The sequence below is a fragment of the Halonotius roseus genome, assembly GCF_006861655.1.
Taxonomy (GTDB): Archaea; Halobacteriota; Halobacteria; order Halobacteriales; family Haloferacaceae; genus Halonotius; species Halonotius roseus.
The window spans coordinates 55,248-165,042 of the sequence record NZ_SESI01000001.1; the positions used below are offsets into that span (position 1 = coordinate 55,248).

114 protein-coding genes, 3 tRNA genes and 3 pseudogenes (2 of these 120 only partly in view) are annotated in these 109,795 nt (G+C 63.5%); 47 read left to right on the plus strand and 73 right to left on the minus strand.

From position 1 onward, the window contains the following. Both EWF95_RS00295 and EWF95_RS00300 read left to right on the plus strand, forming a co-directional pair. Nucleotides 1-299 carry the 3' portion of a helix-turn-helix transcriptional regulator gene (locus EWF95_RS00295; protein ID WP_142441996.1) on the plus strand. Its footprint begins 481 nt before the window's first position, so the window shows 299 of its 780 coding nt (coding positions 482-780); its start codon lies beyond the left edge, outside the window; its stop codon occupies nt 297-299. A 189-nt stretch (nt 300-488) separates the two neighbouring features. Next, nucleotides 489-896, plus strand: a complete 408-nt coding sequence (locus EWF95_RS00300; RefSeq protein ID WP_142441997.1) for a DUF7475 family protein — start codon at nt 489-491, stop codon at nt 894-896. Nucleotides 897-997: 101 nt separating this feature from the next. On the opposite strand, the gene EWF95_RS00305 is transcribed toward EWF95_RS00300, so the two are convergent. The 4 genes from EWF95_RS00305 to EWF95_RS00320 form a co-directional block, all read right to left on the minus strand. Then, nucleotides 998-3,964 (minus strand): DEAD/DEAH box helicase, encoded by a 2,967-nt coding sequence (locus EWF95_RS00305; protein WP_142441998.1) that lies wholly within the window; start codon nt 3,962-3,964, stop codon nt 998-1,000. Nucleotides 3,965-4,030: 66 nt separating this feature from the next. Further along, a complete protein-coding gene (locus EWF95_RS00310; RefSeq protein WP_142441999.1) occupies nt 4,031-4,819 on the minus strand; it encodes a metallophosphoesterase in 789 nt (262 codons plus the stop codon). Beyond that, a complete protein-coding gene (locus tag EWF95_RS00315; protein ID WP_142442000.1) occupies nt 4,819-6,690 on the minus strand; it encodes a hypothetical protein in 1,872 nt (623 codons plus the stop codon). Before EWF95_RS00315 ends, EWF95_RS00310 begins: the two co-directional genes overlap by 1 nt. Beyond that, nucleotides 6,687-7,961, minus strand: coding sequence for a Single-stranded DNA binding protein (locus EWF95_RS00320; protein ID WP_142442001.1), 1,275 nt, complete (start codon nt 7,959-7,961; stop codon nt 6,687-6,689). The genes EWF95_RS00315 and EWF95_RS00320 overlap by 4 nt, the downstream gene beginning before the upstream one ends. A 99-nt stretch (nt 7,962-8,060) precedes the next feature. On the opposite strand from EWF95_RS00320, the gene EWF95_RS00325 reads away from it, so the two are divergent. Together EWF95_RS00325 and EWF95_RS00330 are read left to right on the plus strand one after the other, a co-directional pair. Beyond that, a complete protein-coding gene (locus tag EWF95_RS00325) occupies nt 8,061-8,444 on the plus strand; it encodes a DUF7510 family protein (protein ID WP_142442002.1) in 384 nt (127 codons plus the stop codon). Nucleotides 8,445-8,560: 116 nt separating this feature from the next. Continuing rightward, nucleotides 8,561-8,929, plus strand: coding sequence for a UPF0175 family protein (locus tag EWF95_RS00330; RefSeq protein WP_142442003.1), 369 nt, complete (start codon nt 8,561-8,563; stop codon nt 8,927-8,929). Between the two features lie 26 nt (nt 8,930-8,955). Here EWF95_RS00330 and EWF95_RS00335 read toward each other — a convergent pair whose 3' ends face one another. After that, complete coding sequence (locus tag EWF95_RS00335) at nt 8,956-10,002, minus strand: glycosyltransferase family 4 protein (RefSeq protein ID WP_142442004.1); 1,047 nt, start codon at nt 10,000-10,002, stop codon at nt 8,956-8,958. 155 nt (nt 10,003-10,157) lie between these two features. Here EWF95_RS00335 and EWF95_RS13365 point away from each other — a divergent pair, with 155 nt between their 5' ends. From EWF95_RS13365 to EWF95_RS00355, 5 genes are all read left to right on the plus strand, one after another. Then, the gene (locus tag EWF95_RS13365; protein WP_185911650.1) at nt 10,158-10,322 is read left to right on the plus strand and encodes a DUF7838 family putative zinc beta-ribbon protein; all 165 of its coding nucleotides are present in this window, start codon (nt 10,158-10,160) and stop codon (nt 10,320-10,322) included. A gap of 152 nt (nt 10,323-10,474) precedes the next feature. Beyond that, nucleotides 10,475-11,338, plus strand: coding sequence for a CheF family chemotaxis protein (locus EWF95_RS00340; protein WP_142442005.1), 864 nt, complete (start codon nt 10,475-10,477; stop codon nt 11,336-11,338). Between the two features lie 40 nt (nt 11,339-11,378). Then, complete coding sequence (locus EWF95_RS00345) at nt 11,379-11,666, plus strand: amphi-Trp domain-containing protein (RefSeq protein ID WP_142442006.1); 288 nt, start codon at nt 11,379-11,381, stop codon at nt 11,664-11,666. 73 nt (nt 11,667-11,739) lie between these two features. After that, complete coding sequence (locus EWF95_RS00350; protein WP_142442007.1) at nt 11,740-12,372, plus strand: ArsR/SmtB family transcription factor; 633 nt, start codon at nt 11,740-11,742, stop codon at nt 12,370-12,372. A gap of 266 nt (nt 12,373-12,638) precedes the next feature. Continuing rightward, nucleotides 12,639-13,703 carry a DUF7544 domain-containing protein gene (locus EWF95_RS00355; protein WP_142442008.1) on the plus strand — a complete coding sequence of 355 codons (1,065 nt, stop codon included), beginning with the start codon at nt 12,639-12,641 and terminating at the stop codon, nt 13,701-13,703. A 42-nt stretch (nt 13,704-13,745) separates the two neighbouring features. On the opposite strand, the gene EWF95_RS00360 is transcribed toward EWF95_RS00355, so the two are convergent. Further along, entirely contained in the window at nt 13,746-14,729 is a 984-nt protein-coding gene (locus EWF95_RS00360; protein WP_142442009.1) for a hypothetical protein, read from the minus strand. A gap of 72 nt (nt 14,730-14,801) precedes the next feature. Beyond that, nucleotides 14,802-15,212, minus strand: a complete 411-nt coding sequence (locus EWF95_RS00365) for a hypothetical protein (protein ID WP_142442010.1) — start codon at nt 15,210-15,212, stop codon at nt 14,802-14,804. Nucleotides 15,213-15,418: 206 nt separating this feature from the next. On the opposite strand from EWF95_RS00365, the gene EWF95_RS00370 reads away from it, so the two are divergent. Then, entirely contained in the window at nt 15,419-15,826 is a 408-nt protein-coding gene (locus tag EWF95_RS00370) for a hypothetical protein (RefSeq protein WP_142442011.1), read from the plus strand. Between the two features lie 87 nt (nt 15,827-15,913). On the opposite strand, the gene EWF95_RS00375 is transcribed toward EWF95_RS00370, so the two are convergent. From EWF95_RS00375 to EWF95_RS00390, 4 genes are all read right to left on the minus strand, one after another. Continuing rightward, a tRNA-Thr gene (locus EWF95_RS00375) sits at nt 15,914-15,987 on the minus strand. Nucleotides 15,988-15,998: 11 nt separating this feature from the next. Beyond that, nucleotides 15,999-16,496 (minus strand): GNAT family N-acetyltransferase, encoded by a 498-nt coding sequence (locus tag EWF95_RS00380; RefSeq protein WP_142442012.1) that lies wholly within the window; start codon nt 16,494-16,496, stop codon nt 15,999-16,001. Between the two features lie 148 nt (nt 16,497-16,644). Then, complete coding sequence (locus tag EWF95_RS00385; RefSeq protein ID WP_142442013.1) at nt 16,645-16,959, minus strand: DUF5785 family protein; 315 nt, start codon at nt 16,957-16,959, stop codon at nt 16,645-16,647. A gap of 49 nt (nt 16,960-17,008) precedes the next feature. After that, on the minus strand, nt 17,009-19,513 hold the full coding sequence (locus EWF95_RS00390) for an efflux RND transporter permease subunit (protein ID WP_142442014.1): 2,505 nt from the start codon (nt 19,511-19,513) through the stop codon (nt 17,009-17,011). 162 nt (nt 19,514-19,675) lie between these two features. On the opposite strand from EWF95_RS00390, the gene priS reads away from it, so the two are divergent. Next, nucleotides 19,676-20,836: a DNA primase small subunit PriS gene (gene priS, locus EWF95_RS00395; RefSeq protein WP_142442015.1), complete on the plus strand. Its 1,161-nt coding sequence runs from the start codon at nt 19,676-19,678 to the stop codon at nt 20,834-20,836. Further along, nucleotides 20,833-22,197 (plus strand): hypothetical protein, encoded by a 1,365-nt coding sequence (locus tag EWF95_RS00400; RefSeq protein WP_142442016.1) that lies wholly within the window; start codon nt 20,833-20,835, stop codon nt 22,195-22,197. Before priS ends, EWF95_RS00400 begins: the two co-directional genes overlap by 4 nt. 139 nt (nt 22,198-22,336) lie before the next feature. On the opposite strand, the gene idsA3 is transcribed toward EWF95_RS00400, so the two are convergent. The 3 genes from idsA3 to EWF95_RS00415 form a co-directional block, all read right to left on the minus strand. Then, nucleotides 22,337-23,383 carry a geranylfarnesyl diphosphate synthase gene (gene idsA3 / locus EWF95_RS00405; protein ID WP_142442017.1) on the minus strand — a complete coding sequence of 349 codons (1,047 nt, stop codon included), beginning with the start codon at nt 23,381-23,383 and terminating at the stop codon, nt 22,337-22,339. 245 nt (nt 23,384-23,628) lie between these two features. Then, nucleotides 23,629-23,814, minus strand: coding sequence for a DUF1918 domain-containing protein (locus EWF95_RS00410; protein WP_142442018.1), 186 nt, complete (start codon nt 23,812-23,814; stop codon nt 23,629-23,631). A gap of 48 nt (nt 23,815-23,862) precedes the next feature. Further along, the gene (locus tag EWF95_RS00415) at nt 23,863-24,942 is read right to left on the minus strand and encodes a phytoene/squalene synthase family protein (protein WP_142442019.1); all 1,080 of its coding nucleotides are present in this window, start codon (nt 24,940-24,942) and stop codon (nt 23,863-23,865) included. A gap of 266 nt (nt 24,943-25,208) precedes the next feature. Here EWF95_RS00415 and EWF95_RS00420 point away from each other — a divergent pair, with 266 nt between their 5' ends. The 4 genes from EWF95_RS00420 to EWF95_RS00435 are packed head-to-tail and all read left to right on the plus strand — an operon-like array spanning nt 25,209 to nt 29,284. Then, on the plus strand, nt 25,209-26,309 hold the full coding sequence (locus EWF95_RS00420; RefSeq protein WP_142442020.1) for a branched-chain amino acid ABC transporter permease: 1,101 nt from the start codon (nt 25,209-25,211) through the stop codon (nt 26,307-26,309). Next, entirely contained in the window at nt 26,306-27,706 is a 1,401-nt protein-coding gene (locus tag EWF95_RS00425) for a branched-chain amino acid ABC transporter permease (RefSeq protein WP_142442021.1), read from the plus strand. Before EWF95_RS00420 ends, EWF95_RS00425 begins: the two co-directional genes overlap by 4 nt. Next, nucleotides 27,696-28,541, plus strand: coding sequence for an ABC transporter ATP-binding protein (locus EWF95_RS00430; RefSeq protein ID WP_142442022.1), 846 nt, complete (start codon nt 27,696-27,698; stop codon nt 28,539-28,541). Before EWF95_RS00425 ends, EWF95_RS00430 begins: the two co-directional genes overlap by 11 nt. Then, nucleotides 28,538-29,284: an ABC transporter ATP-binding protein gene (locus EWF95_RS00435; RefSeq protein WP_142442023.1), complete on the plus strand. Its 747-nt coding sequence runs from the start codon at nt 28,538-28,540 to the stop codon at nt 29,282-29,284. Before EWF95_RS00430 ends, EWF95_RS00435 begins: the two co-directional genes overlap by 4 nt. 26 nt (nt 29,285-29,310) lie before the next feature. Here the strand turns inward: EWF95_RS00435 and EWF95_RS00440 are convergent, their stop codons facing one another. From EWF95_RS00440 to EWF95_RS13745, 3 genes are all read right to left on the minus strand, one after another. Beyond that, complete coding sequence (locus EWF95_RS00440; protein ID WP_142442024.1) at nt 29,311-30,531, minus strand: ABC transporter substrate-binding protein; 1,221 nt, start codon at nt 30,529-30,531, stop codon at nt 29,311-29,313. A 336-nt stretch (nt 30,532-30,867) separates the two neighbouring features. Continuing rightward, complete coding sequence (locus EWF95_RS00445) at nt 30,868-32,979, minus strand: thioredoxin domain-containing protein (RefSeq protein ID WP_142442025.1); 2,112 nt, start codon at nt 32,977-32,979, stop codon at nt 30,868-30,870. 69 nt (nt 32,980-33,048) lie between these two features. Beyond that, entirely contained in the window at nt 33,049-33,531 is a 483-nt protein-coding gene (locus EWF95_RS13745) for a hypothetical protein (protein ID WP_246055603.1), read from the minus strand. Between the two features lie 134 nt (nt 33,532-33,665). Here EWF95_RS13745 and EWF95_RS00455 point away from each other — a divergent pair, with 134 nt between their 5' ends. After that, nucleotides 33,666-33,959 (plus strand): hypothetical protein, encoded by a 294-nt coding sequence (locus tag EWF95_RS00455; protein ID WP_142442026.1) that lies wholly within the window; start codon nt 33,666-33,668, stop codon nt 33,957-33,959. A gap of 9 nt (nt 33,960-33,968) precedes the next feature. Here EWF95_RS00455 and EWF95_RS00460 read toward each other — a convergent pair whose 3' ends face one another. The 3 genes from EWF95_RS00460 to EWF95_RS00470 form a co-directional block, all read right to left on the minus strand. Further along, nucleotides 33,969-34,730: a hypothetical protein gene (locus EWF95_RS00460; protein WP_142442027.1), complete on the minus strand. Its 762-nt coding sequence runs from the start codon at nt 34,728-34,730 to the stop codon at nt 33,969-33,971. Beyond that, the gene (locus tag EWF95_RS00465) at nt 34,731-35,051 is read right to left on the minus strand and encodes a transcription factor S (RefSeq protein WP_142442028.1); all 321 of its coding nucleotides are present in this window, start codon (nt 35,049-35,051) and stop codon (nt 34,731-34,733) included. Between the two features lie 62 nt (nt 35,052-35,113). Continuing rightward, complete coding sequence (locus tag EWF95_RS00470; RefSeq protein ID WP_142442029.1) at nt 35,114-35,371, minus strand: DUF5789 family protein; 258 nt, start codon at nt 35,369-35,371, stop codon at nt 35,114-35,116. A 108-nt stretch (nt 35,372-35,479) separates the two neighbouring features. Here EWF95_RS00470 and EWF95_RS00475 point away from each other — a divergent pair, with 108 nt between their 5' ends. Next, the gene (locus tag EWF95_RS00475) at nt 35,480-35,995 is read left to right on the plus strand and encodes a DUF5797 family protein (protein WP_142442030.1); all 516 of its coding nucleotides are present in this window, start codon (nt 35,480-35,482) and stop codon (nt 35,993-35,995) included. A gap of 1 nt (nt 35,996) precedes the next feature. Here EWF95_RS00475 and EWF95_RS00480 read toward each other — a convergent pair whose 3' ends face one another. Next, the gene (locus EWF95_RS00480; protein ID WP_142442031.1) at nt 35,997-36,995 is read right to left on the minus strand and encodes a DUF5787 family protein; all 999 of its coding nucleotides are present in this window, start codon (nt 36,993-36,995) and stop codon (nt 35,997-35,999) included. Between the two features lie 8 nt (nt 36,996-37,003). Beyond that, nucleotides 37,004-37,447 carry an NUDIX domain-containing protein gene (locus tag EWF95_RS00485; protein ID WP_142442032.1) on the minus strand — a complete coding sequence of 148 codons (444 nt, stop codon included), beginning with the start codon at nt 37,445-37,447 and terminating at the stop codon, nt 37,004-37,006. 184 nt (nt 37,448-37,631) lie between these two features. On the opposite strand from EWF95_RS00485, the gene EWF95_RS00490 reads away from it, so the two are divergent. From EWF95_RS00490 to EWF95_RS00500, 3 genes are all read left to right on the plus strand, one after another. Then, nucleotides 37,632-37,958, plus strand: coding sequence for an uS10/mL48 family ribosomal protein (locus EWF95_RS00490; protein ID WP_142442033.1), 327 nt, complete (start codon nt 37,632-37,634; stop codon nt 37,956-37,958). Between the two features lie 76 nt (nt 37,959-38,034). Continuing rightward, nucleotides 38,035-38,331, plus strand: coding sequence for a hypothetical protein (locus tag EWF95_RS00495; RefSeq protein WP_142442034.1), 297 nt, complete (start codon nt 38,035-38,037; stop codon nt 38,329-38,331). 63 nt (nt 38,332-38,394) lie between these two features. Then, complete coding sequence (locus tag EWF95_RS00500; RefSeq protein ID WP_142442035.1) at nt 38,395-39,678, plus strand: amidohydrolase; 1,284 nt, start codon at nt 38,395-38,397, stop codon at nt 39,676-39,678. A gap of 10 nt (nt 39,679-39,688) precedes the next feature. On the opposite strand, the gene EWF95_RS00505 is transcribed toward EWF95_RS00500, so the two are convergent. The 12 genes from EWF95_RS00505 to EWF95_RS00560 all read right to left on the minus strand — a co-directional run bounded on the left by EWF95_RS00505 (nt 39,689) and on the right by EWF95_RS00560 (nt 49,487). Continuing rightward, entirely contained in the window at nt 39,689-40,915 is a 1,227-nt protein-coding gene (locus tag EWF95_RS00505) for a putative manganese transporter (protein WP_142443115.1), read from the minus strand. A gap of 216 nt (nt 40,916-41,131) precedes the next feature. Then, nucleotides 41,132-42,016 (minus strand): hypothetical protein, encoded by an 885-nt coding sequence (locus tag EWF95_RS00510; RefSeq protein ID WP_142442036.1) that lies wholly within the window; start codon nt 42,014-42,016, stop codon nt 41,132-41,134. Between the two features lie 3 nt (nt 42,017-42,019). After that, complete coding sequence (locus EWF95_RS00515) at nt 42,020-42,421, minus strand: DUF7522 family protein (RefSeq protein ID WP_394348573.1); 402 nt, start codon at nt 42,419-42,421, stop codon at nt 42,020-42,022. A 95-nt stretch (nt 42,422-42,516) separates the two neighbouring features. Beyond that, on the minus strand, nt 42,517-44,712 hold the full coding sequence (locus EWF95_RS00520; RefSeq protein WP_142442038.1) for an AAA family ATPase: 2,196 nt from the start codon (nt 44,710-44,712) through the stop codon (nt 42,517-42,519). Nucleotides 44,713-44,773: 61 nt separating this feature from the next. Then, complete coding sequence (locus tag EWF95_RS00525) at nt 44,774-45,514, minus strand: NAD(P)H-hydrate epimerase (protein WP_221886601.1); 741 nt, start codon at nt 45,512-45,514, stop codon at nt 44,774-44,776. Nucleotides 45,515-45,577: 63 nt separating this feature from the next. Beyond that, a complete protein-coding gene (locus EWF95_RS00530; protein WP_142442039.1) occupies nt 45,578-45,991 on the minus strand; it encodes a Zn-ribbon domain-containing OB-fold protein in 414 nt (137 codons plus the stop codon). Further along, nucleotides 45,988-47,154 carry a thiolase domain-containing protein gene (locus EWF95_RS00535; protein WP_142442040.1) on the minus strand — a complete coding sequence of 389 codons (1,167 nt, stop codon included), beginning with the start codon at nt 47,152-47,154 and terminating at the stop codon, nt 45,988-45,990. The genes EWF95_RS00530 and EWF95_RS00535 overlap by 4 nt, the downstream gene beginning before the upstream one ends. Nucleotides 47,155-47,243: 89 nt before the next feature. Next, a complete protein-coding gene (locus EWF95_RS00540) occupies nt 47,244-48,005 on the minus strand; it encodes a proteasome assembly chaperone family protein (protein ID WP_142442041.1) in 762 nt (253 codons plus the stop codon). Between the two features lie 4 nt (nt 48,006-48,009). Then, nucleotides 48,010-48,192, minus strand: coding sequence for an RNA-protein complex protein Nop10 (locus EWF95_RS00545; RefSeq protein WP_142442042.1), 183 nt, complete (start codon nt 48,190-48,192; stop codon nt 48,010-48,012). Between the two features lie 21 nt (nt 48,193-48,213). Beyond that, complete coding sequence (locus EWF95_RS00550) at nt 48,214-49,014, minus strand: translation initiation factor IF-2 subunit alpha (protein WP_142442043.1); 801 nt, start codon at nt 49,012-49,014, stop codon at nt 48,214-48,216. Nucleotides 49,015-49,026: 12 nt separating this feature from the next. Continuing rightward, nucleotides 49,027-49,200: a 30S ribosomal protein S27e gene (locus EWF95_RS00555; protein WP_142442044.1), complete on the minus strand. Its 174-nt coding sequence runs from the start codon at nt 49,198-49,200 to the stop codon at nt 49,027-49,029. A 2-nt stretch (nt 49,201-49,202) separates the two neighbouring features. Next, entirely contained in the window at nt 49,203-49,487 is a 285-nt protein-coding gene (locus EWF95_RS00560) for a 50S ribosomal protein L44e (RefSeq protein ID WP_120082597.1), read from the minus strand. Nucleotides 49,488-49,777: 290 nt separating this feature from the next. Here EWF95_RS00560 and EWF95_RS00565 point away from each other — a divergent pair, with 290 nt between their 5' ends. Continuing rightward, complete coding sequence (locus EWF95_RS00565) at nt 49,778-50,023, plus strand: glutaredoxin family protein (RefSeq protein WP_142442045.1); 246 nt, start codon at nt 49,778-49,780, stop codon at nt 50,021-50,023. A gap of 1,346 nt (nt 50,024-51,369) precedes the next feature. Here EWF95_RS00565 and EWF95_RS00570 read toward each other — a convergent pair. The 6 genes from EWF95_RS00570 to EWF95_RS00595 all read right to left on the minus strand — a co-directional run bounded on the left by EWF95_RS00570 (nt 51,370) and on the right by EWF95_RS00595 (nt 55,802). Continuing rightward, nucleotides 51,370-51,440: transfer RNA gene (locus EWF95_RS00570), tRNA-Gly, on the minus strand. 50 nt (nt 51,441-51,490) lie between these two features. Then, nucleotides 51,491-52,525, minus strand: a complete 1,035-nt coding sequence (locus EWF95_RS00575) for an NAD(P)/FAD-dependent oxidoreductase (RefSeq protein ID WP_142442046.1) — start codon at nt 52,523-52,525, stop codon at nt 51,491-51,493. Between the two features lie 55 nt (nt 52,526-52,580). Next, nucleotides 52,581-53,318 (minus strand): class I SAM-dependent methyltransferase, encoded by a 738-nt coding sequence (locus EWF95_RS00580; RefSeq protein WP_142442047.1) that lies wholly within the window; start codon nt 53,316-53,318, stop codon nt 52,581-52,583. A gap of 71 nt (nt 53,319-53,389) precedes the next feature. Then, nucleotides 53,390-54,796, minus strand: a complete 1,407-nt coding sequence (locus EWF95_RS00585; RefSeq protein ID WP_142442048.1) for a carotenoid oxygenase family protein — start codon at nt 54,794-54,796, stop codon at nt 53,390-53,392. A gap of 154 nt (nt 54,797-54,950) precedes the next feature. Further along, complete coding sequence (locus EWF95_RS00590; RefSeq protein WP_142442049.1) at nt 54,951-55,538, minus strand: thermonuclease family protein; 588 nt, start codon at nt 55,536-55,538, stop codon at nt 54,951-54,953. Nucleotides 55,539-55,577: 39 nt separating this feature from the next. Continuing rightward, nucleotides 55,578-55,802 carry a PLDc N-terminal domain-containing protein gene (locus tag EWF95_RS00595; protein ID WP_142442050.1) on the minus strand — a complete coding sequence of 75 codons (225 nt, stop codon included), beginning with the start codon at nt 55,800-55,802 and terminating at the stop codon, nt 55,578-55,580. A 142-nt stretch (nt 55,803-55,944) separates the two neighbouring features. On the opposite strand from EWF95_RS00595, the gene EWF95_RS00600 reads away from it, so the two are divergent. Genes EWF95_RS00600 through EWF95_RS00610 form a run of 3 tightly spaced genes read left to right on the plus strand, consistent with a single transcriptional unit; the run spans nt 55,945 to nt 58,265 of the window. Further along, nucleotides 55,945-57,012, plus strand: a complete 1,068-nt coding sequence (locus EWF95_RS00600; RefSeq protein WP_142442051.1) for a DUF3179 domain-containing protein — start codon at nt 55,945-55,947, stop codon at nt 57,010-57,012. After that, nucleotides 57,005-57,616: a hypothetical protein gene (locus EWF95_RS00605; protein WP_185911651.1), complete on the plus strand. Its 612-nt coding sequence runs from the start codon at nt 57,005-57,007 to the stop codon at nt 57,614-57,616. Before EWF95_RS00600 ends, EWF95_RS00605 begins: the two co-directional genes overlap by 8 nt. Before the next feature lie 22 nt (nt 57,617-57,638). Then, on the plus strand, nt 57,639-58,265 hold the full coding sequence (locus tag EWF95_RS00610) for an RNA 2'-phosphotransferase (protein WP_142442052.1): 627 nt from the start codon (nt 57,639-57,641) through the stop codon (nt 58,263-58,265). Between the two features lie 10 nt (nt 58,266-58,275). Here EWF95_RS00610 and EWF95_RS00615 read toward each other — a convergent pair whose 3' ends face one another. The 3 genes from EWF95_RS00615 to purH form a co-directional block, all read right to left on the minus strand. Further along, complete coding sequence (locus EWF95_RS00615; RefSeq protein WP_142442053.1) at nt 58,276-59,679, minus strand: hemolysin family protein; 1,404 nt, start codon at nt 59,677-59,679, stop codon at nt 58,276-58,278. Between the two features lie 197 nt (nt 59,680-59,876). After that, nucleotides 59,877-61,049, minus strand: coding sequence for a tubulin/FtsZ family protein (locus EWF95_RS00620; protein ID WP_142442054.1), 1,173 nt, complete (start codon nt 61,047-61,049; stop codon nt 59,877-59,879). A gap of 349 nt (nt 61,050-61,398) precedes the next feature. After that, a complete protein-coding gene (gene purH / locus EWF95_RS00625) occupies nt 61,399-62,982 on the minus strand; it encodes a bifunctional phosphoribosylaminoimidazolecarboxamide formyltransferase/IMP cyclohydrolase (protein WP_142442055.1) in 1,584 nt (527 codons plus the stop codon). A 360-nt stretch (nt 62,983-63,342) separates the two neighbouring features. Here purH and purB point away from each other — a divergent pair, with 360 nt between their 5' ends. Next, nucleotides 63,343-64,755 carry an adenylosuccinate lyase gene (gene purB, locus EWF95_RS00630; RefSeq protein ID WP_142442056.1) on the plus strand — a complete coding sequence of 471 codons (1,413 nt, stop codon included), beginning with the start codon at nt 63,343-63,345 and terminating at the stop codon, nt 64,753-64,755. 20 nt (nt 64,756-64,775) lie between these two features. Here purB and EWF95_RS00635 read toward each other — a convergent pair whose 3' ends face one another. From EWF95_RS00635 to fba, 4 genes are all read right to left on the minus strand, one after another. Then, nucleotides 64,776-65,570, minus strand: coding sequence for a universal stress protein (locus tag EWF95_RS00635; RefSeq protein ID WP_142442057.1), 795 nt, complete (start codon nt 65,568-65,570; stop codon nt 64,776-64,778). 157 nt (nt 65,571-65,727) lie between these two features. Continuing rightward, entirely contained in the window at nt 65,728-67,404 is a 1,677-nt protein-coding gene (locus tag EWF95_RS00640) for a tRNA uridine(34) 5-carboxymethylaminomethyl modification radical SAM/GNAT enzyme Elp3 (protein ID WP_142442058.1), read from the minus strand. 104 nt (nt 67,405-67,508) lie between these two features. Continuing rightward, complete coding sequence (locus EWF95_RS00645; protein WP_142442059.1) at nt 67,509-67,958, minus strand: universal stress protein; 450 nt, start codon at nt 67,956-67,958, stop codon at nt 67,509-67,511. A 94-nt stretch (nt 67,959-68,052) separates the two neighbouring features. Further along, nucleotides 68,053-69,045, minus strand: coding sequence for a class II fructose-bisphosphate aldolase (gene fba, locus EWF95_RS00650; RefSeq protein WP_142442060.1), 993 nt, complete (start codon nt 69,043-69,045; stop codon nt 68,053-68,055). A 153-nt stretch (nt 69,046-69,198) separates the two neighbouring features. Between fba and EWF95_RS00655 the strand changes: the two genes are divergently transcribed. The 4 genes from EWF95_RS00655 (at nt 69,199) to asd (ending at nt 72,427) form a co-directional block, all read left to right on the plus strand. Further along, nucleotides 69,199-69,474 (plus strand): hypothetical protein, encoded by a 276-nt coding sequence (locus EWF95_RS00655; RefSeq protein ID WP_185911652.1) that lies wholly within the window; start codon nt 69,199-69,201, stop codon nt 69,472-69,474. Continuing rightward, entirely contained in the window at nt 69,471-69,899 is a 429-nt protein-coding gene (locus EWF95_RS00660; RefSeq protein ID WP_142442061.1) for a type II toxin-antitoxin system VapC family toxin, read from the plus strand. Before EWF95_RS00655 ends, EWF95_RS00660 begins: the two co-directional genes overlap by 4 nt. A gap of 681 nt (nt 69,900-70,580) precedes the next feature. Further along, on the plus strand, nt 70,581-71,252 hold the full coding sequence (locus EWF95_RS00665; protein WP_142442062.1) for an AIM24 family protein: 672 nt from the start codon (nt 70,581-70,583) through the stop codon (nt 71,250-71,252). Nucleotides 71,253-71,383: 131 nt separating this feature from the next. Beyond that, complete coding sequence (gene asd, locus EWF95_RS00670; protein ID WP_142442063.1) at nt 71,384-72,427, plus strand: aspartate-semialdehyde dehydrogenase; 1,044 nt, start codon at nt 71,384-71,386, stop codon at nt 72,425-72,427. A gap of 36 nt (nt 72,428-72,463) precedes the next feature. On the opposite strand, the gene EWF95_RS00675 is transcribed toward asd, so the two are convergent. Further along, a complete protein-coding gene (locus tag EWF95_RS00675) occupies nt 72,464-73,393 on the minus strand; it encodes a hypothetical protein (protein WP_142442064.1) in 930 nt (309 codons plus the stop codon). Between the two features lie 115 nt (nt 73,394-73,508). On the opposite strand from EWF95_RS00675, the gene EWF95_RS00680 reads away from it, so the two are divergent. After that, nucleotides 73,509-74,081, plus strand: a complete 573-nt coding sequence (locus EWF95_RS00680; RefSeq protein WP_142442065.1) for a GNAT family N-acetyltransferase — start codon at nt 73,509-73,511, stop codon at nt 74,079-74,081. Nucleotides 74,082-74,092: 11 nt separating this feature from the next. Here the strand turns inward: EWF95_RS00680 and EWF95_RS00685 are convergent, their stop codons facing one another. The 3 genes from EWF95_RS00685 to EWF95_RS00695 are packed head-to-tail and all read right to left on the minus strand — an operon-like array spanning nt 74,093 to nt 74,919. Next, entirely contained in the window at nt 74,093-74,389 is a 297-nt protein-coding gene (locus EWF95_RS00685) for a hypothetical protein (protein WP_142442066.1), read from the minus strand. Nucleotides 74,390-74,429: 40 nt separating this feature from the next. Next, nucleotides 74,430-74,699, minus strand: a complete 270-nt coding sequence (locus EWF95_RS00690) for a DUF7520 family protein (protein WP_142442067.1) — start codon at nt 74,697-74,699, stop codon at nt 74,430-74,432. Nucleotides 74,700-74,706: 7 nt separating this feature from the next. Beyond that, nucleotides 74,707-74,919 carry a hypothetical protein gene (locus tag EWF95_RS00695; protein WP_142442068.1) on the minus strand — a complete coding sequence of 71 codons (213 nt, stop codon included), beginning with the start codon at nt 74,917-74,919 and terminating at the stop codon, nt 74,707-74,709. Between the two features lie 88 nt (nt 74,920-75,007). Between EWF95_RS00695 and cdd the strand changes: the two genes are divergently transcribed. The 3 genes from cdd (at nt 75,008) to EWF95_RS00710 (ending at nt 77,527) form a co-directional block, all read left to right on the plus strand. Continuing rightward, entirely contained in the window at nt 75,008-75,454 is a 447-nt protein-coding gene (gene cdd, locus EWF95_RS00700) for a cytidine deaminase (protein ID WP_142442069.1), read from the plus strand. Further along, a complete protein-coding gene (locus EWF95_RS00705) occupies nt 75,451-76,296 on the plus strand; it encodes a nucleoside phosphorylase (protein WP_142442070.1) in 846 nt (281 codons plus the stop codon). The genes cdd and EWF95_RS00705 overlap by 4 nt, the downstream gene beginning before the upstream one ends. A 67-nt stretch (nt 76,297-76,363) precedes the next feature. After that, the gene (locus EWF95_RS00710; protein WP_142442071.1) at nt 76,364-77,527 is read left to right on the plus strand and encodes an NAD(P)/FAD-dependent oxidoreductase; all 1,164 of its coding nucleotides are present in this window, start codon (nt 76,364-76,366) and stop codon (nt 77,525-77,527) included. 67 nt (nt 77,528-77,594) lie between these two features. Here the strand turns inward: EWF95_RS00710 and EWF95_RS00715 are convergent, their stop codons facing one another. The 6 genes and pseudogenes from EWF95_RS00715 to EWF95_RS13870 all read right to left on the minus strand — a co-directional run. Then, complete coding sequence (locus tag EWF95_RS00715) at nt 77,595-78,119, minus strand: Rrf2 family transcriptional regulator (protein WP_142442072.1); 525 nt, start codon at nt 78,117-78,119, stop codon at nt 77,595-77,597. Nucleotides 78,120-78,270: 151 nt separating this feature from the next. Continuing rightward, nucleotides 78,271-79,116, minus strand: a complete 846-nt coding sequence (locus tag EWF95_RS00720) for a hypothetical protein (protein ID WP_142442073.1) — start codon at nt 79,114-79,116, stop codon at nt 78,271-78,273. Between the two features lie 3 nt (nt 79,117-79,119). Continuing rightward, entirely contained in the window at nt 79,120-81,648 is a 2,529-nt protein-coding gene (gene gyrA, locus EWF95_RS00725) for a DNA gyrase subunit A (RefSeq protein WP_142442074.1), read from the minus strand. Next, nucleotides 81,648-82,067 (minus strand): annotated as a pseudogene (locus EWF95_RS13860) (DNA topoisomerase IV subunit B); the annotation flags it as partial. The pseudogene EWF95_RS13860 and the gene gyrA, both read right to left, overlap by 1 nt. Before the next feature lie 6 nt (nt 82,068-82,073). Then, nucleotides 82,074-83,762, minus strand: a pseudogene (locus EWF95_RS13865) (LAGLIDADG family homing endonuclease); the annotation flags it as partial. Next, nucleotides 83,748-85,256, minus strand: a pseudogene (locus EWF95_RS13870) (DNA gyrase subunit B); the annotation flags it as partial. The pseudogenes EWF95_RS13865 and EWF95_RS13870, both read right to left, overlap by 15 nt. Before the next feature lie 114 nt (nt 85,257-85,370). On the opposite strand from EWF95_RS13870, the gene EWF95_RS00735 reads away from it, so the two are divergent. From EWF95_RS00735 to EWF95_RS00745, 3 genes are all read left to right on the plus strand, one after another. Then, nucleotides 85,371-87,818 carry a DNA topoisomerase VI subunit B gene (locus EWF95_RS00735; protein WP_142442076.1) on the plus strand — a complete coding sequence of 816 codons (2,448 nt, stop codon included), beginning with the start codon at nt 85,371-85,373 and terminating at the stop codon, nt 87,816-87,818. 15 nt (nt 87,819-87,833) lie between these two features. Further along, on the plus strand, nt 87,834-88,928 hold the full coding sequence (locus EWF95_RS00740) for a DNA topoisomerase IV subunit A (protein WP_142442077.1): 1,095 nt from the start codon (nt 87,834-87,836) through the stop codon (nt 88,926-88,928). Between the two features lie 96 nt (nt 88,929-89,024). Continuing rightward, nucleotides 89,025-90,524 carry a receiver/sensor box histidine kinase gene (locus tag EWF95_RS00745; protein WP_142442078.1) on the plus strand — a complete coding sequence of 500 codons (1,500 nt, stop codon included), beginning with the start codon at nt 89,025-89,027 and terminating at the stop codon, nt 90,522-90,524. A gap of 9 nt (nt 90,525-90,533) precedes the next feature. Here the strand turns inward: EWF95_RS00745 and ndk are convergent, their stop codons facing one another. The 9 genes from ndk to EWF95_RS00790 form a co-directional block, all read right to left on the minus strand. Next, entirely contained in the window at nt 90,534-90,998 is a 465-nt protein-coding gene (gene ndk, locus EWF95_RS00750; protein ID WP_142442079.1) for a nucleoside-diphosphate kinase, read from the minus strand. A gap of 24 nt (nt 90,999-91,022) precedes the next feature. Beyond that, nucleotides 91,023-91,217 (minus strand): 50S ribosomal protein L24e, encoded by a 195-nt coding sequence (locus EWF95_RS00755; RefSeq protein WP_142442080.1) that lies wholly within the window; start codon nt 91,215-91,217, stop codon nt 91,023-91,025. A gap of 2 nt (nt 91,218-91,219) precedes the next feature. Continuing rightward, the gene (locus EWF95_RS00760) at nt 91,220-91,447 is read right to left on the minus strand and encodes a 30S ribosomal protein S28e (RefSeq protein ID WP_021061981.1); all 228 of its coding nucleotides are present in this window, start codon (nt 91,445-91,447) and stop codon (nt 91,220-91,222) included. Between the two features lie 6 nt (nt 91,448-91,453). Continuing rightward, nucleotides 91,454-91,816 (minus strand): 50S ribosomal protein L7Ae, encoded by a 363-nt coding sequence (gene rpl7ae, locus EWF95_RS00765; RefSeq protein WP_142442081.1) that lies wholly within the window; start codon nt 91,814-91,816, stop codon nt 91,454-91,456. Between the two features lie 192 nt (nt 91,817-92,008). Continuing rightward, a complete protein-coding gene (locus EWF95_RS00770; RefSeq protein ID WP_142442082.1) occupies nt 92,009-92,974 on the minus strand; it encodes a DNA cytosine methyltransferase in 966 nt (321 codons plus the stop codon). Between the two features lie 48 nt (nt 92,975-93,022). Further along, nucleotides 93,023-94,102 carry a HaeII family restriction endonuclease gene (locus EWF95_RS00775; RefSeq protein WP_142442083.1) on the minus strand — a complete coding sequence of 360 codons (1,080 nt, stop codon included), beginning with the start codon at nt 94,100-94,102 and terminating at the stop codon, nt 93,023-93,025. Between the two features lie 39 nt (nt 94,103-94,141). Next, nucleotides 94,142-94,582, minus strand: a complete 441-nt coding sequence (locus EWF95_RS00780) for a MaoC family dehydratase (RefSeq protein ID WP_142443119.1) — start codon at nt 94,580-94,582, stop codon at nt 94,142-94,144. A 31-nt stretch (nt 94,583-94,613) separates the two neighbouring features. Then, nucleotides 94,614-96,488, minus strand: a complete 1,875-nt coding sequence (gene gatE, locus EWF95_RS00785) for a Glu-tRNA(Gln) amidotransferase subunit GatE (protein WP_142442084.1) — start codon at nt 96,486-96,488, stop codon at nt 94,614-94,616. A gap of 85 nt (nt 96,489-96,573) precedes the next feature. Next, nucleotides 96,574-97,008 carry a DUF5788 family protein gene (locus tag EWF95_RS00790; protein ID WP_246055605.1) on the minus strand — a complete coding sequence of 145 codons (435 nt, stop codon included), beginning with the start codon at nt 97,006-97,008 and terminating at the stop codon, nt 96,574-96,576. A gap of 186 nt (nt 97,009-97,194) precedes the next feature. Between EWF95_RS00790 and EWF95_RS00795 the strand changes: the two genes are divergently transcribed. Then, nucleotides 97,195-97,689: a 50S ribosomal protein L11 gene (locus EWF95_RS00795; RefSeq protein WP_142442085.1), complete on the plus strand. Its 495-nt coding sequence runs from the start codon at nt 97,195-97,197 to the stop codon at nt 97,687-97,689. 68 nt (nt 97,690-97,757) lie between these two features. Here EWF95_RS00795 and EWF95_RS00800 read toward each other — a convergent pair whose 3' ends face one another. From EWF95_RS00800 to EWF95_RS00810, 3 genes are read right to left on the minus strand one after another with little or no spacing between them, the layout of a single operon-like run. Beyond that, entirely contained in the window at nt 97,758-99,548 is a 1,791-nt protein-coding gene (locus tag EWF95_RS00800) for a YndJ family protein (RefSeq protein WP_142442086.1), read from the minus strand. A gap of 1 nt (nt 99,549) precedes the next feature. Beyond that, a complete protein-coding gene (locus tag EWF95_RS00805) occupies nt 99,550-100,209 on the minus strand; it encodes a DUF4166 domain-containing protein (RefSeq protein ID WP_142442087.1) in 660 nt (219 codons plus the stop codon). Then, entirely contained in the window at nt 100,206-101,105 is a 900-nt protein-coding gene (locus EWF95_RS00810) for a DoxX-like family protein (RefSeq protein WP_142442088.1), read from the minus strand. The genes EWF95_RS00805 and EWF95_RS00810 overlap by 4 nt, the downstream gene beginning before the upstream one ends. A gap of 271 nt (nt 101,106-101,376) precedes the next feature. Between EWF95_RS00810 and EWF95_RS00815 the strand changes: the two genes are divergently transcribed. The 7 genes from EWF95_RS00815 (at nt 101,377) to EWF95_RS00845 (ending at nt 105,967) form a co-directional block, all read left to right on the plus strand. Next, nucleotides 101,377-102,018 (plus strand): 50S ribosomal protein L1, encoded by a 642-nt coding sequence (locus EWF95_RS00815; RefSeq protein WP_142442089.1) that lies wholly within the window; start codon nt 101,377-101,379, stop codon nt 102,016-102,018. Continuing rightward, nucleotides 102,015-103,070, plus strand: a complete 1,056-nt coding sequence (locus EWF95_RS00820) for a 50S ribosomal protein L10 (RefSeq protein WP_142442090.1) — start codon at nt 102,015-102,017, stop codon at nt 103,068-103,070. Before EWF95_RS00815 ends, EWF95_RS00820 begins: the two co-directional genes overlap by 4 nt. An 18-nt stretch (nt 103,071-103,088) precedes the next feature. Continuing rightward, on the plus strand, nt 103,089-103,454 hold the full coding sequence (gene rpl12p, locus EWF95_RS00825) for a 50S ribosomal protein P1 (protein ID WP_142442091.1): 366 nt from the start codon (nt 103,089-103,091) through the stop codon (nt 103,452-103,454). A 117-nt stretch (nt 103,455-103,571) separates the two neighbouring features. Further along, a complete protein-coding gene (locus tag EWF95_RS00830; protein WP_142442092.1) occupies nt 103,572-104,798 on the plus strand; it encodes a tripartite tricarboxylate transporter permease in 1,227 nt (408 codons plus the stop codon). Between the two features lie 183 nt (nt 104,799-104,981). Further along, on the plus strand, nt 104,982-105,161 hold the full coding sequence (locus EWF95_RS00835; RefSeq protein WP_142442093.1) for an HVO_2753 family zinc finger protein: 180 nt from the start codon (nt 104,982-104,984) through the stop codon (nt 105,159-105,161). Between the two features lie 2 nt (nt 105,162-105,163). Then, on the plus strand, nt 105,164-105,430 hold the full coding sequence (locus EWF95_RS00840) for an elongation factor 1-beta (protein WP_142442094.1): 267 nt from the start codon (nt 105,164-105,166) through the stop codon (nt 105,428-105,430). 132 nt (nt 105,431-105,562) lie between these two features. Beyond that, on the plus strand, nt 105,563-105,967 hold the full coding sequence (locus EWF95_RS00845; RefSeq protein WP_142442095.1) for a helix-turn-helix domain-containing protein: 405 nt from the start codon (nt 105,563-105,565) through the stop codon (nt 105,965-105,967). Nucleotides 105,968-105,978: 11 nt separating this feature from the next. Here the strand turns inward: EWF95_RS00845 and EWF95_RS00850 are convergent, their stop codons facing one another. From EWF95_RS00850 to EWF95_RS00860, 3 genes are read right to left on the minus strand one after another with little or no spacing between them, the layout of a single operon-like run. Beyond that, nucleotides 105,979-106,452 carry an FKBP-type peptidyl-prolyl cis-trans isomerase gene (locus tag EWF95_RS00850; protein WP_142442096.1) on the minus strand — a complete coding sequence of 158 codons (474 nt, stop codon included), beginning with the start codon at nt 106,450-106,452 and terminating at the stop codon, nt 105,979-105,981. A 34-nt stretch (nt 106,453-106,486) separates the two neighbouring features. After that, entirely contained in the window at nt 106,487-107,392 is a 906-nt protein-coding gene (locus tag EWF95_RS00855; protein WP_142442097.1) for an SDR family NAD(P)-dependent oxidoreductase, read from the minus strand. Beyond that, nucleotides 107,389-108,024 carry a DsbA family oxidoreductase gene (locus EWF95_RS00860; RefSeq protein WP_142442098.1) on the minus strand — a complete coding sequence of 212 codons (636 nt, stop codon included), beginning with the start codon at nt 108,022-108,024 and terminating at the stop codon, nt 107,389-107,391. Before EWF95_RS00860 ends, EWF95_RS00855 begins: the two co-directional genes overlap by 4 nt. Before the next feature lie 90 nt (nt 108,025-108,114). Between EWF95_RS00860 and EWF95_RS00865 the strand changes: the two genes are divergently transcribed. Next, on the plus strand, nt 108,115-108,624 hold the full coding sequence (locus EWF95_RS00865; protein ID WP_142442099.1) for a hypothetical protein: 510 nt from the start codon (nt 108,115-108,117) through the stop codon (nt 108,622-108,624). A gap of 57 nt (nt 108,625-108,681) precedes the next feature. Here EWF95_RS00865 and EWF95_RS00870 read toward each other — a convergent pair. Further along, nucleotides 108,682-108,764, minus strand: a tRNA-Ser gene (locus tag EWF95_RS00870). A 395-nt stretch (nt 108,765-109,159) separates the two neighbouring features. Here EWF95_RS00870 and EWF95_RS00875 point away from each other — a divergent pair. Then, nucleotides 109,160-109,795, plus strand: partial view of a tRNA (N(6)-L-threonylcarbamoyladenosine(37)-C(2))-methylthiotransferase gene (locus EWF95_RS00875; protein WP_142442100.1) — the 5' portion only. The gene runs 618 nt beyond the window's last position; only the first 636 of its 1,254 coding nucleotides appear in the window; the start codon lies at nt 109,160-109,162; its stop codon lies beyond the right edge, outside the window.

Genomic DNA, 109,795 nt, shown 5'->3' on the forward strand with positions numbered 1-109,795 from the left:
ATCCCGACTCTCGGCTGCTGTTCTCGCCGAGTGTTATCGACACAGTACGGGCGGACTCCGGGACGGGAACCCGCGATGGAGTTCGGCAGATCGATGCAGCCGAGTGCAGAGTGAGGGAGATGCAGTTCGGATTCACCGTTAGTGATTCGTATCTGATGCTGGCACTCCGACCGATGAGCCAGTCGCCGGTTGCGTCGATGCTCCTCTCTGAGGCTGACTCCGCGATCCGCTGGGCCTCGGAACTCTACGAATCGTTCTGGCAGGAGGCGGAACCCGTGGAGTCGTATCTGAATCGGTGACCCGTTGTTGGCATGCTCCCACCTGCGAAGGTGTGTCGTCGACAACGGCACCGGATTCAAACACAAATAAAACCTCAAATTCCATATGTATAGAAATATTTTTCGTCCAATATAGAAGTTATCCGGGTCAGAAAATTTTTTCTCCAAAATTCTACGGGTTTTATTATATTAAATCTAAATTTCTGAGCTATGGCTGAAACAACCACAGCCACAGGCGCACAGACAATCAGTAAGCCGGAGGATTCCGTTGGATACCTTGCCGTCCTGGCTGGACTCACGACCGGTATCCTGCATCTGTACCTCATTCCGGGGGCATTGGCAACTGCAGGAACTACCGGGGGAGTGTTGTTTGCACTCAATGGGGTCGGATTCGTTGGCGGAACGGTGCTGTATCTCTCGAAATACTGGCGGAAGGAACTGTTTCTCGTGGCCGCACTCTATGCGTTAGCCTCGATTCTGGCAATGTTCATGGTACACGGGTGGACGATAGACTCGCTACTCTACAGAAACGGCTCCATCGCTCAGTGGGCAATAACCTCAAAATCCGCGGAGGCGATCCTCATCGGCTGTTCGCTCTACCTCTACTCGAATAGCTAGTCCCATCAGCCACACCGCTGAGCAATGGTTCTCCACACTACTTTTGCGCCAACGAAGCTGTGACAGCCATCGCTGAATCCCTGCATACGTCCCCCGCGGAGTCAGTCCCAAAACGACTGCGTGCGAGCGTACTGCCGCTCCTCGGCCAGAATATCCCGATAAAAGTCCGCCTCATCCTCGCGGAAGTTATTGATAATTCGGGCCGCCGTATCCGGGCCGACACCGCGGGCGGCCAGGGCGATGACGGCCTGTTTGCCGTGGCTCTGGACGAGGTTGGCCGCCCGATAGGCGCGCTTCGTCTGTCGCTCCTGTTCGTCGTCCTTCTCCTCTGCCCGCACCGCGGTTACGACCTCCTCGGCCCAGGGATTTAGCGCGGCGATCCGCGTGGAGCCACAGTCCGGACACTCGAGCTGTTCGCGGACGCGCCGCACCTTGGTGGTGTGATCCCAGTCCTTACAGTGACAGCAACATAGCAGGATCCGATCGTTCCGCAGCCGCTTTTTTAGCGTCTCGATCACGCTGGCGTCGGCGTTTTCCGGCACCAATAGCTCTTGACCGTGGGTCGTGCCCGCGCTCCCGAGCGGCGTCGCCTCGCCGACGAGTTCGAGATCGATCTCGCCGGCCTGCAACGAATCGAGTACGTCGCTCGCGGCGTCGACCGCGAGATCACGATGAAAGACCTCCCGCAGGGCTTCCTCGTAGACTGGCGTGTCTTCGAGGGCGTCCAGCAAGCGATCACCGCCGAAGCGACTTCGCCCCTGATACCGCTTGAGCGCGCCGAACTTCGCGGCGACCTGCGCAAGCGTGAATTTGAGGGTTTCCGATCCCTTCAACGCGAGTTCGAGATAGCTCTCCAAATGAGTGGGATCGGTCGATAGCAACACATCTTGGAACGCCGCAAGGCCGACGCCCGATGGAACTTCGAACTCAACCCGGTAGGGGTCGACGCTCATGCCGACCGAGGAGCCGGTGCGCTGGCCGACCAACGCCGCGAGCAACCGCCCCAGCGTCTCGTTGATCTCGTGGCCGAAGGTGCTGTTGAGCCGCACCGTATTGGCCTGTTGTTCGAGCACAAGGCGGTCGGCCGTCGGCAGCGGGTGGCCGCTATCGACGTGTTGCTCGATCGGGTTAAGCGCGGGTTCGATGGTCGCGCTCTCGGCGGGATACCGCGCGGCCAGATCGCGGGCGACGCCGGCCGCGTCGGCTCCGCGAGCGAACTGCTCGCCGGCAACGCCACGTATCTCGCCGGCCTCGGCGGCGACCGCCCGCGGCACCGGGATCTCGTTGCCGACCCAGGAGGGTACCTCGCCGCCCGGATCGGCGATCGGCGAGACGTTGACGCGGGTTTCCTCCTCGTCGATATCGTTGATCCGCCACATCTCGCCGCGCTGGATGAACGTCTCGCCGGGCGCGGCAAAGTTGACGACGAACCGCTCGTCGAGCGTCCCGATCTGGGTCCGGGAGGACATATCGTGAACCTCGTAATGCTCCTCGTCGGGGATCATCGAGAGGTTCTGGTAGAAATACTGCCACGTCCCGCCGGCGGTGTCGATGGTGTCGCATTCCTCATCGAGCCAGCAGAGCCGGGTGGTATCCAGTTCGCGGACAACGGCGCGGAACCGCGACTCCGAAAGGTCGTGAAACGGCGCGGCGCGACGACACACCTCGTAGGCCTCGCGCGCGCTCACCTCGCCAACATCCATCAACAACCCGACGAGTTGGTTGGCGAGTACGTCGAGACTGCCGTCGTGGATGTCTGTCGCCTCGACCAACCCCTCGCTTGCGCGGCGGGCGATGGCGAGCGATTCGACCGTGTCGTCGGCGTCGGTGGCGATGATCGTCCCCCGCGAGACCTGGTCATGACGGTGGCCGGCGCGGCCGACCCGCTGGAGCAGCCGGGCGACCTCCCGTGGGCTGCCGTACTGGACGACGTGATCGACCCGGCCAACGTCGATGCCGAGTTCCATCGACGACGTACAGACGAGCCCCGAGAGATCGCCACTTTTGAACCGATTTTCGACATCGATCCGTACGTCACGGGCCAGCGAGCCGTGATGGACTTCGAGCGACACGTCCAGCTTCTTGAGCCGCGAGCCGAGGGCTTCGGCGGTCTGGCGTGTGTTGACAAAGACGAGGGTTGACTCGTTGACGGCGACGGCATCGCGGATCACCCGGACGTGACTCGCCATCTCCTCAGTTGTCGCCAACTCACCGGCCAGTTGCTCGTCTTCCGGCGTGATCTCGGGGCGCGCCACGGTGAACGCGACGCGACTACCGACATCGACCGAGACGATCTCAAAATCGCGGTCGACGCTGGCTGGCGACTGGCTGTCGAGACTCGTTTTGACGGCCGGCTGCGCGTCGATGGCGTCGGTGTCGCCGTTGCCGTTGCCGTTGCTGTCGTCGCCATCGCTCTCGTCGCGCTTGCCGGTCAGAAACCGTCCGACTGCCTCGGGATCGCCGACGGTCGCCGAAAGCCCGATCCGCTGGAACTCCCCTGAGAGCAACTGCAGGCGTTCGAGGCCGACGGTTAGCTGTGCGCCGCGTTTCGACGCAGCGAGTTCGTGCACCTCGTCGATGATGACGTGCCGCACGTCGGTCAGTGCATCCCGAAGTTTCGAGCCGGTGAGCATCGCCTGCAAGGTCTCGGGGGTCGTCACCAACACGTCCGGCGGGTCGTCGGCCTGCTGCTGTCGCTGGTAGTCGGTTGTATCGCCGTGCCGCACGTCGATCTCCAGATCGAGGGTCTCGCCCCACCAGTCGAGTCGCTCCCGCATATCCCGGTTGAGCGCGCGCAGCGGCGTGATATAGAGCGTTGCAAACCCCGCGGTCGGCCCGTGTTGCTCGCGGTGGGCGACGAGCGAGTCGAAGACCGGGAGCATTGCAGTCTCGGTTTTTCCGGTACCGGTCGGCGCGAGAACGAGGGCGTTGTCACCGGCCGCAAGCGGCGGGATCGCCCGTCGCTGTGGCTCGGTGGGCGTCGAAAAACCGCGCTCGGAGAGAGCTGCCCGAACGTCCTCGCCGAGGTGGGTGAAGGCATCGGCACCTGCCTGCGACCCGGAACTCATTGACGGGTACAGTGCCGCGACGTGATTAAGCCCACTGCTTGTGGCTGTGGCCGCGCTGGCAGCGATTCAGACTCCCCGATAAGGGCCCAGTCGCGTCCCATCAAGCAGGTAGCAGTCGGCGTCGACAAACGCGTCGGGCAAAAACGGCGCGAGGAACTCCTGGCCCTCAACGTTGACCCACGTCCCGCCCGAGCGATCGTTGAACGCCGGGAACACGACCAGCTCAGGCGCGTCGATGGCTGTTGGTGGGTCGTCGTCGACGAGCGTTGCTGGATCGACACGGCCCCGCACCCACGCCTGTTCGACGCGATAGCCACCGACGCTGTCTTCGAGTTTGACCTGCGGGTGTTCGTGGCCCATGCAGATCGTCGACGCCGACAGCAGTTCCGGATCGGGCCACGTGTGGCCGTGAACAACGCCAACGGAACCTGACTCGCCGCCGATCAGCCCGCCCGACGCCGGCAGGATCGTCACGCCCTCGCGGTCGCCGAACAGCGCGTCAAGGTCGCCGTCGTGGTTGCCCGGTGCGACCGTGATCTCGATCCCGCGGTCGTCGACGACGGCCTCGGCTAACGCGTCAAGTTCCTCGCGTTCGACGCCCTCGGGTTCGCCGAGCTTGTGGCCGAGATCGCCGAGAACGACCAGTCGGTCAACCCCCGTCGAATCGAGCAAGGAGAGCAGTCGTCGTCGACGCTCGGCGGCATTGTTCGGCAATTCCACACCGCGCTCGTAGCGAAGCCTTGCCTCGATGCCGGCGTGGTAGTCGGCGACGAGGAGGGCGCGTTCGGTACCGAGATCGACCGTCGCTGCGGGGTCGCCGGGAACCGGTTCGATGGTCGGCGCGGGCCGCGCCATCAGATCGGTTTGAGCGTGCCGTCGTCGGGTTCGTAACACCGACCACCCATCAGCGCGTCGTCGATGGCGTCCTCGACGGCCGCGCGCTCGGCTCCGTGCGCGTCGACCACGGCGTCAACGACCGCCTCGCGGTCGGCTCCGTCGCCGTCGTCGAGATCGGCCATCAACTCGACGGCCGTGTCTTCAAGATCGACAGCGTCGGCGTCGCCGTCGCCGCTTGCGGCGGCGTCGTCACTCGCGGCGTCGGTGCTCGCTGTCGACTCGCTTGTCGTCTCGGCTGGCTCAGCGTCGGTTTCGGCCGACGACTCGTCGGTGTCGTCGATGGTGTCCTCGAAGGAGCCGAGCGATTCGGTGCTGTCGTCCGATTCGGTTGTCTCGGTCGGTTCGCTCGTTGCCGGTTCGGCTGCGTCGTTCGTCGATTCGACGCCGCCGTCGCTCGGCTCGCTGTCGTCTTCGACTTCGGCGGCGAGTTCGTCGGCGTCGGGGACATCGATGTCGGCCTCGCCGGCCGGATCGACCTCGTTGCCGCTCGAAAAGTCCGCGCCGAACTCGGATTCCAGCTCCTCGCGTTCCTCGTCGTCGAGCTGGTACATCTCCGCGTCGTCGGCCGACTCATCGACATCGTCAGTCGCGGCTGGCTCGCTGCTTTCGGACGTCGCCGTGTCGGTGTCCGCGGCTGACGATGAGGTGGTGTCAGGCTCCGTCGATGATTCCGTCTCCGCGGTCGTCGACGGCTCAGCTGTCGTCGACTCGGTCGCTGTGTCGGTTGTCGACGAGTCATCGCTTTCGGCTGTCGTTGTCGACTCAGCAGCAGTCTCGGTCGCTGTCGATGTTGTCGGCTCGGTAGTCGGCTCATTCGACTCAGTTGCCGACACCGTCGACTCAGGGGCGTCCGCTTCTGCCGTGTCGGTTTCGGCATCTGTGGTCGCCGTTGGGTCGGGTGATTCGGTCGGCTGGGTCGCCGTTGGGTCGGACGGTTCAGCCGACTCGCTCGCCGAATCGGCAGCCGGTGTCGACGCCTCGGCGGTCGCCGTCTCCGGCTCCGGCTCTTCGGATGTCGGTGCTGCCTCGATAGCCGTACCAGAGAGGTCGATACCGACCTCCGGCAGCGGGCCAAGCGTCGCTGTGCCACCCTCGTCGGGGGCGACATCGACCGGCCGGACCTCCTCGCGCTCGCCGGCAACGACTTCGAGGGCGTCGACCGCGCACTGTCGGATCGCTTCGAGGTAGGCCGTCGTCGTCCCGTAGTAGTCGAGCGCGCGCGGGATTCCGGCCGCCAGCGGCGTGTCGACACCGGCCGTTTCGAGAGCAACGCGGAGTTCCTCACCCCGCAGGTCGGAGTCAAGGGCCGCACCGACGACGGCAACCCGCTCCAGAGTCGCTTCAGCCGCCGAAACCGTCCAGCGATCCCGGGTGTCGGCGTCGACTTCGCTCAGGCTCTCCGGGCGCACCGACGTGAAGATCCGGTCGGAGTCCTCCGGCTCGAAGGTTCGCGCTTTGCCCGTGATGGCGACGAACGATGGTGAGTCCGCGCCGTCGAGGAACGCCTGGGCTTCGGGTTGGTACTGGCCGGCGTAGGTGACAAACGCGCCCGTCGGGTCAACGATCCGGCCGCGCAAGGTGTCGGTGTTGATCCGTTCGACCTCGGTGAGCACGCCGACCGCAAACAGGCGATTGAGCCGCAGGCCGGTCGGCGTGACGACGTAGTTCGGCGCGCGCTCCTCGTCGCTCTCGGAGTAGGAGAGCTCGCTGTCCTCGAACTCGGTCGCAAACAGCCGGTAGGCGACCTCTCGCGTCCCGGGCCCCGCGTCGGCGGTGGCGTCGTTCGTGGAGTCGGTCGTCTCGCTGTCGGCCTCCTCGTTGGTGCTCATCCGCGCACCTCCCGGAGCACGGCCGCCGCACGCTCGGCGGGCTCGTCGTCGGCCGGCTCGAAGGCCTCGACAGTGAGGTTCGCGCCGTACTCGTCGATCGAGAGGCTCCCCCGAACGCGGTAGCTGCCGCCGACGAGCTCGTCGCGGATCGTGTCGGCGACGACCTCCTTGTCCATCGCGTCGCGGGCAGCCTCCTTGGCGTCGGCCACATCGCCGCCGTAGATCGATTCTGTCAGCTCCGCGCCGATAATCGCCGTGACGGTTGCGGTGCCATCGTCGAGGATCGCCTTGATCCGCAGGTCGTCCTCGCCGTCGACCGCGCCGTGAACGCGGCACTGGTCGTTTTGGATCGCGCGACCACACTCCGGACAGCGTTCGATCAGCCCGGAGCCATCCCGGACTTCGAGTACGTTGCCGACGACCTCGACATCGAACAGCCCGCCGCTGTCGACGGCCTCGCCAAGCGTGAGCCGCGGCGCGCTATCGGCGACGGCGACCGGCTCCGACAGCGTTGTGACAGACGAAAACTCCGAGAGGTTGATCGACGGCGAGCCTCGGTACTCTCGGACGTACACGTCTTCGATCCGGCAGCTCGCGCCAACGTCGACCTCGGGATGGGGGTTCCAGTCGGTGAACGGCAGCCGTGCTGTCTCGTCGGCGACGACGCCCGAGAGGATCTCGGTTTCGCCGTTGCGGCCGTCGATAGTTCGGCTGTCGACTTCTTGGATCTGTACCTCGATATTCCGGCCGCGGTCGCCCGGCGAGAGATCGATCAGGTCGCTGTCGCCGCCGATCTGGGCGGCCGTCTCAACGGGCTCCTCGGCCATCGCCACCGACGTTGAGGAGCCGAGATTGAGCTCGGGGTTGCCTTCCCACTCTCGGACACCGGCGTTACCGACGACCAGTGAGTCGCCGGCCTCAAAGCCGAAGTCTTGCCACGCGGTGTAGGAGATGGTGCCAGTTTCGTCACCGAAGCGGCCCTCTCGGATCGTTTGTTCCTCGCCCTGGTACTGGATCGTCCGGGTGCCGACGGTCAGCACGCGGACGGTGACAGTGACGTTGTTCAGGCCGGTTGTGATCTCCGAGAGCGCGACCGACTCCGGCTGGGCGGCATCACCACCATCGCCGTCGCCGTGTTTCCGGCGGATGCTCTGTTTGGCCTCATCCAGTGGGACGCTGTACTGCAGCAGCGATTCCAGATCCTCTTTGACCTCCTGTTTGTCAACGCCGAGAGCGGAGGCGAGCTCCTCGGCATGGTTGTCTACGTCCATCACACGGAGCTTCGACGGCCCGGAATAAAAACTATTGGCGCGGAGACTCGTTGTGGATCGCGGGGAACTGCTAAGTGGCTGCCCCAACCACTGGCGGGTATGAGTGAAGCCGCAGCCGAGCTGCCGACCGTCGAGTATGAGACCCGCATCGAGGACGGCCAGACGATCATCGACGTGACCGGGGAGAGCGAGGTCGCGTTCATCGTCCAGTCCGCAGGCGGCGAGCGGATCTACTTCCCACCGGAGGACATGGACGACAAACCGGCCGGCGACCCCGACAGCCCCTACCAGCCCAGCGACAGCCCCTATGAAGCCGACAGCCCCTACCAGCCGGCCGACGCCGACAGCCCGTATCAGCCGAGCGAAGACGACGACGGGACAAGCACGCGCGGCGTGACTGAAACCCGAACCGGGTTCAAGATAACCCATCCCGAGCCGGCGACCGAGATCACCGTCGTCCGTCGGGCTGAAGCCGAGGCCTAGCGACTCACGGGCGTTTCAGCAGCGAACACAGGGAGAGTTGAGACCGGTCTTCGCAATGCAGATAGATACTCGACATAGTTCATAAATAGTATGAAGACGTAGTCAGGGATAGCACAATGGCACGAATCACCGGCTCCTATCCGGACGATCTTGACCTGCTGATCGAAGGTGCTGTTGAGGCAGGGGTGTTTGGTGGCAAGAGCGATGCATTACGCGAGTTCGTCCGGAAGTACTTTGAGGACAACGAAAACGAGCGTATCGCAGCTGCAGTCGCCCTCTACAAACGCGAGCAGATCACGCTCGGTGATGCAGCAAGACTCGCTGCTGTCGACCGCTGGACGATGCGTGATATCCTCCGTGAGCACGGCGTTGAACTCCGTCTCGGACTCGTTGATGAAGACGACGCAGCGTACGAGGGGGAAGCGGCGAGTGAGCTCGAATTCAGTGATGAGGACTCGGCCGACGAGGAATCACCTACGAAATGACGGCTACGCTAGGGCATCGGTGTAGACTACGCTAGGCCGTCGTTGTAGACCGCAAGCAGATCGTCGGCGACCTCATCCCACGTTCGGGGCTCATACTCCGGTGGCCCCTCGCGTGCCAGTGCTTCCTTGATCCCTTCGGCGATCGAATCCGAGTGGGTCGTCACCTCGATCAGACAGCCATCCGGTAGCGTCTCCCGGACACCGCTGGGCGTAGCGACGACCTGACAGCCGGCGGCCAGTGCCTCGGTGATCGTCAGCCCGAATGGCTCGGCCCGCGAGGGAGAAATGAACACGTCGGCAGCCTCGTAGTAGTCGCCGAGCTCCTCCTCGGGGATGTAACCCGCAAACTGCACGCGGTCGTCGATGCCGAGCAGCTCGGTGAACATCTTGAGGTGTTCGGTCTGGTGGCCCGACCCGCCAAGCACGAGCGTTGCATCGGTCTCGCCGAGCTTTCGCATCGCGTACAGCAGGTGGGTGATCCCCTTCTGGTCGGTGTGGCGGCCGACGAAGAATAGCATCGGGCCGTCGATCCCAAGGTCGGCTTTGATGTCGACGCCGCTGGCCTCGACGGAGGTAAACCCGTTGTGGACGACATGGGAGTCCGCGCCGTAGAGCTCAAGCACGTCCTGGCGGACGATATCGCTGACCGAGATCAACACGTCGGATTGGTCGGCGACGCGCTGTTCGGTTTCGACCTCCCGCTCCGGCGGATTGATGTTGCGATCCGTCGACAGCGAGTGAAACGACGACACCCATGTGGCGTCGGTTTCGCGTTTCGCCCGCAGCCCCGGCCCGTAGCCGAACCAGTCGTTTGTGTGGGCGATGTCGACCGTCTCGGCGAGTTCGACGAACTTGTCGCCCATCCGGCCGACCCGGGAGATGATGTCGCCATCGCCGGTGTCGACGCTGTGGATGTTGTCGTAGTCGTCGGGGGCGTACTCCGCGGGGAGTAGCAGTTGCTGCTCAATGTCCTTTCGCTCGAAGGCACGGAACACTTCAGCGACATAGGTGTCGAGCCCGCCGGTCACGTTCGGTGGGAACCCCCACCCTAAGGTAAGTACGCTCGGAGCCATATCAGTGCAGTCCACCCACCACCACTTAGGGGTTGGCCCTCCGACGATCTGTGCCGAATCAGCGGGATCGCCGACCCGTTCCGAGACAGCGACCACCGAACGGCAGACGCTCTCGGAAGCGATATCTTAACGGAGACACGCACAAACACGGACATATGAGCCTCGAAGCCACATATCAGTGTCCGCACTGTGGAACCGAACAGACGTTTTACCGCACGGCAAGCACCACCTTGCATCTCGGCGAGAAGACAAAATGGGCGTGTGGTGAGTGTGATTATGCGTTCGCCAAGATCGGAGATATCACGACGCTGCCGGCCTGAACCTTCGATCAGCTCGTGTCACGGGCCGCGCGGTGGGGACTCACAGCCTGCGGTAGGATTGACAGCTTGGGAGGGCGATACGGCTAAGATGCTTCCGTCCATACAAACCGACATGGGCAGGGCGTCACGCATACCGGGAGTGAGCGCGGGCCATGGCTGACGGCGAGTATCAGATAGCCGATACAACAGGCCGGTTTACGATCGCCGTTAAGGACGGCCGCAAGCTCAACGACATCTCCTGGGAGTCGGGACGCCTCCTGCTGTCGAACAAACGGCTCATCCTTGTCGGCAACGACGGGAAGCGAACGATCCGGCTGTCAGAGATCACGGGACTATCTGGGCGGGATGACGCCGCCCAGTCGATGGCCGCGCTGTCGAACTATCTGAGCGTCAAGGTCGGTGACGACGTGATCGTTGTCGCACCCAACGACCACGAGGCGTTCAAGACCGACTTTTTTGAGGCGATGCTCGGCGAGACGGTGGTGAAGGCCAAACATCCGGCTGTCGAAGGCGGGGTGGTACAGGACAGCAGCTGGGACACGGCCAGACTGTCCGTCGAGCCCGAGTCGTTGGTGGTGACGCTGAAAGGCGGGGGGCTCGTCGAGTTGGAGCTCGATGAGATCAGCGGGATCGACACCGAAGAACGAACCGTCAACGACGACAAGCGAACCGTCATCGAGGTCTCCCACGCCGAGGGCGAGACAAACGTCGAGACCCATCTTACGGGTGCCTCCCAAACCTGCATCTTCATCCAGGCGTTCCTCAGAGAGGGTGAGCGACGCAGTGAAACGAACGTCGATCTCGATTCCTCAGAAGAAGAGGTGTTGATGGCGCTCTACTCGGGGGTCTCGCCGTTCAGCATCCCTGAGTTCATCGACCACGAGGTCGAGACCGTTGAGGAAACCTTCGAGAAGTTCATCGAGCTGGATATCGTCGATGAGGTGCGGCAGCGACGGGAGGTCACCCTCAACTCCCGTGGCCGGGCGATCGCCAGCGACGCGATCGACGACCAGTAACGGCGGTGTGTTTATGCGGACAGCCAGCAAACAGTTAGCTATGCCAGAAGACGTGTTATTCAGTTCCGAGCAGCGACACACCCGTGCGGAGATCGCCACATACCTGCGCAACGTCGCCGACAAACTCGACGCCGGCGAGGCGGTCACGCTTCGTTCCGGCGCGGAAACGGTGACGATGGAGCCACCGGCGCGACCAACGTTTGAGGTCAAAGCCGAGCGGGAGGGGCCGACCGGTGGCAAAAAAGAGTTGAGCATCGAGTTTGAGCTCGAATGGGATGAAAACGACAGCGGCAGTGAGGACGGCAACGGCGAGTTGATGATCGAATAACCCCAGACAGTCACTAAAATCCCCATTTGAGCCTGGAACGCACGCAAATAGTTCCACCCCAAACGACGAGAGGATGGCGGATCTCATCGAGCGACTCCAACAGCGATCGGGTGAGGCGACCCCACAGCCGCGGATCATGGGGATGGACGATGACGCTGCCGAGGAGACGCTGTCAGCGTTGTCGCCGGCCACACGCCGACAGGTCTACCGCGCGCTGTTCGTGGAGGCGCAAACAACCTCCGAACTCGCCGAGACGGTCGATAGCTCGATCCAAAACGTCCAATACCATCTCGAAACGCTCGAAGACGCCGGCCTCGTCGAGCCGATCGACACAGTGTACTCCGGGAAGGGCAACGAGATGACCGTGTTCGCGCCCGCCAGCGACCCGCTGGTCTTCGTCGGCGACGACGATCGGCTGCCGGCGATCAGAGAGTCGCTGCACAATGTTGTCGGCGGGCTGGCGATACTGGGTGTGGTGAGCCTCGTCGTGCAGTGGCTCGTCGCCCGCGAGTTCGCTGTCCGCCCCCAAGCCCGCGATGCCACGACGATGACGGCAACCGAGGATGCTGCGATGGAGGCAGCCGGCGAGGCGGCCGCCGATCCGAGCCTCGCGTGGCTTGTCATCGAGGTGCTTGAGCCCGGGCTGGTGTTTTTTGTTGGAGCCCTTGTCGTCGCCGCGCTCGTCGTGTGGCTGCGTCGCCCGTGAGCGACACGTCGATTAAGACGGCTTCGCGCTGTGATATACAGGCGACTTCGCGCTGTGAAATCCTCCACTGCGGTTTATCGGGGTTGTGAGCACAGGTGCATCTGTGCAACGACGCCCTCCACGATACGTCGGGTGCGACACGCGAGTCGCCACCAGCAGCGACGACACGAAAGCAGATCGACTGACAGCAGAGCGACTGACCGCGATCAGCCGACGGAGACGACGGTCGGCGACCGACCACAGCAGCGGATGGCTGGGGGCCAGCGATGGCGACGACTGAGCGACTGCGGGCGGCCGGGGGTACCACAAAGCGGTATCTCGCCGCCCTCGGCGTTGGCGGCTGGCTGAAGCTCGGTGCCGTCGTCCTCCTGTTTTCGATCGGTGCCAGCAGCGGGATGAACATCCTCGGTGTGCTCAGCCCCGACCCGTCGGCCGGGGCGATCGACTGGCAGGGGCTCACCGGGCCGGCAGCAATCGCGCTCGCGGTCGTCGGCGTCCTCAGCTATATCGCCGCCGTCGCCGATTTTGTCTTTGTCGCCTCGCTGCGCTCCGGGCGGCTGCCGGTGCGATCGTACGTCAAAGCGAACCTTCGGCGCGCCGGATGGCTGCTGGCGTTCCGGGCGGCCATCGCCCTCGGTGCGATAGCGATCGTCGCCGGGGTGGTCGCCGCAACGGTTGGGCTCCCACCGTCGCCGACGATGGAGCCGAGCCATGTTGAGAGCCTCCTCATCGGGCTGGCCGCGGTCGTCGCGGCCATCGGCTGGCTCACTGTTGGGACGCTGACCAACGCCTTTGTGGTGCCGATCATGCAGTACGAGCATCGCGGCCCGCTGTCGTCCTGGCGGCGGTTCGGCCGTGCGATCGCCGGTCGGTGGGCCGCCGTCGCCGTCTTCCTGCTTGTCGCCGTCGTGATCAGCACGGTGGTTGGGATCGGGCTGTTCATCCTCAGCTTCGTTATCTGGTTTGTCGGCGGCTTGCTGTTGGTTGGCGGTGGCGTCTTGGTCGTCGAAAACGCCCCCGCGCTCGAACCGCTCGTGGCGGTGGTACTCGTCGCAACCTATCTTGGCTACCGGTATGCCGTTGCTGTGCTCCGAGCCCCCGTCCGAAGCTATCTGCGATACTACGCGCTGTTGCTGCTTGGCGACGCCGAGCCCGCGTTGGCGATGATCAACGACGAGCTTACCGGCGGGAGCGATGCGGCCGACGAGACTGCCCCCGACACACCCGCTGGAACCGACAGCGAGGATACCGATACAAACGACACTACTGAGAACTCCGAACACGATGACAATACCGACACCGATGAGGATGACACACCCAGCAACCAGTAGCTCTGCGGAGCGGAGATCGACGCATCGATAGATCGCCTCGGCCTACAGCTCTTCGACGGAACGAAGCTGATCGGCGTACTCGGACATCCGAACGAAGTCGATCCGCACCCAGTAGTCGGTGCCATTGTAGCGGGTGAGCCACTCGCCTTCCGACTCATACGGCATGAACAACGCCGGCTGGCTGACAAACCGGTCGGCGACACCCTCGAAGATCCCCTCGTCAACGTCGTCGAAGCTACCCTTATAGAAGGAGCCGTCATCGATCACCATCTCGAAAAAGTCGCGTTCGGCGTCGCTGAGCCCGGTCAGTTCGAACCGATGGTTTGTGCGGATATCTCGCCCGAACGCCTCCAGGGAAGCCGCACGCTCGGTCGCCGTATAGGCAAACACGTCGAGCGAGACGGTCGTCGGTTCGACCGCCACCGTCACCGGATGGCCGTCGACACCGATCGTCTCGTAGTCGGGCTCAGGGACGAGCACCGACGCCTCGCGGTCGGCCGGCGGATACCACGCCTGTCGCTCGGACGATTCCGGAAACGATGCGTCGACGCCCTCGGACTCGTTTGCCTCCTGAATATGGCTGATCAGCCGCGGAAGAAAGTGGAGCATCTCCTGATCGATAGCAGGGAGGTCTTCGAAAGCGATCTCGGGCTCGCGGTCGGCGTCGGCTCCGTAGATCGTCACCGAGATAAGATACTCGGTGCGATCGCGCTGCTGGTCGGTTTCCTGCCACTCGATATTGTAGACCGAGCTGTTGTACCGAACGGGCCGATCGGGCTGATACGGCGGGTTCCCGCGGCCGTTCGGGCTGGTGCGGTTCGTGCCACCGGAAACGGTCTCGGCGACCAGTTCGGTCGTCTCGGTATCGCGGCTGTCCGGTGCGGTTGTTGCCTTGGTTGCGATATCGGTCGCGGAGGGTACCGGCTCGACGAACATCGCGGCGTCGGGATCGACACAGCCGGCCAGTCCGGCGGTCAGTCCGGCCGCACAGCCGGCCAGTAGCTTGCGTCTGGAGAGCGAGGGCATAAGCGGGTGAGGCGTCGCCGTCGGTATAGGTCTACGGCCGTGTTTCTCCCCGTGAAACACGGTGTCTGTCACTCACTCATCGTCGGCGTCGACACCGAACGTCGAAAGAGATGCCTGATCCGGGTTGTCGGTGGGTTCAGCTCCGGGATCGGATGTCGACGCCTCGGCCGGCTCCGGCTGGTTGCTGTGCCGAACCGGCGATGGGGTGTCGCCGCGTGTGATCGTTTCCATCACCATCTCGGCGGTGGTGATCGCCTCCGCGCGGGTGACCTCCTCGGCGAAGATCGGATACGCCGGGCCGTAGCCGGCAAGCCCCTTGACTGTCCAGGTGTCGACAGCACCGGGGTCGACAGACATCGTTGCTGGCTCGGTCGACCGCACGAGAAGTGACCGACCATCATCGCGGTACCAGAGGCTGATGTGTGTCGAGAGCGCGGTGCTGACGCTCCAGCCCGCCGGACAGGTTGGCGTTGTGTCGACCATCACCGTGATTGATGCTAGTGGACGACGGGCTCAAACATATCGGTTTCCTGTCGTCGAACGTACCTCGGTGTCAGCCGACAGACCAGTTCGAGAGACAGAGACGCCGACGAGAACGGTGGCCACTGTACAACGAGGGGCGGCGCAGGCTCCATGATTATGGAGGAATGCAAACAGGTTATATATCAGTAGTTTTGTTATGACTATGTATGCCAACGAAGCAGACACGACGGCGTGTGCTGAAAGCGGCAGGAATCACAAGCGTTGCTGCCTTAGCTGGCTGTACAGGAACCGAAGACAGCGGTGAGGATGAGTCGACCGACGAGGAGTCGAGCGACGATGGAGCAGCCGAAAACGAGTCGAGTATGGACGACTCGATGACCAACGAGTCGGCTGATCAGAGCATGTCGGAAAACGAGACGAGTATGAACGAGTCGAGTGGGGATGAGACGATGACCAACGAGTCAAGCGGGAACGAGACGATGACCAACGAGTCAAGCGGGAACGAGACGATGACCAACGAGTCAAGCGGGAACGAGACGATGACCAACGAGTCGAGTGGGGATGAGACGATGACCAACGAGTCAAGCGGAAACGAAACAGCAGACGGTAGCTAAGCCGACCGATCGACGAGATCCGTAAACTACCGACTTTTTCGTTGAACACGAACGCTCCAGCTTGCGGCTCAAAACCGATCAGAACAGAGCTAGGACAGGGATTTGAACCCCGGAAGTCTCGATTACAAGTCGAGTGCATGAACCGCCCATGCTCTCCTAGCGCAGGTGATTGTTAGCCGTCATCCTTTGAGTGTCTATCGTTTTCGAGTCGTTTGCGGAGCTCGATCCGATGGGGGTCGTAGCCGCGGCGATCGTACAACCGCTTGGCAGCCGCGTTGTCGGCCAACACCTCGATTGCGACCGTCGAAACGCCTGCTGCCGCCAGTTCGGACTCAGCCGCTGCCAGCAGGCGGCTGCCGATCCCCTCGTCTCTGGCTGCCGGTCGCACGTAGAGATGGGTGATCGTTCCCGTCGACTCTGTTTGGGTGTAGGCCCCGTCATCGGGGTGGAACATCACAAACCCCTGGATCGCCTCATCCCGTGCCACGAGAAGACCGTCGGTAACCACATGGTGAGCGATCGTTTCGGTTGCCACAGTGCGGTTGGCGTCGGCCGCCAACCGCGAGCCATGCTGGCGTTGCTCGGCCGCCAAGGCAACCCAACAGTCGGCGACAGCCTCCACGTCATCGATCGTCGCCGGCTCGATGACGATCCGCTCGTCGGTGCTCATGGTTCGTTCCCCCTGAGTCGGCTGACCAACAGCAAGCGTGTTGACCACGGCGGTTGGGTGGGAGGGACTGCCAACAGCGCGCCGATCAGGATGTTATCGTTCATGTAAGCACAATTCGCGGCCGGCGGCGTAGCGGGAACCCAGTGGTCTACCGCGTCCGGGTGAACTGGTCGGCCCCTTCGTAAAACCAGAGGTCGTTGTCGCGCATCGCCCGGCCGACGCCCTGGTGCATCGAGACGATATCCTCGAACTCGCTTGCCTCGACGTGTTCGAAGATCTCCCGCAACGGGACGACCGTCTCGTGGTCGATCCGGATCGGGTCGTCGCCGTACTCCTCAATGAACGCCGACACATCCAGCGGGAAATCCTCCTCTTCGTCGACCTTCTTGGCGATAACCGCGTGTCCGTACTGGCGGCGGCCCTCGCTGCCCTGCTCGCCGTCGGGATCATGTGGCCAGTCCATATTCGGAGATGGCAAGCAGGGGAGGTTAGTCTTACGCTCGCCGGTCGGATTACTCGGTCGACGGCGGCGTTCGACCGCTCCCGACGAGCGCGCTGATCGCGTCGATGACCGGCAGGGTCGCGCTCTCATCGCCGGTGAGCCGCGCCCAGACAACGATCGTCGACGGCAACACGAGAATCGACGCCAAGAACGCGTACAGCACGCTCAACGACATCAGAACCCCGAACGCGCCCAGTGCGGGGTTGAGCGCGAGCACCAACACGCCGATCCCGAAGACGGTTGTCAGCATGCTGCCGGTCAGCGCGCCGCCGGTGCCGACGACGGTGCGCTGGAGTGCCGGGAACAGCTCGCGGTCGTGGTACTCGTCGGCGAAGCGGTGGACGACGTGTACCGCGTAGTCGATGCCGATACCGACGGCGATCGCCAGGATCGTCCCGTTGATCGCGTTGAACGCTAGCCCGACCGCCCGCATCGACGCGACCAGCGCGACGACGGTGACAACGATGGGGATGATATTCACTAGCCCCAGGGAGGGTCGACCCTCGATCAGCCAGTAGGCAAACAGGAGGAACGCCGAGGCACCGAGCAGCGTGAGGATCAGGCTCTGGATCACCGATTCAAGCACCAAGGAGAGTGCCTCATCAAAGATGACGACACTACCGGTCGGCTGAGCACTAAATCGGAAGTCGCCGGCAACGTCGTAGGCGTCGGCGGTCACAACGTCGTCTTCGGCGTCGCCGTCGACGGTGAAGATCACCTGCGCGCTCCGACGATCCTCGCCGAGGAAGCCGCTGAGATCGCTATCGGCGGGCTCTTCGAGTGCCTCGTAGATCTGCGGGAGGTTGTCGTCGGGGATCCCGTTGTCGTTGCGGTCGTTGCGGTTGACGAGTTCGCGGAACTCGGGGTCGCGCTCGGCGCGGGACTCGATCAGCGTGACGATGCTCTGGGTTTCGGCTTGGCGGCGGTCACTGCGGAACGTCTCGGGTGGCGACCGACCCGCGCGATGCAACTGTTCGAGCGCGGAATCCTGCGTCATCGACCCTTCGACGTACATCAACACCTGGGCGTCCTGCTGGTAGTTTCGGTCGAGATAGTTGTTGATGCGGACGAACTCGAAGGATTCGGGCGGCCGGATCGATTCGGGGAGATACTGGAGATACTCCGGCGTCTCCTCGGCGGGCTGGAAGTCCTCGGGGCTAAAGCCGGTGTCGACGCCGGTTGCATACACGCCGCCGCCGGCGGTGGCGACGAGAATCAACAGCAGGAAGACGAGCGGGGCGCGTTTCGAGACGGTGACGCCGACAGACAGCAGCCGGCCCAGCAGCGACCGCTCGGAGCCAAGCGGCGTGTCGGCAAAGGTTGGGATCGGATAGTTCTCGCGGGCGCGGTCGACGGTTACCTTCAGCGCGGGGACGAAGACGCCGAAGATCAGAAAGGTGAAGATGATGCCGACGGCGGCGACGAGGCCGAAATCACGCGTCGGCGGGAACGCGCTGACGACGTTTGAGAGAAAGCCGATCGCGGAGGTGCCGACGACAATGGCAAAGGCGACAGACATCTGGTCGGTTGTCCGCATCATCGATTCGGAGATGCCGAGGCCCGTCACCCGTTCCTCACGATACCGATTGATCGAGTGAATCCCGAAGTCGATCCCGATAGCGATGAGGATCGGCGGCACCGCGATCAACAGGACGGCGAAGGGGATGCCGGCATAGCCGATAAAGCCGAACGTCCACAACAGGGTCATAATGATCGCCAACAACCCGATCCCGATGTCGACGGGATCACGGTAGGCGACCGCGAGGAAGACGATGATAAGCAGCAGCGCGGCCGGCAGCACGACGCTGGTGGTCGTCCCGGTCGTGTTCGGTGCCGTTCCCTGCACCCAGATGTTGGAGGCGTCGTCGGTGACAACACGCTCCGTGCGGTCGACGCGGTTCGACGGGAACTCCGAGCCGCCAGCGGCACCGCCACCGCCGCCGCCACCGGCCCCCGGCCCCGCGATGTGTGAGACGCTGCCGCGGCTTGAGGTGGCCGACGCCGACCCGCGGTTGAAGTCGTCGCTCAAGCTGGAGGTAAAGCCGGTGTTGTCGGCCGCAGCCTCCCGAACCGCCGCGTCGATCTGGGTGGGTGAGGCGCGTTCGACCGCCCGCAGGTGAGCCTCGGGTGTCGTCGCATTCGGGTTCAGCGTCGTGGCGACCGTGACCGCCGGCGTCGAGACCGACTCGGCGCGCAACTCGTTCGTGTCGAGTATCCGCTCGCGTGTCTCCAGCATGTCGGTCAACGCACCCTTCGAGAGAACGTTGCCCGATTCCTGGACAAGCGTCGTACTCGTTGTTACGTCGCTAAAGGTTGGACTGAAGTCCTCGCCGATATCCTCAACGGCCTGAAAGGAGGGCAGATCCTCGATGAACTGCTCTTGGCCGCTCTCGGTTGTGATCGAGCCGAGACCACCCATCATCAACACCGTCACCAGCAGGAAGGCGAGGATAACGGTCTTTGATCGGTTGACGATGATCGAATCAACCCGATCGATCAGCCACTGGTACTCCATCTAAATCTGTTTACTGTTCATTCCGGCGGCACCCGGATAAGCATGTCTTCTTGCACCCTCCTACCCTTAGACGACACATAACTGCTCGGCCCTGTTTCCGCCCGTGAAACAGCCCGGAAACGACAACGTCTATGGGGCGGCCCCAACTACCGGCGAGCAGCGATGGATGAACGCACACGGGAGTATCTCCGCGGCCGGTTTGCCGACTACTACCGGGCGGCGGAGATCCCGCTGCCGCCGGCGGCCAACGAACGCGAGTGGGGGCATATCCCGTGGACACCGGGGTCGGGAACGACGATGGTTCGCCACCAATCACAGCTTGATCTTGGTGATATCGACGGGTTTCTCACCCGCACCGCGCCGCGACACGTCTACTTTTCGGCGGCCCGCTACGACGATCCGGGTGCGAGCACGATGGGCGCAAAAGGGTGGCGCGGGGCGGATCTCATCTTCGATCTCGACGCCGACCACCTGCCCGGCGTTGATCCGGCCGAAACAAGCTACAAGGCGATGCTTGCGGCCTGCAAGGACGCTCTTCGTCGGCTGCTCTCCTTTCTCGAAGCCGATTTCGGGTTCACCGACCTGAAAATCATTTTCTCGGGTGGCCGTGGCTACCACGTCCACGTCCGTACCGACTCGATCCAGTCGCTGGACAGCGACGCCCGCGGCGAGATCGTCGACTACGTTCGCGGCCGCGGGCTCGACACCGACGGCCTCATCCGAGTCGCCTCGGCGGGGGGCGCGACACAGCGGTTGCTCCGAACCGAGGGCGGCTGGGGGCGGCGCGTCCACGACGCGCTGCGGACGATGACCGCGGAGCTGCGGGAGCTCCCGGAGGCCGACGCGCTCGACCGGCTCACCGTCTTCGAAGGGATCGGCGAGGGTCGGGCGGAAACGATCCTCGGCGCGCTGGAAGCCAACCCGGAGGCGATCGAACGCGGCAACATGGAGGCCGGCGGGCCGGGAATTCGGCTGTTGGCCGATGCCCTGGCCGACCGCGTCGTCGAGGAGCACGCCGCGCCGATCGACGAGCCGGTGACGACCGACACCCATCGGTTGATCCGGCTGCCGGGATCGCTGCACGGCGGCAGCGGGCTGGTCGTTACACCGCTCGACCGTGAGGGGCTCGACGATTTCGAGCCGCTGGTCGATGCGGTACCCGAGCGGTTCACCAGCCAACAGATTTCCATCGAGGTCGAGACTGCCCAAGAGATCGATCTCGGCGGCGACACGATTAAGTTAGATGCCGGTGTGCATTCGGTACCGGAACACGTCGGCGTCTTCCTGATGACGCGCGGCGACGCAGCCAAAGCCCCAGCATGAATCTCGACGAGCTCCGCTCCGTACAGTCCAAAGAACGCCAGAAAGACAGCCTCCAGCAGCTGCGCGAATCATTTTATCAGGATGTTGCGAGCTACATCACGGATCTGCGCGCCGAGCGCGACCGTCGGGCCGAACGGGTCGACAACCCATTCAGCGACGACGAGGTGCGGCGGCTCTCGGATGAACTGGACACCGCCGAGGAGGTCGCCGAAGCCCTCTATGAGCGACGCGTCGGCAAGGTCGTCAAGCTCGCTTCCTTCGCTGCCGCGGATATGTCCGCCAGCGAGGAGGGGATGACGATCGAGGAACAGGAGCTGTTCGATGATCTCGTCGCCCGAATCAAACAGAACAAGGCCTCTGTTCTCGATGTGCTGGCCGGCGAGGGCGACGCCACAAGTGGAACATCGTCGTCGACCGCAACCGACACGAATGCGTCGTCGCCAGCGACAGCCGCCCCCGAGCAGACAGCCGACGACGAGCCGACCACCATCGGCGGCGCGAACGCCCACGACGCGGGATCGCCAACGCCACCGGAGGCGACCGCCGAAACCGAGGCCGACGATGTGTTGGCTAATGCGATGGGAGCAACAAGCCCCACCGAGTCACCGTCGACCGACCAGCCGTCGGCTGAACGGGCCGCCGGTGAAACCGATCCCGCCGACGGAACCAACGCGGGACTCGACGGAACAGATGCGGCGTTCGACGGCACCGACACTGACGGCGACGACGGCGTCCCAACGCCCGACGGCGGGAGCACGGTACGGTCATCAGAACCGAGCGAGACGCCGGAGCCCAATCAATCTCCGGCGTCGCCAACCGGGCCTGAATCGGGAACGTCGCACTCGGAGCCACCGCAAGCGGGGTCGACAACCGAGTCGACGACACCGGCCGGATCGGAGATGACGACCGACACAGCGGCGACGACGCCGGACACCGAGTCGTCTGCGACCGACCCGGGTGTAACCGAATCACCGACGACAGAATCACCGGCGACCGAGGCAGCTCCGACAGAATCGGCATCGACTCAGTCGACTCCGAGCAACTCACCGACGACGGAAACGGCGACCACAGCCGCGACCGCCGATCCGGAGCCGGCCGCCGGATCGACGGCTAACGAACCGCCGACCGAGCAGGTGGCCGAATCGAAGGGTCGCTCCACCGCCGAGACCGACTCCACCGCCGACCCCGCCGCTTCCCCCGATTCAACGCCGCGGACGATGGTTCGGATCACGGACGATGTCGGGACGATCTTCGCGGTCGATGAACGCGAGTACACGCTTCAGCCGGAGGATATCGTGACGCTGCCGACCACCAACGCCGAGGTGCTTCTCCAGCAGGACGCCGCGACAAAGATCGAGTAACGGCTCACGGGGTCTACGATCACGCCGATCGACAGGAGAGTGACTACTTGCTGCCGACGACGATCTATCGGTAGATTTGGGCGTTGCTTCGATCGCTGGCGGCGTCACCGATCCTAACGGTCGGGTAACAACAAAAAACTCAGTAGCCGCGGTCGATCAGGTAGTCGGCGATATCTTCCAGCAGCCCGCGGGCCTCGTTATCGGGCAACACCGACAGGCGATCCTTCCCCCGTTCGGTCAGCTGCTCGGCCGTCTCGCGGGCGTGTTCGATGCTCCCGACGGCTTCGAGCTTGGCGACAGCGTCGTCGATCTCAGCTTCCGTGACCGCCTCGACACTGTCGGTGTCGAGCAGCCCGTCGACATCGACACCCTGCTGGCGGGCATGAAGCGTGATCAGCGTCTCCTTGTTCTCGACGAGATCGGAGCCACGCTGTTTGCCGAGCTCCTCGCTCGGGACAGTGAGATCCAACACGTCGTCTTGGATCTGGAAAGCCTGGCCCGTTTCGATGCCGTACTGATACATCGCCTCGACGACCTCCTCGTCGGCCCCGAGGAGTTCGGCGGGGATGGCCGCCGACGCGCCGTAGAGGACGGCCGTTTTGAGCTCAACCATCTCCAGATATTCGTCGGGCAGCAGGTCATCCCGGCTTTCGAAGGCGATATCGAGCGCCTGGCCCTCACAGATCTTGGTACACGTCGAGGAGAGCCGCCGCATCGCCGCCAGCGCGTTGGCCGGCTCGCCGCCTGTCTCGGCCATGATCTCAAAGGCCGACGAATAGAGCGTGTCGCCGGCGAGGATCGCCGTCGAGGTGTCGTACTCGTTGTGAACCGCGGGGACACCCCGCCGGAGGTCATCGTCGTCCATGATATCGTCGTGAATGAGGGTAAACGACTGGATGACCTCCAGGGAGACTGCCGCCCGCAGCAGGTCGATCTCAGCACCAGAGAGCGTCGGGAACGCTCGGTAGTCCCGGCTTGCGGGTTCAACGTCAGCCAATGCCTCGCCGACCAGCAGCGTCACCGTCGGCCGGAGCCGCTTGCCGCCGGCCTTCAGGAGGTATCGGGAGGCCTCATACAGGCGTTCGGGCTTTTTCAGCGGGAGTTCCTCGTCGATGGCGTCGTTGATCCGGCTGCGACGCTGGTCGATGGCCGCCAACACCCGTGATTCGGTCGTATCGGCCGTCATATACTCATCACTCCGAGCCAACGGCTCATCCGTCAACCCCCACATATCCGCCGATGGGTACGATAGCACGTTCCATAGGTAGCAACCTTCGTTGTCGACCCCGCGGCCGCCGATATCGTTGCCGCCGATATCGTCGTCGCCGACCGGCCACAGCGGCCGCGGGTCGTTGGTAGCCGAGCGTTACACGTGTGGTGATAAAAACCACATGGGTTGGGCGGGTTCAGCGCGACGCCATCGAGTTCCGACTACGCCTCGTCGACAGCTTCGAGGTCGTCCTCGGGAACGCCCGTCTCCTGGCCGTCCTCGAAGCTGATCGTGTAGGTTGCGTCGCCAAACATGTTGTCGACGACTTGGGTGATCGTCCCTGTCTCGCCGTCGTAGTCGCTGTGTTTGTCGTGTAGTACCACGGTGTCGTCTTTCTCGAAGCTCATGCCTGGCGGTTCCGCGAGCACCAACAAAAGCGCGTGGATTCGTGTCTGTCAGTCGGCGTCAGCAGTCGCGCGGTGGTAGGGTTGGGCGGCGATCAGCTCGCGGAGCTCGCGCAGGGAGTCCCCGCCTTCCCCGTGCATCGCGGACATCACCGCGCCGACCTCCTGGCGGGAGATCTTGACGCCGCGGTCGGTGAGCGCGTCCTCCGGGCGGTTCCGAAGCTCACGCAGGGTGCCGACCGCAAGCAGGAACGGCACACCCCACGCCGCCATCGTGTTGCCGTGTCGCAGCGGCATCGCCTGAAGATAGCGTTCGGCGTCATCAAGGAACGACCGAGCGTGACCCACTGTCCGGCTGACGACCGAGGCCGCCGCCGCCCGGTTGTCGGGGTCGACGACATCGTCCTGTGTGACACCCTCCTCGGCGAGCCACTCCGCGGGGAGGTAGACGTTGTTCTCCTCGGTGTAATCGTCATAGACATCCTTCGAGATGTTGACCAACTGCAGCAGGAGGCCAAACTCGACGGCCGTATCGTAGAGCCGTTGGCGGCGATCAGCGGCGATATCGCCGCGGGTCAGCAGGTTCGTAATGAGCGTCCCGACGGTGCCGGCGGCGTAGTAGCAGTACTCCTCTAGCTCCTCGGCGTCGTCGATACGGAGCCCACCGCTGTCGGCGTGTCGCTCGACGAACATCGCCATCCCGTCGATCAGCTCCCGAACCGGCGGGACGATCGCATCCTGGACATCATCGGGAAGTTCGTCGAAGGCTGCGGCGATACGGGGTGCTTCGTCGACGACGACCCAGTCATCCGACTGCTCCTCGCGGGGCGGTAGCCGCTCCTCGACAGCCGCACGGAATTCCTCGATGTCGGTGTCGGCGTCGGGATCGATCGCCGCATCGTAGGTGCGAAGTAGCTCGGCCTGGGGGTCAGGCGGGATGTGGTTGGCATCCTCGATCGTATCGGCGACCCGACAGAGGAGGTAGCCCAGGCAGATATGCGTCGACATGGGCTCGTCGAGCGCGTCGATCGTCAGCGCGAACGTCCGGGAGACACCCTGTACCGCATCGTGACACCACGCGAGGTCGGCTTCGGGATCGACGCCGGGGGGACGGGATTCGTGATCCGTCATTCAAGTATTCATCTGTACGGTACGGGGCATAAAAAGTCTCTTGGGGTTGGCCTCGCGCGAACTAGCTACTGAACTGAACGAACACGGACACGAACGCCTGTGGGACGCTTCCGATCTACCAGAGATTGGTTCCTCGATCTATCAGGGGTTGGTTCTCCGATCTATCAGAGGTCGTTTGAGTACCTATCTATCATTTCTCACAGCTGACACGGCTCAACAACGGTGGGAAGATTCATTTATGAGCGACTACGTTCTCCCCACGATAGATGGAGCCATACGCACGCGGCCGACGATTGGTACGCGATCAACCCGGGCTCGTCGTCGTCGCGGTCGCCGCCCTGCTGTTGGTCGGTGATCTCATCGGGAAACTCACGGGCGGCGGGCTGACACCGGCGCGATTCGGGGGGTTCGTCTGGGACGGACTGGTCATCGGCCTGCTGATCGGGCTGGCCGGGATCGGCCTCTCGCTGACATACAGCATCCTCGGCTTCGCCAACTTCGCCCACGGCGATTACATCTCCTGGGGCGCGTTCTCCGGCTGGGCGGTTGCCTATCTCCTCGCTGGCATCGACCGCTATGCGGCCGGCGGCCTGCTACTCATCGGAGCCGGCGACGGCCCCGCACCCGGCGATGTCGGCGTCAGCATCACCAACACCCCGCTCAGCATCGTCGCCGGCCTCGTCGTCGCCGTGGCCTTTACCGTCGGTGTCTCGCTGCTCGTTGATCGGGTGGTCTACCGACCGATCCGCGAGGCCGACGGAATTACACTTCTTATTGCGAGTATCGGCGTCGCCTTCGCACTCCGGTATCTCATCGTCTTCTTCTTCTACAGCGGCCGACAAGGCGTCACTGACATTAGCCGGGTGCCATCCTACGACATCGGCGGCGTCGTCATCAACGCCCACGAACTCACCATCGTCGTCGTCGGCCTCGCGCTGATGGTCGGCGTCCACCTCCTGTTGCAACGAACCAAACTCGGCAAGGCGATGCGGGCGATGGCCGACAACCGCGACCTCGCACAGGTCACGGGGATTCCGGTCGAGGGCGTCATCCGAACGACGTGGATTCTCGGCGGCGGGCTGGCCGGCGCGGCCGGCTACCTCGTCGTCCTCACACAGGGTACCATCGCTTACGACCTCGGCTGGCTCCTCCTCCTGTTGATTTTCGCGGCCGTGATCATGGGCGGCATCGGCTCGGTCTATGGCGCGATTGTCGGCGGTCTCGTTATCGGTTTGGCGAGTCGGCTGTCGCTGATCTGGCTAACTGGCGATCTCTCCAGTTTCGCCGAACCCGTCGCCTTCGGGCTGATGATTTTTGTTCTGTTGTTCCGTCCAGAGGGCATCTTCGGCGGGGTGAGTACAGCATGAGCCCTGACGGCTCCCCGACTGACCGCCTACCCACTGACCGCCTTGACGGGTTCCGCGAGCTACTCGAACGCTCGGATGCCGCGCTCGTCCTCACGGCCATGGCGGCGTTCTATCTGCTCTTTCTCTCCATCGGCGCGATCCTGAACTACGACCTCGCAGGACTCATCTCGATTCTCGGGCAGGTCACGTTCTTCACGGCCGTCTACGCCTTGGTCGTCCTCGCGTTGAACCTCCAGTGGGGGTACGCCGGGCTGTTCAATATCGGCATCGCGGGCTTCATGGCCGTTGGCGTCTACACGATGGCGATGCTGACTGCACCGCCGACCGGTTCGCCGCCCGGGCTCGGCCTCCCGATCAGCGTCGGGATCGTCGGCGGCATGGTCGCCGCGGCCCTCATCGGCCTTGTCACCGCGCTGCCCGCGCTCCGCCTGCGCGCGGACTACCTCGCTATCGTCACGGTCGCCATTTCGGAGATCATCCGGCTGACCTACAACTCTCCGGCGTTCAGCACGTTCACGTTGCCGGGCGGGATCGCTCTCGGCACCGGCGGCGCCAACGGGATCGGGAACTTCCCGAGCAACCCTGTCCGGGCGATCTATTTCACCGATCCAAGTAGTGCGGCCTCGGGAACAACACCCATTGGCACCGCGGTCTTCGGCTTCTTCGAGAACGTCCTCGGCGTCTTCCGTAGTGCTGTCATCGTCGATCTCACCTACGGGCTCGTGCTCGCCGTGGTCGTCGTCCTCGTGTACACGCTGTTGGCTCGCGTCGGCAACTCACCGTTCGGCCGCGTGCTCAAGGCGATCCGGGAGGACGAGGTCGTCGCCAAATCCCTCGGGAAAGACACGAATAGATTCAAGATCAAGACGTTCATGCTCGGCTGCGCGCTGATGGGGCTGGCCGGCGTGCTCTGGCAGGGATTCGGCACCGGCGCGGTCTACCCGCAGGCGTTCCGCCCCGAGTTGACTTTCTACATTTTCATCGCCGTCATCATCGGCGGTGCGGGCTCGAACACTGGCAGCGTCCTCGGCGGTGCGGTCTTCGCCAACCTCCTGTTCCTCCTGCCGCAGTACCTCCCCAACATCATCGAGCAGACGTTTGCGATCGAAGCCGACCCGAATAACTTCATCGCCGCGATCGGCCCTATCGCGGCCGGCGAGATCGCCCCGCTGTTGGGCTATGTGCTGAACCAACGACTGCCCGCGCTTCGGTTCGTCTTCGTCGGCGTTCTGTTGGTCTATCTGATGCAGAACCGCCCGGAGGGGCTGCTCGGCCACCGCACCGAGACGGCGGCGGCCGTCGATCTCAGCGAGGGCCACACGCCGGGCACTGGCCCATCGCAGGCGGCGGACGCGAGCGGGGCTGCCGGCGGCGAGGGAGGTGTCGATGATGAGTAACACCGGGGCCGAGATCGAGCGCGACGAGCGCGACGCTGCCACCGCCGCGGCCGACGACGCCGACGATCAGCTGCTCCGCGTCGGGAACCTCCGCAAGGAGTTCGGCGGCATCACCGCCGTCGACGGGGCGTCGTTTGCGGTCGCCGACGGGTCGCTGACGGGGCTGATCGGGCCGAACGGCGCGGGGAAATCGACGACGTTCAACTGCATTACGGGGATTCACGAGCCAACTGCCGGGGAGATCAACTTCAACGGTGAGGATATCGCGGGCCTCGCGCCCAACGCTGTCGCCGACCGCGGGCTTGTCCGGACGTTCCAGATCGCCCGCGAGCTTGCTGAGATGACCGTCCTCGAAAACCTGATGCTCGCACCCAAGCGACAGCAGGGCGAGAGCCTCTATCGGTCGGTGTTGCCGACATTCAGGAACGGCGTCATCGAAGAGGAAACCGAGTTGCGCGAGGCGGTCTGGGAGTCCTTGGAGTTCTTTGAGATCGACCACCTCGCCGAGGATCGGGCGGGCACCCTTTCGGGCGGCCAGCGGAAGCTGCTGGAGATGGCGCGCGCGCTGATGACCGATCCCGACATGCTGCTGTTGGACGAACCGTTCGCCGGCGTCAACCCGACGCTGGAAACGAAACTGCTCGACCGCATCAACCAACTGCGCGACGAGGAGGGGTTGACCTTCCTGTTGGTCGAACACGACATGGACATCATCATGGAGCACTGTGACCCGGTTATCGTGATGCACCAAGGCCGAGTGCTGGCCGAGGGGCCGCCCGAGGAGATTCGCAACAACGAGCGCGTTGTCGACGCCTACTTCGGTGATGACATATGAGTGAGATCACTGCGACCACCGAGGTCACGACCTACGACGACAGCCTGCTGTCCGTCCGGTCGCTGGACGCCGGCTACGGCGACCTCCAAATCCTCGAACACGTCGATCTCGACGTTGCTGACGGCGAGTACGTCACCATCGTCGGCCCCAACGGCGCGGGGAAATCGACGGTGATGAAATCCGTCTTCGGGCTGACGACCTACATGGGCGGGGATATCGAGTTCGACGGCGAGGCCATCGAGGGGCTTCGACCCGAGGAGATCATCCACCACGGGATCGGCTACGTTCCCCAGTCGGACAACGTCTTCCCGTCGCTGTCGGTCGAAGAGAACCTCGAAATGGGCGCGTACATCCTCGATAACGTTCCCGACGACGCCATGCAGGCCGTCTACGACCGGTTCCCGATCCTCGAAGAGCGACGGGGCCAGAAGGCGGGAACGATGTCCGGCGGCCAACAGCAGATGTTGGCGATGGGGCGGGCGTTGATGCTTGATCCCGACCTCTTGCTGCTGGATGAGCCGAGTGCCGGCCTCGCGCCCGACCTCGTCGAGGACATGTTCGACCGGATCGACCGCATCAACGACGATGGAACCGCGATCCTCATGGTCGAACAGAACGCGAAACAGGCACTCAGACGCTGTGATCGGAGCTACGTCCTCGTCCAGGGCAAAAACCGCTACGAGGAAGATGGCGACGCGCTGCTGAACGATCCGGAGGTCAGAAAACAGTTCCTCGGCGGCTGATTCGAGCCGAAAAACGGCGGCGGCCGTTAGGCCGAGAATTCGATGGTATCGGTGGCCTCGTAGCCGTCCTCGTTGAACTGGAAGACCTCGTAAGTCGCGGCCCTCAGGTCGCCGTTCTCGTCGAAGTTGACCGGGCTCGACGCACCCTGGTACTGGATCTCGGTGCCCTCAGCGGCCATTGCTAGCCCGTCGGCCAGCGTCGATGGCGTCACTTCCTCGCCGCCGGGATTGGCGACGGCCTGCATCTGCTCGGCGATCGCTGGGCCGCTGTTTTCACCCGCCGCGGCGTTGGCGAGCAGACAGACCGCGGTCGCGTCGAAGGCCTGTGAGGTGAAGACTCCGGGTTCACTGTCGAACTCGTTTTGATACTCCGTGGTGAAAAAGTCCCGACCGGGGCCGGCCGCACTCGGTGCGGTTCCCTGCACGTTCGTCATCGCGTTGCCGACATCGCTCGGCAACTCACTGTTCTGAAGCCCATCAGTAACGAGGAATGGCGTCTCGCCGGAGTATTCTGAGTAGTAGTCTCTGAACAGTTGAACGCCGCTTTCAGGGTAGCCGATGACAATAACGACGCCCGGATCGTCGCTGAGGGCTTGACTCAGCTGTGAGCTGTAGGAACTCGCTCCCTTCGGGAACGATACTTGATTCTGAACCGTTCCACCGTAAGCAGAGACGAAGCTATTGGAGAGGGCCTGCCCATAGGCGTTGTTGACGTACAGCGTTGCCGCCGTCGACGCGCCGATGTTGTCGCTAGCAACCTGTGCCAACACCTGTCCCTGCAGTGCGTCCGATGGCGGCGTTCGCCAGATAAGATTGTTGTCGTCGAGATCAGTGATTTCCGGAGCTGTCGAGGCTGGCGAGCAAGCAAGGACGCTGTTCGGAATAAAAACGTTTTCGGCAACCTGGATCGTGACCTCGGAGCTCGCCGCGCCGGTCACGGCCGGATAGCCAGAATCGACGAGCGAACTCGCCGCCGTCTGGCCGGCGTTGGGGTCGGTCTGGGTGTCTTCGACCTGACTATCGATGGTGAACTCCGTGTTCCCTTCGAGCAGGTCGATCGGCAGCACCGCGGCGTCGCGGATCGGCTGGCCGAGATTGCCGAGGCCGCCTGACAGCGGCATCAACACACCTTGGCTGAGTGTTCGTCCACCGCTGCCGCCACCGCCGCCGGCACAGCCGGCCAGCGCGGCCGTTCCGCTGACGCCGATTCCCTTCAGCACATCCCGTCTGTCTATGTTGTATGACATATTTACCCACACATACCTAACAGCTCATAATAAATCCCAGGGATCGGCGCGGCGCTGAGTGATGCAAGCAGTATCGTTGGAGACGATCAAAACACACAGCGATCAGATCGGCTCGCGGTCGACGCCCCCCAGCGGTTGATACGAAACGCGTTGTCAGTAGATTTCACAATCGACGCCCAGCACCTCAAAATCGGTCGTGTGGCGCGTGATGACCGTCTCATAGGCGTCGGCTACGACCGCTGCGATCAGGATATCGCCGCTGCGGGCATTGACCCGCTCGCTGGGAGGTGTTTCCGCGCATAAATTAGTGCCGGCAGCCCGCCGCGATCCGTTGCCCTACCGGTTCTCCGATAGCCACTCCAGTGCGGGCTCCAGCTCCGTCTGCGGCGGCGAGCAGGTAAACGACTCGCAGGCGTAGACCGTCGGCTCGCCGCCGTCGGCGTTGCGGTCGGCCCAGACGGGCGGCGCGCTGCCCAGTTCGAGTTCGTCGAGCCAGTCTTGGAGGCCGTCTTCCGTTGGTGGCCGGTGTGCGAGCGTGACGCCAGGCAGATACCGATCCGCCAGCGTTGTCCGCCAGTCGTCGGGTAACTCGTCGGCGGCGATAGTGAGTTCCGCGCCGCCGTTGGTGTAGCGGTCGGCCGCCAGCGTCAGCGAGACGTGCTGGAGCGGGTTGCCGGTGATCCGGTCGGCATGCGTCGCCAGTACGTCGCCGGCGATCTCGCGGTAGTCGGCATCGGCAACAAAGCCGTCGAGCACGCAGAGCAGATCGGTCGCCGCGCCGAGACTCGACGGCGTCGAGCTATCGGTGAGTTCCTGTGGGCGCGTGACGAGCTCCTCGCCGCTCTCGGGTGTGAAGTAAATCGTGCCGTCGTCGGCGTCGTAGAACTCGGCGACGATGGTGTCGGCGAGATCGAGGGCGACGCCGAGCGGCTCGGGATCGCCCGTGGCTTGATAGAGGTCGAACGCGCCGCGGGCGAGGAAAGCGTAATCCTCCAGATACCCCTCGCCGGCGGCCTCGCCGTCGATGAACCGTCGCTGGAGGCGGCCAGCGTCGCTGTCAAGGAGGTGCTCAGTGACGAAATCGAGGGCGTTTCGGGCTGGTTCGGCATAGTCAGCATCGAGGACGCGAGCCGCACTCGCGTACGCCGAGATCATCATCCCGTTCCAGCCGGCCAGGACTTTTTCGTCTCTGGGGGGCCGGGTTCGCTCCTCGCGGGCGTCGAACAGCGTCTCGCGGGCGGCATCGAGTTCGGCTTCGACCTCCTCAATTTCGAGGTCGTGGGCGTCGGCCAGTTCGTCAACCGTTGCCGACACGTTCAACACGGTCGTCCCGCGCTCGAAGTTACCGGCGTCCGTGACGCCGTACCGCTCACAGAACAGCGTTGCCGCCGGGTCGTCAAGCAGGTCGTGGACGTCCTCGGGCGTCCAGACGTAGAAACTCCCCTCCTCGTCGCCGCTGCGGGCGTCGAGCGTGCTGAAAAAGCCGCCGTCGGGATGGGTCAGCTCGCGCTCGACGAACTCCAACGTTTCCGCGACGACCTCGGTGTATCGCTCGCTGTCGGTCAACTGATCCCCGGCGAGATACAGCGGCGGCAGCCCGGCGTTGTCGTAGAGCATCTTTTCGAAGTGGGGTACCGTCCACTCGCGGTCAGTTGCGTACCGGTGGAAGCCGCCACCCAACTGGTCGTACATCCCGCCGTCGGCCATCGCATCGAGCGTTGTCGTCGCCGCGGAGAGCGCGTCGTCGCTGCCGCTGCGGCTCGCCGCGCGCAACAGGAGGTCGATTCGGCCGGGCTGGGGGAATTTTGGGCCATCCGAGCCGAAGCCGCCGTACTCGTCGTCGAACGACCGGAGGGCAGTTCGAACCGCGGTGTCAAGGGTGTCGTCGCCGGGAACCTCGCTGTCGCCGTCGTGGGTCGGGGTGTCGTACTTGTCGCGGGCGGTATCGATCCACTGCTCGGCGCGCTGTTTCATCTCGCTTCGATCGTCAGGATCGCTCCAGGAGTCGCTGATCTTCGCAAGGAGGTCGAGAAACCCCGGCATCTGGCCCTGTGGCTCCTTCGGGAAGTAGGTGCCAATGTAGAACGGCTTGCCGTCGGGCGTCAGCCACGCCGACAGCGGCCAGCCGCCGCGGCCGGTGACGCGCTGGCAGATCGTCATATAGATGCTGTCGATGTCGGGTCGCTCCTCGCGGTCGACTTTGATCGGCACAAAGTTCTCGTTGAGCCGCTGGGCGACAGCTTCGTCCTCGAAGCTCTCCTCTTCCATGACGTGACACCAGTGACAGGCCGAGTAGCCGATAGAGAGAAAGATCGGCTTGTTTTGTTCCTTGGCTGCGTCCAATGCCGTGTCGTCCCACGGCTGCCAGTTGACAGGGTTGTCCTCATGTTGGCTGAGATAGGGGCTGCCCTCCTCAGCCAGTCGGTTGCGACTCAGTGGATCGGTCATCATTCACAGTCGGCGCGGCGGACGCAAAAAAGATCGGTGTCGGCGACGGCGAGGTGAAACCGTTCTCGGTTAGCCGCCCGGTTGGACGGTCTGATTCGCTGCCGGAGCTTGCTGTTGTCGAAGCTGCTCAAACTGGTCGGGGCTGGTGATGCCAGCGACGATGTCGACGTTCATGTAATCGAGAAGCGCGCCCTCCGACCCCGAGACGAGCAGCATCGGCGAGCCGCCCGGCGGTGTGAGCGAATCCTCAACGGTCAGCCCGAGTGATTCGGCCTCCGTGGTCGCACTCTCGACCAGCTCGTCGTTGAGCTCTGTTTGGAGTTCGGATAGCTGTTGGCTCGCCGCCTGTCGGGAGATGCTGCCGTTCTGGATTTCCTCTCCGAGCTGTTGGCTTTCGGCCTGCAGTTCGGCCTGTGCGTCCTCCGAGAGCCGGAGGAAGGCGGTGGCGCGTCGCTCCGAGCCGGGGGCCATACAGCCGGCGGCGGCCAACCCGAGGCCGACACCGCCGGCCGCGAGCAGTCGTCGTCTGCTAACCGATGGGGTTTCAGTCATATCATCTCGCTACTGACACCACACATAAAACCACACTGATCGACTGTGCACCAATCGACTGCGCACGCCGAACCGGCACGGATGAATCCCGAGTATCCGATCTGATTTGTACGCCCGCCTGAGACAGCACAGATATGGAGCCGACCGAACAACCGCCCGACGATCCGGACGCCGCCAGCAACGCGTTGGCCGCCCACCTCACCGCCACCGCCGAGCGGCCGATCCCGCCGGCGACCAACCGATGGCTGGGTGAAGCCGAGGCGGTAGCGCGGGATGCGGCCAGCGACGACATCGATCCAGCGACCAGACGACAGCGAGTCCAACAGGTCGCCGCGCTGTTGGCCGAGGCCGAATCCACCGGCGACGACACCGCCGACGAGCACATCGCCAACGCTCGGGCCTGCTGTCAGGTGATTCTCGACGGGTAGCCCGCCGAGCTAGCCGGCCTGACCGCAGGCGTCGATGAGATCGAGAAGCGTCTCACGGGCCGCTGTCGGGTCGATCGTCTCGGCGACAGCGTCGACAACGGCGGGCGGCCCGCTATCGGGTGGCCCCGCGGGGACGCCGCCGCCGGCAACGTGGTAGTCGCCAGCAGCCGCCCAGATACCGACCACCGCGGTGATCGGCACCGCAAGCAGTGCGGTCGAGCGGTCGTCGTCGGTGGCAGCACCGGTGTCGGCATCGTCGCTGTCGATGTCGTCAGTGGCAACATCGATGTCGGCATCGTCGCTGTCGATGTTGTCAGTGGCAACATCGATGTCGCCGTCGTCAGCAGCCGGGGGGTCGTTGTCGGCGTCGACCTGGATCGACCGTCGAACCAACCCGCCGTAGGTGACGATCTGTCCAGTCGCCTCGCCGATCGATTGTTTTCGCCGATTTCGTTCGGCGACCTGCTCGATGCCGCGATCGGCGAGCCGATCGGTGAAGCCAGCGGCGGCCTTCCGTCGCACCAGCTGTGTCAGCATCGGGTTCGGGTCGCGCCGCGGCTCCAGCCGGATCCGACTCACAAAAAAGAACTGCCAGGGGTGATCGCAGCCGGTCTGGGCGCGGATTTGTTCGCGGGCCTCGGTCTCCTCGAAGACGACCGTATGCGTGTAGACGGTGACAATCGGCGTCGAAAACGCCTTGTCGATGGTTGCGTCGGTCTCCCGCCAGCCGGCCAAGCGATCGCTCGGAACGGCCGGCCGGGGTACCTCCATCTAGTGGTCGTCCTCGCGCCACTTGTGTTCGCACTCGGTACAGACGAAAAAGCGGGTCTCGCTCTCGTCGGCCGCCCGGATCTGCTGCATATACCAGTAGGCGCGGTCGTTGTCGCACTTCGGACAGGCCGCCGTCGTCGTCGGCAGCCCCTTGTCCTCGGCGTCGCTGATGTCGACGATCTCGGTTTCCTCCTGGCCCTGCGTGGTCGTCATCGCAGCCTCCGCGGCCTCATCGCGCAGTTTCGTGAAGCCACAGGCACCACAGACCCATTCGTCGCCTTCGGTCTTCATCATCGAACCGCAGTCGTCACAGAACTCCATTAGCGGGTCGAAGTCCGTTGTCGTATTTAAATAACTGGGTTCAGGTGGGGCGGTGGGATAGCTCAGGCGTCGCCGTCGGATTGGCCGGGTTCGCCGACCGCTTCGATGGGAACGACGTTGTGCAACTCGGTCGTGAGGTCGGCCGCTGAGTCGAAGGTGTCAGGGCCGGTCTCGCCGATAAGCTCGCCGAGATCCGCCTCGCCGTCGGCCAGTATGAGCGTGGTATCGTCGAACGCCGCGGCGGCTGTCTCCCGGTCGACCGGGTACTCGATCTCGTTGAGGACGGACGTGACGCGGGCAATTTTTATACGATCTGTCATAGAATGTGGTTCGGTCTCAATGGGCTTAGTCGCTCCCATACATTCTGCGTTCGGAACACGACAGCCGAAACCCGGAACCAAGAAAGGGGCCGGCTCGAAAGTGGGGATATGAGCCTCACCGACGAGGAACTGGCCCGACTGGAGGATGTCGTCGAGCTCCAGCCGACAAAAAACAGCGAACTCCAGGATCGCTGGGGAGTCGACAGCGGCAGCGAGGTACACCAGTATCTCGAAGGCCACCTCAAAGACTACTACTACCGCGACGACGACAGCCTGATCCGGTCGACGCCGGAGGCCGTCGAGCTCACCGGCGTCGAGCCGGGGGTCGAACCGCCGGGCGAGGATGCCGATGCCGACGCGACGCCGGGATCGATCCGGCTCTCGCCGCTGGAGGCAAAGGTCTTTGAGACCGTTGCCGGCCCCGAGGAGCGATCGGAGAGCGTTGTCAGCGTGCTCAACGGGCTGCGGGATGCGTTCGATATCGACCCAGATGTCGACGACGTTCGGGCGGCCCTCCAGCGACTGAAACGGATCGGCGTCGTCGAGGTACGCTACCGGGCGGTGCCGACGTTTCGCGCCTGTGTCGACCGCGATGAGGTGAGTGTCACGGTAACCGAGGAGTAAGCTACCGATTGCGGTCGGCGCGGCGCGCCAACAGCTGTCGGATCCCCGCACCGGGGCCACCCTCGATCGGCCACCCCTTCGTGCGCCAGGCCGGCGGCTCGGGCTCGAACGCCGAACATGACGCGCTGCACTCGGCGGTCGACTGCCGGCAGCCCTTGGCGGCACACCACGGCCCCAAGAGTCGCCCGTCGCGTCGAAGCTGAAAGTGTCGACAGTCGGGCCGCATCGTCGTCTGATAGTTCCGCCAGCCCCGGCCGTACGCGCGCTCGGCGAGTTCGAGTTGGCGTGACGCCCGATACTCGCTGCTGTGTGTCGGGGTCAACGTGGTCGGATGCCAGGCGACGCTTGCCGCGTCGCCGTCGACACCACCGGTGAAATCCGTTGTGAGAATGCCAGCCTCTACTGGGAGTGCTTCGAGCAGCGCGGGCTCGACGGTCGCGTCGGTTTCGGCGGTGGCAACCCACACCTCGTCGGCGAGGCCGACATCGACATCGTGGCTGAGCTGGTCAGCGAGTCGGTCGGCTGCCGAGGCGTCGAGATCGGGTTTGTTCTCGATGGCGATCAGCCGCTGGATCCAATCGGGATAAGGAGCAATGCGCTTGATCTCGATGCGGTTGCCCTCGCGGCGCGTCTCGACGATCCCGCGGTCGGCCGCGCGGTGGACGGCCTCGCGGACGTATCGCCACGGGTAGTCGGGTTCGGGCAGGGCATCGCGGTACCACACCCACTCGCTCGGTGCGTTGCGGACGACATGGAGGAGGTCGGAATCGAGTTCGTCGTCGCCGAAGGCAGCACGCGCGGCGAGGCCTTCGGGGTCACACTCGACGATAACGGTATCCCAGCGTCGCTGCTGGGTGCCGAGTTGTCGGGCGACGATATGGGTTGTGTCGTTGGTCGGTTGGGTGGTCGATTCCTCGTCGGTCGGCGGCCAGGCGAGTTCGGCCCATCGACAGACACACAGCTCGTAGCGAAACTCAGAGTCGGCGGCGGGATGGGACACGGCCCGGCTTAGATGTAGTCGCCCTCCTCTTCGAGGCGTTCATCGAGGAAGGCGTCGGCCTGTTCGAGGATCTCGCGTGGCCCATCCTGTGTGATCGTGTTGAGCGCCTGCTCGTAGTCGCGCCACTGGAGGTCGCGGTGCTCCGTCGAGATCTCCGCGCTCGCCTCGAATGAGTGGGCGATAAACAGGTGCACCGTTTTGTGGATCGTGTCGCCGCTGGCCTGAAACACGTAGTCGTAATCCTCACGAAAGCCGTTGATGAGTCGAAACTCCTCGATGCCGGCCTCCTCCTCTACCTCTCGGATCGCGGTCTGCTGAAGCTCCTCATCTCCTTCGACCCCGCCTTTGGGGAACTCCCAGTCCCCCGGTCGGCTTTTAAGGAGCAAATACTCCCGGCAGCCACGGGTGTCGCGGAAGAGGATCGCCCCAGCACTGGTTGCCTCAACCGTCATTGGCGGGACTAATGATGGCCCACCGTAAGAGGGTATCGGAGGCGGCGGTGCCGGGATCGATCCATCGTGGGGTGTCCACACCACCGCCAGCCTCCATCGCCGAACGCTGTGTCCCGGGTGAGAGGACACCTCACGCCGGAACGCTGTAGACGGGCTTTTGGTGCTTGCCGCCCCAGCGGTGGGTATGACCTTCGTCACCAAGCTCACCTTCCAATCCGGGGATCGGGCCGTCCTGACCGAGACGGTCGACGAGCTGAAGGAGCTCGTCGAACGCAAGGGCGGGCAGTGTAAGGGGCCGCATACCTCGCCGGAAAATCGGCTCAGCGTCCCGCAGTATCAGACGCTCCAACCCGGCGACAGCTTTGAGCACTGGAGCTACAGCGTCTACGAACGACGGCTCGACATCCACGGTGCCGAACACATCGCCAACGAGATCGGCCACATGGAGTTTCCCGACTCGATTCACGTCGAGATCGAAGTCGAACAGCAACAGCCGCTCGGCGGCAACTAGTTCGGCTCGGAGTCCGGGCGAGACGTATCGATCAACTGGAAAAAGATTCACTGTGCAGAGCCCGGTAGGGGCTCGTATGATGGAGCCGCCGTCCGATGAAGGCCCCTTTGAGTTCGATCCGACGCTCGTCGATCTGGCCGATGAGCTAGCCGAGAGGTTCATCCTCGAAGAGATCGATCCGACACTGCTGGATAGCCTTGATGAGGAGTATCTTGAGCTGTTGGCACAGCAGTCGCCGGAAAACCTCCACATGGATGTTCCGGAGCCGGTGTTGGCCGCGGCGATACAGGTGGCTGCGATGATCTCCGGCCGGATGGAGGCCGCCAAAACCCGGAACATGGGTCGACCGTCGCGGATCCCCTACTCACAGTAGCGGCCTTCGACGATACTGACCACGGTCGCCGCATTTTATTTTCATTGCCAGCCTCTCTCCGGTATGCCCGAAACCAATCTCGCCGACACCTACCGCGATCTCCGCCGCGAGCTCCACCGCCACCCCGAGCCGGCGTGGTGTGAGTTCTACACGACAGCCCGGCTGATCGACGAACTCGAACAGCGAGAGGTCGACGAACTCCGCTATGGCCCCGAGATCCATGGCGACGCCAGACGCAACATTCCTGACACCGCGACGCTCAGCGAATGGCGCGAGCGGGCCCGCGAGGCGGGCGCACCCGACGCCGTCCTCGACCATATCGGCGAGGGCTACACCGGCGTGGTCGCCGTCGTCAACCGCGGCGAGGGGCCAACCGTCGCGCTCCGCGTCGACATCGACGCCCTGCCGATCACCGAAGCCGACGGCGACGACCACCATCCCGCGGCCGCGGGCTTTCGCTCAACAACCGAGGGCTACATGCACGCCTGCGGCCACGACGCTCACGCAACGATCGGCCTCGGTGTGCTCGATCGGGTGCTCGACGGCGAGTTTGCGGGCACATTCAAGCTCATCTTCCAGCCCGCCGAGGAGACGATCGCGGGCGGGCAATCCATCGCCGAATCGGGCGTCGTTGACGACGTTGACTCCTTTCTCGCGCTCCACATCGGCCTCGATCACCCTTCCGGCGAGGTCGTCGCCGGCATCGACGAGTTTCTGGCTGTGCGGCAGTTCGAGGCGACGTTCGAGGGCGAGTCGGCGCATGCCGGCGCGCGACCCGAGGACGGCGACAACGCGGTGCAGGCGATGGCCGCTGCGGTGCAGAACCTCTACGGGATCCCGCGCAACTCAGCGGGCGGCACCCGCGTCAACGCCGGCCGCGTCGGCGGCGGCACCGCGAGCAACATCGTCCCCGAGGAGGCGTTTATCGACGGCGAGGTTCGCGGCGAGACGACACACCTGATGGAGTACATGTGGAAGCGCGCCGAGCGCGTCCTCAGCGGCGCGGCAACGATGCACAGCTGCGAGGTCGACATCGAGCGACTGGGCGACGCACCGAGTGCCCACAGCGACGCCGTCCTCGTCGATATCGTCGACCGCGTCGCTCGCCGAACGGCTGGCGTCGAGAGCGTCGTCGACCACGACAGCCTCGGCGGCAGCGAGGATGCGACCTACCTGATGCAACGCGTCCAACAACGGGGCGGCCTGGCGGCCTACGTCGGCGTCGGCACCAACCATCCCGGCGGCCATCACACGCCAACGTTCGATGTTGACGAGCGCGATATCGCCGTCGGCATCGATCTCATTGCCGGCGTTGTCGCCGATCTCGCCGCTGACGAGAGCGAATAGCTACCGCCCGCTACCCGCCGAGGACGCCGAAGCCGAACGATTCCAGCCCGAGCACCGGCCCCCACAGGAAGTGGAGCGCGACGCCGATGATGAGCGCGGGGATCGTCGTGTAGATGCTGGCGATGATGGCGGCCTTCTTGTCGATGGCGATCAGTGGGAACAGCGCGTCGCCGTCCTGGCTGATGGCGTTGGCGACCAGCGCGGAAAACGGGATCCCGCCTTGGGCGTAGGCTCCCGCCAACACGATCTGGGGGCCACAGCCCGGGATCAACCCCAGTAGCGCGCCGCCGACCGGCGCGAGAACGCCCGCGGCGGCCGCGATGGCGGCGATATCGAGTTCAAACAGCGCGACGGGGTACTCGTAGGCGAGGTAGGCGACAAGCACCCAGACCGTGACGAAACTGGTCTCCATGGCAGCGTGTTGAAACGTGCTGTAGAGGCTCGCAAACGACTCCCGGGCGCGGCCGACCTGTCCCTCACCGATGTAGTGTCGGCCGACGAGATAGAGGTAAAACGACAGCGTTGTGCCCGCGATCCCAAAGATCGTGAACAGCCCGGCGAAGTCCAGACCGAGCGTCAGCGGCACCTCCGGCGCGCCCCGGGCGAGATAGGTGATCCCCAACCCGAGCGCAAAGACCGCCGCGATCCACCACAGCCCGTGGGCCGCGTGGCTCAACGGCGTCAACACCGCAGACTGCCGGTCGGGGCCGGACTCATGGGTGTGGCCCGGCGTCTCGCCGTCGTACTCGTGGGCCGGGTTCGAGCTTCGACCGATGACGCTGGCAGCGGTGCCGCCGTCGGTCGCTGTCGGCTGGATCCGGCTCACCGCGCGGTCGATCCGGCCGACACCCATCCCGAAGCGGTCGATAGCGTACCCCGACAGGATCGCCGCGCCGAACGCCATCGCGTAGGCATAGAGGGCGGCTTCCGGGGCGAGCGCGAGGATGACGAACGCCGAGTCGCCAGCGGTGGCGATCAGCGTCGCCACAACAGTGCCAAAGCTCACCGTGCCGCGGATGTACAGCGGCATCATCACGATCGCACCGCCACAGCCCGGTGTCAGCCCCATCGCCGCGCCGACGAGCGGCTGATATTTGCGATTGGCCTCCAACCGCTCGACGAGCGCGCCCTTCGTTTTGTACTGGACGTAGCTGAACGCGAGGACGGTGACGGCGACGAACGCGCTGACCTGGACGTAGCCGTCTCTGACCGAGGCGATAAAGATCTCGGCTACCATCCCCGACAACAGCCCATCGGCACTCAGTACCGCACCTCCCGTCAGCAACGGAGATGCCATCGACCCACCTCCGGTGGCGCGCTGAAGACCGCGACATCATGGATTAGACTCATCTAAACCTAAGTTTCGCCAAGAGCAATATAACGGTTTCGGCGGCGGCTCGAAACTGTTCGCCTGTTGGGATCGGCGACGATGGTGACAGCACAGGCTGGTGATCTACCGACGCAATGCTGGAACGATGACGTAGCCGAGATACGCCAGCAGGAAGCCGGTGACGTAGCCGGTCAGATGGCCCCAGACGTTGGTGCCGGGTGGAACGATCACCAGCGCGCCGACAACGCCGAAGACGAAGACAGTGGTACCGATCAGCAACGCCAGCCGGTGGTCGGCCGACAGCGGTTGTGCGGCGGCAATGATCTCCCGTGGTGGCTCGACCCACCAGAGCAGTCCGGCCGCGAGCAGCCCCGTCCCGCCACAACCAAGCGCGACCAGCGGCTGCACCGGAAAATACCACACCGATGGCACCGCAAACACGACAGCCAGCGACGCGAAAAACGGCACCACACTCCAGGCCGGATCGAACCTGCCGTCGGTGAGTTCGCCCCCGGCGGCGGCGAGGACGACCGGCAACAGCCCGAGAAAGGCGGCGACGATCCCCGAAAAGCCGACCGACGGCTGATCGGTGACCTGTCCCAGCGTCGCCAGCGTCACCCACGCGACGACAAACGGCACGACAAGCAGATAGCCGAGCGTCAGGCGGCGAAACCGTCGCCCCCAGCCGGCGATCGCTACCAGCGGGTAGAGCGCAAACAGCGTCAGCCAGAAGTTGAGGAGGTTATCAAACAGATGTCGCCCGCTGACGTGGATGTAGTTCGCCGTAAAGGCGGTGAGCAGGGTTCGCCCGTCGGCGGTCACCGAGTCGGCGGCGAGACTGAACCCCAAGCCGTCGCCGATCCCAAGCAGCCAGCTCAGGCTCAGCGTTGCCGGCAAAACGAGCAAGACGAGATACTGTTCGGCAAGCGGGGCGGTCGTCGTTCGTCGCCACCAGCGCAGGGCCGTCACCGGGACGCCGAGCAGCGTTCGAAGGCGGCCGGCTGCCACGGCTTACTCCCAGCTTTCGAACAGCTCGGAGATGGCCGCGACAAGGGAGTCAAAATCCTTGAGCTTCAGGCCGTCGGTTGTCACGAACACCCCGCGGTCGCCGCGGCCAACCCGAACCAGAAACCCGTTTTCGAACACCCGGATCGAGTAACGGTATTTGCCGAGCTCCGAGCCCGCATACGCATCGGTCGTCGTTTTGTAGTCGTGCCACTCGTGGCCGATAAACGACATCAGATCGGCATCCTGTTCGAGATCATCGCGGAGATACACCTGCATATAGTTGGTCGCATCGAAGTAGGTGACCGACCGACAGCTGTCACCGACCGCGCTCCGGCAGACGGTTTTGAGTTTTTCTGCTCGGGAGGCGGTGAGTGGCTTCTCGCTCATGGGTTCCTCGTCGCTCATGGTCGGCCTTGGGTTGGGGTCGGCTTCAAACCACGGGTCGCTCCCGCCGGTCGCCGCCACCCGAGGTGGTTGTCAATCGCCACCGGGATACGGGATTATGACGCAAGTACCGAGTCTTTGGCCGCCTCGAAGTGGGCTGCGGTGACCGCCAGCTCGTCGGCGTGGTCGTTGGCTGTGAGCCCCTCGTACTGCTCGGTCAGCTCCGTGATCGCCAGCAGCGACGCCTCCCGGCAGATCGAGGTGAGATCGGCCCCGGAGGCTCCCTCGGTCGTCGCAGCGATCGAATCGAGGTCGACATCGTCGGTCAGCTGCATGCCGCGAGTCTGAACGTCGAGGATCGCCCGGCGGGTGTCGGCATCCGGGGTCGGCACCTCGATCGACCGTTCGAGTCGGCCCGAGCGGAGCAGTGCCCCATCGAGACTGTCCCGGCGGTTGGTCGCGGCCAACACAACGAGATTCGGGACATCGCTGAGCCGATCGAGTTCGGTCAGCAGTTGGCTCACAACGCGGTCGCCGACGCCGCTATCCCCGCCTAACCCGTCTCGGTCGCCGGCGATGGCGTCGATCTCATCGAAGAAGATGATCGCCGGCGCAGATTGGCGGGCGCGCTCGAAGACCTCCCGGACGGCCTTTTCGCTCTCGCCGACATAGCGATCCAGCAGCTCCGGGCCGCGCACCTGAATGAAGTTGACCTCGCTTTCGCCAGCGATCGCCCGTGCAAGCAGTGTTTTGCCGGTGCCGGGAGGGCCATGCAGCAACACTCCGGTCGGTGGGGTCGTGTTGGCGGCATCGAACAGCGGGCCGTACTGCAGCGGCCAGGTCACAGCCTGGGTGAGCTGTTGTTTCGCCTCGGTGAGCCCGCCAACATCGTCGAATGTTGTCGTCGGCTGCTCGGCGACGTACTCCCGCATCGCGGAGGGTTCGACCGCGGTCATCGCCGATTCAAAGTCCTCTCGGGTGACCTCGACCGTCCGGAGATCGTCGCCGGCGTGTCGCGTCCGCCGGAGGGCGGTCATCGCGGCCTCCGTGGCCAGCGATTCGAGATCCGCGCCGACAAAGCCGTGAGTGCGGTCGGCCAGTCCCTCGATGTCAACGTCGTCAGCCAGCGGCATCCGACGGGTGTGAACCTCCAGGATCTCGTGGCGGCCGACGACGCCGGGGACGCCGATCTCGATCTCACGATCGAAGCGGCCGCCGCGCCGCAGGGCGGGATCCAGCGAGTCGACGCGGTTGGTCGCCCCGATGACGATCACGTCGCCGCGGGCGTCGAGGCCGTCCATCAACGAGAGGAGTTGGCCGACAACGCGGCTCTCAACATCGCCGCCGTCGTCGCGTTTGCCCGCGATCGAATCGATCTCATCGAAGAAGATGATCGCCGGCGTGTTGTTGGCGGCTTCCTCGAATTTCTCCCGGAGTTTTTCCTCCGATTCGCCCTTGTACTTCGACATGATCTCCGGGCCCGAGACGGTGAGAAAGGTCGCGTCGACCTCGTTGGCGACGGCCTTCGCAATCAGGGTCTTGCCGGTGCCCGGCGGCCCATGCAGGAGAACACCTTTTGGTGGGTCGACGCCGAGCCGGGTGAAGACCTCCGGCTCCGACAGCGGGAGTTCGATCATCTCGCGGACGAGTTCGAGTTCGTCGTCGAGACCGCCGATATCCTCGTAGGTGACGCCTGTCGCTGGCTGCTGTGGGGCGTCGCCGGCGTCGCCCGCTCTGCCTGTGGCCCGATCGACCGTGTTTCGGAGCTTATCGCCGGCCGATTCACCGCCCTTGGCGTCGCTGCCGGTGATCGGTGTGACGGTCACGTCCGTCGACCCGGAGACGCGAACGGTGCCGTCGGGATCGGTGTCGGTGACGACAAATCGGCTGCCGGCGAGCCGTTCGATCCGGACTCCTTCGCCGGCTCTGATCGGTCGATCCCGCAAGCCGCGTTTGACCGCCGTTTCGATGGTGTCGTGGGCGATATCAACCGTGCGCAGTTCGTCGGGGGCTTGCAGCGTCACCGACTCGGCCTCGGCGACGGATTCCTTCTTCACTCGTACTTGCTCGCCAACCTTCACGTCGGCGTTGGCGCGGGTGTCGGCGTCGATAAGGACGACCCCGCTCGGCACGTCGTGGCCGCCGGGCCAGACCTTGGCGACCGTCGCTGTCTCGCCCTCGATGACGACCGTATCGCCGCTCAGCACGCCGAGTTCGCGGATCGCGCCGTCCGGCAGCCGGGCGATCCCCCGGCCGGCGTCGCGTTTCTCCGCGCTCCGGACGGTAAGCGTCAACCCCTCGTCGTCGCTCATGACCCCGCTTTGGGCGGCCTGTGGTTTAGGGGTCTCGACACGTGCGGTGTGGTACTATGCATCACTCAGCAAGGCTGAGTTCGACGCTGAACCGATCGCCGAACGGATGCTCGTACTCGATCCCGGCGGCCGCGTAGACGCCGGCCGGAATCCCCAGATCAGCACAGACGAGACTGCCATCGAGCGGGGCCAACCCGGTTTTCGGCAACGCGAGCGTGAGCGTCGTCTCAGGTGTGGCGACCGCCCCGGCGGCTTCACCGGTGGTCGCATCGACTCCGGACGGCACATCCAACGCGGTGACCGGCCCCGGAGCCGACTCGATCGCCGTGATGAGTTCGGCGGCAACCCCACGCGGCGCGCCGGTCAGCCCATAGCCGATGAGCGCGTCGATGACGCGGTCGGCGTCGGTGATGGCGGCTGTCGCCGAATCGTCGGGCGTTGCTGCCGCGTCAACAAGCTCGACGCCCATCCCTTCGAGCAGCCGAAGCTGTGTTGCCGGCGCGCCCTCGTACTCGTCAGGCGAGCGGTCGAGAACGACCCTGTGCAGGCGGTCGCGGGCAGCGAGATGGCGGGCGCAGGCCAGTCCGCCACCGCCGTTGCCACCGCCGCCGGCGACGACGGTGATTCGGTCGGCGTCGCCTTCGATGACAACCCGGCTCAGCGTTCGCCCGGCGTGTTCCATCATCTGGATAATGCCGAGCCCAAACTCCTCGACGGCAACGCGATCGACCTCGGCCATCTCCGCGGCGGTGACCGCCGCCACCGGGTCGCCAGCAGCTGTCCGAAACAGGTCGTGATCCATGCTACTACTTTGGGGGACAACGACAAATCCTCGTCGCCGAGGGTCACCGGTGGAGACCTAGCGTTATGACTCGGGAGGAGACAGGACAACGACGCGGTCATCGGTCGTTGCCCGCGTTCCGACGCTCACGGTGACGGGGTCGCCAACGAGATCATCGATAGTTTCGGGATCGACGCCGCGAACGACGCCCGTGATCCGAACCGGGCCGAAGTCGGCGATGGCACTGATATATGGCGTGTCGTCGGCGAACCCCGGCGTGGCGACGTGGACGACGCTGTAGGTTTCGATGGTGCCGATCTCGGGCAGCGGTTCGTGTGTCAGGTCGGTCGAGCCGGTTTCGGGACAAACGCGGCGCGGTGGCAACGAGCCGACGCCGGCCGGTGATTCGAGATAGAACCCCTCGCCAGCGTCGATGGCGTCAAGCCACTCGTCGTAGCTGGCGGGTTGGTCATCTACGGTTGGATTCTCGTCGGTCATTCGGCCACCTCCAACACGTGAACCACCGCGCTGGCGACGGTACCGCCGGCGTTGTGCGCGACACCGGTGGTCGCGTTGGCGACGTACTCGCTGTTAGGGTGATCGCCGCGGAGCAGGCGCGTGAGTTCGGCGATCTGGCTCCCCCCGGTCGCGCCGACCGGGTGGCCTTTGGCTTTCAACCCACCAGAAAGATTGACCGGGCAGTCGCCGTCGGGGGTCGTTATGCCGTCGCGGGCGGCGAGGATCCCCTCGCCGCTGTCGGCGATACCGAGCGATTCGAGAGCCATCACTTCGGCGATGGTGAAACAGTCGTGAACCTCGGCCACATCGATGTCGGCGGCGGTGATCCCGCTGTCGGCGTAGGCGGTCTCGGCAGCCGCCGTCGCGGCCGGCGTTTCGGCGATCGCGTCTCGATCCTGCAAGGCGAGGCGGTCGCCGCCTTGGCCGACACCGGTGATCGCCACCGGTGCGTCGAGATCGTGGGTGGCGGCGTATTCATCGGATGTGAGAACAATCGCGCTCGCGCCGTCAGTGATCGGGCAGGCGTCGTAGAGATGCAGCGGCTCGGCGACCGGCGGCGCGTCAAGGGCGTCGTCGACGGTGATCTCGCGTTGGTACTGGGCGTACTCGTTTGGAACGGCGTTTGCATGGTTTTTGACCGCGATGTGTGCGAGATCCTCGCGGCCGCCGCCGAAGCGATCGAAGTACGCTTGCGCCATCAGCGCGTACGCGCTCGGAAATGTCATGCCGGCCCGTACCTCGTACAGCTCATCGGCCGCGATCGACAGCGCGTCGGTGACCGCGCCGGTGTCAAGAGAGGTCATCCGCTCCATCCCGCCGGCGATAACGAGGTCGGCGGTGCCCGCGCGGATCGCCTCGACGGCGGCTTTGACGGCGACGCCGGCGGAGGCGCAGGCCTCCTCGTAGCGTGTCGCCGGGCAGTCGAGACCGGCGGCCTCGGCCATCAGCGGGGCTTGGTGGCCCTGCTTTTCTGCGAGTGCGCCCATGAAGTTACCATAATCGAGGCGATCGATCGCCCCGCGATCGATCCCGGCGTCGTCGATGGCCGCGGCGGCGGCCTCGGCAAACAGATCGCGGCCGGCGCGGTCGCCGTGGTCGCCGAACGGCGTCAGACCGACGCCGGCGACACGCACAGTCGTCATACTTGGGAATTCAACAGCAAAGGATAAAACGATGACTCAGTCGGCGGTCGCTGTGGTGGACCCCGACGCGTTGGCAACGCAGCCCCATTTCAGCCGATGTACCGCAGTTCCTCGTCGGGGATCGCCTGCTGTTGGGACTGCATCTCCTGGATCTTGCCGACGACCTCCTCCATCTCCTCGGCGCGATCCTCCAGGGAGCTGAAATCAACCTCGAAGTCGAGTACCGTCTCCAGCACTTCGAGCACCGCCTGTGCGCTTTTGGGGTCGACAAGGTAGCCGCTCGTTTCGCCCATCAGACAGGCCGCATCGAGGCTACGTCGTTTTCCCAGCCCGAGGATCAGACCGCTGACGCCGACGATCCCGCCCTCTGGCTCATCGGCGCGAAACTCGACGCCGGCGTCTTCGAGCGGCGACCGCTGGCCCTCGGTCGTAACCGCGCCAAGCACCGTATACTCCTCGATGAGCTCACCGGTCGGGACGCCGCCAAGCGCGTAGGCGGTCTCGACGCCGAGCGATTCGGCCGCATCGAGGAAGGCGTCGGCCAGCCTGTAGTGGCCGGCGTTGGTGGCTGCCTGGTGGTCGCCGGTCAACACGACGAGATCAGGGCCATCACCCTCGGTCGTGACAGCATGGAGTTCCGCGCAGGTGAGATCGGCAACCCCCTCGTCGTCGACGGTGACCTGCGGCGGGAACTCGTCGGCGTACACCTGTCGTACCAGCTCGCTGTCGAGCTCCTCGACGAGATGTTCGGCCGCAAGCTTGCCGACATGGCCGACGCCCGGCAGTCCTTCGATCAACACCGGATCGCGGAGATCAGGCTCCGCAAGCGAGTTGATCTCGATTTCGTCCATGGCCCTACTCGCGGTCGCTTCGCTTAAGAGCCCGTCGGTACTCGCCGTAGGGATCTTCGGGACTGAACGGGGCGGGCGCGCTGTTTTCGGTCGGGTTGCCGCACTCGGGGCAGGTGTCGCCGAGGCTGTAGACCGGCCGGTCGTGTTCGGTCTTCCACGCGCCACAGACGCGGATATCGGATTTCATAAAACGAGAAGAGAGTGCGGATTACTCGTCGTCTTCGCGTCGCTCGCGGTGGTACTCGCCCTCGCCGCCGGCGGCCGCGATGGCCTCGGTGGCGCGGTCGGCACTCGCCTCAAGCTCGGATTCAGCAGTTTTGTAATCCGGTGCCTGCACCTTGATCCGGTATTCGGGCGCGCCGACGTAGGTGACTTCGAGTTCAACCTCGGGTGGCACCTCGCCGTTGCCCTCCGCCGCTTGGAGAGCTTCTTTCACGTCGTCGACGCCGTCGGGGCTTGGACAGCGCAGATCGACGTAGCCCGTGACGGTGACGTACGGCACCGAGACGTTGTTGCGGGCGGTCTGAACGATCGCTTGGACGTGTTCCTCGCCGAGATCGGTGTCGTCGAGGGCGTCGGTGCCGTGGATCGCCGCCTGCTCGAAGGCCTCGTACAGCGTGTCGTATTCGGCCAGCAGGCCGTTGACGACCGTGCTGTAGGTGTCGTCGTCGACATCCTCGCCGAGGGCGAGCTCCATCCAGTTGTCGGCCTTCTGTTGGTTTTTCCAGGCCTGGATGGTGTCCTTGCGCTGGTGTTCGTTGACATCCTTGATCGAGAGATCGATCTGTTGGGAGGACTCGTCGACATCCAGCACCTTGGCGACGACGGTCTGGCCTTCCTGGACGTGATCGCGGACGTTTTTGATCCAGCCGCTGGCGACCTCGCTGATGTGAGCCAGCCCACGTTTGTCCTCGTACTCATCCAGATCGACGAACACGCCGAAGTCGGCGATCTCATCGACCTCACCGACGACAAGGTCGCCGACCTCGGGGTAGCCACTGTACTTCATTGATCGGGGGGCTTACCGTGCCTCGACGGTCTCGCCGACCTCGTGGTCGATGGTGGCTTTGCCGCCGGTCGGCGTCGCCAGCGTGGTGCCGCAGACCGCACAGTTGACGACCGTCGCGGTCTTCTCGAAGACGATCTGTTCGTTGCCGCAGTCGCTGCATTCGACGGTAACAAAGTTGCCTGCCATACTTACTCCTGGAAGGTGAGTCGGCCGGCGCGCCATCCCTCACGGATGTGGGCGGTGCCACAGTCGCTGCAGCGGTAGGTGAGGTTGGTTTTCTTCGTTGGCTTGTCGCCACCGGGCACCTTCGAGAACTTCCCGGCGTTGCCGATCGTCGAGGTCTGACGGTCGCGCTGGCGGTCTTGTACCTTCTTCATTCCGGTGGAGCGACCGGAGCGAACCTTCTCGACTTCGTGTTCGTGGTGAGCATCACAGTGCGGACAGTATGTATTCATCCGGCGTGGCATTTCCATGGTGTAATCTCCTTGGCGTCGCTTTGCCGTGAGTATATAAAACGCGTTTGGTTCGCGGTCAGTGAAGTGGTTGGAAAAGCACTTAGGCACAGATCTGCGCTTCGGCGTCGACTACGATAGCAGCGTCACTGCACACACCAACTGATGGGCGAGTTGCTAAGGGGTTGATGCAGTGACGGACGACGAGCAATAGCCACCCAGAATTTGAACTGAGTTTGAGCACTCTTCGTGCCGAGTCGGATCGATTGTTGAAAAATCACTATCCGACCACCAGCCGCACCCACATCTGCATGTCAGCATTCACCCTCTACGACCGACCAGATTGTCCGTACTCGAAACGCGTGCGCCGCATGCTTGACGTACTTGAGGTCAACCACGAGGAGGTCATCGTCCCGGAATCAAAGGCCGACCGCGACGATCTCGAATCGATCACCGGCCAGCGCGGTGTCCCGGTGCTCGTCAGCGACGATCTCCCGGAGGGCTACATCGCCGACAGCGGTGATATCTCCTCGTATCTCAAGGAGAACTACAACTGACGACGCTCGCGGCAGTGACCACGGATCGAGTGAGACACAACGAGATCGATGGCGTTCAGTCCCTCCACGGGGACGCTTTTCCCAGGCGTTAGTCACCACTCAGAGTGTCAGCACACCACTCAGGGCACAAGAGCATCACTCGGTTAGTGACTGGTCTGCATACGCGAGCCCGACGGTCAGCACAAACATGCCTGCCAACATGAGATACACTGTTGCAACATATGGCGTGGAATATTCGTCGATCTGTGTAGCGAAGCCGAGTCCGGCCAGTGGCATCACTACCAGCGCGATCGCGTACCGCGCTTTTCGAAACCAATGCATCAGGCTGGTGTCGGGAAGCGTAGGGTATCAGATTTTGGTATCAGTATCAGATTTTGTCTCACGCTGTTCGGAAACGCACGAGCATCGTTCTATGACACACTCACCACGATGGGGTACGCGAGGCTCGCTGTCAACGGCGGTAGCACGAAAACCCACGGGATGAGTAGCGCGTGGGTCAACACGAAAACACCAGGTGGAGTGGGTGGCCACCGAAGGGTGGCACAGTGGGACGACAGCAACCGCGGTCGCGTTAGCGACGGCGGCGCTGGGAACGACGCCGGTAGACGGTGCCGCTCGTCGCCCGCATGCGGCTGTACCGCGAGCCGCTGTCGGTGGTTGCCCGGAACCGCTTGTATCGAGCGGTTTTGATACTTGATCGTTTTGTTTCAACTGACTTTCTTGCCATCATCGCATCTAAAAACACGGTATATGCATATATTTGTTTGACTAAAGCGGAAATCTGTGAGAGATATGCGAATTTGCCGTGAATAAAATAATGTACAACTCGGGTGAGAGTAAATTTTGTTGTTCAATCGATCCCCAGATCGCGGCAATAGTTGAGAAACCAAACGATAACGAATGTTTCTGTATGTGAATTGTGGTTAGCTGCCAAATATGTTGAAATTATCAATAGAACGGCGGAGACGCCAACTGTCTGGATAGCTTGTGTGTCTCGTCGTCGCTGTGTCGATCACAGGTATCGGTTGCTGAGCACTTCGAGACGACCGATTCCTGTGATGAGCAATGCCGCGAGCCGCAGGGATCGGCCGGGATTTGAACCTCACTCGTTTGCTCACTCCGTTCGCGTCACTCGCTGTTTCAAATCCGGCGTGATACAGACAGCTTTCGACGAGAAGTGAGCGATATGGCAGTCGCTCGCAGTGTTATCTTCGGCAGTATGTGCCGGCCGGGATTTGAACCGAACCCAGACGTGCTCGCTCACTTCGTTCGCTGTGCGCGACTGGGAGGATTCAAATCCGGCGAAGCAAGAACCGCGCGGCGCGGATAGTGCGCCGCGCTCGTACTGTGCCGGCCGGGATTTGAACCCGGGCCATGAGCTTGGAAGGCTCAGGTCCTACCACTAGACCACCGGCACGCACCACCCACTTTCCGGTGGCACACTAATACCTTACCGATTCAGCGTCGTCAGTCGTCGGCAAACGTCGCGGCGGCCTCCCGAAGCTCCGGCGAAACCCCTGGCACCTCGGTCTCCGCGACCGGCCCCTCAGCCTCAAGTTCGGCCAGCGACTTGGGGAATGTCCGCAGTTCCTTGTGGATCGCCAACCCGGCGCGAGCACCCTTGCCCATCGCCACCGGCACCTGATTGTGGCCCTGCGTGATGTCGCCGACAGCGTAGACCCCATCGACGGTTGTCGCCCCGTGGTCGTCGACAACAACCGTTCCGTCATCGTTGAGCTCACAGCCGAGATCGGTCGCCAGTCCGGTGTTGTAATCCGAGCCATACATCGCAAAGCCGCCGCGGTACTCTCGGGTGGTGCCATCCTCGAAGGTGAAGCTTTCGAGCCAGCCATCCTCGCCCTTCGAGAGGCTCTCGATGTCCTCGTGGATCACGTCGACGGGATGACCCTCAACGAGTCGCTGGGTTTCCTCGCTCCACTCGATCTCGTCGCCACGAGTCAGAATATCAACCTCGTCGGTGAAGTTGAGCATGATCATGGCGACGTGGGCCGTAGCCTCGCCGGTGCCCATCACATACACCGATTCGTCGATGAACATGTAGGCATCACAGTGCAGACAGTAGTGCAGCCCCTTCCCGGTTCGCGGTAGCGGCGGCTCGGGTCGCTCATCCGAAAAGCCCATCCCGAGAACGACACGGTCGGCAACGATCTCGGTATCGTTGCCGCTGAGATGGAACCGGCCGTCGTCGGTTCGGGCGATCTCGTCGATGAGATCCCGAACCACGTCGCCGCCGTAGCTTTCGACCTGCTCGGTGGCGGTCTGGAGAAACTCGTTGCCCGAGATCTCCTCGGGAACCCCGATGACGTTGTGCGTATCCAGCATCATCGCCGCGCGGCCGCCGCCGCGGTCGATGACGACCGTGTCGTGGCTCAGCCGCGTCGTGTACAGCGCGGCTGACAGCCCAGCCGGCCCACCGCCGACCACCGCAACCTCATACTCGTCGGCCTCGACCTCAGGATCAACACCCTCCGTGGTACTCATGTATACCTCCCTAACGCCCCCAGTCATATAACTCCGCACCAGTTATGCGAGCCAGCTACAATATCGATTCGACGGGCCACGTGATCGGCGTCGCGTCGCTGTCGGCGGTTGTCACGATCGCATAACAGTTCCCACTGGAGACGGTCACAACAAGGGGTTCGATCGCGTCGACAGCGTTCAGGGCCGCCCGAAACGCCTCAGGATCGTAGATGTGGTAGTATCGATCGACCGTCTCGCCGCCGGGTAGCGTCCACTCGACGGTCGTGTCAAAGGCCGTCTCGGCGTCGAAGCGATCGTGGGCGGTGCTCCACGCCGAGATGAGCGCGAGCCCACCCGGCTGCAACACGCGCCCGAGTTCGGCGAGGCTCTCCCGGCGTGTCGACTCCGGCCGGAGATGATGCAGCGTTGCGACATAGACGATCTGCCCAAAGGTGTCGTCAGCGAACGGGAGCGTGGCCGCATCGCCCTGCACGAGATCGGCAGCAAACCCGTGGTCGCGTTGGCGGGTCGCCGCCGCCGACAACAGCCCGCGGCTCACGTCGACGCTGATGGCGTCGGCACCGTGTTCGGCCAGAAGCTCGGTATGACGACCGTTGCCACAGCCGAGATCGAGGCCCCGATCAAGCCCCTCGTGGTCGGCGATCGCCGTCACGAACGACTCGACCTCGGGCCAAGCGTAGGCTCGCGTCGACGCGAAGTGGTCGGCGATACGGTCGTAGACAGCCTGAACATCCCCGGCCGCTCGCTCCTCGCTGTCGGTTGGTGTCGACGACGACTCCGACTCTTCGCTCATACCTGGTGGTTCCACGACCGGCGATAAAACCGTCCTGCATCCCCGAGCGATATCGACACCGAGAACGGCGGCTATTCATCCGCGAAAAACCGACCGTGAAATCCAAACGGCTCGACGTGCGGCAGGGCGGCCCGTGCTTGCAGCGTTAGCGTCTCGGCATCGAAGACGAGTAGGCTGGTCTGTTCTCGCGCCACGTCGAGTGCGGTCGCCACCACGACACCGTCGTCGATCGCGTCGCCGTCGGGTCGCTGGATCGGGATCGGCTCCTCAAGATACACCGACTCCGCCCACCACTCCTGTGCCGTGCCGTCGTCGCAGTCGACTTTCACCAGCCCGGTGGCACCATCGCGGTCGGTGGCTTGGCCGTAGGCGTAGCGGTGGCGACGACCGACCGCGGCCCGCGGGACACGCGGCAGTTCCATCCCGCCGGCGTACAGCCGTGTCCGAGCGATGTCGTCGCTGGCGGGGTCGATCCGGTATCGTACGAGCCGGCCATCCGGCACGTCAGGGAACCCCTCGCCGTCGAGTTCGGCCATCGACAGCGCGCCGACGATGTCGCTGTCGGGGAACTCGATAAGGTCGAGGACGATCTCGCTTTCGTCCCGAAAGGCGTTGACGTGGTGGAAACAGAACGTCGCCTCGAAGGTCGGTTCGGCGACCAGCTCGCCACTCCCGCGGTCGACAACGAGCAGCCGCGTCGCTCGCTCGGGTTCCCACCGCAACATATCGATCGCGCCCTCCGAAAACGGGTTCAGGGCGCGCAAGATCGACAGCGTCAGCGGCGATTCGACCAGCAGGACGTGGCGGTCGGTCACACTGCAGTCGTGGATGTACGCCGGCCCGCGGGCGTCGATCGAGGTGATCAGCTCCCGACGGCGGCTGTCGCGTGGAATCCGGTAGAGATGGTACTGCGGTTGACGGCCAAACTGGGTCGCAAAGCCGATCAGTTCCTCGTGGTGGGGGTCGTCGACGAGATGGGCCGCGGTGATATGTTCGGTAATGTCGTCGTCGAAAATGAACTCGCCGTGGGTCGCCAGCGTCTCCGGGTCGAACGAAACTCGACGAGGGGCCTCAGTAAGGGCGACGTACTCGCCGTCGATCCTGGCGACATGGACGTTGGCGTTATCGGTCGGCTCCGGCAGACCGAACGACCGGAGGGTATCGAACACGCGCCGCCAGCCGCGGGTGTCGGTACCGAACTGCCCGGTCAGTCGGCCGGCCTCAGCGTCAGCATACGCGTCGCTGCGGAGGAAGCGATTCGAGTACCGTACCGCGCCATCATCGAAGGCATACCGGCGCAGCATCGCCAACCCGTCAAACCAGTGGTTGACGCGCCGATCACCGACGGTGAACCGCCCGGGGCCGTTGCGGATGAGCGTCCCCGAGAGCCACCCGGGGATCGTTCCCTCGATGGGCGGGCGGTAGTCGTCGTACTCGGTCGTGGCTGACCGAAAGCCGAGTGGGGTCGAATCGGCCACACCACATGGTCGGCGAGCCAGCGATATCAACCCTTGGCGGTTCCTGCTCCCTTCCGTGTCGGCAGCAGCCAGTTGACTGCTACCTACAGCACGTCAAGCACGACGATCGACAAATATGCCGACAGAACGTCCAGGGGTCACGCCCACCGGCAACTCACTCGAAATCCCAGATCCCGACCCGCTCTTGCTGTGCGGTCGCTTCGGTCGTGGCGAAGGAGTCCCGAAGCCGGAACTCACTCTCATAGAGCCGCGCGTAGCCGTTTGACAGCAGCAGCGAGTTGAAGTTCTCGCCGTCAACGTAGATGTAGGCCAACAGCCGGCCGTAGCCGCCACGGCGATCCGACTCGGGGTCGACGACGAGCCGAACTTCCGTGCCGGCTAGCGTGCGCTCGGCGAACTCGGTTGCGTTCCCACCCCACGAAACGAGGTGTGCTCGGCCGGCTTCGGTGTCAGGGATCCCCTCGAACTCCCCCGGCGAGACGGTATTTGGCGGTGTTTCCGGCGTATCGACACCGAGGAGTCGAACTGTCTCAGTGGTGCCGTTTGCGTACCGGATCTCAACTGTGTCGCCATCGATGACACGGGTGACCGTGACGTTCCACGACAGCCCTTCGGCCGTCACGACAGGCTCGGCCGTCGGCTCGGCATCCGGCGTCGGCAGCGGGGAAATCCCGCTACAGCCGGCAAGGACGACAACGACAGCGAGCGCGAGGACGACAGCCGCGGCGCGTCGGTGCTGCATACGCCTCATGGTGGCGGTGGTGACAAGAAACGAGCGGCTTCAATCGAGGGCCGTTCGCCCAAGCAGAAAGTACAGCACGATCCCGAGCAGCGGGGCGAGGAAGACGACGATCGCCCACAGGAACGCCGGCTGGCCGCTGTTCTCGGTGGCATCGGCGTACGTCCAGACGATCAAAGCGAGCTGGACAACCAACGTCAGCACTGCAAACACCATGATGAAGAAGGTTGCTGGCCCCGGGAAAGCCAGGACAATGGAGGGCAACATACGCGCATCTGTCGGCGGGAGTCTCAAATCGGTTGTGGTTTGACTCCCGTTCAGCCACGTCGGCAGCTTCAACCAATTTGGGGTTTGTGCGGCCGCTGCACACCCGCTCAACGGTTATGTAGTGTTCCGGCGAAGATAGCCTGTGACCCGCCTTACCAGACGCCACCTCCTCGCTGCAACCGGGATCGCCGCCCTCGCCGGCTGTAGCAGCGGCGACGCCGGCGGCGAGACGCTCTCCGGCCCGCTCGACCTCCCAACGGCCGACGAGGGGTTGCCGCTGCCGACGACCGCCGCCGCCCTCACCGACGAAGCCCGCTCCGGCGGGCCCTCGAAAGACGGCATCCCTTCCATCGACGACCCTTCCTTCATCGAGCCCGACGAGGTCGACTTCCTCGATCCGGGTGATCCGGTGTTCGGCGTTGCCCGTGACGGCGCGACGAAAGCCTACCCCCAGAAGATCCTCGTCTCCCACGAGATCTGCAACGACGACCTCGACGGGACGCCGGTTAGCGTCACCTACTGCCCGTTGACCGGCACCGTCCAGGGGTTCTACCGCGGCAACACCGAGTTCGGCGTTTCGGGCCGGCTCATCAACGCCAATCTCGTGATGTACGACCGGACGACGGAGGCGTGGTGGCCACAGATCCTCGCGACGGCGATCCCGGGGCCTTGGAACGAAAATCCGGAAATTCGGTCGCTTCGGGAATTCCGCCTTATCTGGACGACGTGGGAGGCGTGGCGCGAGCAACACCCGGATACCCACGTCCTCTCGACGGACACCGGCTACGCACAGAACTACGGCCGCGATCCATACGGCTCCTACAACCCTCGCGGCGGCTACTACGACAGCGAGAGCATGCTGTTTCCCGGGCGTGTCGACGACGACCGCTACCACCCCAAGCGCGTCGTGATGGGAGCCCGCACCGCCGACGGCGCGGTCGCCTTTCTCAAGGACGCGCTCCGAGAGCAACGGACGATGATTGGCGACCTCGGCGGCACGCCGGTCGTCGCCGTCTACGACGACCGCTACGACACCGGCTACATCTACCAAAATCCCGACGAGCAGGCGGTCACCGCGGAGGCGGGACAGCTCGCCATCGACGGCTCGACGTACGCACCCGACGCACTCCCGCTGTCGCGGATCCACACCTTCGACGCGATGTGGTTCGCGTGGGTCGGCTACTACCCCGAGACGAACGTCTATGACTGACACACGGCTCGCCCGGCTCGCTGGCGCGCTCTCGAAGACGCGAGCCGCGTCGGCGATGACGCTCCGCCGGCGGGACGGACAACTGGTCTTCGCCGCCGTGAGCACCGCGTATCTCCTCGTGTATCTGTGGGCCATCGGTCATCTTGCCGCCGGGTTGGGCGGTTTCAGCGTCACCGTCGTCGACGACCCGCTGGCGACGCTGCTGCAGTCCGAAGGCACGTTCTCGTTTCGCCCGGTCGCCAGCGTCGTACTCGGCCCGGTCACCTATCTGGCCTCGCTGAACACACTGCTCGGCGGCGCGGTCGCCGCGCTGGTCGGGCTGAACCTCGCAGTCAGTTACCTGGCGTGGCGACAGCCGGCAGCCTGCGGGATCGGCCAGTCCTCATCCGGCCTCGTCGCCGGGATTCCGGCGTTGCTCTCGGGGACGGCCTGCTGTGGCCCGGTCGTGTTGATCGCCGTCGGGATTCAGGCCTCAAGCGCGCTGTTGACCGCGTTTCAGTTTCTGCTGCCGGCGGCCGTGCTCATGCTACTCGGGAGCCTGCTACTGGTCGGCCGACAGATCACTGTTGGGTCGGCGAAACATCCATCAGCCGGTGGGGAGTAGGCGTACAACACCCGAAGCGACAATGAGCAATATCGCCTGCTGCGACGACCACGGCTACTTCGACACCGCAGAGTGCCCCTCTTGCGGAGCGGCCGGAACCCACATTCTCGATGGCTCGACCCGACGACAGATATCAAAATTCCTCAGCGGCGCGTTGCGGCACTTCCCCGAGGATGCCGGACTCGACCTCGACGAGGCCGGCTGGACAGCCCTCGATAGCGTCATCGATCGTGCAAGCGAGAAGTACAATATCGACCGCGAGGCGGTCATCGGCATCATCCAAACCGATCCAAAAGGCCGCTTCGAGGTCGACAACGACCGGGTGCGGGCCGCCTACGGCCACTCGGTCGACGTCGATCTGGAATCCGGTGGGACGCCGGTACCTGACACGCTGTACCACGGCACCGCGCCGGACGCACTCGACTCGATCCACGAGTCAGGACTCAAACCGATGAACCGGCAGTACGTCCACCTCAGCGAGTCGGTCGACGATGCGAAGGAGGTCGGCAGCCGTCATGCGACCGATCCCGTCATCCTGCGGGTCGACGCGGCCGCAATGGGCGACGACGGCCGGACGATCACGAAACGTGGAAAAAGCGTCTACACGACCGACCGCGTCCCACCGCGCTATCTCTCGGAACGCGACTGAACGGGTGTCGTTACCCCGACTCGGCTGTGTCGTCACCCGGATCGTCGCTGTCGTCGCTGTCGTCGTTTTCGGGGGTGTTGGGATCGACATCGCTCCCGTCAGCACCCTCATCGATCGGCGTGAGTCGCACCTGTTCGACTCTCGCCCCGTCGACCGCGGTGACTTCGATCCGGTAGCCGCCCGCAGTGACCGTCTCGCCAACGGTCGGGGAGCCGCCGAGTCGACCGAGCGTCAGTCCACCGATCGTCCCATATGTGGTGTCGAAGTCGACACCAAGCGCGTCGCTGACCTGCTGTACCGAACACGCGCCGTCGACGAGATAGCCGCCGTCGACGTCCGTGATCGTTGGTTCCGGCGTTCGCGCGTCAAAGGCATCCTGGAGGTCGCCGACAACGACCTCGATCATGTCTTCGACGGTGACAATGCCTTCGAGGGTTCCCCACTCGTCGATAACGACGGCGAGTTGGTGGTGTTCATCCTGGAGCAGCGACAGCAGATCGGCGACCGGCATCGTCTCGGGCACGAGCGGGAGGTCGCGGGCCATCTCGCCGGCGGTCATGTCGTCGGTATCCTCAACACTCGCCGCGAGCAGATCCTTCGTATCGATGTAGCCGACGACCGCTTCCTCGTTGTCGGTGTCGTCGATGACGGGGTAGCGCGTGTGGCCGTGCTCGATCACCAGCGAGCGTGCCTCGGCGAACCGCATCCCGGCCGGGACGGTCACGACGTTCGGGCGTGGCACCATCACGTCGCGGGCGGTGATGTCGTCGAGTTCGAAGACGCGTTCGATCATCTCGACTTCCTCGCCGGCAACAGAGCCGTCACTCCCGGCTCGGGCGAGTACCATCCTGATCTCCTCCTCGGAGAGCGTTTCCTCGGTTTCGGAAGCCGCCGGGATGCCGAGCAGCCCGGTAAATCGGTTTGCCGCACCGTTGAAGACGATGAGACCGGGGTAAAACAGGTAGTAGAAGAACTTCATCGGCGGCGCGATCAGCAGCGCGAGCTTTTCGGCCTCGGCGATGGCGACGGTTTTCGGTGCCAACTCGCCGAAAACGACGTGGAGGAACGTCACGACGCTGAATCCGATGGCGACGGCGACGATGTGGAGCGTGCCAGCCGGCAACACCGGTTCCAAGACGGGTTCGAGCAGCGCGGCAACCGCAGGTTCGCCGATCCACCCCAAGCCGAGTGAGGCGACGGTGATCCCCAACTGTGTCGCCGCGAGGTAGTCGTCGAGGCTGTTGACGGCCTCCTGGAGCGTTTTTGCGCCCGGGCGACCCTCATCGACCATCTGCTCGACGGCGGTCGAGCGGATCTTGACGAGGGCGAACTCCGAGGCGACGAAAAAGCCGTTGAGCCCCACCAAAAACAGTGCTGCGAGGAGTCGGCCTGCCGACCACGCGAGTGCTACCATCGGTCGCCTCCGGCAGTGGGCGTATCGGCACTATTCAGGCAGCGACCATCGTCGTGACAGCGTTGCCAACGCGAACGGGACGACTGACGGCGGGGAAACATGGCTCCAGGTTTTTGACGTGTCTACTAAGCCCTGCTGCTTGGGTTGTCGCCGAGTATCGGCTCCGAACTGGGTCGCCCCGGGCCGATCAGATCAGATCAGATCGGATCGAGCACATCGTCGTCGTCGGTCAGCAACTCTTCAGTTTCCTCCTTCCGCACCTCTTCCTGTTTTTCGATGTTCTCCTTTGCTTCGACGGCCTGTTCCTGTAGCTGATCGATTGAGGGGATATCGGTCACATTCGAGAGCAACACGACCGCAGAAAGCGTGTCGGCATCAGGTCGGGGATCATCCCCCGAGAGGACTTCGACGCTTTCGGTCGTCTGTTCGATCCACCGGCGACCGCTCTCGATGCCCTTCCGCGAAATTGCCTCCCCCGGCCCCGACACGATCAGCAGCGAGCGTTCCGCCGAATCGATATCCGCCGGACAGGTAAGCCGTGACTGGACGGCCTGCCTGATCAACCCGTTTACCTTCGTGGCACTGTCCGCACCGTTCCAGTCGTGGGTGCCGTTCGACCGGAGGCTTGAGAGGAACCCGCCCTGTTCGGGAATCCGGTCGCTTTCGGCGTAGGCGATCGTACTCACCCCGTTTTCCGAGAGTGTCCGGCGGATGTCACTCGAATCCATCGCGTTTTCGGAGACCGGCGAGTCATCGATCTCGCCCGCACTGAGTAGTGTGACGACGCGCTTTGCGATCTCCTCGTTGGTGCGGTCGTAGCCGCCTTCGACCGTATCCCCGCTGCCGCGCCAGACGTCGTTATCGAACAGGATGAGATTCGTCGTCGAATCGGCGAACGTCCGAAACGAGCGCGCAGCGTTCAGTACGGCCCGGCCGCCTTCGTCCCGACTGGGGAGCACAGCGAGGCCATAAACCGGTTCGTCGTACTGCTCGCGGATCTGTTCGGCGAGCCGCGGGGCACCGCCGCTTCCCGTGCCACCGCCCAGCCCGGCGACGACGAGAAACGCGTCGATATCGTACACCGGCACGGTATCCAGCGCGCGGTCGATCTCGTGGCGATCCATCTCGGTTATCTCCGCGCCGAGTTCCGGATCGGCACCGACGCCGTGGCCTTTCACGCGGGAATCGGTCTGGCCGATCAGGAACTGGTGTTCCTCCGGGAGGTGTTCGAGTCGGGCGAGATCGACCCGGGCGGTGTTCACTGAGAGTGCTGTTTTGATGAGATCCCGGTTGGTCTTTTGTTCGTACCAGAGCAGTTTGTCGGTTATTTTCCCACCGGCGTTGCCGAAGCCGATCACGGCGAGTTTCATGCGAGACCCCTTAGAACGAACCGACTTTGTACATCAGGGGCTACTACAGCGGCGCGAGTGTAACAACGGCTTACCGGCCGTTTTCTGTCTGTAGGTTGTCGGAGGCAGTCCCCAACTGTCGGACTTAGGTATCTATGCTGCTCACTCCTGTCTACCATCGCGTGAACTCGCTTCGTTCGTTCGCTGACTTTAGACACTCCTTCGTTCCACTCAGTCGTGTCTAAAATAGCGTGAACTCGTTTCACTCGTTCACTGACTTCCGCAACTCCTTCGCTTACGCTCAGTCGTGGCGGAAGGCGTGCGTGTTCGCTTCGCTCACACGCCGCTTTCAGACATTCCTTCACTTCGTTCAGTCATGTCTGAAACAACGCATCCCGGTGAAGACCATCGCCATCCCGTGGTCGTCGGCAGCCTCGATCACGTCCTCGTCGTTGACAGAGCCGCCGGGCTGGATCACGGCCTCAATGCCGGCCTCGGCGGCGGCGTCGATCCCATCCGGGAACGGGAAGAACGCGTCGGAGGCCATGACCGCACCCTCGGCTGATTTGCCTTCGGCGTCGCGCTCGGATTTCTTCGCGGCGAGTTCGACGGCGTCGACACGGGAGACCTGCCCGACGCCGAGACCGACCGTCTCGGTGCCAGTCGCAAACGCGATCCCGTTGGATTTGACGTGCTTCAGGGTTTGCCACGCGAACGACATCGTTTCGAGTTCCTCGTCGGTCGGCTCGCGCTCGGTGACGACTTCGAAGTCTTCAGGATCTGGCGACGCGAGGTCGCGCTCTTGGACGAGCCGCCCGCCAACAATCGGCTTCTCGGTCATCGTCTCCGAGATGTCGCCGAGTTCGCCCACATCGAGGATGCGGAGGTTGTCTTTCTCGGTCAGCACGTCGAGGGCGGCGTCGGTGTAGCCGGGCGCGATGACGACCTCCTTGAAGGAGTCGACGACCTGCTCGGCGGTTTCGGCGTCACAGGTGCGGTTGAGCGCGACGACGCCACCGAACGCGCTCTTGGGGTCGGTGCGGAGCGCGCGGTCGTAGGCGTCGGCCAGCGAGTCCGAGACGGCACAGCCTGCGGGGTTGGTGTGTTTGATGACGGCGGCGGCGGGCTCGTCGAACTCCTTGATCAGATTGAGCGCGCCGTCGGCGTCGTTGTAGTTGTTGTACGACAGCTCCTTCGCGCCCTCGTTAAGTTGTGGTGCGGAGACAACGTTGGCTTCCTCGCAGGTGCCGTCGGCGTAGACCGCGCCGTCCTGGTGGGGATTTTCGCCGTACCGCAGCGTGTCGGCGAGGTCGTCGGCGACGAGTCGTCGCTGTGGGAAGTCGCCGCCGGTGTCGCCTTCGATTTCGACGTTTTCGGCCGCGCGGTCGACGCTGACGCGATCCTCCGCGAACCAGCGAACAGCCCGTGGGTAGGCGGTAAACTCGCCCTCGTAGAGGACGCGATCTTTGAGGTCGTCAACGTCGTCGCCCTCGTAGACCGGTACGGCTTCTTGGGTGACGATGGGGCCGGCATCGACTTCCTCGGTGACGACGTGGACGGTGCAGCCGGTCATGCGAACCCCGGCGTCAAGCACCTGCTCGTGGGCGTCCATGCCGGGGAACGCCGGCAGCAACGAGGGGTGGACGTTGAGCGTCGTCGGCGCGTTGTCGATGAACTCGTCGGTCAGAATTCGCATGTAGCCGTCGAGACAGACGAGGTCGAAATCGTACCCTTCCAGCGTGTCAATGATGCGCTGTTCGTGTGACTCGCGGGATTCGCCGTCCTCGCGGGTGACGACTTCGGTCGGGATGCCGCGCTCGGCGGCCCCCTCGACGACGGGCGCGCCGTCCTCGTTCGTCAGGACGATAGCCAGCTCCGCACCGCCCGGCGCGCGGTCGGCGATATGCAGCAGATTTCGGCCGCGATTGCTCGCTAAGCCGGCGATTTTCACCATATCTCAGCGTTTCTCGGGGCGGGAAAAACAGTTGCGGTCGGCCGTAGTAGCTGACTCTGCGAGGGATTCACACGATATAGTGACGCGATGGTATTCCGAAACAAACGTGCAAGCAGGTTCCTCGGTAAGCCTCTCAGCCACACACCTGGCGGACTGAAAGGGCGAGGTTCTCTCGACGAACCCGGACGACGCAAGCACTGCAGGAGCGAGCGAAGCGAGTGACGAGGAGCGCAGGGAGTCCCGGGAGTCGAGAGATCCGAGGGCTTTCTATACGCGTATTTGTCTCACTCAGATCCGCATCCAAACATTCTGTAGTGGCCCTTCGACACGCTTTTGCGACTGCCACGGGCACCGTCGGCTATGACCGGTCTCTCCCGTAGTGACCCGCTGGCGGCGGTCTCGCCGTTGGACGGACGGTACAGCCGCCGGACGGCTCCCCTCTCGCCGTACGCCAGTGAATCCGGGCTCATGCGCGCTCGCGTGCGTGTCGAAGCCGAATACCTGATCGCGCTCGCCGAGCTCGACGCTGTCGGTCTCGATCTCACTGCCGACGAGGAGGCAGCGATCCGGGCTACCTACGAAGATTTCGACGGCGACGACGCCGAGTTGATCAAACGGCTTGAAGTCGAGGGGGCGGCGGGCTACAGCGCGACGAACCACGACGTGAAAGCCGTCGAGTACTTCCTGCGGATTCGACTGGAGGAGGCCGCCGCGGTCGCCGACGCCGAGCGACTCTACCCGTGGCTCCACTTCGGGCTGACCAGCGAGGACGTGAACAACCTCGCCCACCGGCTGCTGATCAAACCGGCTGTCGAGGACGTGTTGCTGCCGGAACTCCGGGAGATACGCGACTCGCTGACCGACCTCGCCCACGAGCACCGCGATCTCTCAATGCTCGCTCGCACCCACGGCCAGCCGGCGACGCCGACGACCTTCGGCAAGGAGATGGCGGTCTACGCCGCTCGGCTTGGCAAAACGATAGCGCGCGTTCAGGCGGCGACTGACGACCTCGCGGGCAAACTCGCCGGAGCCTCGGGCACCTACGCCGCCCACCACGCCGCGTTCCCCGGGGTCGACTGGCAGGCCTTCGCCCACGAGTTCGTCGCTGATCTCGGGCTCGATCATGCCGCAGTAACGACGCAGGTCAACCCCTGTGACGACGTGGCCGCGCTCTTCGACGCGCTGCGCGGCGTCAACAACGTTCTGATCGATCTGGATCAGGATATGTGGCTCTACATCTCGGATCGCTACCTCGGCCAGCAAACCGTCGACGGCGAAACCGGATCGTCGACGATGCCGCACAAGGTGAACCCCATCGACTTCGAGAACAGCGAGGGCAACCTCTCGAAGGCGAACTCGGATCTCACCTTCCTCGCCGACTACGTGACGACCTCGCGGCTCCAGCGGGATCTCTCGGATTCGACGGTCAAACGAAACATCGGCGCGGCCTTCAGCCACTGTCTGATCGCCTACGGCAAGACGCAGGCCGGCCTCGGCAAGATCGTCCCCAACGAGGCGGTGATGACTGACGACCTCGAATCGACGCCTGAAATCATCGGCGAGGCCGTCCAGACGATCCTCCGTCGGGAGGGTGATACCGATGCCTACGAGCGCGTGAAGGAACTGACCCGCGGCAAGCAAGTCACCATCGAGGATTTCTACGACCTGTTCGAATCACTCGATGTCGACGACGACGTTCGGGAAGAACTGCTGGCGTTGACGCCGACTGGCTACACCGGTGTTGCCAGCGATCTTGCAGAGAGTACGGAGTAAGAAGCCGAGCGCGCTGCGTCTCAGGGGCTGTGGGCGTGGGCGACGACGACAGAGGAGTCAGCATCCTGTTGGACATCAGTCGAGGTTGAGCCGAAGACAAACCGCTCCAAGGGGCCGACAGTCGGCGCGCCCATCACCGTCAGATCGTAGTACTCCGACTGCTCGATGATGGCATCAGCCGCCGAATCAGCCTCATAGAGCCAGGTGTCGACGTTCTCAAACTCGCCCAGCGCGGTCGACGCCGTCGCCAGGATCTGTTCGCCACGCTCGCGGCTCGCCGCCCCCTCAGTTTCGACCACGTGAAAGAGATCGATCGCCGCGTCGTTGGCGGCAGCGATCGCCCGAGCAGTTTCGACCGCCAGCTGGCTGTGACGGCCGCCGGCGATCGGCACGAGGATCGACGCCAGCGTCTCGACATCGCCGCGGTTGTCGACGGTGAGCACATCTGTCCGATCGGCCAGCCGCTCGGCGTCGGTACCGCGGAGCCCCGAGAGCAGCGATGGCCGCGACTCGCGTTCCATCACGAGGGCCGAGGGGTTCCGTTGATCGACCGCAGGTTCGACATCGCTCGCCCCGGCGACAGCGGTGGCCGACTGGCTGTATGCGTCGCGGTGATCCGCCGGTAGTTGGACATCGTCAGCCGGGGGTGTGGTGGTCGACTCCGCAAGAAGCAGTTCGGTGTCCCGGACGGTCGCCATGGCGTGGGCGACCATCGCGCCACGCCGCGCGGCTGTCTCGTCGCTGATGTGGCCGACAAGACATGGCCCGTGGCTCTCAGTTGTTGGTGTCGACCCGGCGTCGTTGACCGCGATCATGGCTCGCAATGACGCCTGCTCGGATATAAATTCCACTGACCGTTCACGAGAAATGATGATTTACTAATATATGTAGGAGCTGTGTACGATCCAGAATTACTGTCAATCTGTGCAAAATTTCGGGAGATAACTGTGTGATCAATCAACGAATAGCTCGTTATAACCAGGTACTTACGTACGGCCCATCCTGCGTGTATCCCAGCTTCTCGCGGTAATACTGCCGGACGCCGATCCCGGAGATCACGCTGAGCTTCTCGAAGCCAGCGTCAGCCGCGAGCTCCTCAGCCGTCTCAAGCAGTCGGCGACCGTAGCCGCGGTGTTGCCAGTCGGCCTCGCCGGCCGGCTCGCCGATCCCGGCCTCGCTCCCGTAGACGTGGAGTTCCCGGACGATGGCCGCGTTCTGTAGCTCCCGGCGCACCGGGTCGTTCGGGAACCGCAGCCGGCAGAACCCGATCAGGAGGTCTTGTTCGGTATCCTCGTAGCTGATGAAGTGTTCGGTCCCGCCGCAGGCCTCGTAGGTGAGCACGTCGCGCTCGATATCGTCGGGGTTGGGATCGGCTTCGTTCATGCCGACCTCGCGGGCGCGGATATCCCGGCATTCGATGCCGTTGTCGTCGGCGTACTGTTGGGCCAACTGCCGGAGGTTCGACTTCCAGACGCCGGCGTCGATGAAGTCCGCGGGGATGTCCCGCTGAACGCGCTGGAGGCGGGTGTATTTCGGGATCATCCCCATGATCTCGCCGATGAGTTCGGCGGCCTCCTCGTTTTGCAGCGGTTCGTACTCGCCGCGTCGCCACATGTCGTAGGTGAGTGTGTCGCGGACGACAATGGTGGGATAGATCTTGAGGTAGTCGGGCTTGTAGTCGGGATTCGAGAACAACTGCCGGAAATCCTCCAGACACATCTCCGTGGTCATGCCGGGTTGGCCGGGCATCATGTGGAAGCCGACTTTGAACCCCGAATTCCGCAGCCGGCGGTTGGCGTCGATGGAGGCTTGGTTGCCGTGGCCGCGGTGCATCTCGCGGTTGATTCGCTCGTAGGTCGTCTGAACGCCGACCTCGACTTTCGTCCCACCGAGATCGAGCATGCGGTCGATCTGCTCGGGATCACACCAGTCAGGCTTGGTCTCGAAGGTGGTGCCGATGTTGCGGATGTCGCCGGTCTCGTTTTCGGCGATCACATCTTCGAGATATTCGAACTCATACTCCTCGGGATCCTGCGCGAAGCTTTCGCCCTCGGCGGCCGCGGGCTCGCTGTCGAGGTCGTAGTCGTTCAGGGCTTGGAGCGCGCGCTTGACGAACCACTCCTGGTAGTCGTGGCTGCGGGCGGTCATCGTCCCGCCCATCAGTATTAGTTCGACTTTGTCGACCGGGTGGCCGATGGTACGGAGTTGGTGGAGGCGTAGCGTCACCTGTCCATATGGGTCGTAGTCGTTCTGTTCCCCACGGGCGGCGGCGGGTTCGTGGCCGGTGTAGCTCTGCGAGGAGTCGAACTCGCTGGCCGGGCCGCCAGGACAGTAGAGACACTTCCCGTGGGGGCACATGTGCGGAGAGGTCATGATCGCCACCGGCGAAACACCCGACGCGGTGCGGACGGGCTTGCGCTTGACGACTGCTTTGACCGTATCGCGGTGTTCCTGTGGGGCGTACGACAGCAGCTCCGTGTTCTTTGGGACTTTCGGCGCGGAAAACTCCGAACAGACATCCAGCTTCGCGGATTCGAGGTCGTCGCGCTCGATCTCGCCATCGATGATCCGGGCGACAAGCTCCTCGCAGGCCTGTTGGAACGCGGCGGACTCGCCGGCAGCCTCGCCGTCAGCGGATTCGGAGCTCACAGCGACACCTCCGGTCGAGTGGGTTGCATTACCTCTTGGTGGTTGCGTTCGGCGGTTAAGCGTGTCGCTCGGCGATCTCGAACGGTCTTCCAGTACCGCACCGTCTACTCGGGGGGCTCCTCAGCTGCCTGCTTGATGACGAACACCGGCACCTCAGCCTTGTCGACAACGCGCTCGGAGACGCTGCCGAGCGATCGGAGTTTTTCCCGTGGCGTCTTGCCGTCGGTACCGATGACGATCACGTCGATGTTTTCCTCGGTGGACTCCTTGACGATCTCCTTATCGGGCGTGCCGCGCCGGACGGTCGTCTCGACAGCCAGCCCCTCCTCGGCGGCTGCATCGGCGACCTCCTCGACAGCGGCTTCGGCGTCGGCGGTCAACTCGGCGTCGACACCCTCGCGGTCGTCATCACCGGCGGCCTGTACCGAGCGGATATCGACGACCGACAGCGCGCGAACGGTTGCGTCGTTGTCGGCGGCCATCTTCAGGGCGTGCGGAAGCGTTCGCTGAATGGTCTCGCTGCCGTCGGTCGGCACCAAAATCGTCTCGTACATAGCTGTTCATAGAGTGGGTGGCCGCTTAATTTCATCCCCTTCATTCGGGCGTCGTGGTCGTCGCCCGCGAACCGCCACGGGCGGCAGCAGCGACTCAGTTGAACTGGCTGCGGCCGGCACTCCCCGAGACCTCGGCGAGATCGGCGTACACTTCGGCGATACGGTCGCGGATCTGCCGGCCGGCAACTCGTGGATCGAAGCGATCCTTGTTCGGGGCCCACTCCACGTCGTTGAAGAACGTATCGCGGTGGTCGTCGACGCCCTCAGGCGGCACGATCTCGTCGGGCTCCTCTCGGTAGAGATCGAAGGCCGTGCGGGTGTACTCGTACTGATACCGGGTGTCCTTGTTGACCTTACAGATACCGTGGGTCAGCATTTCCTGGAGTTGGTCAGGCTGGACACCCGAAGAGCCATGCAGCACGAGCGGCGTATCGAGCCCGTGATCGCGCAAGGCGGTGCGGATCTCCTCGGTCAGATCAGGTTTGAGTTCGAGGTCTTTCCCCTTGGCGACGCCGTGTTGGGTGCCGACCGAGATCGCCAACAGATCACAGCCCGTGCGGTCGACGAACTCGACGGCCTGCTCGGGATCAGTGTAGAAGGCGTTCTCGGAGACGATCTCGTCTTCGACGCCTTTGATCTTCCCGAGTTCGGCCTCGACGAGGATGTCCGCATCGGCGTCGTCGACCATGTCGACGACCTGCTTGCTGCGGGCGACATTCTCCTCGAACTCCTCGTGGGAGGCATCGATCATGATCGAGGAAGGGATCTCCAACTCGACCTGTCGCTGGATGGTGTTGAGGTCGGTCTGGTGATCCATGTTGAGGAAGACGCCGATATCGTACTGGGCGGCGATGCGCTCGATGTAGTTGCCCATCACTCGCAGCCCCGCGATCGGGTCGCCGTTGCCGGCGAACGTGCAGGCCCCGTTGCTCATCTGGAGGAGAAGGTCGGAGTCGGCCTGTGCCGCCCCCTGAATCAGCCCGATCATCGTGTTCGGCTCGGCGATGTTGCTTGCGATCAACCCAAAGCCCGAATCGAGTGCGTCGTCGTACACCGTTCCCAGTTCGGCTCCACCGTAGAAGGTCATGCCTACCGTGTTTCGAGGCGACTAAGATAAATCCCGCCGTCTCCCGAGAATCGAATGCCGGACAGTAGATACACAGTGTGCGAGAGACGCACATCGTCGGTCAACACGGTATTAGTGGCAAACTTTACTAAGTAGAAGAAGCTACTCACAACTATGCCGACCTCGGTGAAGATGGACGACGAGACGAAATCCCGATTAGAACGGCTGCAGGCGGAACTCCGACTCAAGACCGGGAACCGAGTTACCCAACAGGAGGTTCTGGCACGGCTCGTCGAGGATGCGATCGAATCGAAAGCCGATCTCGTTGATTCGTTTCGGGACAAGCGTGTACCTGTCTCCGATGACGACCGCGAGGCGTTTCACGACGGCATGGTCGCATCCGGCAAAGCAACGTCCGAGGAGGACATCGACGACATCCTGTACGGATGAGTGTCTTCGTCGATACCGGCGTCTTTTTCGCCCATCACGACACCGACGCCGACCGCCACGCGGACGCCGTTGCTGCCCTTGACGCGGTGCTCGATGGTGAGTACGGACAGCCGTATACGAGCGATTATGTGCTCGACGAGACAGTAACGCTCACTCGCGTCCGCACTAACTCATTCGGGGCGGCCGAAACCGTCGCTGAACGGATCCAGGGTAAACCGCCGCATCCTGACGTGATCGAGCTACTCCACGTCGAACCTGATGATGTGACGGCAGCGATGGCGACGTTTCGGCGGTACTCGGATCACGAACTCAGTTTCACTGACGCGATGACGATCCACCTCTGTGAGTCGCGGGGTATTGATACGGTACTGAGCTTCGATGCTGATTTCGACGGCCTGATCGACCGTATCGACCCGATAGCGTGAGCAGCTGGCAGATCATCATTTGGTTCACTCGCGCGAGCGAACGCGAGCGCGAGGCCGACGACTGAGCGGAACGAAGTGAAGCGAAGGAGGAGTGCTTTTGCTCGAGCTTTTACCGAGCGAGCCGCAGGCTCGCGGGGCGTAAAAGGTCGATGTCGCCCGGAACACTAACGCCCGACCTCATCCTATGGCGGCGTGCCTCGTCGGTCGGGAAACCCTCGTGCCGGGCGGCTGTCGTCGCGGCCGACAGCGGGCCGTCTGTACCGTGCCTGGGTTCGCCGGACTGTCATCGCTCCCAAGTAGGTGGGCTCGGCCGGGGACTTGTGGCACGCGGCTGTAGTTCGGCAGGCGGTCGACTTACCCCTTCCGCTGTTAGTTCTCGATGAGCTTGGGCTCCCGGTCTCACAGCCGCGTCGCCCCGAGACGGAGTACAGCGTTGTCGCCGCGGCCGGCGGCCTGCTGGTCGTTTTTGCCGTGGCTCCGATTGGCTTGCTGACCGTTGGCGACCTCGACAGCGGAACTGGCGTTGCGGTGCTCGTGATCGCCGTACCGTTTCTGCTTCCGTTGGTTGGGGTGGTGGTGTGGGCTGGCTTGTCATGCATCTGATCGAACTATCGGGTGTTGAAAACGCGCGTTTGAGTCTTCACCGTGTATATAAGCCGCCTCGATAAACGGGGTACTGAGATGAAGCTTGAGGAGTTCACCGAATCAAACGCACCGAAACCGGGCGGCGACGGATTTCAACTGGAGAACCCGAAGCTGCTTGATATCAACGTCGATGACACCGTCATGGTCAAAGCCGGCTCGATGGTCGCCTACACGGGCGATCTCACCTTCACCGGCAAATCCTCCGCGGAGGGCGGCATCACCGGCTTCGTCAAGGAGGCGGTCTCCAGTGAGGGAACCCCGATCATGGAAGCCGAGGGCTCGGGCCACCTCTACGTCGCCGAACAGGAAAAGAAGATCCAGGTGCTGGAGCTGGACGCCGACGACTCGATCTCGGTCAACGGCAACGACATCCTTGCCTTCGAGTCCCGCGTCGACTACGAGATCAACACGGTCGGCGGGCTCTCGGAGGCTATCGCCGGCGGCCTCACAAACGTCTATCTCTCCGGGCCCGGAACGGTCGCACTGACGACTCACGGCGATCCGCTGGTGGCGACACCGCCGATCACGACCGATCCCGATGCGACCGTCGCCTGGAGCACGAACCTTTCGCCGTCGATCGGCACCAACAAAACGATCGAGATCGGCCAGCAGTCCGGTGAATCCCTTCAGATGAACTTCACCGGCTCGGAGGGGTTCGTCGTCGTCCAGCCCTACGAGGAAGGCGGCCAGCCGGCCCAACAGCAGTAGCCCGCCGGCCAGCAGAGCGACCCACTTGTCCCCGGCGACGACCGTGTGAGCTTCACCAACGACCCAGACAGATCGACGCACTGCGTCGGGAATCCGACCGACTTATATATGTGAGACGGTTTCGCACGGCAATGACAGTCTCTGTTGGCATTCTCGGTGCAACAGGCGCGGTCGGACAGCGATTCATCCAACTGCTTGATGGCCATCCAACCTTCGAGATCGACGCGCTCACCGCCAGCGAATCGAGTGCCGGGAAACCGTATCGGGAAGCCGCCAAATGGCGCGCCGACTCGCCGATCCCCGAGGACGTAGCCGAAACCGTGGTCGGCAAAACGCACCCTGACGACGTTGGCGACGACATCGACTTGCTCTTTTCGTCGTTGCCGTCGGGCGTCGCCAGCGAGGTCGAACCCGAGTTCCTTGAGGCGGGCTACGTCGTCTCCTCGAACTCCTCGAACGACCGCATGGCCGAGGACGTGCCGCTGACGATCCCCGAGATAAATCCGGGACACCTCGATCTGATCGAGGTGCAGCGCGACAACCGCGGCTGGGATGGCGCGCTCATCAAAAACCCGAACTGCTCGACGATCACGATGGTGCCTACGCTCGCCGCCCTCGACGCTGAGTTCGGCCTCGACCGCGCCGACGTGACGACGCTGCAAGCGGTCTCGGGAGCCGGCTACTCCGGCGTCACGTCGATGGAGATCATCGACAACGCCATTCCGCATATCGGCGGCGAAGAGAACAAGATGGAGACCGAATCCCGCAAACTGCTGGGTTCGTTCGACGGCGCGGAACTCTCCTTACACGGTGCGAGTGTCAACGCCTCCTGTAACCGGATTCCAACGCTCGATGGACATCTCGAAAGCGTCTTCGTCGATCTCGACGACGCGCCGACGCCCGACGAAGCCCGCGACGCCCTGGAGTCGTTCCCAGGTGTTGACCTGCCGAGCGCGCCCGACCAACTCATTCACGTCTTCGGCGAGGATCAGCCCGACCGCCCACAGCCCCGACTCGACCGGAACCGCGACAACGGGATGGCGATCTCCGCGGGTGGCGTCCAGCCGACCGATACCGGCCTCAAATACAACTGTCTCGCCCACAACACGCTCCGCGGCGCGGCGGGCGCGAGCATCCTGAACGGCGAGCTATTGCTCGAAGAAGGCTGGATCTGAGAACAGTCGGCAGTCAATAGCGGCAGTGGCTCTCAGCTACGTCGCGCTGTCGTCGCTGGAGTCGTTTTTCTTGTTGTCGTTATCCGTTTCGTTGGCCTCCGCATCGGCGGCCTGCTCGTCGAGTTGGGCCTCGATCGCCTCCGTTTTCGCCTCCAGCTTCTCGGTCGCCGCTGAGACCTCCTCGCTGACAGTCTCCTCGACGGCCGCTTCGACGGTCTCCTCGACCCGTTTGGCGACCTCTTCGCCGACGGTTTCCTCAACTGTCTTTTCGACCTCGTCGCCAACCGTCTCTTCAACGGTTTTCTCGACTTCCTCGCCGACTGTTTTCTCGACGGTCTTTTCGACCTCATCACCCACCGTCTGCTCGACGGTTTTGGCAACCTCGTCGCCAACCGTCTCCTCGACAGTTTCTTCAACGGTTTCCTCGACGGTGTCGCTAACACCGTCGTCGACGGTCTTGCCGACGGTCTCTTCGACCGTCTTCTCGACGGTGTCGCCGACCTCCTTCTCGACGGTCTCTTCGACCGTCTTCTCGACGGTGTCGCCAACCTCTTTCTCGACCGTTTCGCCGACCGTTTTCTCAACCGTTTCACCGACCGTTTTCTCGACGGTCTTCTCGACGGTGTCGCCGACTTCCTTTTCGACCGTTTCACCGACCGTTTTCTCGACGGTGTCGCCGACCTCCTTCTCAACCGTTTCGCCGACGGTTTTCTCGACGGTTTCGGCGACCTCTTTGTCGACGGTTTCCTCGACGGTCTTTTCGACAGCTTCGGCGACCTCCTGTGTCATCCAGTCGGGATCAAACCGGGCCATCTTCCAGACAACGTGAACCGTATACGACAGCAGCACACCGATACCGAAGGCGACGCCGGTTTGGGTGCCGACGACGACGAGCAACACCACGGCCAGCGAGATCAGGATCCCGAAGGCCATGTCGACAGCGAAATCGACGCGGTTCGGTTTCATGACTGTCCCCCGATGTAGCAAATGTAGTTCGACATACCATCGCTACTCGGCCGGCGGGTTTAGTTGTCCCGTCACGGCCCAACGGTTTACATCGGTGCGGGCGATACGAACCCGTATGTACGTCCGCGATGGAAAACCCCGAGATGAGACGTGGCTCCGTGAGGGGATCGAGGCGATGGGGCTTGCGACGGCGACGATTCAGCCGGCGGAGTACGTGATCGCGGCCGACGAGAGATCCAACGACCGGGCGGGCTTCGGCCGGCTTCGCGTCCATTCCGGCGAACCGGCGGTCGGCGAGCTAACCAGTGTTGGCGTTCGCAACCCCTGGCGCGGGCAAGGCGTTGGGGCCCACGTTATCGAGCGACTGGTGACCAAAGCCGGCGACGCCGGGTGTGAGACGGTCTACATGCTGACCGACGAGCCAGGGTATCCGGCACAGTTCGGCTTCGAACAGCGGGCCATCGAAACCCTTCCGGAGCCACTGGTCGATCGACAGACCGAAAAACAGGCTGCGGCCGATGGCGATGTCGTGGCCCTCGCCATCGATGTCGACGACTTTGAGATGCCGCCCGAGCGACGGGAGGCGTTCAAAACGGCTCGCCCGGCCGGCGACGAGCCGACCATCGAATCCGAGGATTTCGGCATCGACGCCGAGGGGGCGACCTACAAGTACGATACGGGGCGTTGAGACGGGCGAGCCTACCGGTCGTCGAGAAAGTCCGTGCTAAACACGATGTAGGTCAACACCGTGGTAAACAGGATCGGCGGGAGCTGGGCGAACGCCCACAGCGGTTCGAGCCCGAAATTGAGGATCAACACCGCGTTGCCGACGCCGAGGGCGAGAAACGGCAGCGCGTAGAGGGCCGCCTGCCGACGGTTGCGGGAGTCACCGCTGACCGCGTCTGTGGGTGGCTCCGAGCCCGCCGTCGGTGTTGTCTCCGAACCCCTCACCGTCGACGACTCCGAGCTCTCGGTCTCACCGGTCGGCGGTGCCATGGCTCTTTGTAGGGGCCGACGGGTAAAAAGCGGGCGTCTTTCAGTTCGGCTCGTGATCAAACCGCGAGGCCACCGACACCAGCCCGTAGAGCACCCCGATCGCCAGCGCGATAACCCCCATCCCGTACAGCGTCATCGCCCCCGGCGAGATCGGCACCGTCAGGAGACCGAAGGGTTCGATGGCATCGAGCCCGCCACCGCCGTTGGCACCGACAATAAAGCCGAGTACGCCGCCCAACGCGACCATACCGATCCCTAATCCCAGGAGGATACGCCGGCCAACACCGGTGTCATCGGATGCAGTCGTCACACGCCCGTTAGGGACTGCGCCGAATAGAGCCTTTCTGTCCGGCCGTTGGGGTCATGGCGATCGATACGAGGATCATGACGGCAGCGACCCCGGCACCAACACCGAGGCCTGCAAGCAGGGGGATCGCCAACCACCAGCCGGCGGCTGTCCCGCCGGCAACCGAGGCTGGCATCGCGGCCAACAACCCATCGTAGCGGGTCAGCGACGGTGGTCTGTGCATGTTGATCACCCATGTCGCCTGCTAATTAAATATTATTATTCGGTGGATCGACGCCAAGCTATTTGCCGGTCGGCCGTCCCTGCCCGGTATGGACGACCCGTTAATTGAGCGCGCACGCGACGCGCTCGCCGAGGCCTATGTGCCCTACTCCGAGTACCGCGTCGGGGCCGCACTCAAAACGGCCGACGGTACAGTATTTACCGGCTGCAACATCGAGAACGCCAACTACTCCAACAGCCTGCATGCCGAGGAGGTGGCGATCGGGGCGGCGGTGTCGGCGGGCCACCGGGAGTTCGATCGACTGGCGGTCAGCTCCGGGGTGCGAGATGGCGTCACCCCCTGTGGGATGTGCCGACAGACACTCGCGGAGTTCTGTGCGGACGACCTCACGATCGTCTGTGATCTCGGCGACAGCGAGGTCGCCACCTACACCCTCGGGGAATTGCTCCCCGAGACGATCTCGGCGTCAACGCTGGCGGACGCGGACGCCCGCGGCGAAACGGAACCACCACACGATGCCGAGGAATCGTCATGACAGACGACGACACCTCACCCGAGACGAGAGACAGCGAAGATCCCAACACCGAACGCCAATACCACCTCGAAGTCACCGACGACGACGTTGCCGACAGCGTCCTGCTGCCGGGCAATCCAGATCGACTTGAGAAGATCACCGACGTGTGGGAGTCGTCGACTGAGGTCGCCAGCCACCGGGAGTACCGCACCGCAACCGGTCGGTATCGGGAGACGCCGATCTCGGTCACCTCCACGGGGATCGGCGGCCCCTCGACAGGTATCGCCGTCGAGGAACTCGCCCGTGTTGGCGCGGAGACGCTGATCCGTGTCGGCTCCTGTGGCACCGTCCGGCCCGACATCGCCGTCGGCGACCTCGTGATCACCTCGGGGGCGATGCGTGGCGATGGGACGAGCGAGGAGTATATCGACGAGAGCTATCCAGCGAGTGCGGACTACGAGGTGATCGCGGCGTTGGTCGCCGCCGCCGAGCGACTGGAATATGAGTACCACGTCGGCGTCACCCTCAGCACCGACAGCTTCTATGCCGGCCAGGGGCGGCCCGGTTTCGAGGGCTATGAGGCACCCGGCAGCGACGAGCTCCTAGAAACGCTCAAAGCGGCCAACGTCGCCAACATCGAGATGGAGGCCGCAACGCTGCTGACGCTGTCGAATCTCTATGATCTTCGAGCGGGGGCGGTGTGTGCCGTCTACGCCAACCGCGAAACCGGCGAGTTCGACACGGTCGGCGAAAGAGCGGCGGCCGAAACCGCGAGCCTCGCGGTCGCGCTGCTGGACGAGATGGACGCCGCAAAATCGGACGCCGGCGTCGACCGCTGGCATCCCGGCCTCACAATCGAGTAACGCGGCCGGAAACACAGCGCGGCAGCGTTCCAAAGCCGCTTTATCCGAGGGCCCCAGAGGCAGGGGTATGTCAGCCAACGTCGTTGTTGTCGGTGCCGGCTATGCCGGTGCTGGAACCGTGAAATCGTTTGAAGACGAGATCGACGAGGGAGAAGCCGAACTGACGTGGATCTCCGAACACGACTACCACCTTGTCCTACACGAGACCCACCGCGTGATCCGGAATCCCGAGGTCGAATCGAAGGTGGCGATCCCGGTCGACGAGATCAAATCGCCGTCGACGAACTTCATCCGCGACCGCGTCACCGATATCGACACCGACGATCAAACACTCGAACTGCAGGACGGCGAGTCAGTCGACTACGATTACCTGCTCGTGGCGGTCGGCAGCTCGACCGCCTTCTTCGGGATCGACGGCCTCGAAGAACACTCCCTGACGCTGAAAAGTCTCGATGACGCCCGCGAGATCCACGAGGCGGTTCGGACGGCCGGCGAGGAGGCAACGCAATCCGAGCCGGCACAGGTGTTGGTCGGCGGTGCGGGGCTGTCGGGGATCCAGATCGCCGGCGAGATCGCCGGCTACCGCGATGACACCCACACCCCGATCGACATCAAGCTGATCGAAGGCCTCGATGAGATCTTCCCGGGCAACGATCCCGAGGTGCAGGGCGCGCTCCGGAAACGCCTGCTGGAACGCGATATCGAGATCCTCACCGGCGATTTTATCTCCGAGGTCGACGAGGACGCCGTCTACCTTGGCGAGGAATCGATGCCGTACGACGTGCTCGTGTGGGCCGGCGGTATCACCGGCCGGGATCCGGCCGCCAACAGCGACCTTGAGAAGGATGAGCGATCGAACCGACTCCACGCCGAATCAAACTTCCAGACCAGCGACGACCGCGTGTTTGCGATCGGCGACACCGCGCTGATCGATCAGGGCGGCGACGAGCAGGCCCCGCCGACCGCGGAGGCCGCCTGGACGGCGGCGGAGGTCGCCGGCGAAAACCTGGTTCGCGCACTGCGCGGCGCGCCGCTGAAATCCTGGCAACACAAGGATAAGGGAACGGCCATCTCGGTCGGCGAGGACGCCGTCGCCCACGATGTGATGGGGGTTCCGATCAACACCTTCGGCGGGGTCGCCGCCAGAACGCTCAAAAAGGCGATCGCCGCCCGCTGGATCGCCGAGGTAAGCTCAACGAAGCGAGCGATCAGTGCTTGGAGCGACATGTAAGTACGAAGAGACACCGACAGTCTACCAACCATCTACCGACCACGAACCGCGAAAAGAGGAAAACGCGCTATTCGTCGACCGGGGCGACCATCTCGTCGATTTCGAGGATCAGAATACTGTCAGTGTCATCCTTGGCATCGAGCGTGCCGGTGATCTTCAGCTTCGACAGCGGCGTCGGGCCGACAGTCACCGAATCGCCCTCGTGGAAATCGCGGATCGAGCCCTGAAGGTGGATCTCAGCCCGGCAGAGCTCCGGATGGTGGACACTGGAGAGATCGATGCTCTCGACGGTCGCGTTGTTGATCGGCTCGCCGTTGTGCTGGAGCGGTACCGGTGCCGGCTCATCCATCTGATCGACATCGAGGGCTTCGTAGGCGTCGGCCGTCGGCTTATAGCCGCCTTTCGGGCCGGGAACCCCTTCGACGAGCTGGAGGGCTTTGAGGCTCTGCATCTGGTTGCGGATCGTGCCCGGGTTTCGGTCGACTTCCTCGGCGATGTCCTCGCCTTTGATCGCGTCTTCAGCCTCGCGGTGGAGGTTGGTCAGTGCGGTCAGAATGGTTTTCTGACTTGGCGTGAGTTCGATCGATGACATATGTTTCCGTTCGATGGGACTACGCATAAATCCGATGGAAGAATAATTACAATTCAGGTGATAAATTTCAGTTCGGTATCAGCGTAAAATTCTTTCGGGGTGACAAACAAATCCTCTTCGTCCCGGCGATCGTGTCCTGTGACAGACACGCTCAGGGCTGAAGCTGTCGTTGTACCTGTTCGGCGACAGCCGATCGGAACGCGGTCTGATCGAGGCTGTCGACACCCAGAAACGCGTCGGGATGGTGTCGACCAACAGCCGCACAGAGTCGGTCAGTGACCACATCGACGGCGACCGGCTGCTCGGCCGCCCGAAGCGACGCAGCGATATCGTTGATCCGCCCTTGGGTTGCGTATTCGGTGGCCAGCGCGTCGATCGATAGTCCTGCTGCTGACTCGTCTGATACCGGTGACGTTGTAGCTGTCGGGACAGCAGCATTCGAGACCATGCCGCGGTGGCCCTGCTTATTCCGGATCACGACACCCGCAGCCGGGCCGTCGTACCACGCCGACCCCGGGATCTCGTAGCTGTCGACGCTGAAATCCCGAGCGTGAGCCTCGCGTGCAAAGGTGTTGATAGGGTCGAGTCCGAGCCGTCGAAAGATGCCATCGGCGGCATCCGGCGGGCGAAACGCCTCGTCGTCGGCCGCCCACACATCAGTCCCCAGAAACGGGGGCATCGACCCGAGATCGTAGGGCACCGACTCCCGGGTGGTCGCAACGCCGAAGAAGGTGACCCCCTCCACGTCGTCGACAGCCGCCCGCAGCGCGTCGCGGTCAAGCGATTCCCGGATGTGCCGAACCGCGCGCTGAAATGGAAGCGGGATCGCATCTGGGTCGTCGTAAACGGTCTCGGCGTCGCCAACCCGGAGCAGTCCCGAGTCCTGAAGCTGGAATCGCAGCGGCCGGCCATCGATCAGCTCCAGCAGCCAGAGATGCCCCGACAGAAGCTCACTCGGGGCCTCCGCGACCGGTGGTGTGGCTGGAAACGCGTTCACTCGTCAATCATCACTCGCTGTCGCCGTCTCGGGGTCGGCGTCGAGATCAACGTCGGCCTCGGATTCGTCGGTCACCATCTCCCGTGGGATCACGTCGAGACAGGCGACGCGATCGTCAGCAGCGAGATCCATGACGATCACGCCCATCGTGTTGCGGCCGACCGTCGAGATATCCTCGACCGGCGTCCGCATGATCTGGCCCGATCGACTCATCACGACGAGGTGATCGCCCGGCCCGACGGTCTCCATCGCACAGACGGAACCGTTGCGGTCGCCCGTTTTGATATCGATCAACCCCTTGCCATTACGCGATTGGACGCGGTAGTCGCCGATATCGGAGCGTTTGCCGTAGCCGTTTTCGGTGACCGTCAGCACCCAGCTGTGGCGGTCGGTGTCGACGGCGGCGACGCCGGCGACGGTGTCGGTATCGCGGAGGTCGATCCCGCGGACGCCACGGGCACTCCGGCCCATTGCGCGAACATCGTCCTCGTCGAAGCGGATCGACATCCCGCCGGTCGTCGTCACCACGAGTGTCCGGTCGCCGTCGGTGACCTCCACGTCGACAAGTTCGTCGCCATCCTCCAGTCGGATCGCACGGATGCCCGAGGTGTGGATGTTCTGGAACTCCGCGACGCCGGTGCGTTTGATGTAGCCGTCCCGGGTCACCATCGTCAGATACCGGTCGGCGTCACCCTCCTCGATCTCGATGTCGTCGGTGTTGACCACGGCAGTCAACTCCTCGCCGTCGTCGAGATCGAGGATGTTGACCGCGGATTTCCCGCGGGCTGTGCGGCTCATCTCGGGGATCTGGAACCCACGGAGCTTGTAGATCTGGCCGTGATTGGTGAAACACAGCAGGTAGTCGTGGGTGTTGGCGACGAACACCGAGGAGACCGCGTCGCCTTCCTTGAGATCTGTGCCGATGATCCCTTTGCCGCCGCGGTGCTGAGCGGAAAAAGTCGACAGCGGCATTCGCTTGATGTAGTCGTCTTCGGACATGGCGACGACGATATCCTCCTCAGGGATGAGATCCTCGTGGGCGACGGTGTCGGTGTCCTCGATAAAGGAGGTGCGTCGCTCGTCGTCGTATTCGTCCTTGATTTCGAGTAGCTCCTCCTCGATGACGCCCAGCAGCTCGCTCTCGTTGGTGAGGATCTCCTGAAGACGGTCGATCCGTGCCTGGACTTCCTCGTACTCGTCTTTGATCGCTTGGGCCTCCATCGAGGTCAGCGAGCCGAGCTGCATCGAAACGATGTGGTCGACCTGATCTTCTGAGAAGTCAAACTCCTCGCGGAGGGCAGCTTTTGCGGCGTCGCGGTCGTCGGCATCCTGGATCGTCTCGACGACGCTATCGACGTTGTTGAGCGCGGTCAGCCGGCCTTCGAGGATGTGGGCGCGATCTTCGGCCTCGTCGAGTTCGTACTGGGAGCGGCGGCGGACGACATCCCGGCGGTGATCAACGTAGTGTTTGAGTGTTTCGCGCAGATTCAGCACCTGCGGCGCGCCGTCGACGAGCGCGAGGTTGATGACGCCGAAGGTCGATTCGAGGTGACTTTCGAGCAGCTGATTTTTGACGACATCGACCATCGCATCGCGTTTGAGGTCGATGACGACGCGGATGCCATCGCGGTCGGACTCATCGCGGAGATCCCGAATCCCTTCGAGTTTGCCCTCGTTCACATCGTCTGCGATGCGCTCGACGAGACGGGCTTTGTTCTCCTGGAAGGGGAGTTCGGTGATGACGATCCGGCCCTCCTCCTCATCGACCTCGAACTCGGCGCGCACCCGGACGCGACCGCGGCCGGTCTTGTACGCCGAGTGGACGCCACCGCGGCCGACGATGTTGGCACCGGTCGGGAAATCCGGCCCCTTGACATGATCCATCAGATCCTCGACGGTCGCCTCAGGGTTGTTGATCAGATGGACGGTCGCGTCGATGACCTCCCCGAGATTGTGCGGCGGGATGTTCGTCGACATCCCGACAGCGATCCCAGAGGAGCCGTTGACCAAGAGATTGGGAAACGCCGACGGCAACACGTCAGGCTCCTGGAGGCGGTCGTCATAGTTCGCGCTGAAATCGACCGTGTCCTTTTCGATGTCGGCCAGCAGCTCCTCGGCGATGGGAGCCATGCGGGCCTCCGTGTAGCGCATCGCGGCTGGTGGGTCGCCGTCAACAGAGCCGAAGTTGCCCTGGCCGTCGACGAGGGGGTACCGCATCGAGAAATCCTGGGCCATCCGGGCGAGCGTGTCGTAGATCGCGCTGTCGCCGTGCGGGTGGAAATCACCCATCGTCTCGCCGACGATCGAGGAGCTTTTGCGGTGGGCCGAGCCCGCCGAGACGCCGGCCTCGTGCATTGCATATAGGATGCGGCGGTGGACGGGTTTGAGGCCGTCCCGCACGTCAGGCAGTGCGCGCCCGGCGATGACTGACATCGCATAATCGATGTAGGACTGCTCCATCTCGTCTTCGATTCGGGCGGTCTCGACCCGTGCGGCGTCGACATCGGGTTCCTCAGGTAGATCAGTGCTCATTAGATATCAACCCATTCGGCGTCGGTCGCGTGTTCCTTGATGAACTGTTTCCGCGGTTCGACGGCGTCACCCATCAGGATCGAAAACATCCGATCGGCCGCCGCCGCATCCTCGATGGTGATCCGCTTGAGGATGCGGTTTTCGGGATCCATCGTCGTCTCCCACAGTTGATCCGGGTTCATCTCTCCAAGCCCTTTGAACCGTTGAACCTGGGTTGGGTTCCCGTTGCATTTCTCCTCGATAATGCGGTCACGGTCGGCTTCGCTCATCGCGTCGTAGGTGTTGCCACGGTACCGAACCCGATACAGCGGCGGTTGGGCCGCGTAGACGTAGCCCGCCTCGATCAACGGCCGCATATGACGGTATAGCAGGGTTAAGAGGAGTGTTCTGATATGGGCCCCATCGACATCGGCGTCGGTATTGTGAGCACAGAGGCCGCCCATGCCGGCGATGAAGTTCTCGTCACTCTCGACCGAGAAGTCGTAGACATACTCGCTGGACGGCTCGACTTCCGATACCTCTCTTACCGAGAGCGCGACGAGATCATCGGAGATCTCACGGTATCGCCTCGCACCCGGATTGTCGTGGCCGTCGTCAACTTTCGGTATGAGTGCGTCGCCGTTACGGTGGGGCTCCCACACATCACGAATACGGTCGAGATCAGCGCGCGCTGCGACCGTGACGGTGTGTCGCTCCGCGTTTGTCTCGTAGCCGCCATCGAGAGCCGACGGTGGTGTGGTAGAATGAGAGCCCATGACGCCCTGTGCGGAGAGCAGATACATGAGACCACTGGCGAGATCGCGTGAACAAGTCGTCCACGCGATCCGATTCTCGTTGACTGTCCCATCGCCGTGCAGATATCCGCGGAGGAACGCCTGCTGACACGACGACGACACGTCGAAAACGAGATCTGGAACGGATTTGTCGACCGCAGTGTCGCCGTCGAAGCCGAAGACGTGTTCCCAGACGAGGGCCGCAACGCGGTTGACGAGTTTGACCTCGTCAACGCGGTCGTCGGCCTCGGTGTGTTTGGCTGGGATCCCGAAGACCGCCTCGAACGCATCGATGTAGCGATCCCGTAGCGACTCGTTGGTGTCACCAATCGCCAGCCGAACCCCGTTGCGCGGCGAACTCGATCCGTCGGCCGCGTAGATGCCAAACAGCTCACAGAGCGTCTCGTCGATTTCGACGTAGCGGTCGATCCCGTGATCAGCGTAATGTTCCGGCGTCAACTCAACGTGAGCGTCGTCCGGGATATCATCGAGATCTGACTCCTCAAGTTCGCTGATCCTGACGTAGTCCCGAACACGGTTCGCGGGCGCGCTCTCGTATTGGTTGTTCCACCGCTGGTCGAGCAGCGAGTCGCCGACAGTCACCTCGTCCATCACTGCTGCGGGCGACTTGCCGACCGCCTCGCAGTAGGCCTCGAAGTTCGAGACCGTCGGCCGCGAGTTGCCACGCTCCCACTGCGAGACCGTGATCGGCTGGGATACACCAACAGCATCACACACGTCCTGCTGTGTCAGTCCTGCATCGGTTCGTTCGGATCGGAGCTGTGAGCGAACCGACTCCGGGATCTTGACGCGCGGCTCCGCGCGGGCGACGGCCCCGCCGTCGGTAGCGTACTCCGCGCGAACCTGCTGTTTGAACATCTCCTCGATGCCCTCACCGCGGGCGTAGAGCTCCGAATCGAAGTCGTCCTGTCGTGCGACGAGTTCGGCCAGCAGGTCGATCCGGTCGCCGTCGCGGTCGCCGGAGACAGGGATCGACCGTGGGGCGACGACCTCGTCGCCCGGTTCGATCTCGTCGCCGTTCGCCAGCTGGATCTCCCCGTCGCGGTGGACGAACACGCTGTGGGAGGCAGTGACTTTCAGATTCCGTCCATAGCGCGTTTCGATCTCGTAGAGCGGCTCGTCGATCTTGTGGCGGATCACCTGATCGATCGGCCGGAACTTGGTTCGGTTGTCGTCGCGGCCGAAACAGAGCACCTCGTACTCCTCGTAGCCATCGCCGTCGACATCGATCACACCGTCGATGAACGAGCCGATCTCGACGAACTGCGTGTTGCCGTCGCCGTCGCGGACGAACCCGTGTTCCTCGCCATCGACGCTCATCAGGATGATCTTGTGATACCGTGTTTCGTCGATATCGAACTCCTCGCCGACGCCCGCGCCGATCGCGGTGATCAGCGCGCGGATCTCGTTGTTTTCGAGGATGCGATCAAGACGATGTTTCTCGACGTTGAGAATTTTTCCCTTGATCGGGAGGATCGCCTGATTGTGGCGGTCGCGGCCCTGTTTGGCCGAGCCACCGGCGGAGTCGCCCTCGACGACGAACAGTTCGCTCTCGCTGGGTTCGCGCGTCTGGCAGTCGGCGAGCTTGCCGGGGAGGGCGGTCGACTCCAGTGCCGATTTTCGCCGCGTTAGCTCCTCGGCTTGTTTGGCCGCCTTTCGTGCGCGGGCTGCCTCGGCGGCCTTCGCCACGACGGCCTCGCCGGTGTCGGGATTCTCTTCGAGATAGGTTCGAAGGTGTTCGTGGGTCGCACTTTCGACGATCCCGCGTACCTCGCTGTTGCCGAGTTTGGTCTTGGTCTGGCCCTCGAACTGCGGGTCGGGGTGTTTGACCGAGACGACGGCGGTGAGGCCCTCTCTGACATCCTCGCCTTTGAGATTCTCATCGAGATCGGTCGTCAGATTGTGGTCGTTCGCGTAATCGTTGATAACGCGTGTGAGCGCGGTCTTGAAGCCGGTGAGATGGGTGCCGCCCTCGCGGGTGTTGATGTTGTTGGCGAAGGCATGAATCGAGCCTTGGAGCTCGTCGGTGGCCTGGATGGCGATCTCGACGGCGATACCCTCCTCCTCGTCCTCAAAGTAAATAACCTCCTCGTGGAGCGGGGTTTTCGTCTCGTTGAGATAGTGAACGAACTCCTTGATGCCGCCGTCATACAGAAACACATCCTCCTCGTCGGTTCGTTCGTCGGTAAGTGTGATCTTGACACCGGAGTTGAGAAAGGCAAGCTCCCGAAGCCGGTTGGCCAGCGTCGAGTAGGTGAACTCGGTCGTCTCGAAGATCTCGTCGTCAGGCCAAAAGCGGATCTGCGTGCCGGTCTCTTCGTCGGGTTCCAGTTGTCGAACCTCCTGGAAGCCGTCGGGCTCGGGCTCGCCGTGATCGAAGCTATGCGTCCAAAGAGAGCCATCGCGGCGCACCTCGACCTCCAGGGATTTGGCGAGAGCGTTGACAACGCTGACGCCGACGCCGTGCAACCCACCGGAGACCTGGTAGGATTTGTTGTCGAACTTCCCGCCGGCGTGAAGCACAGTCATGATGACCTCGACGGCCGGCCGGTCGTACTCCTCGTGGATGTCGACCGGGATCCCGCGGCCATCGTCGGCGACCGAGACGGAGCCATCGTCGTGGATCGTCACCTCGATGTGGTCGCAGTGGCCCGCCAACGCCTCGTCGATCGAGTTGTCGACGACCTCATAAACGAGATGGTGGAGCCCGCGGCCGTCGGTCGAGCCGATATACATCGCCGGCCGTTTGCGGACAGCCTGCAAGCCCTCTAGGACTTGGATCTGTCCGGCTCCGTAATCGCTGTCGTCTGCCATAGAACTATACATCCATAGTAGACCCCGTGGGATAAAGCTCCCGCACCCGCGCGCGCGTAGCCGGGCGGACAGTCACATAGATTATACTCCTTCCGGCGAAAGGGGGTTCATAGCATGACATCCTTCCAGGCAGAACTCGGTGCCGACGAGGGGATCGCCGAGGAGTTGGCCAAGGGCCAACGCGAGATCTCCATCGCCGAGTTCTTCGAGAAGAACAAGCATATGCTCGGCTTCGACTCGGGGGCCCGCGGGCTGGTCACCGCGGTCAAGGAAGCCGTCGACAACGCTCTCGACGCCACCGAGGAAGCCGGGATCAGACCCGACATCTACGTCGAGATTACGGAGGTCGGCGACTACTACCGCGTCGTCGTCGAGGACAACGGCCCCGGAATTACGAAAGACCAGGTTCCGAAGATCTTCGGCAAACTGCTGTACGGCTCCCGGTTCCACGCCCGTGAGCAAAATCGCGGTCAACAGGGGATCGGAATCTCGGCGGCCGTGCTCTACTCCCAACTGACCAGCGGGAAACCCGCCAAGATCACCAGTCGAACGAAGGAAGCCGACCAGGCCGAATACTTCGAGCTCATCATCGACACCGACACCAACGAGCCGGAGATCCGGGACTCGGAGCCGACAACGTGGGATCGCACCCACGGCACCCGCATCGAGCTGGAGATGGAAGCCAACATGCGAGCCCGCCAGCAGCTCCACCAGTACATCAAAAACACGGCCGTTGTCAACCCCCACGCCCGGATCGAACTGCGCGAGCCCGGCCTTGAGGAACCCCTGAAATTCGAACGTGGCACCGACCAACTGCCCGCGGAAACGAGCGAGATCCGCCCACACCCGCACGGCGTCGAACTCGGGACGCTGATCAAGATGATCGCCGCGACCGAATCCTACTCTGTCTCCGGCTTTTTGCAGGAGGAGTTCACCCGCGTCGGCAAGAAAACCGCCGACAAGGTGCTCGACTCGTTCCGCGACCGTCACTTCGGGCGGGAACTCGCGTGGCCGACGCCCGCGACCGGCATCGACATCGCGGGCGCAGTCACCGACGCCGTCTCGAACAAGGGAGCCGAGGCGACCGAGACGTTCGCCACCGAGATCGAGGCCGAGCTGCGCGGCCGCGACCGAACCGCCCACTCGGAGTTAGCGGCCATCGTCGACGAGATCGCCGACGAGATCGAAGCCGACACCGGCCGCACGTTCGGTGCGACCGTTCGAGAGCACGCTGTCGACGCCGCGTGGGGCGAACTCACCGTCTTCGAGAGCGACGATGCAACGAACGGCGAGGAGCCCGGCCGCGATCACCTCACGCCCGGCCTCTATGGCCTCGTTGACGACGCCACGAGCAGCCGGAAGGACGACGAAACCGTCCAGGCTCTCGCCGAACGCTTGGCCCGCCGCGCCGACGGGCTCGGCGACGACGGCGACAGACGGTTCCGGGTGACCCACGACGAGCTGTCGGCGATGGTTGAGGCCGCCGCCGACGCGACCGTCGAGTACGACGACGTGACCCTCGGTGAGACCGCCCGCGAGAAGATCACCGACGCGCTGTGGTCGGCCGCCCAAACCGTTCCCGATGAGGTGCCGAAGATCAGCGAGATCGAGGGCGACCGCGACACCGCCAGCGAACTGCTGGAGGCGATGCGGGCGACCGACATCCTCTCGCCGCCGACCGACTGTCTCTCGCCGATCACGGCTGATCTCGTCGAGGCCGGGCTTCGCAAGGAGTACGACGCGGACTTCTTCGCCGCAGCAACACGAGACGCCGAGGTTCACGGTGGCGACCCCTTCATCGTCGAAGCCGGGATCGCCTACGGCGGCGACCTCCAATCGGAGGGGAAGATCGATCTCCTGCGGTTTGCCAACCGGGTGCCCTTGGTCTACCAGCAGGGTGCCTGTAGCTCGACAGATGTGGTGAAAGGGATCGGCTGGCGGAACTACGGCCTCGACCAGCCGGGCGGCAGTGGCCTTCCGAACGGGCCCGCCGTACTGATGATCCACGTCGCCTCGACGAACGTCCCCTTCACCAGCGAATCGAAGGACGCGATCGCCAATATTCCGGAAATAGAGGATGAAATCGAGTTGGCGATCCGCGAGGCCGCCCGCGAGCTCAAATCCTATCTCAACAAGCGACGCTCCCTTGAGAAACGCCAGCAGAAACAGAGCGTCCTCAGCCAGATCCTGCCCGAGATGGCCGACAAGGTCGCCGAGGTGACCGGCCAGGAGCGACCAAACATCGACGCCGCGATGGGGCGAATCATGAACAACCTCTGTATCGACCGCGAGATCGACGACGGGACGGTGACGCTCCACGTCGAGAACTACTCGGATCGCGCCGAAACGCCCGAAATCACCGAGATCGTCTCGGTTGAGCCGACCGACGTGGAGGGTGAGGGAGCCAACGTCGTCGACCTCGACGGCGAGTGGTTCATCCAGTGGTCGCCGTCGCTGTCGGCCGGCGAGGAGATCACACTCACCTACACCGTCGGGAGCGACGCCGAGTTCGATATCACCGTCGAGGGTGTCGAAACCGAGAAACTGACGCTGAACGCCTGAGCTACAATCAAAATCATGAGCACGAAACTCAACGAAGAACGCGCCCGCGAACAGCTCATCGACCTCGCCGCGGAGTTTTACGACCAGTTTGCCGGCGGCGAGATCCCGCATATGACGCTGCCAACCCGAACGAAGAGCAATATCGAGTACGATCCCGACTCTGGGGTCTGGGTGTACGGTGATCGCACCTCAACCCGGAGTGCGAACTCAGTCCGTGGTGCTCGTAAGCTCCTGAAAGCCGTCTACACCATCGAATTCCTCGCGGAGCAACTCGACCAGGGTCGCTCCTCGACGCTGCGTGAACTCTACTACCTCTCGGAATCGTGGGACAACGAGGAGGCCCATTTCTCCGATCAGGACGAGTCAAACCAGATGATCGAGGATCTTGAGATCGTCTCGGAGGTCACCCGCGAGGACTTCCACATGCGCCCCGAGGAGTCCGGGGCGACGCTGATGGGGCCGCTCCTGTTGCGCGAGCAGACCCGCCGCGGCGAACGCGAGATCCACTGTCAGAAGGATGTCGGCGAGGGCGGCTATCAGATCCCGAACAACCCCGACACCATCGAGTTTCTCGATGCCGACATCGACTTCGTCCTCTGTGTCGAGACCGGCGGGATGCGGGATCGACTTATCGAAAACGGGTTCGACGAGCAGTACAACTGCCTTGTTGTCCACCTCAAAGGCCAACCGGCCCGTGCGACCCGCCGAATCACCAAACGCCTGCACAACGAACTCGATCTCCCGGTGGTCGTTTTCTGTGACGGCGACCCCTGGTCGTACCGGATCTACGGCTCGGTCGCCTACGGCTCGATCAAATCCGCCCACCTCTCGGAGCATCTCGCCACGCCGGAAGCGCGCTATGTCGGCATCCAACCGACCGATATCGTCGAGTACGACCTCCCGACCGATCCGCTGGCCGACTCCGACATCAACGCCCTTGAGTCCGAGCTCACCGATCCGCGCTTCCAGACCGACTACTGGGAGGAGCAGATCGAGCTCCAACTCGATATCGGCAAGAAGGCCGAACAGCAGTCGCTGGCGGCCAACGGGCTTGATTTCGTCACCGACACCTACCTGCCGGAACGACTCGACCAAATGGGCGTTCTCTAGAGAATCTAGTAAATATTTGATAGCTAACTGAGAGATTTAGTCGAAGAAAACATACGAACCGCCAGTATTTTGTTATCAGTGGTCGCATTGCGGGTAATGACCGATCCGATTCGCGTGCTCTATCTCAGTGGGTCGACAGCCGGCGCACGGTCGCCACCGCTGGCCGACCACACGGGGTTCGACGTGACGACCGCAGACAGCGTGACCGAGGGATGCGATCGGCTATCGACGGACACGCCGGCGTGTGTTGTCGCCACCCCTGCGGCGATCGCTGATGCCGACGACGCGGCGATACGGACGCTGTGGAACGCCACCCCCGAGTGCCCGTGTCTGCTCGCACCGCCGCCGAGCGAACCCCCGGTTGTCGGCGACGGGGCCCCCACCATGGCCGACACAGCCGCCGACCCAACGACCGCCGATCACACACCGTCGCTGGCAGCCCGGATTCGCACCGCCGTCGGCGCGCCAGCGACGACCGACGCTAACCCGGAGCACTACGGCGATAACCGAGCGACCGACGACAGCGCGCCGACAGCCGACACCGCCGAGCCGGCATACCGGTCGCTCATCGAAGATGGGTTGGCGATCTCCTCGGTCGGCACCTTCGTCCTTGATAGCGATTTCTCGGTCGTCTGGCTCAACGACGGCATCGAGGAGTATTTTGGGGTTGATCGTGAGTCGGTGCTGGGCAGAGACAAACGACGGCTCATCAACGATCGCCTCAAACACATCTTCGCCGAGTCCGAGCGGTTCGCCGAGACCGTCTGTGCCACCTACGACGACAACACCTACGTCGAGCAGTTCACCTGCCACGTCGTCGGCGACGACAGCCGCGACGATCGGTGGCTCGAACACTCCAGCTACCCGATTCAGGATGGGCCATACGCCGGCGGCCGGATCGAACACTACGTCGATATCACCGAGCAACGAGAGACACACCAACAGCTCGAAGCCCAAAACGAGCGACTCGCGGAGTTCGCCAGCATCGCCAGCCACGACCTCCGAAATCCGCTGCACGTGATGGGGAGTTCACTGGAATTGGCCGCCGAAACCGGCGAGGCCGAACACTTCGAGCGAGCCGAACGGGCCGTCGATCGGATGGAACAGCTGATCGACGATCTCCTCGTGTTGGCTCAACAGGGCGAGGGGATCGATACCGTCGAACCGGTCGATCTCGACGACATCGCCCGGGAGTGTTGGGGGAATCTCTCGACGGCGGAGGCAACCCTGCGTGTCGAGGCGGATCGCACTATCATGGCCGATCGGAGCCGACTCAGCCAGCTGCTCGAAAACCTGTTCAGCAACAGCATCGACCACGCCGGCACCGGGGTGACGATCACGGTCGATGCCTGCGACGGTGGGTTTGTTGTGGTTGATGACGGCCCCGGTGTGCCGCCCGATGACCGCGAGAACATCTTCAAGCGGGGGTACACGACAACTCGGGAGGGAACCGGTTTGGGGCTCTACATCGTCAGTGAGATCGCCGCGGCTCACGGCTGGGACGTGGCAATCGCCGAGGGCGCAGAGAGCACCGACAGCGCGGAGAACGGAGCCCGGATCGAGATCACGGGCGTCGATGACGCGGCCGGGAGTTGAACCGACTCGCTACTCGTATCGCCACTCGTCGGTTGCCTGCTCGTAGTCGAGCAGCTCCTCCTCATCAAAGAAGACCGCGATCTCTCGTTCGTTTGCGCCCTCGTCCTCGTGGTCTGAGGCGTGGATCACGTTGCGACCGAGATCAAGGCCGTGATCGCCACGGATCGTGCCGGGAGCAGCCTCAGCAGGGTCGGTCGCGCCGACCATCCGGCGCACCTGCCGGGTCGCATCTTTCCCCTCCCAGACCATCGCAAACACCGGGCCGGAGGTGATGAAGTCGATCAACCCCTCAAAAAACGGCTTGCCCTCGTGTTCGCTGTAGTGCGTTTTCGCAAGCTCCTCGTCAAGCTGGAGGGCCTTCGCCCCGACGAGCTTCAGCCCACGGTGCTCAAACCGAGAGATAATCTCACCGATCAAGCTACGCTGGACACCGTCCGGTTTCACCATCACAAAGGTTCGCTCGTCGTAGGACATACGAAACGTAGAGTGCGCCGTGGGTTATTCTTGTTGGCCGGCGTCGCCGCGGCCGGCCTCGGTCCATTCGAGGTCGCGGGGCTCGCGACCGAGTCGGTAGTTCTTCTCGGCTTTCGAGTCCTTGAAATGGAGGATCGTGCCGTCCTTCTTGACGAACATCGTCCCCGTGCCGGGCTCGATCTCTTCGCCTGAATAGTCACAGGTTCGTGTTTCAACCATCGTTATTGCCCTCCGATCGAGTCGGCATCGCGCTGGGTCTCCCGCAGCTGGAGCACGTCGCCCTCGCGGATCGGGCCCAGCACGTTGCGCGTGATGATGCGGCCCTTGTTCGAGCCTTCGCGGATGCGGCATTTGACCTGCATGGCCTCGCCGTGCATCCCGGTTTTGCCGACGACCTCGATGACCTCAGCGGCCGTCGAGTCGCCAGTGGTCTCCTCTTCTGCGCTCATGGGTGGTTAGTTGAGTTCCTCGACCTTCTCGGCGATGTCTTCGATGTCGTCGCTGGCGTCGCCCGCGCTGGTGACGGCGGCCGCGGCGCTGCCAACTTCGAGGCCGGCGGCGTGGCCAACGTCGTCTTGGGTCTCGACGAAGATGACCGGGATGCCCTTCTCCTCGGCGAGTTCGGGGAGGTGCATCACGATCTCTTCGGGCGAGACATCCTCGGCGACGAAGACGAGCTGGGCGTTGCCGCGCTCGACGGCCTTCGTGGTCTCGTTGGTTCCTTTCTTGACGCTGCCTGTGTCTCGGGCGACCTCAAGGGCGTCGAGTGCGCGCTCTTCGAGGTCGGCTGGGGTTTCGTAGTTGACGTAAACTGCCATAGTTTTCCTCTCCCTATCCTCGGGCTCACACAACCTCGCCGAACGGTAGATCCCTGACGGCGAGGCGTATCATCAACCCGGATAGGCTGTACCCCGTCGTTTGCGACACCTGCATAAAAGGACTTTCAAACCACGCCGGGCATGTGATGGTGAACCACGGACGAGCGTACCCGTCACTGCGGGCGACATTGGTCACTCAGTCGGCAACGTCGCCTGCTCGGTAACTGGCTTCGTCTCTCCTTGTTCGATAGCGTCGATCATCGCATTGGCGACCGCTTCGATCATCGGTACCGGAACCGAGTTGCCGACCTGCTTGCGGATGCTCGTGAACGACCCGGTAACCTCGAAGGATTCCGGGTACCCCTGCAAGCGAAGCATCTCCCGCGGCGTGATGTGTCGCTCGCCGTTGACGAGCAAGTAGTTATAGGATGCGTTGGCACGGAGCGCGCAGGAGTACGGCAACACTGAGACGTTGCCAGCGCGGTTTTCGTGCCATACGGACGGGTAGAACGTGTTCGATTCGTTGACGGCTTCCTGTCGCTTCTCTCGGATATACTCGGTCGCCTCGTATTTTTCATCGACTTCCTCGTCGTCTAAGAGAATATCCGTGAGCTCGGCTTCGGCTGTATTGCTCTCTGGGATGGTGAACTTGTAGTTCTCTCTGAAGCCGACAATGATCGTCCGCTCACGCTTCTGAGGCAAGCCGAAATCCAACGCATTGAGCACCTTCGAACTGACGTGATAGCCAGCCTGCTCAAGCCGATCAACGATGAACTCAAACACCTCGCCGTCGTCGATACCCTTGAGATGCTTCACGTTCTCCAGCAGGAAGGCGTGGGGCTGTTTTTCAGAGAGTATGCGCTCGATCTCAAAGAAGAGCGCGCCGCGATCATCGTCGATACCCTCCTTGTCGCCCATGATACTAAACGATGGACAAGGCCACCCACCGACGAGTATGTCGTGATCGGGAATCTCATCGGCTGGAATTTTCGTAATATCGCCAGCCGGTTCGTCGTCGAAGTTGTCTTGGTAGGTCTGTCGAGCGTCCTCGTCGATTTCGGATGAGAACACGCAGTCGCCACCGGCAGCCTCGAACGCCAATCGCATGCCGCCGATGCCCGCAAACAGATCAATAAACGTGAACGCATCCGAGTCCATACGATATGCTACTGCGTTCTCTCGCAAAAAACCTCCCACTGCCGGCGACTACGCTGGGTCGTCAGCGGCCTCGATTTCCCAGATCCCCGTTAGCTCAATCGCATCGTAGTTTCGTTCAGCGATGAGGTTGTCGACGGGCGGCACTTTCGTGTCACCGCTTCGGTACTCCTCGTTGAACTCGCTTCGAAGGTGTCGAAGCAGTGGCTCGCCAAGTCGGTCTGGATACGCTCGAAGCGCGGTTCCGTACCACGTTTCGAGATCTGCGATTGTAACAATAGCTTTGACACGCTCGACCCCGAGTTGTTTCGAGACGCTCTCGATCACGTCTTTTTCGGCATCCCGACAGACGACAACGATCCGATCGACGTATGAGTTCTCCTCAATATCGTTGAGTGTCTCCCGGGTAAGGGAGACGTATTTTACCTGTACCATCGTGCCGAAGTTGGTGCCGATATCGACACCCTTGTCCGCTGCATAGGTTGCCTGTCCTGCACGATGGATATCGACTATTGTTTCGAACGTTGTTTCCTCCTGTTCAAGTCCCATAAACGTCGTAATGAACTCGGAGAAATCGCTCAGAATCTCTTCATCTGGGCGTTCAATTTCCAGTTTCGCTTTCGCCTCTACGGCCTCCGCAATCGAATTGAACAGGGCATAGACTGCAATTTCGAGCAGTGCGTCGTCTTGGAGCCCACCGACCTCAGTCGTCAGTTCCATATATCGTTCAAACGAGAAGTCACCGACCGCGGACTCGTTGATGTAATCACGGGCTGCGATCAGCGATCCCCATTTGTCGTGTTTGAGTCTGTGATAGATATAGCTCTCAACAAGGCCGTCTTCGGCTGTGTTCACTGCATCTAACGCAGAGAGGCTTTCGGGGTCGATGAGGTCACTGAAATCTTTCTGGTAGGATTTCGAAGAGGAGGATGCCTTCCCTGTGAGCCGAAGCGAGATATCGTCACGCCAACGACCACTGTCAACACGATAGCTCTCGGGATCCTCCAACGCCACATCATCGACTGTCCGCGAGTGATAGAGGATTTCAGCGACCCTAATCGGTCGAAAACAGCGAAATCTAGCGTTGTTGATCAGGGTATCGATCTCAGCCTTAGCATCCTCGATCTCCATGTCGGTACCTCACAGGATCGGCATATGTGTCTTTGGAGATCAGTCCGTCTTGCGAGCAAACATCACCAGCGCGATCATCGAAAAAACGACCTCGCCGTCTTGATTCGATGTCTCGATCCGGATGTCAGCCAGCCCGCGGCTGTCGGTTTCAACGTCGAGATCGAGGATTTCAGCCTGAATCGAGAGCCGATCCCCTGGCCGCACCGGTTCGTGCCACCGCAGTTTGTCGATCCCCTTGCCGCCGAGCGTGGTCGTCTCCGACAGAAAACAGTCGACGAACAGCCGCGTCGAGATCGCGGCCGTGTGGAACCCCGCGGCGATCAGGCTCCCGTAGATCGACTCCTCGGCGGCCCGCTCGGGATCAGTGTGGAACCACTGTGGGTCGTACTGCTCGGCAAACTCGATTATCTCGGCTTGGGTGACTTCGTACTCGTCGCTCGTCCACTCATCGCCGACGGCCAGATCCTCGAAATAGATCATCATTACTGACCCGTCGGCGGCGAAGGGGAAGTTAGCTCCGTTTGCCGATCTCCTCGCGCAGCACGTCGCTGACCGTATCGCCGTCGGCTTTGCCGCGGAGTTCCGCCATACATTCGCCCATCAGCCCCGAGAAGGCGCCCATCCCCTCCTCGGCGACCTGGTCGGCGTTGCGCTCGACGACGCCCGCGATGATCTCGCGGACTTCCTGGTCGTCGACGCCGCCGAGACCGGCTTCCTCAATGGCTTCCTCAGCCGTCAAGTCAGGCTGTTCGGCCAGCACCGTCAGCACGTCGTTGACCCCCTCCTTCGCCAACTCGTCGTCGGCAACGAGATCGAAGACAGCGAGGAAGTGTGCGTCGGCGATGTTCTCGACCGGAACATCGTCGCGGCGGAGTTCGGTGACCGTGCTTTCCAGCACCGAGGCCGCAAACGTCGGGTCGATGCCGCGGGCGACGGCCTCCTCAAAGAGCGGCATCCGGCGGCCGTAGGCGACCTGCTCGGCCAGCCCGCTGTCGAGGTCGAACTCGTCCTGATACCGTTCGACCTTCTCGGTCAGCAGTTCGGGTTCGTCGATCTCGCTGGGATCGGGTTCGACCGGTGGCACGTCGGTCTCGGGGTACATTCGTGCCGCGCCAGGCAGCGGACGGAGATAGCGAGTGGTGCCCTCATCGGTCGCGTCGCGTGTTTCCTCGGGAACGCCCTCGATAGCGGTTTCGGCGCGCTCGGCGACCGCCTCGATAGCGAGGTCGGCGGTTTCGGCGTCGGCAGCAACGATGGCGACGGCGTCCTCCTCTCCCGCGCCGACAGCGTCGCGGAGCGCGGCGACCTCCTCGTCGGTGACGCCGTAGGCCGGCAGTTCATCGGTGTGGAAGATGCCGCCCGCGCCGTTGCGCTTGGCGTGATCAGAGAGTTCAGTACCGAGCCGGCGGTCGGGCTGGATCTCGCGGCCGACGAGGCCGTCGAAACCGAACAGCGGCACGGCTGTTACCTTACCGCCGTCGCCGAGCGCGCCGCCGATGACGCCGGAGTCAGTATCCTCGAAGACGTTGGTCACGTCTTGTGTCTCGCCGACGCTGGCGTCTCGCGCTTGGAGTTCCTCGGCGATGTCGACGAGTTCAGACTGGCGACCGACTTCGAGACGGACGATCTCGTCGATCTGATCGAGGGCTTGGACGCCTTTGATCTCGACGCGGGCACCCTCCTCGATGGAGACGTTGACATCCTGACGAATGGTGCCGAGACCGCGTTTGACCTTCCCGGTCGAGCGCAGTAGCATGCCGATCCGCTTGGCGGCCTCCTTGGCCTGTTCGGGTGAGCGGATGTCCGGCCCCGTGCCGATTTCGACTAGGGGGATGCCGAGCCGGTCGAGACTGTAGCGGACGCCGCCGTCGTACTCCTCAACGCGCTGGGCAGATTCCTCTTCGAGTAGAAGGTCGACGATCGAGACCGGCCCCTCGCTGGTCTGGATCTCGCCTTCTTGGCCGAGTAGCATCGACCGCTGGAAGCCCGACGTGTTTGAGCCATCGATTACGAGCTTTCGCATGACGTGGAGCTGATCGACGATCTCCATATCGAGCAGCGAGGCGATCTGCATGGCGACCGAGAGGGCTTCGCCGTCGACCTCCGTTGGCGGCTCGTCATCTTCCTCGACGAGGCAGGTCGAGTCGTAGGCGAGATACTCAAACTCGCGGTCGACGCGGCTCTCTTCGAGGGCGGCGTCATCGAGTTCACCCAACTCGCTTTTCGTGGGGTGGAGGAACCGGGAGATGGTGCGGTCTGATTCTTCGGGCTCGCGGAGTTCGGTCGGCGACTCACAGAACAGTTTGGTCTCGGTGTCGAGCTGTTGGTGGATTTCGAGGCCGGCGACCAAGCCGAGGGCCTCGTAGTCGTAGGCGTCGGAACTCATTGGTGTGGTGTGTGCGACGGGAGCCTAAAAAGGTGCAGATGCGGCGATCACCGGGCCGATCACTCGGTGACGACGGTGGCAACGATCACTGGATCGACTCGACGAACCCGAGCCACCGCTTGTAGTCATCGATGCTCATGTTATGGGCTTCCTCGCCGTAGTCGGGGCGGTACACACCATCGAGCGCGTTGCGTGCGCGATCGAGGCCGATGATCTCCTCGGCCAGCGTCTCGGCGGTCGCCTCGCTGAGTGACCCTTCGGTTTTGAGTCGCTCGACGCGGGCCTCGCGTTCAGTTTTGAGCGTACGTTTCGCCGTCGACACCAGATCCTTGGTGCCCGGCGGGATCTCCGGGAGCTCTCGGGTCTCGATCAGCAACTCGTGGAGATCGATCTCGGTGCCGTTGATCGTGATCGTCTCCAGCGTTTTCGCCCCGACGGTCGCGCTCTGTCGGTTGACGCGTTCGAGCAACGACTCTCGGGTGGCCTCGTCGATCGGATCGCCGTCCGGGGGCTCAGCCATGTGTGATTGGTTTTGAAAACACTCCCCGAACGGTTACTGGTGGCGATCTGTCGCCGGCGATAGCGCGTCGTCAACGCCGTGTCGTCGACGCCGTGTCGCCGTCACCAGCGACAGGGTCGTGTGAGACTCCCGCGTGGCGACTCCGAAAAAACAACCCTTAAAAACAGCAACCGACTGCACATGGGTATGGCTGGAACTATCGAAGTACTCGTCCCTGGCGGCCAGGCCAACCCTGGCCCGCCGCTCGGCCCGGAGCTCGGCCCGACACCGGTGGACGTGCAGGCTGTCGTACAGCAGATCAACGACGAAACCGAGGCCTTCGACGGGATGGAAGTCCCGATCACCGTCGAGTACGACGACGACGGCTCGTTCACCATCGACGTGGGTGTGCCGCCAACGTCGGAACTCATCAAGGACGAGGCCGGCTTCGACAGCGGCAGCGGCGAACCCCACGAGGACTTCGTCGCCGACATGTCCGTCGAACAGGTCAAAAAGGTCGCCGAGCAGAAGTCGACCGACCTGCTCTCCTACGACGTGAAAAACGCCGCCAAAGAGGTCGGCGGCACCTGTATGACCCTCGGCGTCACCATCGAGGGCGAGGACGCCCGCACGTTCAAACAGCGCGTTGACGACGGCGAGTACGACGACGTACTCGGTGACGAAGCCGAAGCCGCAGCGTAATTTCGTTCTCTCGGTTTCGTTTGTATAACAACGAGTGCCGACAGTCGATTTCGTTCACACACCGTATCTTACCGACGTGCCATCGCTTCGGTGTCGACCGAGCCCTCGTCAGCCAACCGAATCCGATACCGGAGCGTAAAGATCCGAACGCCGAGCAGTTCGACGCGATGAACCGCTTCGACCGTCGATCCGCTGTCAGGGACAACCACGAGTGTCTCGTTCAACGGGAGCCGAACCCCGAACCCACGAGCCACCAGATACAGCCCAGCGTCGTCGCCGTTTCCGGCCGTCGGATACGACGAGAGGACGAGTCCATCGCCGTTGCTGCCGCCGTTTTCGACACGCAGGATACCGGTGAGTGTCCCGCCCGGTAGTGGGAAGGCAACGCGAAGGTACGGCCGACTGCCGTCGTTGTATCGGTCGTAGACGCCGACGTACGTCATCCGTCGGTCGGCGTCGACGCGGTCGGCGTTCGAGCGGATCCATGCTCGATCACCGGTGTGGTGGTCATCGACATCGACGCCCACAACCCGACCAGTGAGTGCCGTCTCGCCGGAGACCGCCCCGAGCGGAACCGACAGCTGGCCGATCCGGGTTGCCAGTGGTCGATACACCCCAGCGAGCTGTTTCCACGGCCGTGCCCAGTCAGGGTCGACATCAAGGTCGTACTCGCCGGAGCGTTCGAAAAACCGCCGAACCGAGGGCGCGACCGCCGTCGGATCGAACCCCGCGGAGTCGTAGGCGTCGACGCGATCCATCATCCCCGAGACCGCCGCGTCGGTCGTCAGCCCCTTTCTGTCGAGGAAGTCCGCGCCGATCCGCCAGCCGCCACTGAGTCGGCTGAACGGGATGCCGGGCGGTCGGGCCCGCGAGTCGGGGATCCCGAGTCGCCAGCCGACCACTGCGAGCAGCGCGAAGCCGTAGGCGTTGAGTCGACCGTGGTAGGTGACCATCAGCCCGTAGGAGGCCGCGTCGATGCCGAAATACGTCCCGCCGGTCGCCCGAGCGAGCCCGTAGAGCACGGCGAACCCCATCGACAGCGTCACCGCCAGCGAGGCCACGCCGATGGTGAGTTGTTGGGATCGCCGTGACAGGCGAGGCAGGACGCCGCCGATGACTGCCAGCGAAAAGACGGCGACGGCGGTGGTAAAGAACGTTACGGCGATCAGTTCGACGAGATTCGCCAACGGAAGCCCGAGGGCGACCGCGGTGATCCCGACCGCGATGATCCCCGGGCCGACGATGATGATCCCGGTCGTCGCTCGGAGGGCCCGCCCAAGTCGGCCGCCCGCCCCGACGCGCCCGGCGAGCCCCGAGACGGTCGGCAGCACCGCCCCCGCGTAGTGGAAGTGAACGACCGTCAGCGTGATCAGGATCGGCTCGAAGACCAGCGAGACGCCAGCGCGGTCGATCAGCAGCGCGATCCCGCCGACGAGAATGTAGATGAGTCCGGCATCAACGGCCACCTCTTCGAGCGGCCACGGCCCGCGTTCGAGCAGCCGCCACGCGCCGAAGCCGGCGATGGCGACCGTCGCGGCCACCCATGGGAGTGCCAGCACTGCCGCCACCGCACCCTGTTGCATCGACAGCGAAACCACAGCGGGAACGGCCGCCACCGGTTGTCCGAGCACCGCCAGTCGGTACCAGCGGGATCGTCGGCCGTCTCGCCGTGGGGTGTCGGTGAGCCGAACCACGAGCGGAACCAACACGAGCACCGCGAGCGCGATGACGTTCCTGATCGGCCCGAGGTTCCACAGCGCGACGACCCCGAGCCAGCCGAGGGCACCGACCAGCGCGCTCGCGTCAGCGAGGGTCGGGAGCCGGTCACCGCGACCAAGGGGTTCGATCTCTCCCGCCATGCTATCGACCCCAGTCGGCTGGTGCGTCTTCGGGTGGGAGTTCGCTACACGGTTCGTACTCGACGGTGAACCAGCCGTCGTAGGCGAATACGCGGCCGACGACCGGGTTCGAGATGTCGACCGTGATCTCGAAGCGGTCGCTGGCCTCGTCGTAGCGTTCATCGACCCGCACGTCCGCGCGCAACGGGGTCGGGATCGGAACCGTCCGGTCGCCGAGGGCGACCCACTGATCGTCGGTTTCGATACGTAACCCGCCCGAATCGGTCGCCTCGAACCGGAGTTCGGTGACGAGCGTTCGGTGGGTGCCGAGGGCGTCGATGACGCAGTCCCGATCCGCGTCGTAGTGCATGTAGGCATCGAATCGCCGGCCGGGGCCGACATCGAACGCCCGGATGTAGGCGACGGTCTCGACGCCGGCGTCGTTGAACGGATGTGTCCGAACCGTGAACGGAACATCGGTACCCGTTTCGGGAAACAGGAGGTTTCGACGCGCTCCCGCCCACAGCACCGGCAGGGCCAGCGGGTTTCGCCGGATCGACCGCATCCGACCGCGACCGACACACCGCTGGTCGTCGTGGCTGGTCAGGCGATACCGCCGCTGGAGTTCGGGATGGAGCGTGTCGTAGGCCGAACCGAGTGCCTGCTGGAAGACGCTCTTCATTCCGGTGGGCTCCGCAGGCAGTTCGCGGCGGTCGGCACTCGTCCGGCGAGGCTCCCGGCGATTACGCCGAGGGCGGCCATCCCGAGCGTCGTGACAACCGGATTGTACGGCCCGAGGGCGACCGAGAGATCGGACAGTACCGCACCTGCCGTGAGTCCGATTGGTGCCAATCCGGCGACGTACGCCAGCCACGCTGATCGCCAGCGGACGAGCAGCGCGAGGCCGACCCCGACTTCGAGGATGCCGAGTGCTGCGACCGCCTCCCCCGAGACGGCTCCGAGGCCGAGCTGCTCGAAGGGTGCGCGTTCCGTCGGGTGGGAGACGAGCAGTTTGGGAACCAGCCCTTGATAGAGCCAGATGAGTGCGAGTCCGACGCGGGCCAGCGCGTGGGCTAGCAACGTTCGATAGCTCGTTTCGGGTGGGGTACCCTCTTCGACCCAGCGGGCCAACACGTCGAAACTCAGCGCGGTCGCCCACCCCAACAGCGGCCGGAACGCAACGCTGTCGATCACCTCGCCCACTCTCCCCCAGCGCGTCTCGTAGTTGTAGTCGGTGAGAAACCGGAGGCCGTCGTCGGTCTCGACATATCGCCAGAAGCCTCGGCCCTCGCTGATAAGCGAGAGTGGACTGTCGCTCTCGAAGGCGAGCACCGAGGTCGTCTCCTCGCCCTCGTCGTTGGTGGCGACGGACTCGCCGGTTCCCTCGATGCCGAGGCCGAACCCGATTCTCGTCGCGTAGGTGAACCGTTGTGGTTCATCGTCTTCGCGTGGGAGGTAGTCTATCTCGGTGAATCGGAGATCCCACCGCGCGTGTTCCGCGGGATCCTGTGTTCGGTTCCAGACGGGTTCGAGTGGGCCGTCGACGAGTCGCTCGACGTAGATCGACTCATCGGACATTGGTGGAGGGCTCCAGCATAGCGTTGGGTAGTGATGACGGTCACAAATAAGTTGGTTTGTGACAGTTTTCGCCTCTCGATTATCACAGAGAAGCTGTCGCGGCTATCCACCAGAGACGGTCACAAACACGCCCACAAGCGTGTGACACACCCACAGACGCTGAAATCGCCTTCGACGGCCTTTTAAGCCTCATCGCCTACCCTCCGATGAGACAGGCTTTGCCTGTGTCACTGACCCGTAGGAGCATTCCTGCGTACTACGGAGGTGAATAATGGCAGACGATACGATAGTACAAGCAGTTTCTCGCGCCCTCGACGAGTCCCCACCACGGAACTTCAGTGAGACCGTCGATCTCGCGGTGAATCTGCGTGACCTAGACCTAGACGACCCATCGAATCGCGTCGACGAGAGCATCGTGCTCCCGTCCGGCACCGGCCAGGAAACACAGATCGTTGTGTTTGCGGAGGGTGAAACCGCCCTCCAGGCCGAGGATGTCGCCGACGAGGTGCTCTCGGGGGACGACCTCGAAGACCTCGGCGACGATGACGACGCCGCCAAAGACCTCGCCGACGACACCGACTTCTTCGTCGCCGAGGCCAGTCTGATGCAGGACATCGGCCGCTATCTCGGGACTGTACTCGGTCCACGAGGGAAGATGCCGACGCCACTGCAGCCGGACGACGACGTCGTCGAGACGATCAACCGGATGAAAAACACGGTGCAGCTTCGCTCCGGCGACCGACGCACGTTCCACACGCGCGTTGGTGCCGACGACATGGACGCCGAGGAGATCGCCGACAACATCGACGTGATCATTCGGCGACTCGAAGCTGATCTCGAAAAGGGGCCGCTGAACCTCGATACCATCTACGTGAAAACGACGATGGGCCCCGCTGTTGAGGTGGACGCATGAGCAGCAGCGAGTCCGTCCGCAAAACCGAGACCATCCCACAGTGGAAACAGGACGAGGTCGACGAGCTGACCGACTTCATCGAGCGGTACGCCTCAGTCGGCATCGTCGGCGTCGAAGGCATTCCGAGCCGCCAACTGCAGTCCATGCGGCGTGGACTCCACGGCAGCGCGGAAGTCCGGATGAGCCGCAACACGCTCGTCGTTCGCGCCCTTGAGGACGTCAACGACGGCGTCGAGCAGCTCACCGAACACGTCGCCGGACAGGTCGCCCTGATCGGCACGAACGACAACCCATTCGCGCTGTTCCAGCAGCTCGAAGCCTCGAAGACCCCCGCACCGATCAGCGCGGGCGAGGTCGCGCCCAACGACATCGTCATCCCCGAGGGTGACACGGGCGTCGATCCGGGGCCGTTCGTCGGCGAACTCCAGCAGATCGGTGCGGACGCCCGCATTGAAGAGGGTTCGATTCAGGTGCTCTCGGACAGCACCGTCCTCTCGGCCGGCGAGACCGTCGATGCAGACCTCGAAAACGTGCTGAGCGAACTCGGCATCGAGCCGAAGGAGGTCGGTCTCGATCTCAAGAGCGTCTACTCCGAGGGCGTGCTGTTCGCCCCCGAGGAGCTGGAGATCGATGTCGACGACTACCGCGCGGACATCCAGTCGGCCGCCGCGGCCGCCCGGAACCTCTCGGTCAACGCGGGCTACCCGACAGCCCAGACCGCGCCAACGCTCATCGCCAAAGCGACGGGCGAGGCCAAATCCGTCGCGCTGGCCGCTGCCGTCGAGAGCCCCGACGTGGTCGACGACCTCATCGGCAAGGCCGACGCACAGGTCAAAGCTCTTGTCAGCGAGATCGACGATCCGGAGGCACTCCCCGAGGAGCTCCGTGATCTCGGTGACGACGCCGAGGAAGCCGACGAAGCTGACGACGGCGACGCTGATGACAGCGAGGCCGACGACGCAGCTGACGAACAGACTGACGACGAAGAAGCCGAATCCGAGTCTGACGACGGCGACGACAGCGACGCCGGTGCCGGGCTCGATATGCTCTAACAACGGAGGATTACACCAATGGAATACGTTTACGCAGCACTCACCCTGAACGAAGCAGACGCAGAGATCACCGAAGACAACATCACCGCAGTCCTCGAAGCCGCAGGCGTCGATGTCGAGGAGTCCCGAGTCAAGGCGCTCGTCGCCGCGCTCGAAGATGTCGACATCGAGGAAGCCGTCGAAACCGCAGCCGCAGCCCCCGCAGCCGGCGGGGCCTCCGCGGGCGGCGCGTCGGCTGACGCCGGCGGTGCCGACGACGCGGGCGACGACGCTGACGAGGAAGAAGCCGACGCTGACGACGGCGACGACGCCGACGTGCCGGACGACGCCGGCGACGAGGACGAGGAAGCCGACGGCGAGGGCCTCGGCAACCTCTTCGGCTGAATCGCGGTCAGACAGCAGTTTCCTGTTTTTTGCGACGCGATACCCGGATAGCACCGCGATCGACCGATCAGCGACGCGGCCGGAAATTTAAACCTGAAGCCGCGGCCAGCCAGCCCGATGGGACTGGGAGTCGGCATCGATCCGGGGCTGACAGGTGGCGTCATCGCCTTCGCGCTCGGCGGCGTCGCCCTCGGCACCTGTAGCGGGCTGGTTCCCGGGCTGCACGCCAACAACTTCGCCGTGCTGCTTGCGGCGGCCGCGCCGTCGATCCCGGCCGATCCCTTGTTGCTCGGCGTCGCCATGCTCGCGGCGGGGGTCGCCCACACGTTTCTCGATATCGTCCCCGCGCTCACGCTTGGGGTGCCCGATGCGTCGATGGCGATCGCCGCGCTGCCGGGCCACCGGCTCGTGTTGGCCGGCCGGGGGCGGGAAGCACTCCGGCTGTCGGCGGTCGGCAGCGCGCTCGCCGTTGGGATCGCGCTGCCGCTCGCTTTGCCGATCACGTGGCTCATGGTCGCGTGGTATCCGACGATCCAGGCCAATCTCACGCTCGTGTTGGTTGCGGTCGTCGGCTTTCTCCTCCTGACCGAGTCGTCGGCTCGGACGGCTCTCGGTGGGCTCTTTGCGTTTGGATTGGCGGCCGCGTTGGGGTGGGCGACACTCGACGTGCAGCCGGCCGCGCCGTTGGATGCTGGCAGCATGCTAACGCCGCTGCTCACCGGGTTGTTCGGCGCGCCGATCCTGCTGGATGCGATGGGTGGCGGCGGGGTACCGCCGCAGGCCGACGCGAAACTGGCGATGCCGCGCCGGGAGCTGGGGCTGACGGCGGGGGCTGGCTCGCTGGCCGGCGCGCTGGTCGGCTATCTGCCGGGGGTGTCGGCGGCGATCGCCTCCGTGATCGCGCTGCCGGCGGTGCCGAACGACGATCCCGACCGCGGGTTCATCATCGCCACCAGCGGGGCAAGTACGTCTAACACGGTGTTCGCGCTGTGTGCGTTGCTCGCGCTTGGGACACCGCGAACCGGCGTGATGGTGGCGATGGATACCACTGGGGTGCCGCTGACCGTCCCGGCGTTGCTGACGGCCGTCATCATCGGTGCGGCGTGTGGCTTTCTGCTCGTGGTGGGGGTCGGCGATCGCTACCTCCGGACAGTGGGGAATCTGAACTACACGGTCGTTTCCGGCGTCGTCTTCGCGCTGCTCATTGGGCTCTCGTTTGTGTTCACCGGCTGGGTCGGGGTTGGGATCTTTCTGGTCGCCACGCTCGTGGGGTTGGTGCCGCCGCGGTTCGGAACCCGGCGTGTCCATCTGATGGGAGTGTTGATCGGGCCACTGCTGCTGTGATACTGTTTGCTGTAGGAAGTTACCGTTCGACCGCCGCCCGGTGGGCGGTCGAGGCGGGAACCGTCTACAGTAAACAGTATGAGGCATGTGATACGGCGGCACAGCACGTCCCTCGCCGACGGCAGGGCGGTCATGACGAGCCGAAAGACAATGGTTAAAACCCGCGCGGTGATCCCTATGGGTATGAGCGAGACCCAACAGGACGCCGAGAGCCAGTGTGTCTCCTGTGGCATCAAGGTCGCAGCGATGAACGCTGCGTCCTTCGACTGTCCGGAGTGTGGCACCGAGATCCACCGCTGTCCGACCTGTCGCAAGCAGAGCAACCTCTATGAGTGTCCCGACTGCGGCTTCCGGGGGCCATAACGATGGGGAAGGTCGCCGCCAACATGAAGATCATGCCGCAGAGCCCGGATATCGATCTTGACGAACTTCAGGAGCGACTCGAAGCCTCGCTGCCCGAGGGCGCCCAGATCAACGGCTTCGAGCGCGACGATGTGGCGTTCGGTCTCGTCGCCCTGCTGCCGACGGTTATCGTCGCCGACGACGCCGGTGGCACCGAGGTCGTCGAGGAGGCCTTCGCCGAGGTCGAGGGTGTCGAAAGCGTTTCCGTCGAAGACGTCGGCCGGATCTAAGCGATCGCTGGTTTTCGCGGTTTGCTGCGTTACACCCGCCAGCAATAGGCTCCGGTAGTGCGGCATGCGGGGCTGTGTTGCACACATCCTGCAAACTTATATATCGCTAGCGACTACGGTAGGTGAATCCAAATGCCCAACTCCCTCGCAGAAATGCTGCGATCCGATATGGAATGCGAAGGGTTGCTTGAGTGTTTTCACGGGCTCAAGGAACTCGATAAGCGATGTTTTCAGCAGCTCGTCGACGCCGAGACGGCGGTGACGATCGATGAGCTTGCAGAGCAGGTCGATCGTGAACGCTCAACTGTCTACCGCGCGGTTCAACGGCTTCTCGACGCCGGGCTGATCGACAAAGAGCAGATCAACTACGATCAGGGCGGCTACTACCACGTCTACAAGCCGGCCGATCCCGAGGTGATCCGGGAGGATATGCAACGGCTGCTCAACGACTGGTATGCGGAGATCGGTCAGCTGATCCAGGAGTTCGAGGACAAATACAGCGACGCCGCCGATGTAAGCGTCCCGGCGGAATCCTAAGCGCGGTCAGGTTACCACATATCGAGGATCTCGACCTCGAACTCCAATGTTCGGCCCGCCAGCTCGTGGTTGAAATCAACCTCAACAACGTCGTCGGTGACAGCCGTCACATCGCCGTGGAGCCCGTTTTCGGCGTGAACGTGCATCCCAACCTCCGGCGGTTGGCCGACCATCCCCTCGAAGACCTCCGGTTCGTACTCCCGAACTTTGTCGTCGTCGAACTCGCCGTATCCCTCCTCCGGTGGGATCGTCAGCGTCTCGGTGTCGCCGACAGTGAGCCCGATCACGCCCTGTTCTAACCCCTCGATGACCTCCTCGTCGCCAACGCCGAACGACAGCGAGGCGTAGTCGTCGGGATCGGCATCCTGTGCGTCAACCAGCCCGTGTTCCTCGGCGACCTCGTAGCGAGAGGTGTCGAAGACGCTCCCGTCGGGGAACCGACCGACGTACTCGATGACGACCGTATCGCCAGCCTCGATTGCCATACCGGCCGTCGGCGACGAAGGCGCATAAATCCCGTTAGTCGTCGGCCGACAGCGGGGCCGGGATCTCAAGTAGGGTGGCACTGCGCTCAAACAGCCGGCGTGCAGCCGCGCGGTCACGAGCGGCGGCGGAGGGCTGGGTCGGCTCACAGTCAGCAAAGTAGCGACCGGAGACCGAGTCGACACGGGGGCTGGCGGCGAGATAGACCGCCGTGGCCGCGCCGTCGGCGGGCGTCGACACGAACGGGAGCCAGCCGGCAAGGCTCGCAAGATCCGACAGCGGGCCCGGCAGAAACCGGGTGAAGCCGCTGCCCGGGATCGCACCCGGGTGGAAGGCGTTTGCGGTGATCGGGGTATCGGCCTGTTCCAGCCGACGCGCCAACTCGAAGCTAAACTGGATATTGGCGAGCTTTGACCGCTGGTAGGCGTTGAACGAGGAGTAGTCGGCGACGGATTCGACAGCATCGAGATCCAGCGACGCCCCGCGGTGGGCGGCCGAGGCCGTGGTGACGATGCGGGCATCGTCTGCCAGCGTTGGCAACAGCTCGGCGGTCAGGAGATACGGCGCGAGGTGGTTGACGTGAAAGGTGTACTCGACACCGATATCGGTGAGGCGGCCCGCACGGAACAGCCCGCCGGCGTTGTTGATGAGGATATCGAGCTCGTCGACCCACTCCTCGACGGCGGTTGCCAGCGATCTGACCGCGGACACATCGGCAAAATCAGCCTCGAAGAAGGTGGCGGTCGCACCCATCGCCGCAAGCTCGTCGACGACCGCGCGGCCGGCCGCGGCGTCACGGCCGTGTACCATCACGTCGGCACCGAGCCGCCCCAACGCGAGGGCGGTCTCACGGCCGATCCCGCCGGTTGAGCCGGTTACCAGCGCGGTCTGTCCCGCACAGTCGATCTCGGCGACGCCGGCCTGTTGTTCCGGCTGTGTCATTCTGGCCCTTCAACGAGGCGGCGGAGCTGAGCCGGCGGCACCGCCCCGCGGGCCGCATGGCCGTCGGCAACGAACGTCGGAACGCCGGTGATGCCGGCCTGCTGGGCGGCGGTGAACGCGTCGGTGACCGCCTCCCGGTGGGCCTCGTCGTCGAGGGCGGCGGTGATCGCATCGCCGTCGATGCCGACGGTCGTGGCGAGATCGACGAGGACATCCGCATCTCCGATATCCCGGCCATCCTCCCAGAGGGCTGCGAAGATCGCCTCATCGAAGGCCAGCCACGTCTCATAGGGGTACTCCTGGCTGACGTACGCGGAGGCGATCTGTGCGTCAAGCGAGTCGACATCGGTCGCCAACTCCAGTGTCATCTCGACATCGTACTGCTGTTGGAGGCGACGCACCGACTCCTTGGCCTGCTCGAAGTAGGCGTCGTCTTTGCCGTCGTCGACCGAGTGGTCGATCTCGCCGTCGGCGGTTCGCTTCCCGGCGCGGAGATCGAACGGCTGCCAGTCGATCCGCAGCGGCTCCTCGCGGTCAGCCTGATACCGCGAGAGCGATTTGCGGCCGAGATAACAGAACGGGCAGACGTAATCCGAGTACACCGTGATCGATGCGTGTGTGGCTTCGCTCATTAGGAAGGATTGGGGCTCGGCTCACAAAAACTGGCCGGTGGGGCAACGCAACGAACAACGCTCTTGTGGGTGGCTGCGAAAGCCGCCGTCGTGCTTCGAACACTCCGTGAGTCCGGCCCGGGGCTGCTCGTTCCCGCGGCGTGGCTCGTCGCCGCCGCGGCCCACCGTGGCCTGGTCACCACCCGATCGATACTCATCGCGCATCTCGTGATGGTCGCGTTTATCCTCTTTTTCCTCACAACTGGCTGGGACGAGATGAACGACCGCGTCCTCCAGGGGTGGCGTGTCGTCATGGTTGTCGGCGTCCCGATCACGCTCTGTGGGATCGCCGGCTTTCTCGTTGGTTCGGTTGCAACGCCGTTGTGGGCGATCAGCCTCATCGGCTGGATGGTGCTCCCCGCGATCGGGCTGTTTTACACCGGAATGGTGCTCCCGGAAGCGGCGATCATCTACGTCGCCAGCGGGACGCTCTCGATCGTCGGCCCGATCATCTACCTGCTCTCGTTTCTTCTCGGGGTCGATCTCGTCGCCGTCGGCGGGATCGCGGTGACCGGGATCGGCCAGACGCTCGGCATCGGCGACGCTGTGTTGCGGTATTAGGCGAACTGAGACACAGCTGTATACGCAATGTTCGGCGGTGTTGTTCGCGCGAAAACTCGGTGGGACTGGGATTCGAACCCAGGAGGCCAAAGGCCACCTGCTTTCAAGGCAGGCGCAATAGTCCACTCTGCCATCCCACCGCACTCGAAAGCGGGTGACGGCGCGTAAAAACGGTTCTGGTTGGCTCGACGGTACCGTTCGAATAAGCAGTTGTGTGGGAAGAAGATGTGTAGAAAGCCCTCGGCTCTATCGGCTCCCGGGACTCGCTGCGCTCCTCACTCGCGTTGCTCGTTGCGGTGCTTGCGTCGTCCGGGTTCGCCGATAGAGCCTCGCCCTTTCAGTCCACCAGGAAGGTAGTTGATCGATCAGCCGACTACCTGTTTGCCTGCTTGTCTCTCAACACGACTGGTTGGCAGCCGGTGAATGGTCGCACCGGGTGGGCCGAACCATGTAATCGATTTCTGTTCCACCACTGCGACGCCGTAACCCGGATCGTCGGCCTTTTGCTCGCCGGGGCGCAACCACAGGTAACTGGATGGCCTCCTATCATATCGAGACGTACGGCTGTACGTCAAACCGCGGCGAGAGCCGGCATATCGAGCAGGCCCTCCGCGAGGGTGGCCACTACCCAGCCGACGGGCCGGCGGAGGCGGATGTGGCGATCCTCAACAGCTGCACCGTCGTCGAGAAGACCGAGCGCAACATGCTCCGCCGGGCCGAGGAGCTCCAAGAACAGACGGCCGACCTCATCGTCACCGGCTGTATGGCTCTCGCACAGGGCGAGGAGTTCGACGAGGCCGGTATCGACGCCCAGATCCTCCACTGGGATGAGGTGCCGGAGGCCGTGCTCAACGGCGAATGCCCCACCGTCACCCCCGACAGCCAGCCGATCTTGGAAGGCGAGATCGGCATCCTGCCCATCGCCCGCGGCTGTATGAGCAACTGTTCGTACTGTATCACCAAGTTCGCCACCGGCCGGGTCGACTCCCCGCCGGTCGAGGAGAACGTCGAAAAGGCCCGCGCGCTCGTCCACGCCGGCGCGAAGGAGATCCGCATTACGGGCCAGGATACCGCGGTCTACGGCTGGGATGACGGCGACCGCAAGCTGCCGGAGCTGCTGGATCGCATCTGCACCGAGATCGACGGCGAGTTCCGGGTCAGGGTGGGGATG

What these genes read in the sequence shown, in the direction of transcription:
- EWF95_RS00300 (WP_142441997.1), top strand. Translation starts at nt 489, where the DNA reads ATGGCTGAAACAACCACAGCCACAGGCGCACAGACAATCAGTAAGCCG.
- EWF95_RS00305 (WP_142441998.1), bottom strand. Translation starts at nt 3,964, where the DNA reads ATGAGTTCCGGGTCGCAGGCAGGTGCCGATGCCTTCACCCACCTCGGC.
- EWF95_RS00310 (WP_142441999.1), bottom strand. Translation starts at nt 4,819, where the DNA reads ATGGCGCGGCCCGCGCCGACCATCGAACCGGTTCCCGGCGACCCCGCA.
- EWF95_RS00315 (WP_142442000.1), bottom strand. Translation starts at nt 6,690, where the DNA reads ATGAGCACCAACGAGGAGGCCGACAGCGAGACGACCGACTCCACGAAC.
- EWF95_RS00320 (WP_142442001.1), bottom strand. Translation starts at nt 7,961, where the DNA reads ATGGACGTAGACAACCATGCCGAGGAGCTCGCCTCCGCTCTCGGCGTT.
- EWF95_RS00325 (WP_142442002.1), top strand. Translation starts at nt 8,061, where the DNA reads ATGAGTGAAGCCGCAGCCGAGCTGCCGACCGTCGAGTATGAGACCCGC.
- EWF95_RS00330 (WP_142442003.1), top strand. Translation starts at nt 8,561, where the DNA reads ATGGCACGAATCACCGGCTCCTATCCGGACGATCTTGACCTGCTGATC.
- EWF95_RS00335 (WP_142442004.1), bottom strand. Translation starts at nt 10,002, where the DNA reads ATGGCTCCGAGCGTACTTACCTTAGGGTGGGGGTTCCCACCGAACGTG.
- EWF95_RS13365 (WP_185911650.1), top strand. Translation starts at nt 10,158, where the DNA reads ATGAGCCTCGAAGCCACATATCAGTGTCCGCACTGTGGAACCGAACAG.
- EWF95_RS00340 (WP_142442005.1), top strand. Translation starts at nt 10,475, where the DNA reads ATGGCTGACGGCGAGTATCAGATAGCCGATACAACAGGCCGGTTTACG.
- EWF95_RS00345 (WP_142442006.1), top strand. Translation starts at nt 11,379, where the DNA reads ATGCCAGAAGACGTGTTATTCAGTTCCGAGCAGCGACACACCCGTGCG.
- EWF95_RS00350 (WP_142442007.1), top strand. Translation starts at nt 11,740, where the DNA reads ATGGCGGATCTCATCGAGCGACTCCAACAGCGATCGGGTGAGGCGACC.
- EWF95_RS00355 (WP_142442008.1), top strand. Translation starts at nt 12,639, where the DNA reads ATGGCGACGACTGAGCGACTGCGGGCGGCCGGGGGTACCACAAAGCGG.
- EWF95_RS00360 (WP_142442009.1), bottom strand. Translation starts at nt 14,729, where the DNA reads ATGCCCTCGCTCTCCAGACGCAAGCTACTGGCCGGCTGTGCGGCCGGA.
- EWF95_RS00365 (WP_142442010.1), bottom strand. Translation starts at nt 15,212, where the DNA reads ATGGTCGACACAACGCCAACCTGTCCGGCGGGCTGGAGCGTCAGCACC.
- EWF95_RS00370 (WP_142442011.1), top strand. Translation starts at nt 15,419, where the DNA reads ATGCCAACGAAGCAGACACGACGGCGTGTGCTGAAAGCGGCAGGAATC.
- EWF95_RS00380 (WP_142442012.1), bottom strand. Translation starts at nt 16,496, where the DNA reads ATGAGCACCGACGAGCGGATCGTCATCGAGCCGGCGACGATCGATGAC.
- EWF95_RS00385 (WP_142442013.1), bottom strand. Translation starts at nt 16,959, where the DNA reads ATGGACTGGCCACATGATCCCGACGGCGAGCAGGGCAGCGAGGGCCGC.
- EWF95_RS00390 (WP_142442014.1), bottom strand. Translation starts at nt 19,513, where the DNA reads ATGGAGTACCAGTGGCTGATCGATCGGGTTGATTCGATCATCGTCAAC.
- priS (WP_142442015.1), top strand. Translation starts at nt 19,676, where the DNA reads ATGGATGAACGCACACGGGAGTATCTCCGCGGCCGGTTTGCCGACTAC.
- EWF95_RS00400 (WP_142442016.1), top strand. Translation starts at nt 20,833, where the DNA reads ATGAATCTCGACGAGCTCCGCTCCGTACAGTCCAAAGAACGCCAGAAA.
- idsA3 (WP_142442017.1), bottom strand. Translation starts at nt 23,383, where the DNA reads ATGACGGCCGATACGACCGAATCACGGGTGTTGGCGGCCATCGACCAG.
- EWF95_RS00410 (WP_142442018.1), bottom strand. Translation starts at nt 23,814, where the DNA reads ATGAGCTTCGAGAAAGACGACACCGTGGTACTACACGACAAACACAGC.
- EWF95_RS00415 (WP_142442019.1), bottom strand. Translation starts at nt 24,942, where the DNA reads ATGACGGATCACGAATCCCGTCCCCCCGGCGTCGATCCCGAAGCCGAC.
- EWF95_RS00420 (WP_142442020.1), top strand. Translation starts at nt 25,209, where the DNA reads ATGGAGCCATACGCACGCGGCCGACGATTGGTACGCGATCAACCCGGG.
- EWF95_RS00425 (WP_142442021.1), top strand. Translation starts at nt 26,306, where the DNA reads ATGAGCCCTGACGGCTCCCCGACTGACCGCCTACCCACTGACCGCCTT.
- EWF95_RS00430 (WP_142442022.1), top strand. Translation starts at nt 27,696, where the DNA reads ATGATGAGTAACACCGGGGCCGAGATCGAGCGCGACGAGCGCGACGCT.
- EWF95_RS00435 (WP_142442023.1), top strand. Translation starts at nt 28,538, where the DNA reads ATGAGTGAGATCACTGCGACCACCGAGGTCACGACCTACGACGACAGC.
- EWF95_RS00440 (WP_142442024.1), bottom strand. Translation starts at nt 30,531, where the DNA reads ATGTCATACAACATAGACAGACGGGATGTGCTGAAGGGAATCGGCGTC.
- EWF95_RS00445 (WP_142442025.1), bottom strand. Translation starts at nt 32,979, where the DNA reads ATGACCGATCCACTGAGTCGCAACCGACTGGCTGAGGAGGGCAGCCCC.
- EWF95_RS13745 (WP_246055603.1), bottom strand. Translation starts at nt 33,531, where the DNA reads ATGACTGAAACCCCATCGGTTAGCAGACGACGACTGCTCGCGGCCGGC.
- EWF95_RS00455 (WP_142442026.1), top strand. Translation starts at nt 33,666, where the DNA reads ATGGAGCCGACCGAACAACCGCCCGACGATCCGGACGCCGCCAGCAAC.
- EWF95_RS00460 (WP_142442027.1), bottom strand. Translation starts at nt 34,730, where the DNA reads ATGGAGGTACCCCGGCCGGCCGTTCCGAGCGATCGCTTGGCCGGCTGG.
- EWF95_RS00465 (WP_142442028.1), bottom strand. Translation starts at nt 35,051, where the DNA reads ATGGAGTTCTGTGACGACTGCGGTTCGATGATGAAGACCGAAGGCGAC.
- EWF95_RS00470 (WP_142442029.1), bottom strand. Translation starts at nt 35,371, where the DNA reads ATGACAGATCGTATAAAAATTGCCCGCGTCACGTCCGTCCTCAACGAG.
- EWF95_RS00475 (WP_142442030.1), top strand. Translation starts at nt 35,480, where the DNA reads ATGAGCCTCACCGACGAGGAACTGGCCCGACTGGAGGATGTCGTCGAG.
- EWF95_RS00485 (WP_142442032.1), bottom strand. Translation starts at nt 37,447, where the DNA reads ATGACGGTTGAGGCAACCAGTGCTGGGGCGATCCTCTTCCGCGACACC.
- EWF95_RS00490 (WP_142442033.1), top strand. Translation starts at nt 37,632, where the DNA reads ATGACCTTCGTCACCAAGCTCACCTTCCAATCCGGGGATCGGGCCGTC.
- EWF95_RS00495 (WP_142442034.1), top strand. Translation starts at nt 38,035, where the DNA reads ATGATGGAGCCGCCGTCCGATGAAGGCCCCTTTGAGTTCGATCCGACG.
- EWF95_RS00500 (WP_142442035.1), top strand. Translation starts at nt 38,395, where the DNA reads ATGCCCGAAACCAATCTCGCCGACACCTACCGCGATCTCCGCCGCGAG.
- EWF95_RS00505 (WP_142443115.1), bottom strand. Translation starts at nt 40,915, where the DNA reads ATGGTAGCCGAGATCTTTATCGCCTCGGTCAGAGACGGCTACGTCCAG.
- EWF95_RS00515 (WP_394348573.1), bottom strand. Translation starts at nt 42,421, where the DNA reads ATGAGCGACGAGGAACCCATGAGCGAGAAGCCACTCACCGCCTCCCGA.
- EWF95_RS00520 (WP_142442038.1), bottom strand. Translation starts at nt 44,712, where the DNA reads ATGAGCGACGACGAGGGGTTGACGCTTACCGTCCGGAGCGCGGAGAAA.
- EWF95_RS00525 (WP_221886601.1), bottom strand. Translation starts at nt 45,514, where the DNA reads ATGGATCACGACCTGTTTCGGACAGCTGCTGGCGACCCGGTGGCGGCG.
- EWF95_RS00530 (WP_142442039.1), bottom strand. Translation starts at nt 45,991, where the DNA reads ATGACCGACGAGAATCCAACCGTAGATGACCAACCCGCCAGCTACGAC.
- EWF95_RS00535 (WP_142442040.1), bottom strand. Translation starts at nt 47,154, where the DNA reads ATGACGACTGTGCGTGTCGCCGGCGTCGGTCTGACGCCGTTCGGCGAC.
- EWF95_RS00540 (WP_142442041.1), bottom strand. Translation starts at nt 48,005, where the DNA reads ATGGACGAAATCGAGATCAACTCGCTTGCGGAGCCTGATCTCCGCGAT.
- EWF95_RS00545 (WP_142442042.1), bottom strand. Translation starts at nt 48,192, where the DNA reads ATGAAATCCGATATCCGCGTCTGTGGCGCGTGGAAGACCGAACACGAC.
- EWF95_RS00550 (WP_142442043.1), bottom strand. Translation starts at nt 49,014, where the DNA reads ATGAAGTACAGTGGCTACCCCGAGGTCGGCGACCTTGTCGTCGGTGAG.
- EWF95_RS00555 (WP_142442044.1), bottom strand. Translation starts at nt 49,200, where the DNA reads ATGGCAGGCAACTTTGTTACCGTCGAATGCAGCGACTGCGGCAACGAA.
- EWF95_RS00560 (WP_120082597.1), bottom strand. Translation starts at nt 49,487, where the DNA reads ATGGAAATGCCACGCCGGATGAATACATACTGTCCGCACTGTGATGCT.
- EWF95_RS00565 (WP_142442045.1), top strand. Translation starts at nt 49,778, where the DNA reads ATGTCAGCATTCACCCTCTACGACCGACCAGATTGTCCGTACTCGAAA.
- EWF95_RS00575 (WP_142442046.1), bottom strand. Translation starts at nt 52,525, where the DNA reads ATGAGTACCACGGAGGGTGTTGATCCTGAGGTCGAGGCCGACGAGTAT.
- EWF95_RS00580 (WP_142442047.1), bottom strand. Translation starts at nt 53,318, where the DNA reads ATGAGCGAAGAGTCGGAGTCGTCGTCGACACCAACCGACAGCGAGGAG.
- EWF95_RS00590 (WP_142442049.1), bottom strand. Translation starts at nt 55,538, where the DNA reads ATGCAGCACCGACGCGCCGCGGCTGTCGTCCTCGCGCTCGCTGTCGTT.
- EWF95_RS00595 (WP_142442050.1), bottom strand. Translation starts at nt 55,802, where the DNA reads ATGTTGCCCTCCATTGTCCTGGCTTTCCCGGGGCCAGCAACCTTCTTC.
- EWF95_RS00605 (WP_185911651.1), top strand. Translation starts at nt 57,005, where the DNA reads ATGACTGACACACGGCTCGCCCGGCTCGCTGGCGCGCTCTCGAAGACG.
- EWF95_RS00610 (WP_142442052.1), top strand. Translation starts at nt 57,639, where the DNA reads ATGAGCAATATCGCCTGCTGCGACGACCACGGCTACTTCGACACCGCA.
- EWF95_RS00615 (WP_142442053.1), bottom strand. Translation starts at nt 59,679, where the DNA reads ATGGTAGCACTCGCGTGGTCGGCAGGCCGACTCCTCGCAGCACTGTTT.
- EWF95_RS00620 (WP_142442054.1), bottom strand. Translation starts at nt 61,049, where the DNA reads ATGAAACTCGCCGTGATCGGCTTCGGCAACGCCGGTGGGAAAATAACC.
- purH (WP_142442055.1), bottom strand. Translation starts at nt 62,982, where the DNA reads ATGGTGAAAATCGCCGGCTTAGCGAGCAATCGCGGCCGAAATCTGCTG.
- purB (WP_142442056.1), top strand. Translation starts at nt 63,343, where the DNA reads ATGACCGGTCTCTCCCGTAGTGACCCGCTGGCGGCGGTCTCGCCGTTG.
- EWF95_RS00635 (WP_142442057.1), bottom strand. Translation starts at nt 65,570, where the DNA reads ATGATCGCGGTCAACGACGCCGGGTCGACACCAACAACTGAGAGCCAC.
- EWF95_RS00645 (WP_142442059.1), bottom strand. Translation starts at nt 67,958, where the DNA reads ATGTACGAGACGATTTTGGTGCCGACCGACGGCAGCGAGACCATTCAG.
- fba (WP_142442060.1), bottom strand. Translation starts at nt 69,045, where the DNA reads ATGACCTTCTACGGTGGAGCCGAACTGGGAACGGTGTACGACGACGCA.
- EWF95_RS00655 (WP_185911652.1), top strand. Translation starts at nt 69,199, where the DNA reads ATGCCGACCTCGGTGAAGATGGACGACGAGACGAAATCCCGATTAGAA.
- EWF95_RS00660 (WP_142442061.1), top strand. Translation starts at nt 69,471, where the DNA reads ATGAGTGTCTTCGTCGATACCGGCGTCTTTTTCGCCCATCACGACACC.
- EWF95_RS00665 (WP_142442062.1), top strand. Translation starts at nt 70,581, where the DNA reads ATGAAGCTTGAGGAGTTCACCGAATCAAACGCACCGAAACCGGGCGGC.
- asd (WP_142442063.1), top strand. Translation starts at nt 71,384, where the DNA reads ATGACAGTCTCTGTTGGCATTCTCGGTGCAACAGGCGCGGTCGGACAG.
- EWF95_RS00675 (WP_142442064.1), bottom strand. Translation starts at nt 73,393, where the DNA reads ATGAAACCGAACCGCGTCGATTTCGCTGTCGACATGGCCTTCGGGATC.
- EWF95_RS00680 (WP_142442065.1), top strand. Translation starts at nt 73,509, where the DNA reads ATGTACGTCCGCGATGGAAAACCCCGAGATGAGACGTGGCTCCGTGAG.
- EWF95_RS00685 (WP_142442066.1), bottom strand. Translation starts at nt 74,389, where the DNA reads ATGGCACCGCCGACCGGTGAGACCGAGAGCTCGGAGTCGTCGACGGTG.
- EWF95_RS00695 (WP_142442068.1), bottom strand. Translation starts at nt 74,919, where the DNA reads ATGCACAGACCACCGTCGCTGACCCGCTACGATGGGTTGTTGGCCGCG.
- cdd (WP_142442069.1), top strand. Translation starts at nt 75,008, where the DNA reads ATGGACGACCCGTTAATTGAGCGCGCACGCGACGCGCTCGCCGAGGCC.
- EWF95_RS00705 (WP_142442070.1), top strand. Translation starts at nt 75,451, where the DNA reads ATGACAGACGACGACACCTCACCCGAGACGAGAGACAGCGAAGATCCC.
- EWF95_RS00710 (WP_142442071.1), top strand. Translation starts at nt 76,364, where the DNA reads ATGTCAGCCAACGTCGTTGTTGTCGGTGCCGGCTATGCCGGTGCTGGA.
- EWF95_RS00715 (WP_142442072.1), bottom strand. Translation starts at nt 78,119, where the DNA reads ATGTCATCGATCGAACTCACGCCAAGTCAGAAAACCATTCTGACCGCA.
- gyrA (WP_142442074.1), bottom strand. Translation starts at nt 81,648, where the DNA reads ATGAGCACTGATCTACCTGAGGAACCCGATGTCGACGCCGCACGGGTC.
- EWF95_RS00735 (WP_142442076.1), top strand. Translation starts at nt 85,371, where the DNA reads ATGACATCCTTCCAGGCAGAACTCGGTGCCGACGAGGGGATCGCCGAG.
- EWF95_RS00740 (WP_142442077.1), top strand. Translation starts at nt 87,834, where the DNA reads ATGAGCACGAAACTCAACGAAGAACGCGCCCGCGAACAGCTCATCGAC.
- EWF95_RS00745 (WP_142442078.1), top strand. Translation starts at nt 89,025, where the DNA reads ATGACCGATCCGATTCGCGTGCTCTATCTCAGTGGGTCGACAGCCGGC.
- ndk (WP_142442079.1), bottom strand. Translation starts at nt 90,998, where the DNA reads ATGTCCTACGACGAGCGAACCTTTGTGATGGTGAAACCGGACGGTGTC.
- EWF95_RS00755 (WP_142442080.1), bottom strand. Translation starts at nt 91,217, where the DNA reads ATGGTTGAAACACGAACCTGTGACTATTCAGGCGAAGAGATCGAGCCC.
- EWF95_RS00760 (WP_021061981.1), bottom strand. Translation starts at nt 91,447, where the DNA reads ATGAGCGCAGAAGAGGAGACCACTGGCGACTCGACGGCCGCTGAGGTC.
- rpl7ae (WP_142442081.1), bottom strand. Translation starts at nt 91,816, where the DNA reads ATGGCAGTTTACGTCAACTACGAAACCCCAGCCGACCTCGAAGAGCGC.
- EWF95_RS00770 (WP_142442082.1), bottom strand. Translation starts at nt 92,974, where the DNA reads ATGGACTCGGATGCGTTCACGTTTATTGATCTGTTTGCGGGCATCGGC.
- EWF95_RS00775 (WP_142442083.1), bottom strand. Translation starts at nt 94,102, where the DNA reads ATGGAGATCGAGGATGCTAAGGCTGAGATCGATACCCTGATCAACAAC.
- EWF95_RS00780 (WP_142443119.1), bottom strand. Translation starts at nt 94,582, where the DNA reads ATGATCTATTTCGAGGATCTGGCCGTCGGCGATGAGTGGACGAGCGAC.
- gatE (WP_142442084.1), bottom strand. Translation starts at nt 96,488, where the DNA reads ATGAGTTCCGACGCCTACGACTACGAGGCCCTCGGCTTGGTCGCCGGC.
- EWF95_RS00790 (WP_246055605.1), bottom strand. Translation starts at nt 97,008, where the DNA reads ATGGCTGAGCCCCCGGACGGCGATCCGATCGACGAGGCCACCCGAGAG.
- EWF95_RS00795 (WP_142442085.1), top strand. Translation starts at nt 97,195, where the DNA reads ATGGCTGGAACTATCGAAGTACTCGTCCCTGGCGGCCAGGCCAACCCT.
- EWF95_RS00800 (WP_142442086.1), bottom strand. Translation starts at nt 99,548, where the DNA reads ATGGCGGGAGAGATCGAACCCCTTGGTCGCGGTGACCGGCTCCCGACC.
- EWF95_RS00805 (WP_142442087.1), bottom strand. Translation starts at nt 100,209, where the DNA reads ATGAAGAGCGTCTTCCAGCAGGCACTCGGTTCGGCCTACGACACGCTC.
- EWF95_RS00810 (WP_142442088.1), bottom strand. Translation starts at nt 101,105, where the DNA reads ATGTCCGATGAGTCGATCTACGTCGAGCGACTCGTCGACGGCCCACTC.
- EWF95_RS00815 (WP_142442089.1), top strand. Translation starts at nt 101,377, where the DNA reads ATGGCAGACGATACGATAGTACAAGCAGTTTCTCGCGCCCTCGACGAG.
- EWF95_RS00820 (WP_142442090.1), top strand. Translation starts at nt 102,015, where the DNA reads ATGAGCAGCAGCGAGTCCGTCCGCAAAACCGAGACCATCCCACAGTGG.
- rpl12p (WP_142442091.1), top strand. Translation starts at nt 103,089, where the DNA reads ATGGAATACGTTTACGCAGCACTCACCCTGAACGAAGCAGACGCAGAG.
- EWF95_RS00830 (WP_142442092.1), top strand. Translation starts at nt 103,572, where the DNA reads ATGGGACTGGGAGTCGGCATCGATCCGGGGCTGACAGGTGGCGTCATC.
- EWF95_RS00835 (WP_142442093.1), top strand. Translation starts at nt 104,982, where the DNA reads ATGAGCGAGACCCAACAGGACGCCGAGAGCCAGTGTGTCTCCTGTGGC.
- EWF95_RS00840 (WP_142442094.1), top strand. Translation starts at nt 105,164, where the DNA reads ATGGGGAAGGTCGCCGCCAACATGAAGATCATGCCGCAGAGCCCGGAT.
- EWF95_RS00845 (WP_142442095.1), top strand. Translation starts at nt 105,563, where the DNA reads ATGCCCAACTCCCTCGCAGAAATGCTGCGATCCGATATGGAATGCGAA.
- EWF95_RS00850 (WP_142442096.1), bottom strand. Translation starts at nt 106,452, where the DNA reads ATGGCAATCGAGGCTGGCGATACGGTCGTCATCGAGTACGTCGGTCGG.
- EWF95_RS00855 (WP_142442097.1), bottom strand. Translation starts at nt 107,392, where the DNA reads ATGACACAGCCGGAACAACAGGCCGGCGTCGCCGAGATCGACTGTGCG.
- EWF95_RS00860 (WP_142442098.1), bottom strand. Translation starts at nt 108,024, where the DNA reads ATGAGCGAAGCCACACACGCATCGATCACGGTGTACTCGGATTACGTC.